The sequence below is a fragment of the Ottowia pentelensis genome (assembly GCF_964341695.1).
Genome location: NZ_OZ224513.1, coordinates 1,000,687 through 1,111,041, shown reverse-complemented (window position 1 = coordinate 1,111,041; position 110,355 = coordinate 1,000,687). Strand labels below are relative to the sequence as shown.

Annotated in this window: 106 protein-coding genes, 3 tRNA genes and 2 pseudogenes (2 of these 111 cut by a window edge); 57 read left to right on the top strand and 54 right to left on the bottom strand. The window is 70.0% G+C overall.

The window, feature by feature from the left end; translation table 11 throughout:
• Positions 1-1,331, top strand: partial view of a SurA N-terminal domain-containing protein gene (locus ACWHMB_RS05300; protein ID WP_377482892.1) — the 3' portion only. It extends 607 nt beyond the left edge of the window; only the last 1,331 of its 1,938 coding nucleotides appear in the window; its start codon lies off the left edge, out of view; the stop codon is at positions 1,329-1,331.
• Positions 1,332-1,390: 59 nt separating this feature from the next.
• Here the strand turns inward: ACWHMB_RS05300 and icd are convergent, their stop codons facing one another.
• Positions 1,391-2,650 carry an NADP-dependent isocitrate dehydrogenase gene (gene icd, locus ACWHMB_RS05295; protein ID WP_293226780.1) on the bottom strand — a complete coding sequence of 420 codons (1,260 nt, stop codon included), beginning with the start codon at positions 2,648-2,650 and terminating at the stop codon, positions 1,391-1,393.
• A gap of 212 nt (positions 2,651-2,862) precedes the next feature.
• On the opposite strand from icd, the gene ACWHMB_RS05290 reads away from it, so the two are divergent.
• Complete coding sequence (locus ACWHMB_RS05290; protein WP_293226783.1) at positions 2,863-3,087, top strand: hypothetical protein; 225 nt, start codon at positions 2,863-2,865, stop codon at positions 3,085-3,087.
• Between the two features lie 105 nt (positions 3,088-3,192).
• The gene (locus ACWHMB_RS05285; RefSeq protein WP_293226785.1) at positions 3,193-3,654 is read left to right on the top strand and encodes a DUF192 domain-containing protein; all 462 of its coding nucleotides are present in this window, start codon (positions 3,193-3,195) and stop codon (positions 3,652-3,654) included.
• A gap of 63 nt (positions 3,655-3,717) precedes the next feature.
• Here ACWHMB_RS05285 and ACWHMB_RS05280 read toward each other — a convergent pair.
• Positions 3,718-4,298 (bottom strand): annotated as a pseudogene (locus tag ACWHMB_RS05280) (superoxide dismutase).
• An 80-nt stretch (positions 4,299-4,378) separates the two neighbouring features.
• A complete protein-coding gene (gene xseA, locus ACWHMB_RS05275) occupies positions 4,379-5,722 on the bottom strand; it encodes an exodeoxyribonuclease VII large subunit (RefSeq protein WP_377482889.1) in 1,344 nt (447 codons plus the stop codon).
• A 360-nt stretch (positions 5,723-6,082) separates the two neighbouring features.
• Between xseA and ACWHMB_RS05270 the strand changes: the two genes are divergently transcribed.
• The 17 genes from ACWHMB_RS05270 to ACWHMB_RS05190 all read left to right on the top strand — a co-directional run bounded on the left by ACWHMB_RS05270 (position 6,083) and on the right by ACWHMB_RS05190 (position 21,228).
• Positions 6,083-6,733 carry a MotA/TolQ/ExbB proton channel family protein gene (locus ACWHMB_RS05270; protein WP_377482887.1) on the top strand — a complete coding sequence of 217 codons (651 nt, stop codon included), beginning with the start codon at positions 6,083-6,085 and terminating at the stop codon, positions 6,731-6,733.
• The gene (locus ACWHMB_RS05265) at positions 6,730-7,146 is read left to right on the top strand and encodes an ExbD/TolR family protein (protein WP_377482884.1); all 417 of its coding nucleotides are present in this window, start codon (positions 6,730-6,732) and stop codon (positions 7,144-7,146) included. The genes ACWHMB_RS05270 and ACWHMB_RS05265 overlap by 4 nt, the downstream gene beginning before the upstream one ends.
• 10 nt (positions 7,147-7,156) lie before the next feature.
• Positions 7,157-8,191, top strand: coding sequence for a tetraacyldisaccharide 4'-kinase (gene lpxK, locus ACWHMB_RS05260; RefSeq protein ID WP_447648466.1), 1,035 nt, complete (start codon positions 7,157-7,159; stop codon positions 8,189-8,191).
• Between the two features lie 25 nt (positions 8,192-8,216).
• Positions 8,217-8,549: a DMT family transporter gene (locus tag ACWHMB_RS05255; RefSeq protein ID WP_377482879.1), complete on the top strand. Its 333-nt coding sequence runs from the start codon at positions 8,217-8,219 to the stop codon at positions 8,547-8,549.
• 8 nt (positions 8,550-8,557) lie between these two features.
• Positions 8,558-8,764 (top strand): Trm112 family protein, encoded by a 207-nt coding sequence (locus ACWHMB_RS05250; RefSeq protein ID WP_377482876.1) that lies wholly within the window; start codon positions 8,558-8,560, stop codon positions 8,762-8,764.
• A gap of 87 nt (positions 8,765-8,851) precedes the next feature.
• Positions 8,852-10,624 carry a carboxylesterase/lipase family protein gene (locus ACWHMB_RS05245; protein WP_377482874.1) on the top strand — a complete coding sequence of 591 codons (1,773 nt, stop codon included), beginning with the start codon at positions 8,852-8,854 and terminating at the stop codon, positions 10,622-10,624.
• Complete coding sequence (gene kdsB, locus ACWHMB_RS05240; protein WP_293223589.1) at positions 10,621-11,376, top strand: 3-deoxy-manno-octulosonate cytidylyltransferase; 756 nt, start codon at positions 10,621-10,623, stop codon at positions 11,374-11,376. Before ACWHMB_RS05245 ends, kdsB begins: the two co-directional genes overlap by 4 nt.
• Positions 11,377-11,498: 122 nt before the next feature.
• Positions 11,499-12,155 (top strand): adenylate kinase, encoded by a 657-nt coding sequence (gene adk / locus ACWHMB_RS05235; RefSeq protein WP_377482872.1) that lies wholly within the window; start codon positions 11,499-11,501, stop codon positions 12,153-12,155.
• 186 nt (positions 12,156-12,341) lie between these two features.
• Entirely contained in the window at positions 12,342-13,007 is a 666-nt protein-coding gene (gene lexA / locus ACWHMB_RS05230) for a transcriptional repressor LexA (protein ID WP_293223598.1), read from the top strand.
• A gap of 179 nt (positions 13,008-13,186) precedes the next feature.
• Complete coding sequence (locus tag ACWHMB_RS05225; protein ID WP_377482870.1) at positions 13,187-13,552, top strand: hypothetical protein; 366 nt, start codon at positions 13,187-13,189, stop codon at positions 13,550-13,552.
• A 79-nt stretch (positions 13,553-13,631) separates the two neighbouring features.
• A complete protein-coding gene (locus tag ACWHMB_RS05220; protein ID WP_377482868.1) occupies positions 13,632-14,639 on the top strand; it encodes a D-2-hydroxyacid dehydrogenase family protein in 1,008 nt (335 codons plus the stop codon).
• A 179-nt stretch (positions 14,640-14,818) separates the two neighbouring features.
• Entirely contained in the window at positions 14,819-15,517 is a 699-nt protein-coding gene (locus tag ACWHMB_RS05215) for a substrate-binding domain-containing protein (protein WP_377482865.1), read from the top strand.
• 107 nt (positions 15,518-15,624) lie between these two features.
• A complete protein-coding gene (locus ACWHMB_RS05210; RefSeq protein WP_377482863.1) occupies positions 15,625-17,148 on the top strand; it encodes a 3-hydroxyacyl-CoA dehydrogenase in 1,524 nt (507 codons plus the stop codon).
• Between the two features lie 81 nt (positions 17,149-17,229).
• Positions 17,230-18,009 carry an oxepin-CoA hydrolase, alternative type gene (locus ACWHMB_RS05205; protein WP_377482861.1) on the top strand — a complete coding sequence of 260 codons (780 nt, stop codon included), beginning with the start codon at positions 17,230-17,232 and terminating at the stop codon, positions 18,007-18,009.
• Between the two features lie 71 nt (positions 18,010-18,080).
• Entirely contained in the window at positions 18,081-18,800 is a 720-nt protein-coding gene (locus tag ACWHMB_RS05200; protein WP_377482858.1) for a Crp/Fnr family transcriptional regulator, read from the top strand.
• 22 nt (positions 18,801-18,822) lie between these two features.
• The gene (locus ACWHMB_RS05195) at positions 18,823-19,911 is read left to right on the top strand and encodes a phosphotransferase (protein WP_377482856.1); all 1,089 of its coding nucleotides are present in this window, start codon (positions 18,823-18,825) and stop codon (positions 19,909-19,911) included.
• Between the two features lie 57 nt (positions 19,912-19,968).
• A complete protein-coding gene (locus ACWHMB_RS05190) occupies positions 19,969-21,228 on the top strand; it encodes an acyl-CoA dehydrogenase family protein (RefSeq protein WP_377482854.1) in 1,260 nt (419 codons plus the stop codon).
• A 15-nt stretch (positions 21,229-21,243) separates the two neighbouring features.
• On the opposite strand, the gene prpF is transcribed toward ACWHMB_RS05190, so the two are convergent.
• Together prpF and ACWHMB_RS05180 are read right to left on the bottom strand one after the other, a co-directional pair.
• Positions 21,244-22,398 (bottom strand): 2-methylaconitate cis-trans isomerase PrpF, encoded by a 1,155-nt coding sequence (gene prpF, locus ACWHMB_RS05185; protein WP_377482851.1) that lies wholly within the window; start codon positions 22,396-22,398, stop codon positions 21,244-21,246.
• Positions 22,388-23,260 carry an isocitrate lyase/PEP mutase family protein gene (locus ACWHMB_RS05180; RefSeq protein WP_447648465.1) on the bottom strand — a complete coding sequence of 291 codons (873 nt, stop codon included), beginning with the start codon at positions 23,258-23,260 and terminating at the stop codon, positions 22,388-22,390. Before ACWHMB_RS05180 ends, prpF begins: the two co-directional genes overlap by 11 nt.
• A 45-nt stretch (positions 23,261-23,305) precedes the next feature.
• On the opposite strand from ACWHMB_RS05180, the gene ACWHMB_RS05175 reads away from it, so the two are divergent.
• The 5 genes from ACWHMB_RS05175 to ACWHMB_RS05155 all read left to right on the top strand — a co-directional run bounded on the left by ACWHMB_RS05175 (position 23,306) and on the right by ACWHMB_RS05155 (position 28,522).
• A complete protein-coding gene (locus tag ACWHMB_RS05175) occupies positions 23,306-23,974 on the top strand; it encodes a response regulator (protein ID WP_377482847.1) in 669 nt (222 codons plus the stop codon).
• Entirely contained in the window at positions 23,971-25,395 is a 1,425-nt protein-coding gene (locus tag ACWHMB_RS05170) for a sensor histidine kinase (RefSeq protein ID WP_377482845.1), read from the top strand. The genes ACWHMB_RS05175 and ACWHMB_RS05170 overlap by 4 nt, the downstream gene beginning before the upstream one ends.
• 132 nt (positions 25,396-25,527) lie before the next feature.
• Positions 25,528-26,508: a Bug family tripartite tricarboxylate transporter substrate binding protein gene (locus ACWHMB_RS05165; protein WP_447648464.1), complete on the top strand. Its 981-nt coding sequence runs from the start codon at positions 25,528-25,530 to the stop codon at positions 26,506-26,508.
• Positions 26,509-26,570: 62 nt separating this feature from the next.
• Positions 26,571-27,017, top strand: a complete 447-nt coding sequence (locus tag ACWHMB_RS05160; protein WP_377482841.1) for a tripartite tricarboxylate transporter TctB family protein — start codon at positions 26,571-26,573, stop codon at positions 27,015-27,017.
• Positions 27,017-28,522, top strand: coding sequence for a tripartite tricarboxylate transporter permease (locus ACWHMB_RS05155; RefSeq protein WP_377482839.1), 1,506 nt, complete (start codon positions 27,017-27,019; stop codon positions 28,520-28,522). Before ACWHMB_RS05160 ends, ACWHMB_RS05155 begins: the two co-directional genes overlap by 1 nt.
• Before the next feature lie 58 nt (positions 28,523-28,580).
• Here the strand turns inward: ACWHMB_RS05155 and ubiM are convergent, their stop codons facing one another.
• Together ubiM and rnr are read right to left on the bottom strand one after the other, a co-directional pair.
• On the bottom strand, positions 28,581-29,855 hold the full coding sequence (ubiM, locus tag ACWHMB_RS05150; RefSeq protein WP_377482837.1) for a 5-demethoxyubiquinol-8 5-hydroxylase UbiM: 1,275 nt from the start codon (positions 29,853-29,855) through the stop codon (positions 28,581-28,583).
• 119 nt (positions 29,856-29,974) lie between these two features.
• Positions 29,975-32,278, bottom strand: coding sequence for a ribonuclease R (rnr, locus tag ACWHMB_RS05145; RefSeq protein WP_377482965.1), 2,304 nt, complete (start codon positions 32,276-32,278; stop codon positions 29,975-29,977).
• Here rnr and ACWHMB_RS05140 point away from each other — a divergent pair.
• Positions 32,273-32,357: transfer RNA gene (locus tag ACWHMB_RS05140), tRNA-Leu, on the top strand. The genes rnr and ACWHMB_RS05140 overlap by 6 nt on opposite strands.
• 83 nt (positions 32,358-32,440) lie before the next feature.
• Here ACWHMB_RS05140 and rimO read toward each other — a convergent pair.
• From rimO to ACWHMB_RS05115, 5 genes are all read right to left on the bottom strand, one after another.
• Positions 32,441-33,829 (bottom strand): 30S ribosomal protein S12 methylthiotransferase RimO, encoded by a 1,389-nt coding sequence (rimO, locus tag ACWHMB_RS05135; RefSeq protein ID WP_377482835.1) that lies wholly within the window; start codon positions 33,827-33,829, stop codon positions 32,441-32,443.
• Between the two features lie 51 nt (positions 33,830-33,880).
• The gene (gene phaR, locus ACWHMB_RS05130) at positions 33,881-34,444 is read right to left on the bottom strand and encodes a polyhydroxyalkanoate synthesis repressor PhaR (protein WP_377482833.1); all 564 of its coding nucleotides are present in this window, start codon (positions 34,442-34,444) and stop codon (positions 33,881-33,883) included.
• 140 nt (positions 34,445-34,584) lie between these two features.
• Positions 34,585-34,660, bottom strand: a tRNA-Lys gene (locus ACWHMB_RS05125).
• 55 nt (positions 34,661-34,715) lie between these two features.
• The gene (locus tag ACWHMB_RS05120) at positions 34,716-35,504 is read right to left on the bottom strand and encodes a tRNA threonylcarbamoyladenosine dehydratase (RefSeq protein ID WP_293225906.1); all 789 of its coding nucleotides are present in this window, start codon (positions 35,502-35,504) and stop codon (positions 34,716-34,718) included.
• A 58-nt stretch (positions 35,505-35,562) separates the two neighbouring features.
• The gene (locus tag ACWHMB_RS05115; protein WP_377482830.1) at positions 35,563-36,681 is read right to left on the bottom strand and encodes a YeeE/YedE family protein; all 1,119 of its coding nucleotides are present in this window, start codon (positions 36,679-36,681) and stop codon (positions 35,563-35,565) included.
• A gap of 240 nt (positions 36,682-36,921) precedes the next feature.
• On the opposite strand from ACWHMB_RS05115, the gene ACWHMB_RS05110 reads away from it, so the two are divergent.
• On the top strand, positions 36,922-39,882 hold the full coding sequence (locus ACWHMB_RS05110) for a valine--tRNA ligase (RefSeq protein WP_377482828.1): 2,961 nt from the start codon (positions 36,922-36,924) through the stop codon (positions 39,880-39,882).
• Between the two features lie 12 nt (positions 39,883-39,894).
• Here ACWHMB_RS05110 and ACWHMB_RS05105 read toward each other — a convergent pair whose 3' ends face one another.
• On the bottom strand, positions 39,895-40,866 hold the full coding sequence (locus tag ACWHMB_RS05105; RefSeq protein ID WP_377482826.1) for an NAD(P)-dependent oxidoreductase: 972 nt from the start codon (positions 40,864-40,866) through the stop codon (positions 39,895-39,897).
• Between the two features lie 92 nt (positions 40,867-40,958).
• Here ACWHMB_RS05105 and galU point away from each other — a divergent pair, with 92 nt between their 5' ends.
• On the top strand, positions 40,959-41,846 hold the full coding sequence (galU, locus tag ACWHMB_RS05100; RefSeq protein WP_377482824.1) for a UTP--glucose-1-phosphate uridylyltransferase GalU: 888 nt from the start codon (positions 40,959-40,961) through the stop codon (positions 41,844-41,846).
• Between the two features lie 4 nt (positions 41,847-41,850).
• Here the strand turns inward: galU and ACWHMB_RS05095 are convergent, their stop codons facing one another.
• The 3 genes from ACWHMB_RS05095 to cysM all read right to left on the bottom strand — a co-directional run bounded on the left by ACWHMB_RS05095 (position 41,851) and on the right by cysM (position 43,609).
• Entirely contained in the window at positions 41,851-42,078 is a 228-nt protein-coding gene (locus ACWHMB_RS05095; RefSeq protein ID WP_293225915.1) for a sulfurtransferase TusA family protein, read from the bottom strand.
• A gap of 14 nt (positions 42,079-42,092) precedes the next feature.
• Entirely contained in the window at positions 42,093-42,641 is a 549-nt protein-coding gene (locus tag ACWHMB_RS05090; RefSeq protein WP_377482822.1) for an NUDIX hydrolase, read from the bottom strand.
• A 65-nt stretch (positions 42,642-42,706) separates the two neighbouring features.
• Positions 42,707-43,609 (bottom strand): cysteine synthase CysM, encoded by a 903-nt coding sequence (gene cysM, locus ACWHMB_RS05085; protein WP_377482820.1) that lies wholly within the window; start codon positions 43,607-43,609, stop codon positions 42,707-42,709.
• 41 nt (positions 43,610-43,650) lie between these two features.
• Between cysM and ACWHMB_RS05080 the strand changes: the two genes are divergently transcribed.
• Positions 43,651-43,737: transfer RNA gene (locus ACWHMB_RS05080), tRNA-Leu, on the top strand.
• Between the two features lie 77 nt (positions 43,738-43,814).
• On the opposite strand, the gene ACWHMB_RS05075 is transcribed toward ACWHMB_RS05080, so the two are convergent.
• Together ACWHMB_RS05075 and ACWHMB_RS05070 are read right to left on the bottom strand one after the other, a co-directional pair.
• Positions 43,815-46,799, bottom strand: a complete 2,985-nt coding sequence (locus ACWHMB_RS05075; protein WP_377482818.1) for a DUF349 domain-containing protein — start codon at positions 46,797-46,799, stop codon at positions 43,815-43,817.
• A gap of 122 nt (positions 46,800-46,921) precedes the next feature.
• Positions 46,922-51,241, bottom strand: a complete 4,320-nt coding sequence (locus ACWHMB_RS05070; RefSeq protein ID WP_377482815.1) for a DUF748 domain-containing protein — start codon at positions 51,239-51,241, stop codon at positions 46,922-46,924.
• A 787-nt stretch (positions 51,242-52,028) separates the two neighbouring features.
• Here ACWHMB_RS05070 and ACWHMB_RS05065 point away from each other — a divergent pair.
• The 4 genes from ACWHMB_RS05065 (at position 52,029) to ACWHMB_RS05050 (ending at position 55,468) form a co-directional block, all read left to right on the top strand.
• Entirely contained in the window at positions 52,029-52,838 is an 810-nt protein-coding gene (locus tag ACWHMB_RS05065) for a lytic transglycosylase domain-containing protein (protein WP_377482812.1), read from the top strand.
• Positions 52,839-53,075: 237 nt separating this feature from the next.
• The gene (glyA, locus tag ACWHMB_RS05060; RefSeq protein WP_293226679.1) at positions 53,076-54,320 is read left to right on the top strand and encodes a serine hydroxymethyltransferase; all 1,245 of its coding nucleotides are present in this window, start codon (positions 53,076-53,078) and stop codon (positions 54,318-54,320) included.
• Between the two features lie 82 nt (positions 54,321-54,402).
• Positions 54,403-54,852: a transcriptional regulator NrdR gene (gene nrdR, locus ACWHMB_RS05055; protein WP_293226676.1), complete on the top strand. Its 450-nt coding sequence runs from the start codon at positions 54,403-54,405 to the stop codon at positions 54,850-54,852.
• Positions 54,853-54,862: 10 nt separating this feature from the next.
• Positions 54,863-55,468, top strand: a complete 606-nt coding sequence (locus tag ACWHMB_RS05050) for a hypothetical protein (protein WP_293226673.1) — start codon at positions 54,863-54,865, stop codon at positions 55,466-55,468.
• 10 nt (positions 55,469-55,478) lie between these two features.
• Here the strand turns inward: ACWHMB_RS05050 and ACWHMB_RS05045 are convergent, their stop codons facing one another.
• The 4 genes from ACWHMB_RS05045 to trxC form a co-directional block, all read right to left on the bottom strand.
• Positions 55,479-56,306 (bottom strand): helix-turn-helix domain-containing protein, encoded by an 828-nt coding sequence (locus ACWHMB_RS05045; protein WP_293226671.1) that lies wholly within the window; start codon positions 56,304-56,306, stop codon positions 55,479-55,481.
• Positions 56,303-56,539, bottom strand: coding sequence for a F0F1 ATP synthase subunit C (atpE, locus tag ACWHMB_RS05040; protein ID WP_293226670.1), 237 nt, complete (start codon positions 56,537-56,539; stop codon positions 56,303-56,305). The genes ACWHMB_RS05045 and atpE overlap by 4 nt, the downstream gene beginning before the upstream one ends.
• Positions 56,540-56,588: 49 nt before the next feature.
• Entirely contained in the window at positions 56,589-57,008 is a 420-nt protein-coding gene (locus tag ACWHMB_RS05035; RefSeq protein ID WP_293226667.1) for a hypothetical protein, read from the bottom strand.
• Between the two features lie 88 nt (positions 57,009-57,096).
• Complete coding sequence (gene trxC, locus ACWHMB_RS05030) at positions 57,097-57,549, bottom strand: thioredoxin TrxC (protein WP_293226665.1); 453 nt, start codon at positions 57,547-57,549, stop codon at positions 57,097-57,099.
• Positions 57,550-57,649: 100 nt separating this feature from the next.
• On the opposite strand from trxC, the gene ACWHMB_RS05025 reads away from it, so the two are divergent.
• On the top strand, positions 57,650-59,260 hold the full coding sequence (locus ACWHMB_RS05025) for a glycosyltransferase family 39 protein (RefSeq protein ID WP_377482808.1): 1,611 nt from the start codon (positions 57,650-57,652) through the stop codon (positions 59,258-59,260).
• A 65-nt stretch (positions 59,261-59,325) separates the two neighbouring features.
• Here the strand turns inward: ACWHMB_RS05025 and ACWHMB_RS05020 are convergent, their stop codons facing one another.
• Positions 59,326-60,831, bottom strand: coding sequence for a glycosyltransferase family 39 protein (locus ACWHMB_RS05020; protein ID WP_447648463.1), 1,506 nt, complete (start codon positions 60,829-60,831; stop codon positions 59,326-59,328).
• 18 nt (positions 60,832-60,849) lie between these two features.
• Positions 60,850-62,049 (bottom strand): aminotransferase-like domain-containing protein, encoded by a 1,200-nt coding sequence (locus ACWHMB_RS05015; protein ID WP_447648462.1) that lies wholly within the window; start codon positions 62,047-62,049, stop codon positions 60,850-60,852.
• Between the two features lie 325 nt (positions 62,050-62,374).
• Here ACWHMB_RS05015 and ACWHMB_RS05010 point away from each other — a divergent pair, with 325 nt between their 5' ends.
• Entirely contained in the window at positions 62,375-62,830 is a 456-nt protein-coding gene (locus tag ACWHMB_RS05010; RefSeq protein WP_293226686.1) for an Lrp/AsnC family transcriptional regulator, read from the top strand.
• A gap of 127 nt (positions 62,831-62,957) precedes the next feature.
• Here ACWHMB_RS05010 and ACWHMB_RS05005 read toward each other — a convergent pair whose 3' ends face one another.
• From ACWHMB_RS05005 to ACWHMB_RS04985, 5 genes are all read right to left on the bottom strand, one after another.
• Positions 62,958-63,689, bottom strand: coding sequence for a glutamine amidotransferase (locus ACWHMB_RS05005; protein WP_293226654.1), 732 nt, complete (start codon positions 63,687-63,689; stop codon positions 62,958-62,960).
• A gap of 57 nt (positions 63,690-63,746) precedes the next feature.
• Positions 63,747-64,541 carry an ABC transporter ATP-binding protein gene (locus ACWHMB_RS05000; RefSeq protein ID WP_377482802.1) on the bottom strand — a complete coding sequence of 265 codons (795 nt, stop codon included), beginning with the start codon at positions 64,539-64,541 and terminating at the stop codon, positions 63,747-63,749.
• Positions 64,542-64,556: 15 nt separating this feature from the next.
• Entirely contained in the window at positions 64,557-65,465 is a 909-nt protein-coding gene (locus ACWHMB_RS04995; RefSeq protein WP_377482800.1) for an ABC transporter permease, read from the bottom strand.
• 85 nt (positions 65,466-65,550) lie between these two features.
• On the bottom strand, positions 65,551-66,498 hold the full coding sequence (locus ACWHMB_RS04990) for an ABC transporter substrate-binding protein (RefSeq protein WP_377482963.1): 948 nt from the start codon (positions 66,496-66,498) through the stop codon (positions 65,551-65,553).
• 186 nt (positions 66,499-66,684) lie between these two features.
• On the bottom strand, positions 66,685-68,385 hold the full coding sequence (locus tag ACWHMB_RS04985; RefSeq protein WP_377482798.1) for an electron transfer flavoprotein-ubiquinone oxidoreductase: 1,701 nt from the start codon (positions 68,383-68,385) through the stop codon (positions 66,685-66,687).
• A 133-nt stretch (positions 68,386-68,518) separates the two neighbouring features.
• On the opposite strand from ACWHMB_RS04985, the gene ACWHMB_RS04980 reads away from it, so the two are divergent.
• From ACWHMB_RS04980 to ACWHMB_RS04925, 12 genes and pseudogenes are all read left to right on the top strand, one after another.
• Positions 68,519-69,301, top strand: coding sequence for an SDR family oxidoreductase (locus ACWHMB_RS04980; RefSeq protein ID WP_377482795.1), 783 nt, complete (start codon positions 68,519-68,521; stop codon positions 69,299-69,301).
• Positions 69,302-69,373: 72 nt separating this feature from the next.
• The gene (locus ACWHMB_RS04975) at positions 69,374-69,808 is read left to right on the top strand and encodes an acyl-CoA thioesterase (RefSeq protein WP_377482793.1); all 435 of its coding nucleotides are present in this window, start codon (positions 69,374-69,376) and stop codon (positions 69,806-69,808) included.
• A 79-nt stretch (positions 69,809-69,887) separates the two neighbouring features.
• On the top strand, positions 69,888-70,181 hold the full coding sequence (locus tag ACWHMB_RS04970) for an antitoxin of toxin-antitoxin stability system (RefSeq protein WP_377482791.1): 294 nt from the start codon (positions 69,888-69,890) through the stop codon (positions 70,179-70,181).
• Complete coding sequence (locus ACWHMB_RS04965; protein WP_377482789.1) at positions 70,178-70,453, top strand: type II toxin-antitoxin system RelE/ParE family toxin; 276 nt, start codon at positions 70,178-70,180, stop codon at positions 70,451-70,453. The genes ACWHMB_RS04970 and ACWHMB_RS04965 overlap by 4 nt, the downstream gene beginning before the upstream one ends.
• 19 nt (positions 70,454-70,472) lie before the next feature.
• Positions 70,473-70,589: pseudogene (locus tag ACWHMB_RS04960) on the top strand (thymidylate synthase); the annotation flags it as partial.
• 195 nt (positions 70,590-70,784) lie between these two features.
• Positions 70,785-71,450 (top strand): hypothetical protein, encoded by a 666-nt coding sequence (locus ACWHMB_RS04955; protein WP_377482787.1) that lies wholly within the window; start codon positions 70,785-70,787, stop codon positions 71,448-71,450.
• Between the two features lies 1 nt (position 71,451).
• On the top strand, positions 71,452-72,411 hold the full coding sequence (locus tag ACWHMB_RS04950; protein WP_377482785.1) for a hypothetical protein: 960 nt from the start codon (positions 71,452-71,454) through the stop codon (positions 72,409-72,411).
• Positions 72,412-72,435: 24 nt separating this feature from the next.
• Entirely contained in the window at positions 72,436-73,257 is an 822-nt protein-coding gene (locus tag ACWHMB_RS04945; RefSeq protein ID WP_377482783.1) for a thymidylate synthase, read from the top strand.
• A gap of 69 nt (positions 73,258-73,326) precedes the next feature.
• Positions 73,327-74,328 carry a thiamine pyrophosphate-dependent dehydrogenase E1 component subunit alpha gene (locus tag ACWHMB_RS04940; protein ID WP_377482781.1) on the top strand — a complete coding sequence of 334 codons (1,002 nt, stop codon included), beginning with the start codon at positions 73,327-73,329 and terminating at the stop codon, positions 74,326-74,328.
• On the top strand, positions 74,325-75,335 hold the full coding sequence (locus tag ACWHMB_RS04935) for an alpha-ketoacid dehydrogenase subunit beta (protein ID WP_377482779.1): 1,011 nt from the start codon (positions 74,325-74,327) through the stop codon (positions 75,333-75,335). The genes ACWHMB_RS04940 and ACWHMB_RS04935 overlap by 4 nt, the downstream gene beginning before the upstream one ends.
• Positions 75,332-75,868 carry a dihydrofolate reductase gene (locus ACWHMB_RS04930; protein WP_377482776.1) on the top strand — a complete coding sequence of 179 codons (537 nt, stop codon included), beginning with the start codon at positions 75,332-75,334 and terminating at the stop codon, positions 75,866-75,868. The genes ACWHMB_RS04935 and ACWHMB_RS04930 overlap by 4 nt, the downstream gene beginning before the upstream one ends.
• Positions 75,865-77,400: a class I adenylate-forming enzyme family protein gene (locus tag ACWHMB_RS04925; RefSeq protein ID WP_377482774.1), complete on the top strand. Its 1,536-nt coding sequence runs from the start codon at positions 75,865-75,867 to the stop codon at positions 77,398-77,400. Before ACWHMB_RS04930 ends, ACWHMB_RS04925 begins: the two co-directional genes overlap by 4 nt.
• Before the next feature lie 14 nt (positions 77,401-77,414).
• On the opposite strand, the gene ACWHMB_RS04920 is transcribed toward ACWHMB_RS04925, so the two are convergent.
• The gene (locus ACWHMB_RS04920; protein WP_447648461.1) at positions 77,415-78,425 is read right to left on the bottom strand and encodes a Bug family tripartite tricarboxylate transporter substrate binding protein; all 1,011 of its coding nucleotides are present in this window, start codon (positions 78,423-78,425) and stop codon (positions 77,415-77,417) included.
• 166 nt (positions 78,426-78,591) lie between these two features.
• Between ACWHMB_RS04920 and ACWHMB_RS04915 the strand changes: the two genes are divergently transcribed.
• Both ACWHMB_RS04915 and ACWHMB_RS04910 read left to right on the top strand, forming a co-directional pair.
• Positions 78,592-78,807: a hypervirulence associated TUDOR domain-containing protein gene (locus tag ACWHMB_RS04915; RefSeq protein ID WP_377482770.1), complete on the top strand. Its 216-nt coding sequence runs from the start codon at positions 78,592-78,594 to the stop codon at positions 78,805-78,807.
• A 12-nt stretch (positions 78,808-78,819) separates the two neighbouring features.
• A complete protein-coding gene (locus tag ACWHMB_RS04910; protein ID WP_377482768.1) occupies positions 78,820-79,368 on the top strand; it encodes a DUF488 domain-containing protein in 549 nt (182 codons plus the stop codon).
• On the opposite strand, the gene ACWHMB_RS04905 is transcribed toward ACWHMB_RS04910, so the two are convergent.
• From ACWHMB_RS04905 to ACWHMB_RS04890, 4 genes are read right to left on the bottom strand one after another with little or no spacing between them, the layout of a single operon-like run.
• Positions 79,341-80,063 carry a hypothetical protein gene (locus ACWHMB_RS04905; RefSeq protein ID WP_447648689.1) on the bottom strand — a complete coding sequence of 241 codons (723 nt, stop codon included), beginning with the start codon at positions 80,061-80,063 and terminating at the stop codon, positions 79,341-79,343. The two genes, ACWHMB_RS04910 and ACWHMB_RS04905, sit on opposite strands and share 28 nt — an antisense overlap.
• Positions 80,018-80,905, bottom strand: a complete 888-nt coding sequence (locus ACWHMB_RS04900) for a DHA2 family efflux MFS transporter permease subunit (RefSeq protein ID WP_377614639.1) — start codon at positions 80,903-80,905, stop codon at positions 80,018-80,020. Before ACWHMB_RS04900 ends, ACWHMB_RS04905 begins: the two co-directional genes overlap by 46 nt.
• A gap of 10 nt (positions 80,906-80,915) precedes the next feature.
• Positions 80,916-82,136 (bottom strand): HlyD family secretion protein, encoded by a 1,221-nt coding sequence (locus tag ACWHMB_RS04895; protein WP_447648460.1) that lies wholly within the window; start codon positions 82,134-82,136, stop codon positions 80,916-80,918.
• 35 nt (positions 82,137-82,171) lie between these two features.
• A complete protein-coding gene (locus ACWHMB_RS04890) occupies positions 82,172-82,636 on the bottom strand; it encodes a MarR family winged helix-turn-helix transcriptional regulator (RefSeq protein WP_377482762.1) in 465 nt (154 codons plus the stop codon).
• Between the two features lie 77 nt (positions 82,637-82,713).
• Here ACWHMB_RS04890 and xth point away from each other — a divergent pair, with 77 nt between their 5' ends.
• A complete protein-coding gene (gene xth / locus ACWHMB_RS04885; protein WP_377482759.1) occupies positions 82,714-83,496 on the top strand; it encodes an exodeoxyribonuclease III in 783 nt (260 codons plus the stop codon).
• 194 nt (positions 83,497-83,690) lie between these two features.
• On the top strand, positions 83,691-84,857 hold the full coding sequence (locus ACWHMB_RS04880) for an NAD(P)/FAD-dependent oxidoreductase (protein WP_377482757.1): 1,167 nt from the start codon (positions 83,691-83,693) through the stop codon (positions 84,855-84,857).
• A 209-nt stretch (positions 84,858-85,066) separates the two neighbouring features.
• Here ACWHMB_RS04880 and ACWHMB_RS04875 read toward each other — a convergent pair whose 3' ends face one another.
• The 9 genes from ACWHMB_RS04875 to ACWHMB_RS04835 all read right to left on the bottom strand — a co-directional run bounded on the left by ACWHMB_RS04875 (position 85,067) and on the right by ACWHMB_RS04835 (position 92,952).
• Positions 85,067-85,642, bottom strand: coding sequence for a heme-binding beta-barrel domain-containing protein (locus ACWHMB_RS04875; protein ID WP_377482755.1), 576 nt, complete (start codon positions 85,640-85,642; stop codon positions 85,067-85,069).
• A gap of 121 nt (positions 85,643-85,763) precedes the next feature.
• Entirely contained in the window at positions 85,764-86,282 is a 519-nt protein-coding gene (locus tag ACWHMB_RS04870) for a hypothetical protein (RefSeq protein ID WP_377482753.1), read from the bottom strand.
• Between the two features lie 238 nt (positions 86,283-86,520).
• Complete coding sequence (gene glnA / locus ACWHMB_RS04865; RefSeq protein WP_377482751.1) at positions 86,521-87,936, bottom strand: type I glutamate--ammonia ligase; 1,416 nt, start codon at positions 87,934-87,936, stop codon at positions 86,521-86,523.
• A 55-nt stretch (positions 87,937-87,991) separates the two neighbouring features.
• A complete protein-coding gene (locus ACWHMB_RS04860) occupies positions 87,992-88,189 on the bottom strand; it encodes a hypothetical protein (protein ID WP_293223847.1) in 198 nt (65 codons plus the stop codon).
• A complete protein-coding gene (locus tag ACWHMB_RS04855; protein WP_377482749.1) occupies positions 88,189-89,022 on the bottom strand; it encodes a competence/damage-inducible protein A in 834 nt (277 codons plus the stop codon). The genes ACWHMB_RS04860 and ACWHMB_RS04855 overlap by 1 nt, the downstream gene beginning before the upstream one ends.
• On the bottom strand, positions 89,012-89,887 hold the full coding sequence (locus ACWHMB_RS04850) for an EI24 domain-containing protein (RefSeq protein WP_377482746.1): 876 nt from the start codon (positions 89,885-89,887) through the stop codon (positions 89,012-89,014). The genes ACWHMB_RS04855 and ACWHMB_RS04850 overlap by 11 nt, the downstream gene beginning before the upstream one ends.
• Before the next feature lie 18 nt (positions 89,888-89,905).
• Entirely contained in the window at positions 89,906-90,910 is a 1,005-nt protein-coding gene (locus ACWHMB_RS04845) for a sterol desaturase family protein (protein ID WP_377482744.1), read from the bottom strand.
• 10 nt (positions 90,911-90,920) lie between these two features.
• Entirely contained in the window at positions 90,921-91,721 is an 801-nt protein-coding gene (locus tag ACWHMB_RS04840) for a polysaccharide deacetylase family protein (protein WP_293223839.1), read from the bottom strand.
• A gap of 187 nt (positions 91,722-91,908) precedes the next feature.
• A complete protein-coding gene (locus ACWHMB_RS04835; protein ID WP_293223837.1) occupies positions 91,909-92,952 on the bottom strand; it encodes a YVTN family beta-propeller repeat protein in 1,044 nt (347 codons plus the stop codon).
• 109 nt (positions 92,953-93,061) lie between these two features.
• On the opposite strand from ACWHMB_RS04835, the gene ACWHMB_RS04830 reads away from it, so the two are divergent.
• The gene (locus tag ACWHMB_RS04830) at positions 93,062-93,841 is read left to right on the top strand and encodes an alpha/beta fold hydrolase (protein WP_293223835.1); all 780 of its coding nucleotides are present in this window, start codon (positions 93,062-93,064) and stop codon (positions 93,839-93,841) included.
• 4 nt (positions 93,842-93,845) lie between these two features.
• On the opposite strand, the gene ACWHMB_RS04825 is transcribed toward ACWHMB_RS04830, so the two are convergent.
• Positions 93,846-94,583, bottom strand: coding sequence for a pseudouridine synthase (locus tag ACWHMB_RS04825; RefSeq protein ID WP_293223833.1), 738 nt, complete (start codon positions 94,581-94,583; stop codon positions 93,846-93,848).
• A 201-nt stretch (positions 94,584-94,784) separates the two neighbouring features.
• Here ACWHMB_RS04825 and ACWHMB_RS04820 point away from each other — a divergent pair, with 201 nt between their 5' ends.
• Positions 94,785-95,498, top strand: coding sequence for a hypothetical protein (locus ACWHMB_RS04820; protein ID WP_377482741.1), 714 nt, complete (start codon positions 94,785-94,787; stop codon positions 95,496-95,498).
• Positions 95,499-95,509: 11 nt separating this feature from the next.
• On the opposite strand, the gene orn is transcribed toward ACWHMB_RS04820, so the two are convergent.
• Entirely contained in the window at positions 95,510-96,109 is a 600-nt protein-coding gene (gene orn / locus ACWHMB_RS04815; protein ID WP_377482738.1) for an oligoribonuclease, read from the bottom strand.
• Positions 96,110-96,201: 92 nt separating this feature from the next.
• Between orn and ACWHMB_RS04810 the strand changes: the two genes are divergently transcribed.
• The gene (locus tag ACWHMB_RS04810) at positions 96,202-97,506 is read left to right on the top strand and encodes a M48 family metallopeptidase (RefSeq protein WP_377482736.1); all 1,305 of its coding nucleotides are present in this window, start codon (positions 96,202-96,204) and stop codon (positions 97,504-97,506) included.
• Positions 97,503-98,504, top strand: a complete 1,002-nt coding sequence (rsgA, locus tag ACWHMB_RS04805; protein WP_447648459.1) for a ribosome small subunit-dependent GTPase A — start codon at positions 97,503-97,505, stop codon at positions 98,502-98,504. The genes ACWHMB_RS04810 and rsgA overlap by 4 nt, the downstream gene beginning before the upstream one ends.
• Before the next feature lie 10 nt (positions 98,505-98,514).
• Here the strand turns inward: rsgA and ACWHMB_RS04800 are convergent, their stop codons facing one another.
• Genes ACWHMB_RS04800 through ACWHMB_RS04790 form a run of 3 tightly spaced genes read right to left on the bottom strand, consistent with a single transcriptional unit; the run spans position 98,515 to position 100,974 of the window.
• A complete protein-coding gene (locus ACWHMB_RS04800; RefSeq protein ID WP_377482732.1) occupies positions 98,515-99,168 on the bottom strand; it encodes a hypothetical protein in 654 nt (217 codons plus the stop codon).
• Positions 99,165-100,160 (bottom strand): MlaD family protein, encoded by a 996-nt coding sequence (locus tag ACWHMB_RS04795; protein WP_377482730.1) that lies wholly within the window; start codon positions 100,158-100,160, stop codon positions 99,165-99,167. The genes ACWHMB_RS04800 and ACWHMB_RS04795 overlap by 4 nt, the downstream gene beginning before the upstream one ends.
• 10 nt (positions 100,161-100,170) lie before the next feature.
• On the bottom strand, positions 100,171-100,974 hold the full coding sequence (locus tag ACWHMB_RS04790; RefSeq protein WP_293223821.1) for an MlaE family ABC transporter permease: 804 nt from the start codon (positions 100,972-100,974) through the stop codon (positions 100,171-100,173).
• Positions 100,975-101,125: 151 nt separating this feature from the next.
• On the opposite strand from ACWHMB_RS04790, the gene ACWHMB_RS04785 reads away from it, so the two are divergent.
• Positions 101,126-102,493 carry a polyhydroxyalkanoate depolymerase gene (locus ACWHMB_RS04785; RefSeq protein WP_377482961.1) on the top strand — a complete coding sequence of 456 codons (1,368 nt, stop codon included), beginning with the start codon at positions 101,126-101,128 and terminating at the stop codon, positions 102,491-102,493.
• A gap of 29 nt (positions 102,494-102,522) precedes the next feature.
• Positions 102,523-103,158, top strand: coding sequence for an RnfABCDGE type electron transport complex subunit B (locus ACWHMB_RS04780; RefSeq protein WP_293223818.1), 636 nt, complete (start codon positions 102,523-102,525; stop codon positions 103,156-103,158).
• 188 nt (positions 103,159-103,346) lie between these two features.
• Here the strand turns inward: ACWHMB_RS04780 and ACWHMB_RS04775 are convergent, their stop codons facing one another.
• The 6 genes from ACWHMB_RS04775 to ACWHMB_RS04750 all read right to left on the bottom strand — a co-directional run.
• The gene (locus tag ACWHMB_RS04775; protein WP_293223816.1) at positions 103,347-104,897 is read right to left on the bottom strand and encodes a DHA2 family efflux MFS transporter permease subunit; all 1,551 of its coding nucleotides are present in this window, start codon (positions 104,895-104,897) and stop codon (positions 103,347-103,349) included.
• A 79-nt stretch (positions 104,898-104,976) separates the two neighbouring features.
• Entirely contained in the window at positions 104,977-106,251 is a 1,275-nt protein-coding gene (locus ACWHMB_RS04770; RefSeq protein WP_447648458.1) for an efflux RND transporter periplasmic adaptor subunit, read from the bottom strand.
• 17 nt (positions 106,252-106,268) lie between these two features.
• Complete coding sequence (locus ACWHMB_RS04765) at positions 106,269-107,732, bottom strand: efflux transporter outer membrane subunit (protein WP_447648457.1); 1,464 nt, start codon at positions 107,730-107,732, stop codon at positions 106,269-106,271.
• Entirely contained in the window at positions 107,729-108,232 is a 504-nt protein-coding gene (locus ACWHMB_RS04760; RefSeq protein ID WP_377482723.1) for a MarR family winged helix-turn-helix transcriptional regulator, read from the bottom strand. The genes ACWHMB_RS04765 and ACWHMB_RS04760 overlap by 4 nt, the downstream gene beginning before the upstream one ends.
• 106 nt (positions 108,233-108,338) lie before the next feature.
• Positions 108,339-109,394: a 2-oxoacid:ferredoxin oxidoreductase subunit beta gene (locus ACWHMB_RS04755; protein ID WP_377482721.1), complete on the bottom strand. Its 1,056-nt coding sequence runs from the start codon at positions 109,392-109,394 to the stop codon at positions 108,339-108,341.
• On the bottom strand, positions 109,391-110,355 hold the 3' portion of the coding sequence (locus ACWHMB_RS04750; protein WP_377482719.1) for a 2-oxoacid:acceptor oxidoreductase subunit alpha. 865 nt of this gene lie beyond the right edge of the window; only the last 965 of its 1,830 coding nucleotides appear in the window; its start codon lies off the right edge, out of view; it ends in the stop codon at positions 109,391-109,393. The genes ACWHMB_RS04755 and ACWHMB_RS04750 overlap by 4 nt, the downstream gene beginning before the upstream one ends.

Sequence of the window (110,355 nt, the reverse complement as noted above, 5' to 3'; positions counted from 1 at the left end):
TCGCCGCCAGGGTGAGCCCGACCGAAGCCGAGCTGCAGGCCTACTACAAGACGCACGAGGCGCAATACCAGGTGCCCGAGTCGGTCAACATCGAATACATCGTGCTCGACCTGGACAGCGTCAAGAAGGCCGTCAACGTCAGCGAGCAGGACCTGCGCACCTACTACGAACAAAACGCCGCCACCCTGGGCACGCCCGAGGAGCGCCGCGCCAGCCACATCCTGATCGCCGCGCCCAAGGACGCGCCCGCCGCCGAGCGTGAAAAGGCCAAGGCCAAGGCCGAAGCCCTGCTGGCCGAGGTGCGCGCCGCGCCCAAGCAGTTTGCCGAGATCGCCAAGAAGAATTCCAGCGACGACGTCAGCGCGCCCAGCGGCGGCGATCTGGGCTGGTTCCAGCAGCAAAAGGGCACCGATCCGGCCATCGCGCAGGCCACCTTCAAGCTGGCCAAGGTGGGCGACATCAGCGACCTGGTGCAAAGCGACTTCGGCTATCACATCATTGAACTGACCGGCATCAAGCCGGCCAAGGTGCCGCCTTTCGAGCAGGAGCGCGCCAAGCTGGAAGATCAGTTGCGCACACAGCAGGCGCAACGGCAGTTCACCGAAATGGCCGACAGCTTCACCAACGGCGTGTACGAGCAGTCCGACAGCCTCAAACCCGTGGCCGACAAGCTCAAGCTGAGCATCCACACCGCCGACGGCGTCACGCGCAATCCGGCCAAGGACGCCACCGGCGCCCTGGCCAGCCCGAAGTTCCTGAACGCCCTGTTCGGTGCCGACGCGCTGAGCAACAAGCGCAACACCGAGGCCGTCGAGGTGGGCCCCAACCAGCTCGCCTCCGGCCGCGTGCTGGCGCACACCGCCGCCCACGCCAAACCCTTCGCCGAGGTGCAGGATGCCGTGCGCACGGCCTTCATCGCCCAGCGCAGCGCCGAGCTGGCGCGCGAGGACGGCCAGGCCAAGCTCAAGGCCTGGCTGGCCAAGCCGGCCAGCGCCACCGACCTGCCGGCGGCCATCGCCGTCTCGCGCGACGCGCCGCAGGACCAGCCGGCCGTGCTGGTCGAGGCCGTGCTGCGCGCCGACCCCACCAAGCTGCCGCACTTCGTCGGCGTCGACCTGGGCGCCGAGGGCTACGCCATCGCCCAGATCGACAAGGTGCTGCCGCCGGTGGAGCAAAGCGCCGAACAAAAGGCGCAAAACCGCACCCGCTACACCCAGCTGTGGACCCTGGCCGAAGTGCGCAGCGACTACGACCTGCTCAAGGCCCGCTACAAGGCCAAGATCCTGGTGCCCATGCCCAAGGCGGACGATTTGGGCATCGCACGCCAGTAAGGCATGCTGGCCGATAAAAAAACCGCCCGAGGGCGGTTTTTTTGTTGGCAGGGCGCGGGTCACATATGCTCGATCATCACCTGCCCGAAGCCCGAGCAGCTCACCTGCGTGGCACCCTCCATCAGGCGCGCGAAGTCGTAGGTCACCTTCTTGCTCTGGATCGCCGCCTCCATCGCCGCGATGATGGTGTCGGCCGCCTCCACCCAGCCCATGTGGCGCAGCATCATTTCGGCGCTGAGGATTTCGCTGCCAGGGTTGACGTAGTCCTTGCCGGCGTACTTGGGCGCGGTGCCGTGCGTGGCTTCGAAGCAGGCCACGCTGTCGCTCAGGTTGGCGCCGGGCGCGATGCCGATGCCGCCCACCTGCGCCGCCAGCGCGTCGCTGATGTAGTCGCCGTTGAGGTTGAGCGTGGCGATCACGCTGTATTCGGCCGGGCGCAGCAGGATTTGCTGCAAGAAGGCGTCGGCGATCACGTCCTTGACGACGATGGGTTTGCCCGTCCTGGGGTTCTTGAACTGGCACCACGGCCCGCCGTCGATCGGCTGGGCGCCGAACTCGCGCTGCGCCAGCGCATAGCCCCAGTCGCGAAAGCCGCCCTCGGTGTACTTCATGATGTTGCCCTTGTGCACCAGGGTCACGTTGGGCTTGTCGTTGTCGATGGCGTACTGGATGGCCTTGCGCACCAGGCGCTCGGTGCCCTCGATCGACACCGGCTTGATGCCGATGCCCGAGCTCTCCGGAAAGCGGATCTTGGTCACGCCCATCTCGTCGATCAGAAAGCGGATCACCTTCTGCGCCTTGGCGCTCTTGGCCTCCCATTCGACGCCGGCGTAGATGTCCTCGCTGTTCTCGCGGAAGATCACCATGTTGACCTTCTCGGGCTCCTTCACCGGGCTGGGCACGCCCTGGAAGTACTGCACCGGGCGCAGGCACACGTACAAATCCAGTTCCTGGCGCAGCGCCACGTTGAGCGAGCGGATGCCGCCGCCCACCGGCGTGGTCAGCGGCCCCTTGATCGACACCACGAACTCCTTGAGCGCCGCCAGCGTTTCCTCGGGCAGCCAGACGTCGGGGCCGTACACGCGGGTGGACTTCTCGCCGGCGTAGACCTCCATCCAGTGGATCCTGCGGCGCCCGCCGTAGGCCTTGGCGACCGCGGCATCCACCACCTTGATCATCACCGGCGTGATGTCGACCCCGGTGCCGTCGCCCTCGATGTAGGGCACGATGGGCTCGTCGGGCACGTTCAGCGAAAAGTCGGGGTTGACGGTGATCTTCTGCCCCTGGGCGGGCACCTGGATGTGCTGATAGGCGGTCATGCGCGCGCGTCTCCGTGCAAAACAATGAAAAAAGCTTGCGGGCGAGCCGGCAAAGCCGGGCCCGGATGACGGAAATTCTACCGACACGAGAGCGTGCGCGATCCGTGCACGACGCCGTCAACCGCCGGGCAAGCTGCGCCGTTATGCTGAGGCGGCACGACGGTTCGCGCGCTGCAGTCCCATCATCGAACCCTGTTCAAGAAATGGTCATCATGAAGCAACTCCTCACCGCACTGACCGCCGCGCTCATCGCCTGCGGCGCTTGGGCCCAGGCGCCCGCTGCCCCCGCCGCTCCGGCGGCCCCGGCCGCGGCCGAAGCTCCGGCTGCCGCCGCCCCCGCGGCCAAAACGGCCAAGGCCCACAAGGCCAAGAAGCACGCTGCCAAGAAGCACAGCACCAAGCACGCCAAAAAGCGCGCTGCCAAGCCGGCCGCCTGATCGGGCGCCAGCGCCGGGGCCTCGCGCCCCCGGCCCCGAAAGCCTGCAAAATGCCAGTCGTTTTGCAGGCTTTCCCACGCCTGCCGCCTACCATCCGCCCACGCCATGTCGCTCACCCGCCGCCGGTCCTTGACCTTGTTGCTCGCCGCCAGCCTGTCCGGCGCCCCCGCCTTGGCCCAGATGGGGCCGCAGCTCGACCTGCCGCGCGTGCAGCTGACGGTGGGCATGTACCGCATCGACGTCCAGGTGGCCAGCACCCCGCTGCAGCGCCAGATCGGCCTGATGAACCGGCGCGACATGCCGCCGACCGAGGGCATGCTGTTCGTGTTCGAGCAGCCGGGCGAGCAGTGTTTCTGGATGAAAAACACCCTGATCCCGCTCACCGCCGCCTTCATTGCCGACGACGGCACCATCGTCAACCTGGCCGACATGAAGCCGCTGGACGAGAGCAACCATTGCTCGGCCAAGCCGGTGCGCTACGTGCTGGAGATGAACCAGGGCTGGTTTGCCGAACACCACGTCAAGGCCGGCCACAAGCTGGGCGGCAGCGTGTTTCAGGCCCGTTGAAGTTCGCGGCCCGCAAAGCAAAAAGCCGCCCGAAGGCGGCTTTTGCATGCGGATGACCAGCAATCAGCCGAAGTTCTTGGCCGCGAAGTCCCAGTTGACCAGTTTGTCGAAGAAGGCCTCGACGAACTTGGGCCGCGCGTTGCGGTAGTCGATGTAGTAGGCGTGCTCCCACACGTCCACGGTCAGCACGGGCTTGTCGCCGGCCGTCATGGGATTGCCGGCGTTGCTGGTGTTGACGATGTCGACGCTGCCGTCGGCCTTTTTCACCAGCCAGGTCCAGCCGCTGCCGAAGTTGCCGCCGGCGCTGGCGGCAAAGGCCTTGCGGAAGTCGGCGTAGCTGCCCCACTTCTTGGCGATGGCCGCGGCCAGCGCGCCGGCGGGCTCGCCGCCGCCCTGGGGCTTCATGCAGTTCCAGAAGAAGGTGTGGTTCCAGATCTGCGCGGCCTGGTTGAAGATGCCGCCCTGGGCCTTCTTGATGATGGCTTCGAGCTCCATGTTCTCGAACTCGGTGCCCTTTTGCAGCTCGTTGAGCTTGTCGACGTAGGCCTTGTGGTGCTTGCCGTGGTGATATTCCAGCGTTTCCTTGCTGTAGGCGGGCGCCAGGGCGTCGATCGGGTACGGCAGGGGGGAAGGGTGCGTTCCATGCGGGTTCTCCTGTTCTCAGCGGTTGATCGGGTGCCTGGCGGCCGGCGGCCGCGGCGGCACACCCGGCCATTGTAGGAACTCAGCGCAAGCTGCGTCCGGTGACGGTCATCTCGACCGTGCCGTCGGCCAGGGTGGCGGCCAGCGCCTGTCCGGCCTGGGCCTGGCGCGCGCGCGTGACGGGCTGGCCCGATGCGTCCTGCAGCCAGGCGTAGCCGCGCTCGAGCACCAGGCGCGGGTCGAGCAGGCCCAGGCGCAACTCGGCGCGCTCCAGGCGCTGCTGCTGCGCTTGCAGGGCGCGTTGCAGCGCGGCGGGCAGGCGCTCGGCGCTGCGGGCCAGGCGATCGCGCTCCTGCTGCAGGCGCCCCGCGCCGGCGTGCTGCAGGCGCTGGCCCCAGCGCGCCAGGCGCAGCTGCTCGGCCGCCACGGCGCCCGAGGGCCGGCCCAGCCGCGCGGCCAGGCGGTCGACGCGTTGGGCCTCGGCGTCCAGCCGCCGCTGCAGCGCGCGCTGCAGGCGCTGCTCGGCCGCCTGCAGCTCGGCCAGCTGCTGCGCGCGCGGGGCGCTGGCCAGCTCGGCGGCGGCGGTGGGCGTGGGCGCGCGCAGGTCGGCCACGAAGTCGGCGATGGTGAAGTCGGTCTCGTGGCCGATGCCGGCGATCACCGGCACCGGGCTGGCGGCGATGGTGCGCGCCAGCTGCTCGTCGTTGAAGGCCCACAGGTCCTCGATCGAGCCGCCGCCGCGCACCAGCAGGATCAGCTCGACCGGCGGTGTCGGGCGGCTTTGAGTCAAATCAGCCTCCAGCCCGCTCCCGGTCTGCGCCAGCAGATACAACTTTGATAGCGAATCGCGCAAGCCCTGCGCCGCCCCCTCGCCCTGCACCGGCGCGGGCGCCAGCAGCACGGGGATGTGCGGCGCGCGCCGCGCCAGCGCCGTCAGCACGTCGTGCAGGGCCGCCGCGCCCAGCGAGGTGACGATGCCGATGCCGCGCGGCTGTGCCGGCAGGGCGCGCTTGCGGCCGGCGTCGAACAGGCCCTCGGCCTCCAGCCTGGCCTTCAGGCGCAAGAACTGCTCGAACAGCTGGCCCTGGCCGGCACGCGTCATCGACTCGACCACCAGCTGCAGGTCGCCGCGCGCCTCGTACACCGACAGCCGCGCGCGCACTTCCACCTGGTCGCCCTCGCGCGGGGTGAACTGAAGCAGGCTGGCCGCGCGCCGGAACATGGCGCAGCGCAGCTGGCCGCCGGCGTCCTTGAGCGTGAAGTAGCAATGCCCGCTGGCCGCGCGCGCAACGCCCGAAACCTCGCCGCGCACGGCCACGGGGTTGAAGCGCGCATCCAGCGCGTCCGCCACGGCGCGCGCCAGCGCCCCAACCGCCCACACAGGCGGCGCCAAATCAGGCGGGCGCGGCGAAAACCCAGTGTTCATGCGCTCTGGCGGGCCATGGGGCGACTGCGGGCCGGGCCACTCTTCCACAATGTGGCGAGGGTAAATGCGGATGTCGCAATTTGTCTCAATCGCACGATCGTTCGGAGCAAGTCATTGATTTTCAATGTGTTTTATCCGCTTATCTCGTAAGCAATTTGTCACAACCCGCGCCAATGCTGGATTTCAAGCATTCCGGCCGTGGGTTCTTCACAAAGTTATCCACAGATCCTGTTCATGAGCGCGGCGTACAGGAAATCCGCAGGCGGCCCGGGCGCGGCGGTGGTGGATAATCACGCGCGCCCCCTTTGCACCTGTTGCGACCGCCCCGGCAGCGCCCGGGCGGCACCCGGAGAAGTCCCTTTGCTTTCGATCATACAAGCGGCCGGCTGGCCGATCTGGCCGCTGATCCTGTGCTCCGTGCTGGCGCTGGCCTTCATCGTCGAGCGCTTTATCCAGCTCAAGACCTCGCGTGTGCTCTCGCCGGGCCTGGTGGACGAGGCCATCAACGTCTCGCGCAACGCCCCGCCCACGCCCGAGATGGTCAACCAGTTGGAGCAGCACAACCACCTGGGCCAGGTGCTGGCCGCCGGCTGGCGCGCCATCAACAACAACCCGCGCTGCACCGCGTCCGAGATGCGCGCCGCCATGGAGGCGGCCGGCCGCACCGCCGCGCACCGGCTGGAGCGCTACCTGCCGGCGCTGGGCACCATCGCCTCGGCGGCGCCGCTGCTGGGGCTGTTCGGCACCGTCATCGGCATGATCGAGATCTTCGGCTCGCAGGCGTCCACCGGCTCGCTGTCGGGCGGCAACCCGGCCCAGCTGGCGCACGGCATCTCGACCGCGCTGTACAACACCGCGTTCGGCCTGATCATCGCCATCCCGGCGCTGATCTTCTGGCGCTACTTCCGCGCCCGGGTCGACGGCTACGTGCTGGAGCTGGAGCTGGCCGCCGAGCGCTTTGCGCGCCACCTGGAGCCGCTGTGCCCCGGCGGATCGGGAGATGCGCGGTGAAGTTCCGCCCGCGCCAGCCCGAAGAGCCGCAGATCGACCTGGTGCCCTTCATCGACGTGCTGCTGGTGATCCTGATCTTTTTGATGCTGACCACCACCTACAACCGCTTCACCGAGCTGCAGCTGACCCTGCCGGTGGCCAACGCCGACGCCGCGCGCGACCGGCCGAAGGAAATCGTCGTCGCCGTCGCCGCCGACGGCCGCTACGCGGTGGATCACAAGCCGCTGTCCGCACGCAGTGCCGAGGCCGTGGCCGACGCCTTGCGCGCCACCCAGCCCGCGCCCGATACCGTGCTCATCATCAGCGCCGACGCCGCGGCCACGCACCAGGCGGTGGTCACCGCCATGGAGGCCGCGCGCCGCCTGGGTCTCACGCGCATCACCTTCGCGGCGCAGACCGGCGCCGCGCGCTGACCGCCCCGCCATGCGCGCAGGCGCCCGCGCCCGGCTGGAGCAGCGCCTGACGCAGGCCTGGACCGCACGTGGCCCGCTGGCCTGCGCGCTGTGGCCGCTGTCGCTGTTGTATGGCGCGCTGGCGGCCCTGCGCCGCGCGCTGTACCGCACGCGCGTGCTGCAGGCCGAGCGCCTGCCGCTGCCGGTGATCGTGGTCGGCAACGTGGTGGCCGGCGGCGCCGGCAAGACCCCCACCACCCTGGCCGTGGCCCTGCACCTGCGCGCGCGCGGCTGGCGCCCCGGCATCGTCTCGCGCGGGCATGGGCGCCGCACCACCGACGTGCGCGAAGTCGCCCCCGACGCCAACCCGCGCGACGTGGGCGACGAGCCGCTGCTGCTGCGCCGCCGCGCCGGCGTGCCGGTGGCCGTGGGCGCGCGCCGCGCCGCCGCCGGCCGCGCCCTGCTGGCCGCGCATCCTGAAGTGGACGTGCTGGTGTGCGACGACGGCCTGCAGCACTTGGCGCTGGCGCGCGATGTCGAGATCGCCGTGTTCGACGCGCGCGGCATCGGCAACGGCTGGCTGCTGCCCGCCGGGCCGCTGCGCGAGCCCTGGCCGCGGCCGGTCGACCTCATCCTGGCGACCGAGGCGCCGCCCCCCGGCACCATCGATCAGCCGGCGCCCGCCTTCACAGCCACCCGCCGACTGGCCGAGCACGCGCTGCGCGCCGACGGCAGCGCCGTGCCGCTGCGCACGCTGCAGGCCACGCCGCTCACCGCAGTCGCCGGCATCGCCCGGCCGCAGGCCTTCTTCGATCTGCTGCGCCAGGCCGGCCTGGCGCTGGCGGACACCGTGGCCCTGCCCGATCACTACGATTTCAATAGCTGGTCGCGCACGACGGGAGCGGTTCAGACCCTGATTTGCACCGAAAAAGACGCGATGAAGCTGTGGCGCCATCGGCCCGACGCGCTGGCCGTGCCGCTGCAGCTGCAGGTGCCGGCCGCCTTCTTTGCCGCGCTGGACGAGCGCCTGGCCGCGCGGGGCTATCATCCCCGCCAGCGGGCCTGAGCCTTGGTCCGCGCCGCACCGGCCGATGAAAAACCACCTGTTCCTGCTGGGCGCCATCGTCAGCGAAGTGCTCGCCACCAGCGCCCTCAAGTCCAGCGCGGGCTTCACGCGCTGGGGCCCTTCCGCGCTGGTCGTGGTCGGCTACGCCCTGGCCTTCTGGCTGCTGTCGCTCACGCTGCGCAGCATCCCGGTGGGCGTGGCCTACGCCACCTGGTCGGGCCTGGGCATCGTGCTGATCACGGTCGTCGCCTGGCTGCTGCACGGCCAGCGGCTGGACGCTTGGGCCCTGCTGGGCATGGCGCTGATCGTGGCCGGCGTGCTGATCATGAACCTGCTCTCCACATCCTCCGCCCACTGAAAACCGCCATGGACGCCAAACTGCTTGAACTGCTGGTCTGCCCCGTCACCAAGGGTCCGCTGGACTACGACCGCGACCAGCAGGAGCTGATCTCGCGCTCGGCCCGCCTGGCCTATCCCATCCGCGACGGCATCCCCATCATGCTGGAGGCCGAGGCGCGCACGCTGTCGGACGAGGAACTGGAGGCCCTGCCGCCGCGCGCGCCGGCGCTCTGACGCGCGCAAATCCCCTTGCTGGGGCCGCGCCGCCCCATTACGATGCGCCCGGGTCATCGAACCCACAACAACGAGGAGCATCGAGGCATGACACCCACTTTGGCATCGCGCTGGCTTGCCGGCGCCGCCTTGGCCACCACCATGATTCTGACTGCCTGCGGAGGCGACGGCGATTCGATCGTGAAGCGCGACACGGCCTACGGCCCGGTCGAAGGCGTGAACGACAACGCCCGTTCGGGCACCCTGTTCTGGAAGGGCATTCCCTTTGCCCAGGCGCCGAGCGGCGCGCTGCGCTGGAAGGCGCCGCGCGCGCCCGCGCCGTGGTCGGGCACGCTGCAGGCCAGCCAGTTCGGCGCCTCGTGCATCCAGAACCCGCGCCTGTACAGCCCCGGCAACCACAACAGCTTCGACGCCACGGTGGGCGACAACCTGGCCAGCGGCAACACCCCCGGCAGCGAAGACTGCCTGTCGCTCAACATCTGGCGCCCGGCCAGCGAAGAAAAGAACCTGCCAGTGATCGTGTTCATCTACGGCGGCAGCAACATCACCGGCTACAGCGCCGACCCGCTGTACGACGGCGCGGCGCTGGCCAGGAAGGCCAACGCGGTGGTGGTGACGGCCAACTACCGGCTGGGGCAGCTGGGCTTCTTCCGCCACCCGGCGCTGCGCGACACCGCGGTCGACCCGACGCTGACCGCCGACGACCAGTCCGGCAACTACGCCGTGCTGGACATCATGCAGGCGCTGAAGTTCGTGCAGGGCAACATCGCCAGCTTCGGCGGCGACAAGAACAACGTCACGCTGTCCGGCCAGTCGGCCGGCGCCATCAACGTGCTGGCCGTGATGACGGCGCCGGGCAACCGCGCCGCCGGCCTGTTCCACAAGCTGGTGCCGCTGTCGGGCGGCATCTCGCTGGCCACCAGCCCGGGCTTTCCGCAGCCGGCCAACAACCTGGCCGGCAACAACGGCTACATCCCGGCGCTGAACCCGGTCGCCACCTACGAGGCGCTGTCCAACGTGCTGCTGATGAAGCTGCTGATCGACGACGGCAGCGCCGCCGACGTGGCCGGCGCCACCGCCTGGATGCAGGGCCACAGCAACGCCGACATCGCCGCCTACCTGCGCGGCAAGCCGGCCAGCACCATCCTGAAGGTGGGCCTGAAAACCGTGGGCGGCCTGCCCAACAGCACGGCCTCGGGCCCGATCCCCGAGGGCACGGTGGTCGCCGCCGACCCGATCGCCGCCATCCTGGCCGGCAACTACGCCAAGGTGCCGGTGCTGTCGGGCATGGCGGCGAGCGAGTCCAAGCTGCTGTCCAGCTTTCTGCCGCTGGTCGGGCACCCGGTGGGCATCAAGCTGACGGACGCGCAGCTGTTCCCCTTCCTGTTCGACCCGGCCAAGGCCAAGGCGGCCACGTTCGGCGACATCATCAACCCGGCCTACGCCGACGGCGCCGCCTACGACGTGGCCATCGCCGACCTCGACGCCAAGTTCTTCACCGCCATGCGCGACAACTACATGAACGCGCTGGCGACGCAGACGCCGGGCCAGGTGTGGTCCTACCGCTTCGACTGGAAGCAGGAGCCAGCGCCCTGGAACGAAATCTACGGCGCGGCGCACGTGTTCGACCTGCCCTTCCTGCTGGGCAACTTCGGCCCCTCGCTGTACGCCAACGCGATCGTGAGCGACGCCAACAAGGCCGGCCGGCTGGCCCTGTCCGACGCCATGATGGGCGCGCTGGCGGCCTTTGCGCGCAGCGGCAACCCCAACACCGGGGCGCTGGGCGTGGCCTGGCCCAACTGGCCCAAGGTGCTGCACTTCGACGCCACAGAGGCGGCGCGGCAGATCTCGGTGCCGTGAGCTTCACCGTCCTGATCCCGGCCCGCCTGGCCTCCACGCGCCTGCCGAACAAGCCGCTGGCCGACATCGCCGGCAAGCCGATGGTGGTGCGCGTGGCCGAGCGCGCCGCTCAGTCGGGCGCGGCGCAGGTGGTGGTGGCGGCCGACGCGCCGGCGATCCTCCAGGCTTGCGCCGCCCATGGTGTGCGCGCGATCGCCACGCGCGCCGACCACCCCAGCGGCAGCGACCGCCTGGCCGAGGCCTGCGCGCTGCTGGGACTGGATGGCGAGGATGTCATCGTCAACGTGCAGGGCGACGAGCCGCTGATCGAGCCCGCGCTCATCGGCGCCGTCGCCGATTTATTGAAGAATGTGCCGCTGGCCCAGATGGGAACAGCGGCACATGCTATCAAATCAGTAGAAGAATTCATCAACCCCAACGTCGTCAAGGTGGTGACCGACGCGCAGGGCCTGGCCCTCACCTTCAGCCGCGCGCCGCTGCCCTGGTGGCGCGACGGCTTTGCGCAGGGCATCACGCAGCTGCCCACGCAGCCCGCGCCGCTGCGCCACATCGGCATCTACAGCTACCGCGCCGCGTTCTTGCGCGCCTTCCCGCGGCTCGCGCCGGCGCCCATCGAGCGCTGCGAGGCGCTGGAGCAGCTGCGCGCGCTGTGGCACGGCCATCGCATCGCCGTGCACGTCACCGACCACGCCCCGGGCCCCGGCGTGGACACGCCCGAGGACCTGGCGCGCGTGCGCGCCCTGATGGCCTGAAGGCGCCCGGGCCATTGGCCTGAACGGTCGGCCTGCGTGCTATTCTTGATTGCAAGGCGCCTGGCGCCAGCGGCTTGAGGGAGAACCGGCCGCGGATCGGACCACCACTTTCGAGGATTCGCATGAAACTGATTCTTCTGGGCCCGCCCGGCGCCGGCAAGGGCACGCAGGCCGCCTTCATCTGCCAGAAATACGGCATCCCGCAAATTTCCACCGGCGACATGCTGCGCGCCGCCGTCAAGGCCGGCACGCCGCTGGGCCTGCAGGCCAAGGCGGTGATGGATTCGGGCGCGCTGGTGAGCGACGACATCATCATCGGCCTGGTCAAGGAGCGCATCGTGCAGCCCGACTGCGCCAACGGCTTTCTGTTCGACGGCTTTCCGCGCACCATCCCGCAAGCCGAGGCGATGAAGGACGCCGGCGTCAAGCTCGACTACGTGCTGGAGATCGACGTGCCCTTCGACGCCATCATCGAGCGCATGAGCGGCCGCCGCAGCCACCCGGCCTCGGGCCGCACCTACCACATCACCTTCAACCCGCCCAAGGTCGCGGGCCAGGACGACGTCACCGGCGAGCCGCTGGTGCAGCGCGACGACGACCGCGAGGAAACCGTGCGCAAGCGCCTGGAGGTCTACAGCCAGCAGACCCGCCCGCTGGTCGACTACTACAGCGGCTGGGCCGCGCGCGAGCCAGCGGCCGCGCCCAAGTACCGCGCCATCGAAGGCACCGGCACGGTCGAGCAGATCACCGAGCGCGCGCTGGCGGCGCTTGGCAGTTAGGCGGACGGGCCGGACGCCACCTTCCATCCGAAAGCCGGCGACCCGCCGGCTTTTTTCATGGGCCATCGGCATACAGCGCTTGCGTTACGAAAAAAACTGTGCAAAACTACAGTTACTGTAAATCGATACAGATCGACCAGCGTTCCCATCGCCATCGACCAATCGTCCGTCCCCCGAGGATTTGCCATGCCCGACAGCCCCAAACTCACGGCCCGCCAGCAACAAATCCTGCACCTGGTGCAGCGCGCCATCGCGCGCACCGGCGCGCCGCCCACGCGCGCCGAGATCGCGGCCGAGCTGGGCTTCAAGTCCGCCAACGCGGCCGAGGAGCACCTGCAGGCGCTGGCGCGCAAGGGCGTGATCGAGCTGGTCAGCGGCACCTCGCGCGGCATCCGGCTCAAGGGCGCGGCGCGCAGCGCGCTGCGCGGCGAAGGCCTTTCCCTCACGCTGCCCGGCATGGCGCAACTGGCCCTGCCGCTGATCGGCCGCGTGGCGGCTGGCTCGCCCATCCTGGCGCAAGAGCACGTGGACCAGACCTTCCACGTCGAGCCCACCCTGTTCGCCCAGCGCCCCGACTACCTGCTGCGCGTGCGCGGCATGTCGATGCGGGACGCCGGCATCATGGACGGCGACCTGCTGGCCGTGCAGTCCACGCGCGAGGCGCGCAACGGCCAGATCGTGGTGGCGCGCCTGGGCGACGACGTCACGGTCAAGCGCTTTCACCGCCACAAGGAGCAGATCGAGCTGCATGCCGAAAACCCCGACTACCCCACCATCGTGGTGCAGCCGGGCGAGCCCTTTGAAATCGAAGGCCTGGCCGTCGGCCTGATCCGGGGCAACATGCTGATGTAGCCCCCATTCACACGGCACCTGCGCAGGTGGCGGGCGTGCAGATGGCGATCCACTCCGGATGACGGCCATTCACACCCTGCGGCGGTGCCGGCAGCGCGCAGCGGCCCCATGCGTGGGCCACCAGCGCGCCGCATTCGTCAATCTCGCCTGTGTCCAACCTCTGCCCCGAAAGGTTTTACATGGGACTCCTGCAAGACATCCGCCCCGCCTCGCCCAAGGTCCTGTACCTGGCCGACCATCGCACCCCCAGCCTCCAGCGCCGCGCCGCGCAGCGGCGGCAGCAAGCCCCGGGCGCACCCGGCGCCTGGACGCGCATGGCGCAGGCGCGCGCCCAGGGGCACCTGTCCCCTGAGCCGGCCAGCCACGCCGCGCCCGGCGCAGCGCCTGCCCGCCCGGTGCGCGTGACGCACTTCGCCGAGGCCGCCAACGCCCACGGCGCCGTGCGCCGGCTGCGCATCTGCGGGCGCCTGGCCGACGTGTGCGCCGAGCTCGGGCGCCTGGCTGCCGCCGAAGAGCGCCAGGCCGCGCTGCCGCGCCGCGCCTGAGGCGGGGGCCCGCGCCCGCCGACGCCGGGCCCTTGCATTCGCGAACATCGGCGCGCGCGCCGCGCGGCACAATGCGCGCATGAACATCGTCATACTCGATGACTACCAGGACGCGGTGCGCAAGCTGGCCTGCGCCGCCCGGCTGGAGCCCTACCCGGCCAAGGTCTACACCAACACCATCAAGGGTCTGGGGCAACTGGCCGTGCGGCTGCGCGACGCCGAGGTGCTGGTGCTGATCCGCGAGCGCACGCACGTCACGCGCCAGCTGATCGAAAAACTGCCGCGCCTGAGGATGATTTCGCAGACCGGGCGCGTGGGCCCGCACATCGACCTGGCAGCCTGCACCGAGCGCGGCATCGTGGTGGCCGAAGGCGCCGGCTCGCCGATCGCGCCGGCCGAGCTGACCTGGGCGCTCATCATGGCCGCCATGCGCCGGCTGCCGCAGTACATCGGCAACCTCAAGCACGGCGCCTGGCAGCAGTCGGGCCTGAAAAGCGCATCCATGCCGCCCAACTTCGGCCTCGGCAGCGTGCTGCGCGGGCGCACCCTGGGCATCTGGGGCTACGGGCGCATCGGCCAGATCGTGGCCGGTTACGGCCGCGCCTTCGGCATGCCGGTGCTGGTCTGGGGCTCGCCCGAATCGATGGCGCGCGCGCGCGCCGACGGCCACCACGCGGCCCCCACACGCGCCGAGTTCTTCGCCCTGTCCGACGTGCTGTCGCTGCACCTGCGCCTGGTCGACGCCACCCTGGGCATCGTCAAGCTCGACGACCTGGCCCGCATGAAGCCCTCGGCGCTGCTGGTCAACACCTCGCGCGCCGAGCTGGTCGAGCCCGACGCGCTGGTCAGCGCACTCAACCGTGGCCGCCCCGGCATGGCGGCGGTGGACGTGTTCGAGAGCGAGCCGATCCTGCAGGGCCACGCGCTGCTGCGGCTCGAAAACTGCATCTGCACGCCGCACATCGGCTACGTCGAGCAGGACAGCTACGAGCTGTACTTCGGCGCCGCCTTCGACAACATCGTCAACTACCTGCGCGGCACGCCCAGCAACATCGTCAACCCCGGCGCCCTGCAGGTGCGCCGCTGAAAGATGGACCACCCCCGTTGCTCCACTCGCTGCGCGATGTTGCGCCTCCCCCCAAGGGGGCGCACCCAGTGGCCGGGGAGACCCCGGCCACGGGTGCACCCGCATGGCCTGCTCCGCGGCCGTTGGGCTCTTTGGACTGCTTGCACCGCGGATGACCCGCCGCGCCATGGAAAACCGAGATGAACACACCTTCGCCCCTGCACCTGATCTCCTCCAAGGCCACGCAGCAGCTGCTGGCCGAGCTGCTGGCCGCCGACGCGCTGGCCCACCCCGAGGTGGCGGTGCGGCTGGAATCGGTGGGCGGCGTCGATGCTGCCCAGCGCGTGGCGGCGGGCGAGGCCTTCGACGCCGTGGTGCTGGGCGCCGATGCGCTGCAGCGCCTGCTGGCCGGCGGCCACGTGCGCGCCGACTCGCGCGTCGACCTGGTGCATTCGGGCGTGGCGGTGGCCGTGCGCGCCGGTGCGCCGCGGCCCGACATCGGCAGCGAAGCGGCGGTCAAGGCCGCCGTGCTGGCCGCGCGCAGCGTGGGCTATTCCACCGGCCCCAGCGGCGTGGCGCTGGCGGCATTGTTCGAGCGCTGGGGCATCACCGATGCGGTGCGCGCGAAGCTGGTCACGCCGCCGCCGGGCACGCCCGTGGGCGCGCTGATCGCCCGCGGCGAGGTCGAGCTGGGCTTTCAGCAGCTCAGCGAGCTGATGCACCTGCCGGGCATCAGCCTGCTGGGCCCACTGCCCGACGCGATCCAGATCGACACCATTTTTGCCGGCGGCGTGGCCGCCAGCGCCCGCCAACCCGAGGCCGCGCGCGCCCTGCTGGCGCGGCTGGCGGCGCCCGCCACCGCCGCCATCAAGCAGGCCAACGGCATGACGCCCGCCTGAAGGGCTGAGAGCCCTTGGCTCATGCACGCTGCTCACGCCCAAAAAACGCTCGATCTCTGACGCGCCGCCGCCGCGCCCACCCATTCCCTCCACCATAATCTCCCGTCATGAGCACTCCCGAATTTCCCACCGTCGGCCTCGTCGGCACCGGCGCCATGGGGCGCGGCATCGCGCAGATCGCCGCCCAGGCCGGCGCCGTGGTGCGCCTGTTCGACACCCAGCCCGAGGCCATCGCCAAGGCCCAGGCCGCGCTGGGCGCGCAATGGGACAAGCTGGCTGAAAAAGGCAAGCTGACGGCCGAGGCCGTGACCGCCTGCAGGGCGCGCCTCAAGCCCGCTGCGCAATTGGCCGACCTGGCCGACTGCGACCTGGTGGTCGAAGCCATCGTCGAGCGCCTGGACGTCAAGAAAAGCCTGTTCGCCGAGCTCGAAGGCATCGTGCAACCGACGGCCGTGCTGGCCACCAACACCTCCTCGCTGTCGGTGACGGCGATCGCCGCCGGCCTGAAGCGCCCGCAGCAGTTCGCCGGCTACCACTTCTTCAACCCGGTGCCGCTGATGAAGGTGGTCGAATGCATCGCGGGCCTCAAGACCGACCCGACCGTGTGCCGGCGTCTGGCCGCCTTCGCGCGCCAGATGGGCCACACGCCGGTGCAGGCGGGCGACACGCCGGGCTTCATCGTCAACCACGCCGGGCGCGGCTACGGCACCGAGGCGCTGCGCATCGTGGGCGAAGGCGTGGCCGACTTCGCCACCATCGACCGCATCCTGAAAGACCAGGTGGGCTTTCGCCTGGGCCCGTTCGAGCTGTTCGACCTGACGGCGCTGGACGTCTCGCACCCGGTGATGGAGTCGATCTACCACCAGTACTACGAAGAGCCGCGCTACCGCCCCAGCGTGATCACCGCGCAGCGCCTGGCCGGCGGCGTGGTGGGCAAGAAAAACGGCGACGGCTTTTATGCCTACGTCGACGGCAAGGCGCAGATGGCGCCCGAGCCGCCGGTGCCGCAGGTGGCCGAAATGCCGCCGGTGTGGGTGTCCACCCGCGCCGCGCGCCGCGCCGAGCTGCTGCAGCTGCTGAAGGATCTGGGCGCGCGGATCGAGACCGGCCAGTCGCCCTCGCCGCAGGCACTCACCCTGGTCGCGCCGCTGGGCTTCGACGTCACCACCGTGGCGGTGGTCGAGCGGCTGGACCCGGCGCGCACCGTCGGCATCGACCTGCTGGTGGAAGACGCTGCCACCAAGCGCCGCGTGCTGGCCACCAACCCGGCCACGCGCGCCGACATGCGCGACGCCGCGCACGCCCTGTTCGCCAGGGACGGCAAGGCCGTCAGCGTGATCCGCGACTCGGGCGGCTTCGTCACCCAGCGCGTGGTGGCCACCATCGTCAACATCGCCGCCGACATGTGCCAGCAGCGCGTGTGCACGCCGCAGGACCTGGAGACCGCCGTCACCCTGGGCCTGGGCTACCCGCTGGGCCCGCTGGCCATGGGCGACCGCTACGGCCCGGCCAACGTGCTGGAGGTGCTGTTCAACATGCAGACCGTGTACGGCGATCCGCGCTATCGCCCCAGCCCCTGGCTGCGCCGGCGCGGCGCCATCGGCCTGAGCCTGATGCATGAGGAGGCCTGAGCCTTTTTCAAGCCAAATCGGGCTCCAGCCCATATGGAACAAGCGCGAGCAGCTATTGAAATCAAAGCAACGAGGACGGGCATGACGGCCGAACTGCGCAGCACCATGGACGGCGCCACCCTGGTGCTGACCATCAGCAACCCCGAGCACCGCAATGCCCTGGGCCCCGATATCTACGCCGCCGGCGTCGAGGCGCTGAACGCCGCCGAGAGCAATGCCGACGTGCGTGCCGTGCTCATCACCGGCGAGGGCAGCACCTTCTGCGCCGGCGGCAACCTGCAGCGCCTGCTGGCCAACCGCGAGCAGCCGCCCGAGGTGCAGGCGCGCTCCATCGAAGGCCTGAACAACTGGATCGAAGCCATCGTCACCTGCCCCAAGCCGGTGATCGCGGCGGTCGAGGGCGCGGCCGCGGGCGCCGGCTTTTCGCTGGCGCTGGCGTGCGACCTGATCGTGGCCGCGCGCAACGCCATCTTCGTCATGGCCTACAGCAACGTGGCGCTGTCGCCCGACGGCGGCGGCAGCTGGCAGCTGGCGCGCGCGCTGCCGCGCCAGCTGGCGGGCGAGCTGCTGCTGGGCGGCGAGCGCATCGGCGCCGAGCGCCTGCACCAGCTGGGCGTGGTGGGCCGCGTATGCGAGGCCGGCCAGGCGCTGGACAGCGCCCTGGCCTGGGCCGCCCAGCTGGGCGCGCGCGCGCCCAACGCGCTGGCCAGCATCAAGGAGCTGGTGCAGGACGCCGGCGGGCGCAGCCTGCACGAACACCTGGCGGCCGAGCGCGAGCACTTCGTGCGCAACCTGCACCACCCCAACGGCGGCATCGGCATCGCGGCCTTCCTGGGCAAGCACGCGCCGCGCTACGAATAGCGCGCCCGCGCCCACCGCGCCGGTCTCCCGCGTGACAATGGAGGCTTTTGCAGTCACTCAAACGACAGGCCATGGACGAGCCCATTCTTACCATGGAGGAACGAGAGGCGATCAACGGCGGACGCTGGTTCGCCTCGCTTTCTCCTTCGCTTCGGCACGACATTCTTCGATGTGCATTCGTCAAACGCTATCACGACGGCGACCTGATCAGCGCCCGGGGCGACAGCCCCGAGCTGTGGGTGGCCTGCGCCAAGGGCGCGGTGCGCGTCAGCTCGACCACGCTGGCGGGCAAGCAGATCACCCTGACCTACGTGGAGCCGGGCGTGTGGTTCGGCGACGTGGCCATGTTCGACGGCGACCGGCGCACGCACGACACCTATGCCCATGGCGCCACCACCATCCTGTGCGTGACGCGCGCCGACTTTCAAAAGATCCTGGCACAGCACAGCGAGTTGTACGAGGCGCTGATGCGCCTGCAGGCGCGGCGCATCCGGCTGCTGTTCGGTCAGGTCGAGGACCTGAGCAGCCTGCCGCTGCGCGCGCGCCTGGCCAAGCAGCTGCTGCACCTGGCGCGCAGCTACGGCGTGCCCAACACGCCGGTGGACGACGAGTTGCGCATCTCGCTGCAACTGGCGCAGGAAGAACTGGCGCAGCTGCTGGGCGCCTCGCGCCAGCGCGTCAACCAGGAGCTGAAGACCATGGAGCGCGAGGCGGTCATCCGCATCGAGCCGGCCGGCCTCATCGTGCGCGATCGCGTGGCGCTGCTGCGCATCGGCGAGGGCGAAACCTAGCGACGACATCCGGGAGACCGACATGAGCAGCAACCCCACCGACGCCTTCGTGGGCACGCGCCCGGTCTCCGCCCCCCACGCCTTCGACGTCGCCGCCCTGGCGGCCTGGATGACGCAGCACGTCGCGGGCTTTGTCGGCCCGCTCACGGTCGAGATGTTCAAGGGCGGGCAGTCCAACCCCACCTACAAGCTCGTCACGCCGGGGCGCACCTACGTCATGCGCGCCAAGCCGGGGCCGGTGGCCAAGCTGCTGCCCTCGGCGCACGCCATCGAGCGCGAATTCGCGGTCATGAAGGGCCTGGCGGGCACGGCCGTGCCGGTGGCGCACATGCATGCGCTGTGCGAGGACGAGGCCGTCATCGGCCGCGCCTTCTACATCATGGAGTTCGTCGAGGGCCGCGTGCTGTGGGACCAGGGCCTGCCCGGCATGACGCCGGCCGAGCGCGGCGCCCACTACGACGAGATGAACCGCGTCATCGCCGCGCTGCACACGGTGGACTTCAAGGCCCAGGGCCTGGAGCACTACGGCAAGAGCGGCAACTACTTCGAGCGCCAGATCGGCCGCTGGAGCAAGCAGTACCTGGCCTCGGTCACCCAGCCCATCCCCGAGATGGATCGCCTGATCGAATGGCTGCCGGCCCACATGCCGGCCAGCGCCCGCACCGAGCTGACGTCCATCGTGCACGGCGACTTCCGGCTCGACAACCTGATCTTTCACCCGCGCGAGCCGCGCGTGCTGGCCGTGCTGGACTGGGAGCTGTCGACGCTGGGCCACCCGCTGGCCGACTTCAGCTACCACTGCATGTCCTGGCACATCGACGCCAGCCAGTTCCGCGGCATCGGCGGGCTCGACCTGGCGGCGCTCGGCATCCCGCGCGAGCAGGACTACATCCGCCGCTACTGCGAACGCACCGGCTTTGCCACGCCCGAGCAGCTGGCGCCGGACTGGAACTTTTACCTGGCCTACAACATGTTCCGCATCGCCGCCATCCTGCAGGGCATCGCCAAGCGGGTGGAGGCCGGCACCGCCAGCAGCGAGCAGGCGCGGGCCAACGGCGCGCGCGCCCGGCCGATGGCCGAGTTGGCCTGGCGGTTTACTCAAAAATCATAGCTGCTCGCGCTTGATCCACCTGGGCTGGAGCCCGATTTTTCTCACAAGGAGCCAACCATGGAATTCGAATACAGCACGAAGGTGAAAGACATGCAGGCGCGCCTGCTGGCCTTCATGGACGAGCACATCTACCCCAACGAGAACGCGTTCTACGCGGAGATCGCCGCCAACCGCGCCAAGGGCAACGCCTGGATCCCCACCCAGATCATCGAAGAGCTCAAGCCCAAGGCCCGCAAGGCCGGGCTGTGGAACCTGTTTCTGCCACGCTCGACGCGCGCGCCCGAAGGCCTGTCCAACCTCGAATACGCGCCGCTGTGCGAGATCATGGGCCGCGTGGCCTGGGCACCCGAGGTGTTCAACTGCGCTGCGCCCGACACCGGCAACATGGAGACCATCGAGCGCTACGGCAGCGAGGCCAACAAGGATCAGTGGCTGGAGCCGCTGCTGCGCGGCGAGATCCGCTCGGCCTTCCTGATGACCGAGCCGGCCGTGGCCTCGTCGGACGCGACCAACATCGAGTGCCGCATCCAGCGCGACGGCGACCACTACGTCATCAACGGGCGCAAGTGGTGGTCCTCCGGCGCGGGCGACCCGCGCTGCGCCATCTACATCGTGATGGGCAAGACCGACCCCGAGGCGCCGCGCCACTCGCAGCAGTCCATGATCCTGGTGCCCGCCGGCACGCCGGGCGTCAAGGTGATCCGCGCGCTGACGGTGTTCGGCATGGACGACGCGCCGCACGGCCACATGGAGGTCGAGCTGAAGGACGTGCGCGTGCCGGCCACCAACCTGCTGGTGGGCGAAGGCCGCGGTTTCGCCATCGCCCAGGGCCGCCTGGGGCCGGGCCGCATTCACCACTGCATGCGCAGCATCGGCGCGGCCGAGCGCGCGCTCGAGCTGATGTGCCGGCGCCTGAACGACCGCGTGGCCTTCGGCCGCCGCATCTCGGAGCAAGGCGTGTGGCGCGAACGCATCGCCGAGTCGCGCATGCTGATCGACCAGGCGCGCCTGCTCACCCTGAAGGCCGCCTACATGATGGACACCGTGGGCAACAAGGTGGCGCAAAGCGAGATCGCGATGATCAAGGTCGTCGCCCCCAACACCGCCCTACGCGTCATCGACTGGGCCATCCAGGCGCACGGCGGCGGCGGCGTCAGCAACGACTTTCCGCTGGCCTCGATGTACGCGCACCAGCGCACGCTGCGCTTTGCCGACGGCCCCGACGAGGTGCACCGCAACGCCATCGCCAAGCTGGAGCTGGCCAAGCACATGCCGGGCGCCAAGGCGGTCGAGATGCCGGTCACGCGCGGCAGCTGAGCCAGCACCGCGTGATCAGCGCGGCACCCAGACCTGGCCCGTCATCAGCCGCCGCGCGCTGCGGCTGACGCTGACGCGGCGGATGCGCCAGGCGCCGCCGGCGTCCTGCGCCGCTTCGGCCTCGGTCTCAATGCAGCCGGACGGGTGGCCCATGCGCAGGCCGGCGCCGCCCGCCCCGATGCCCGGCGCCAGCAGCGTGCCGGGCAGGGCCGCGGCCGAGGCCAGCGCGATCGCGCCGGTGCCCGGCAGCGCGTGGTGAAACTGCCCCATCGACACCATGCGCACCAGCACGTCCATCTGGCCGGATGCCACCGCCCGGCCGTCGCTGGCCACGTAGTCGGCGGGCGCGCCCACCAGCGCCAGCTTGGGCGTCGCCGGGCGCTCGCGCGTGGCCTGCGCCGGCGTGGCGGCCAGGCCCATGGCCACGGCGCCCTGCGCACGCACCGCCTCGCAGCGCGCCAGCAGCGCCGCGTCGGTGTTCAGCTGCGCCGACAGCTCGGTGCCCGCCAGGCCCAGGCTCGCCGCCGGCACGATCACGGTGGCGTTGCCCGAGTTGACCAGCGTGGCCGGCACCGGCCCCAGGCCGGGCACCGGCAGCACGTCCTGCACCCGGCCCGTGGGCAGCAGCGGCAGGCCGCCGCCACCGGCCGGGTCCAGAAAGTCGAGCCGGATCTCGGCGGCCGGAAACGGCACGCCGTCCAGGGCGAAGTCGCCCAGCTCCCGCACCTGCCCGCCCTGCATCGGCACATGGGCGACGATGCGCTGGCCCAGGTTGGCCTGCCAGATGCGCACGGTGGCCAGTCCGTCGGCGGGCGCGCCATCGACCAGGCCGGCGTGCAGCGCGAACGGGCCGACGGCGGCCGCCAGGTTGCCGCAGGAGCCACTCCAGTCGACGAGCGGCTGGTCGATGGCGACCTGGCCGAACAGGTAGTCGACGTCGCAGCCGGGCCGCGCCGAGCGCTGCACCAGCACCACCTTGCTGGTGCTCGAACTGGCGCCGCCCAGGCCGTCGATGTGGCGCGCATAGGGGTCGGGGCTGCCGATGGCGCGCAGCAGCAGCGCGTCGCGCGCCTCCGGCTCGGCCGGCAGGTCGGACGGCAGGAAGAACAGGCCCTTGCTGGTGCCGCCGCGCATGAAGCTGGCGGCGATGGCGACGACTTCAGTCGGCATAGCGCTGCTCCAGCGCGTCCCACGCCGGCTTGCTGACCAGGCGCTGGCGCTCGGCAAAGGGCGCCACCAGCGCCGGGTCTTCGCTCAGCGCCCCCGTGGCCTTCAGCTGGCCCAGCGCCCGCGTCATGCCGGCCACCGCGGCCTGCAGCGCGGCATTGGCATACAGCACCAGGCCATAGCCGGCGGCGGCCAGCTCGGCCTGCGGCAGCACCGGCGTGCGCCCGCCCAGCACCAGGTTCATCAGCAGCGGGCGATCGAGCAGGCCCGGCAACGCGCGCACCTGCCCGGCCTCGGTCAGCGCCTCGACGAACAGGATGTCGGCGCCCGCCTCGGCATAGCGCGCGGCGCGCTCGACGGCGGCGTCGAAGCCGTGCACGGCGGCCGCATCGGTGCGCGCCATCACCAGCAGGCCGCTGCCTTCGCGCGCGTCGACCGCGGCGTGAATCTTGCCCACCATCTCGGCCGTATCGACCACGTCCTTGCCGCTGAAGTGGCCGCAGCGCTTGGGGCTGGTCTGGTCTTCGAGCTGCACGCAGTCGGCGCCGGCGCGCTCGAGCCGGCGCACCGTGTGATAGACGTTGACGGCGTTGCCGAAGCCGGTGTCGGCATCGACGATCAGCGGCAGCCGAACCACGTCGCGGATGCGCTGGGTGTGCTCGGCGATCTCGGCCAGGCCCATGAAGCCCTGGTCGGGCAGGCCCAGACTCATGTTGGTCACGCCGGCGCCAGTGACGTAGATGGCGTCGAAGCCCAGCTCCTCGATCAGGCGCGCCAACAGCGCGTTGAAGGCGCCCGGCACCAGGGTGGCCTGCCGCTTCCGCGCCAGTTGCAGCAGGGTTTTGCGAGTATCTTTCACGGTCATGTGGCATCTCCAGACCGACGATGCTACCCAACGAGGAGACTCCCCATGCGCATCCTGCTGGCGGAAGACGAGCCCGACCTGGCCAACTGGCTGGCGCGCGCGCTGGAGCGCAGTGGCCTGCTGGCCGACTGGGTGAGCGACGGCCGCGACGTGCTGCCCAGCCTGGCGGCGCGCAGCTACGACGCGCTGGTGCTCGACCTGGGCCTGCCAGGGCTGGACGGGCACCAGGTGCTGACGGCCCTGCGCGCGCGCGACGAGCGGCTGCCGGTGCTGATCCTGACCGCGCGCGACTCGCTGATGGCGCGCGTGGGCACGCTCAACCAGGGCGCCGACGACTTCCTGGCCAAGCCCTTCGACCTGGCCGAGCTGGAGGCCCGCCTGCACGCCCTGATCCGGCGCGCGCGCGGCAGCGCGCACTGGCACCAGAGCTGCGGCCCGCTGGCCTGGGACGCCGCCACCAGGAGCTTTGCCCTGCACGGCCAGCCGCTGGCGCTGACCCCGCGCGAGCACGCCGTGCTGCGCGTGCTGATCCAGCACCTGGGCGAGCCGCTGTCCAAGACCGAAATCCTCGACCGCGTGGTGTCCGACGCGCATGACGTCAGCCCCGAGGCGGTCGAGGTGCTGGTGCATCGCCTGCGCAAGCGCCTGGACGGCAGCGGCGTGCGCATCACCACGCTGCGCGGCCTGGGCTACGTGCTGGAGCCGGCGGCATGACGCTGCGCGGCGCCAGCCTGCGCCGCACGCTGGTGGTGGTGCTGGCCGTGGGCATGGTGCTGGCCTCGGGCATCGGCCTGTGGGGCGCCTGGCGCACCGCCGCGGCCGCCGCCAACGCGGCCTACGACCGCTCGCTGGCGGGCGCCATCAAGGCCATCGACGCCAACATCAGCACCACCAGCGGCGGCCTGGGGGTCGAGTTGCCCTACACCATGCTCGAGTTCTTCGAGCTCACCGCCGGCGGCGCGGTGTACTTTCGCGTCGCCAGCGAGGACGGCCTGGTCGAGATCGGCAACACCGACCTGCCGCCGCCCGATGCCACGCTGATCAACGGCCGGCCGCGCTTTCGCGACGCGCGCTACCACGACCAGCTGGTGCGCCTGGGCTCGTACACGCGGGTGCTCGACCCGCCGCTGGCCGGGCACGTGGACAAGCCGCGCGTCATCATCCAGGTGGCCGAGACCCTGAGCTCGCGCCAGGACTTCACGCGCGCCCTGCTGCTGGAGGCGGTCACGCGCAACGCCCTGCTGGTGGCGCTGGCGCTGGCGCTGATGGCCGCGGCCACCGGCTGGGCGCTGCGGCCGCTGGCCAGCCTGTCAGCCGAGGTGCAGGCGCGCTCGCCCGAGGACCTGACGCCCATCCCCGAGGACGCGGTGCCCACCGAGGCCCGCCCGCTGGTGGCCGCCATTAACCACCACATGGCGCGCCACCAGCAGGCCAGCGAGGCACGCCGGCACTTCGTCGACGACGCTTCGCACCAGCTGCGCACGCCGCTGACCACCCTGGTCACCCAGGTCGACTTCGCGCTGCGCGAGGCGCCGCCCGGCCCGGTGCGCGAGGCCTTGCAGGCCATGCGCCAGCAGCTGGACGAGGCCACGCGCCAGGTCAACCAGATGCTGGCGCTGGCGCGCGCCGACGCCGCCGATCTCGATCGGCAAACGGTCGACCTGGTGGCGCTGGCGCGCGAGCTGACGCGCGCGTGGTGGCCGCGCGCGCGCGCCGCCGCCATCGACCTGGGCTTTGAAAGCGGCGTGCCGGCCTTGGAAGTGCCGCTCAACCCCACCCTGCTGCGCGAGGCGCTGGCCAACGGGGTGCACAACGCGCTGCGCTACACGCCGGCCGGCAGCCACGTCACGGTGCGCGTGGACGACGCCGGCGCCGAGGCCGTGCTGGCGGTGCTGGACGACGGGCCCGGCCTGGCGCCCGACGAGCTGCAACACGCCAGCGAGCGCTTTTTTCGCGGCCGCCAGGCGCGCGCCGGCGGCAGCGGCCTGGGGCTGGCCATCGTGCGCGCCGTGGCCGAACGCCACGGCGGCCGGCTCGAACTGGCGCCCGGCCCCGGCGGCCGCGGCCTGGCCGTGCGCCTGCACCTGCCGCACGCGCCGGCGACCCCGTCCGAACCGGGTTTGATCGCGGGTTAACCCTGATTCACGTACCGCGATTTGAAAGGGCCTTGAAAGCACGCGCTGGCTAAAGTCCCCTTGCGATCCCGCCATCCGCCCGCGGATGCGGCGCAGGACTTTTTCCACGCTCACTCTCAAGGAGACCGCACGATGAAACTCACGCACGCGCTCGCGACCCTGGCCCTGGCCGGCGGCATCGGCCTGGCCCATGCCGGCCCGCTGGACAAGACCGAATGCATCGCCCCGGCCAAGCCCGGCGGCGGCTTCGATCTGACCTGCAAGCTGGCGCAGTCGGGCCTGCTGGACGGCAAGTTCATCGGCACCCCGATGCGCGTGACCTACATGCCGGGCGGCATCGGCGCCGTGGCCTACAACGCCATCGTGGCGCAGCGCCCGGACGAGAACAACACCATCGTCGCCTTCTCGGGCGGTTCGCTGCTGAACCTGGCGCAAGGCAAGTTCGGCCGCTACCACGTGGGCGACGTGCGCTGGCTGGCCGGCGTGGGCGCCAACTACGGCGCCATCATCGTGGCCGACAGCTCGCCCTTCAAGTCGCTCAAGGACGTGGTGGCGGCCATCAAGGCCGACCCCAGCAAGGTGGTGTTCGGCGCCGGCGGCACGGTGGGCAGCCAGGACTGGATGAAGGCCGCGCTCACCGCCAGGGCCGCGGGCCTGGATCCGAAGAAGATGCGCTTCGTCGCCTTCGAGGGCGGCGGCGAAGCCACCACCGCACTGCAGGGCGGTCACGTGCAGATCTACTCGGGCGACGCCTCCGAGGCCGAGGAGCAGATCAAGGCCGGCGCCAAGATCCGCGTCATCGCCGTGCTGGCCGACAAGCGCCTGGAAGGCGGCCTGGCCAACGTGCCCACTGCCAAGGAGCAGGGCATGGACGTCGAGTGGCCCATCATCCGCGGCTTCTACATGGGCCCGAAGGTGAGCGACGCCGACTTCAAGGTCTGGGTCGACACCTTCAACAAGATGATGGCCACGCCCGAGTTCGCCAAGCTGCGCGCCGACCGCAGCCTGTTCCCCTTCGCGCTGACCGGCGCCGAGCTCGACGCCTACGTGAAGAAGCAGGTCGAACGCTACGCCAAGCTGGCGGCCGACCTCGGCCTGGCCGTCGCCAAGTAAGGGCGGCGCACTGCCCTGCCGGCGGCCGCTGCCCGCGGCCGCCCCATCCGGAGAGACCCGACATGAGTGACCGCATTCTCGGCGCCGCCTGCATCGCGGTGGGCGCCGCCATGGCCTGGGCGGCCAGGGACTACGCCGCGCCCATCTCCTACGAACCCGTGGGACCGCGCGCTTTCCCCATGCTGCTGGCGGTGCTGCTGGCCATCGGCGGCGCCTGGCTGCTGGTGCGCCCCGGCGCCAACGACCACTGGCTGCACACCGTGCCCTTGCGGCCGCTGGCGGGCGTGATCGTCGCGGTGTTCGTGTACGTGCTGCTGTTCCAGTGGCTGGGCTTCACCCTGGCCACCATCGTGATGGCGGTGCCGGTGGGCATGGCCTTCGGCGGCAGCCTGCTGCAGTCGCTGGGCGGCGGCCTGGGCCTGGGCTTGGTGGGGTTCTTTTTGTTCGACAAGGCGCTCGACGTGGTGCTGCCCACGGGCGTGCTGTCCTTCCTGCTGGGAGGCCGCTGATGGATACGCTGCAATACCTGCTCAACGGCTTCGGCGTCGCGCTGACCGTCACCAACCTGGTCGTGGCCGCGCTGGGCGCGCTGATCGGCACCATCGTCGGCATGCTGCCGGGCCTGGGGCCGATCAACGGCGTGGCCATCCTGATGCCGATCGCCTTCGCGCTCAAGCTGCCGCCCGAGACCGCGCTGATCCTGCTGGCGGCGGTCTACATGGGTTGCGAGTTCGGCGGCCGCATCTCGGCCATCCTGATCAACGTACCCGGCGACGCCGGCGCCATCATGACCACGCTGGACGGCTACCCCATGGCCAAGGCCGGCAAGGCGGGCGTGGCGCTGTCGATCTCGGCCTGGTCTTCGTTCATCGGCGGCATGGTGGCCACCACCGGCTTCGTGCTGTTCGCGCCGCTGCTGGCGCGCTGGGCGCTGGCCTTCGGCCCGGCCGAATACTTCGCCCTGATGGTGTTCGCCTTTGCCTGCATCACCGGCCTGATGGGCGACGCGCCCATGAAGGCCGCGCTGGCCGCCGTCATCGGCCTGGCGCTGGCGACGGTGGGGCTGGACTCCAACTCGGGCGTGTACCGCTTCACGGCCGACAACGTGCACCTGTCGGACGGCATCCAGTTCATCGTCGTCGTGATCGGCCTGTTCTCGGTCAGCGAGATCCTGCTGATGCTGGAGCAGCACTTCCAGAGCACCGGCATGATCAAGGCGACCGGCCGCTCGCTGTTCAACCTCAAGGAGCTGGCCTACACCTGGTGGGGCACGGTGCGCTCGTCGGTGGTGGGCTTCGTGGTCGGCGTGCTGCCGGGTGCCGGCGCCACCATCGCCAGCGCCATGACCTACACGATGGAAAAAAACATCGCCGGCGCCAGCGGCACCTTCGGCAAGGGCGACATCCGCGGCGTGGCCGCGCCCGAGGCGGCCAACAACGCCTCGGCCGGCGGCTCCTTCGTGCCGATGTTGACGCTGGGCGTGCCCGGCTCGGGCACCACGGCGGTGATGATGGGTGCGCTGGCGCTCTACAACATCACGCCGGGGCCGGCGCTGTTCACGCAAAACCCCAATCTGGTGTGGGGCCTGATCGCCTCGATGTTCATCGCCAACGTGCTGCTGCTGGTCATGAACATCCCGCTGGCGGGCGTGTTCTCCAGCATGCTGCGCACACCCAACTGGCTGCTGGTGCCAGGCATCCTGGCGGTGAGCACGGTGGGGGTGTATTCGGTGCACGCCACCACGTTCGACCTGACGCTGATGGCGGTGTTCGGCGTGATCGGCTACCTGCTGCGCAAGCAGGGCGTGCCGATGGCGCCGCTGATCCTGGGCTTCGTGCTGGGCGAGATGATGGAGCAGAACCTGCGCCGCGCGCTGTCCATCACCAACGGCGACGTGGGCATCCTGATCGAAAGCCCGATCTCCAAGGGCCTGTGGCTGATCGCCATCCTGATGGTGGTGGTGCCGCCGCTGCTGCGCCTGCGCCGTCGGCGTCTGACGGAACAGGCGGCCTGAGCCGATTCCCCTGCCCCACCACGGCGCCTTCGGGCGCCGTTTTTTTTGGCCGCCAGGATCAGTGCGCCGCGCGCGGCCAGGCCGGCGGCCGGCCGGTGAGCTGGCTCACGATCAGGGCCTTGAGCGGTGGCAGGCGGCTGGAGCCCGCCAGCACGGCGCGGCGCAGCAGGCGCGGCAGTGTGCGCTCGTCGGTATACAGGCCCACGATGGCGTTGGTGCCACGGTACAGCGGCCAGGCGTGGCGCAGGTGGGCGCGGGCATAGGCCTGCAGCACGGCTGCGTCGCCCAGGTCGGCGCCGCGCGCCCGCGCCTCGGCCAGCACCTGCGCCAGCCGGGATACGCCGGCCAGGCCCAGGTTGTAGCCGTGCGCCGTCACCGGGTGCATGCCGACGGCAGCGTCGCCCACCAGGGCGCAGCGCGCGGCGGCGAAACGCTGCGCGATCACGGCCACCAGCGGGTAGGCGTGGCGCTCGCCCACCAGGCGCATGCGGCCCAGGCGGTGGTCGAACTGCTCCTGCACGCACACGGCAAAGTCTGCGGGCGACAGCGCCATCAGCGCCTGCACCTGCTCGCTGCGCGCCGTGACCACGGCCGAGCACATCGGGGCGCCGCTGTCCGGGTCATCGGGCAGCGGCAGGATGGCCAGCGTGCGCTCGTAGCCGAAGCACTCGTGCGCGATGCCCTCGTGCGCGCGCTCGTGCTGCAGGCGGCAGACGATGACGGTGCGGCCGAAGTCCTGCATCGAGGCGGCGATGCCCAGCTGGCGCCGGGTGGCCGAGAAGCGGCTGTCGGCCGCCACCAGCAGCGGCGCCTGCAGACGCCGGGGCGCGGCGCCGGGGGTGGCGGCGTCCACGCAGTCCAGCTCGGCGTGAGCGGGCGTGATGGCCACGCGCGTGACCTGGGTGCCGCACAGCACGCGCACGCCCGGCGTGTCGGCCGCCACCGCCCAGGCCGTGCGGCGCAGCGCGTGGTTGGGCACGATCCAGCCCAGGTTGTCGCAGCCCGTGCCCTGCGCGTTCAGCGTCATGCCCTCGCGTTGACCGACCGGCCCGTCGTGCACCCGGGCCTGGCGCAGCAGGCCGATCTCGTGCGGCGCCAGGCGCTGCCAACTGCCCAGGCGCTTGAGCGTGGCCACGCTGGGGTGGGTGAGCGCGATCTCGCGTCCGTCGGGCGCCGGCTCGGCCAGCGCGGCAGCGCCCTGCTGCTCCAGCACGGCCGCCTGCAGGCCGGCCTGCGCCAGAGCAATGGCCAGCGACAGGCCGGCCGGGCCGCCGCCCACGATCAGCACGTCGCTGGTGCTGGCGGACACGGCAGATGAAGCGAGAGAGGACATGGCAAGCGAAGGCGGGCAAAGGCTGCGCGCCATTGTCCCCGCCGCTCCCGGAGCGGCCCTTGCACTGGATCAAGACGGGGCAAGGGCAGCGCGCAGCGCTGCGCCCAGCAGCGCGCGATTCAGCGCCGGGGCTTGCCGCCCTTGCGCGCCTTGGCCTTGGCAGCCGCCTTCTTGACGGCGGCGGTCAGCGCCTGCATGGGCGTGCGGCGCTCGGTTGCGGGGGGCAGATCCTCGCGCGCCTCGCGCCGCTCGCGCCCCTTGGGCGGCTTGGGCGCGGCCTTGCCCGTGCCCGACTCACGGCCGCTCTTGTCGCGCGGCGCGCCTTCTTCGTGCACCAGGCGAAAGTCGATCTTGCGCGCGTCCAGGTCCACGCGGCTGACCTGCACCCGCACGCGCGTGCCCATGCCGTAGCGGATGCCGGTGCGCTCGCCGCGCAACTCCTGGCGCACCTCGTCGTAGCGGAAGTATTCGCCGCCCAGTTCGGTGATGTGCACCAGGCCCTCGACGTGCAGCTCGGTCAGCGTGACGAACAGGCCGAAGCTGGTGACGGCGCTCACGCTGCCGGCGTACTCCTCGCCCAGATGCTCGCGCATGTACTTGCACTTGAGCCAGGCCTCGACGTCGCGGCTGGCCTCGTCGGCGCGGCGCTCGTTGGCGCTGCAGTGCAGGCCGGCGGCTTCCCAGTCCTGCAGGTCGGGACTGAGCCTGACGAGCTCTCCGCCCTTGTTGCGCTTGCGCTGCAAGCTATCTTTTTGCAAGCGCTTGCGGAGCTTGTCGTGCGCCTCGCCGGGCGTGGGCAGCGCGGGCAGCTGGTACTTGCGCCCGCCCAGGATGGCCTTGATCACGCGGTGCACCAGCAGGTCGGGATAGCGGCGGATGGGGCTGGTGAAGTGGGTGTAGGCCTCGAAGGCGAGGCCGAAGTGCCCGCTGTTGATGGGGGTGTAGATGGCCTGGCTCATCGAGCGCAGCAGCATCATGTGGATCTGCTCGGCGTCGGGGCGCTCCTGCGTGGCCTCGGCGATGCGCTGGAACTCGTGCGGGCTGGGCTCGTCGCTCACGCTCAGGCCCACGCCCAGCGCCTTCAGGTAGGCGCGCAGCAGCTCGACCTTCTCGGGCGTGGGCCCCTCGTGCACCCGGTACAGGCCCACGTGCTTGCCCAGGCCGATGAAGTCGGCGCTGCACACGTTGGCCGCCAGCATGCATTCCTCGATCAGCCGGTGCGCGTCGTTGCGCATGCGCGGCACGATCTTCTCGATGTGGCCGGCCTCGTCGCACACGATCTGCGTCTCCACCGTGTCGAAGTCGACCGCGCCGCGCCGCTGCCGCGCGCCCAGCAGGGCGCGGTACACCTCGTGCAGGTGCAGCAGGTCGGGCACGCGCGCGCGCCGCTGCGTCGCCTCGGGCCCGCGCGTGTTGGCCAGGATGGCGGCCACCTCGGTGTAGGTCAGGCGCGCGTGGCTGTTCATCACCGCCGGATAGAGCTGGTAGGCGTGGACCTCGCCCTGCGCCGTGACCAGCATGTCGCACACCATGCACAGGCGGTCGACCTCGGGGTTGAGCGAACACAGGCCGTTGCTGAGCTTCTCGGGCAGCATGGGGATCACGCGACGCGGAAAGTACACGCTGGTGGCGCGGTCGTAGGCGTCGATGTCGATCGGGCTGCCGGTGCGCACATAGTGGCTGACGTCGGCAATGGCCACCAGCAGGCGCCAGCCATTGGGCTTCTTGCCGCGGCCGGTGACCACCGCCGGCTCGGCGTAGACCGCGTCGTCGAAATCGCGCGCGTCCTCGCCGTCGATGGTGACCAGGGGCACGTCGGTCAGGTCGACCCGGCCGGCGCGGTCCTTGGCGCGCACCGCGTCGGGCAGGGCGCGCGCCTCGGCCAGGCAGGCGTCCGAAAACTCGTGCGGCACGCCGTACTTGCGCACCGCGATCTCGATTTCCATGCCCGGGTCGTCGATCTCGCCCAGCACCTCCTTGACGCGGCCCACCGGCTGGCCATACAGCGCCGGCGGCTCGGTCAGCTCGACCACCACCACCTGCCCGGCCTTGGCCGTGCCGATGGCGGACTTGGGAATCATCACGTCCTGGCCGAAGCGCTTGTCCTCGGGCGCCACCAGCCACAGGCCGCCTTCGTGCAGCAGGCGGCCGATGATGGGCTGGGGCGGCCGCTCGATGATCTCGAGCACCCGCCCCTCGGGGCGGCCGCGTCGGTCCAGGCGCACCACGCGCACGCTGACGCGGTCGCGGTGCAGCACCGCCCGCATTTCGTTGGGCGGCAGATAGATGTCCGGCTCGCCGTCGTCGCGCACCACGAAGCCATGGCCGTCGCGATGCCCGGACACCACGCCCTGGATTTCGTCCGGAATATTTTTTTGGGGGGCTAGATTTTTGATATAGAATCCTTGTTTCCTGATGCCCAGGTGGCGGAATTGGTAGACGCACTAGTTTCAGGTACTAGCGGGTAACTCCGTGGAGGTTCGAGTCCTCTCCTGGGCACCAACAATCATAAGCGGCGAGCTGAGTTTTTTCAGACCCACCGCAACGCAAAAGCCACCCTCGGGTGGCTTTTTTTTGCTTTCGCATCAGATCGGCACGGCCACGAGATCGTGTCCTTGCGTGCCCACGATGCGCGCGCGGGTGAAGCTGCCGACCTTCAACGTCTTGCTGGCCTTCTCGGGCGGCAGCAGCTGCACCACGCCATCGATCTCGGGCGCGTCGGCGTAGCTGCGCCCCACGCCGCCGCGGCGGCCCAGCGCGGGCGCCGAATCGACCAGCACCTGCATGGTGGCGCCCACACGCTCGCGCAGCTTGTCCATCGACACCTGCTCGGCCACGGCCATGAAGCGCGCGCGGCGCTCCTCGCGCAGCTCGGCCGGCAGCATGCCCGGCAGTTGGTTGGCGGCCGCGCCGGCGACGGGCGAATAGGCAAAGCAGCCCGCGCGGTCGATGCGCGCGGCGCGCATGAAGTCCAGCAGGTGCTGAAACTCTTCCTCCGTCTCGCCCGGAAAGCCGGCAATGAAGGTCGATCGGACCACGATCTCGGGGCACATGGCGCGCCAGCGCTCGATGCGCTCCAGGTTTTTCTCGCCGCTGGCCGGCCGCTTCATGCGGCGCAGCACCTCGGGGTGGCTGTGCTGCAAGGGGACGTCCAGGTAGGGCAGCACCTTGCCTTCGGCCATCAGCGGCACGATCTCGTCCACGTGCGGGTACGGGTACACATAGTGCAGGCGCACCCAGGCGCCGTGCGGTGCGGCCAGCTCGCCCAGCGCCTGCACCAGCTCCAGCAGGCGCGTGCGCACCGGTCGCCCGCCCCAGAAGCCGGTGCGGTACTTCACGTCCACGCCGTAGGCCGAGGTGTCCTGGCTGATGATCAGCAGCTCCTTGACGCCGCCTTCGAACAGCGCCTGCGCTTCCTTCAGCACCTCGCCGATCGGGCGGCTGACCAAGTCGCCGCGCATCGACGGGATGATGCAGAAGGTGCAGCGGTGGTTGCAGCCCTCGCTGATCTTCAGGTAGGCGTAGTGGCGCGGCGTCAGCTTGAGCCCCGCCGCACCGAAGACGCCCGGCACCAGATCCAGGAAGGGATCGTGCGGTTTGGGCAGGTGGCGGTGCACGGCGTCCATCACCTGCTGCGTGGCCTGCGGGCCCGTCACCGCCAGCACGCTGGGGTGCACGTCCTGCACCAGGGTGCCGCCGTCCTTGCCGGCCTTGGCGCCCAGGCAGCCGGTGACGATGACCTTGCCGTTGTCGGCCAGGGCCTCGCCGATGGTGTCCAGGCTTTCGCGCACGGCGTCGTCGATGAAGCCGCAGGTGTTGACCACCACCAGATCGGCGCCTTCGAAGGTCTTGCTGGTCTGATAGCCCTCGGCGCTCAGCTGCGTCAGGATCAGCTCGGAGTCGGTCAGGTTCTTGGGGCACCCCAGGCTGACAAAGCCGATGCGCGGGGCGGGCGCTGCAATGGTTTCACTCATGGTTTCAATCGATGATGTCCAGGCGCGGGCCAGCCCTGAACGGTGCCGGCCTCAACGCCGGATGCCGAAGGCGCCCAGCAACTGGTCGGCCTGCCGGGCCATCTGCTCCTGCATCTGCAGGAAGGCCGCCTTGGACTGCTCCAGGTAGCTGCCCATCACGCCCTGCATCAGCGGCGACTGCAGGCTCATGAACTGGGTCCACATCTCGGGCGTCAGGCCCTGCGACTGCTCGGCCAGCTTGGTCTGGATCTCGGCCAGCGCCTGGATGTTCTTCTCCAGGTACGAGCCCATGAAGCCCTGCATGGCGTGGCCGTAGAAGCGGATGATCTCGGCCAGCATGGGCTCGGTGAACATCGGCACGCCGGCCGCCTCTTCCTCCAGGATGATCTGCAGCAGGATGCTGCGCGTCAGGTCCTGCCCCGACTTGGCGTCCAGCACCACGAAGGGGTCGCGCTCCATCACCAGCTGCCGCACCTGCGCCAGCGTGATGTAGGACGAGGCGCTGGTGTCGTACAGGCGGCGGTTGGGGTACTTCTTGATGACCCGGTTCTTGGACGGGGCGGCGGCCGGAGCGGCACGCGGCGGCGCGGCGGTATCGGGGGTGAAACGACTCATGCTCGGGAGCATCCTTCAAGCGTCTGGGTGAAGGAAATTCTAGGCGGGCAGCCGCCTCTTCCTTCGCATGGCAAGCCTGCCACGGGCCAGATGCAGAAAGGCCGTGCGTTGGATCTCCAGCGCGCGGCCCAAAATCTGGCTGGTGGGTCGTGCGTGACTCGAACACGCGACCAACGGATTAAAAGTCCGCTGCTCTACCAACTGAGCTAACGACCCTCCTGTGCCGACGCGCCTCATCGCCGCGCTGGCAAGCCCATGATTATAACGCAGCCTATTCTCCGGCCTGCGCCCCGCCCTGCGCCAGGCGATCCAGAATCCAGCCCGCCGCGCACAGGCCGAAGGGCGCCGTCACCGTCACGCTGGAGCCGTAGCCGTGGCAGTTGAGCGAGCCGTCCACGGCGGCCGGGGTGTCGCACTGCTCGGGCGCGACCACGCTTTCGCGGCTGAACACCGCCGTCACGCCGAACGGCTTGCCGGGCGCCGGGCGCAGGCCGCCGCGGCGCAGGCGATAACGCAGCTGGGCGATCAGCGGGTCGTGCGTGACGGCAGCGATGTCGGCGATCTCCACCCGCTCGCCGTGGCGCTTGCCGCCCGCCGCGCCGGTGGTGATGAACAGCGTGCCGCTGGCGCGCGCCCAGGCCGCCATGGCCAGCTTGGCGCGCACCTGGTCGCAGGCGTCGATCAACGCATCCACCGACTGCGGCAGCAGCTGCGGCCAGTGGTCGGGCTCGACGAAGGCGTCGACCTCGTGCACCTGGCACTGGGGGTGGATCTGCGCGATGCGCTCGCGCATGGCCGACACCTTGGCCTGGCCCAGGGTGCTGCTCAGCGCGTGCACCTGCCGGTTGACGTTGGATTCGGCCACGTGGTCCATGTCGATCAAGGTCAGCTGCGCCACGCCGCTGCGTGCCAGCGCCTCGGCCGCCCACGAGCCCACGCCGCCGATGCCCACCACCGCGACGTGCGCGGCGCGGATGCGCGCCGCGCCGGCGGCGCCGTACAGCCGCGCCAGGCCGCCGAAGCGGCGCTCGGCGTCGACGTCGAGCACATCGGGGTTCATCGGAACACCCTCCGCGCTGCGCGCTGCGGGATTCGCACCTGGGAGCGGCCCGGCGTGCTCATGCCTGCCGCTCCAGCCGCCAGGCCTGCGCCTTGAGCGCCAGCACCGCCCCGCCGATGATGGCGGCCACCGCGCTGAAGCTGGTCAGGCTCAGGTTGGACACCCCGCTCAGGCCCTGGCCGATGGTGCAGCCCAGCGCGGTCACGCCGCCCACGCCCATCAGCACGGCGCCGATCAGGTGCGTGGCCAGGTCTTCGGTGGTGCGAAAGCCCTCCCAGTGAAAGCGCCTGGTCGCCACCGCGTGCACGAAGCTGCCCGCCACCACGCCCGCCACCGACACCGCCGCGATGCTGAGGTGGCGGTTGCTGTCGCTGTAGAACATCAGCCAGTCGATGGCCCAGGCCAGCGGCGCGGTGAAGGTCAGCGCCTCCATGCGGCCGGTGCGCGAGCCCAGGTAGGTGGCGTCCAGCGTCAGCGGGTGCTCGGCCACGTAGCCCAGGGCGCCGCTGACCCACCACATGCCGACGATGACCGCGCCCAGGCCCACGCCGGCCAGCAGGTTGTTGGCGCGCCAGAAATCGCGCCCGACCAAGGCCCAGATGAGCAGCACGCCGCCCACCGCCAGCGCCGGCACCAGCAGGGCCGTGGCGGCCGACCAGCCCAGGTAGTGCGCCGACAGATGGCCCAGCGTGGCCGGGCCGGAAAAGGCCACGTACACCCGGTCGACCGTGCCGTCGCGCCACACCGCCGTCAGGCCGCGCAGCGTGATGTAGGCCGACAGGGCCATGACGATGAACACCACCAGCGCCTTCAGGTTGCCCGCGCCCATGCGCACCAGGTTCTTGCTGCCGCAGCCCGAGGACAGCACCATGCCGACGCCGAACAGCCCGCCGCCCACCAGCGAGGACAGCCACATCCAGCGCGTGTCGGCATAGACCGAGTCGGCCGGGCGAATCCAGCCACCCGCGCCCAGCAGCGCAAAGCCCAGCACCGCCACGCCGGCGGCCAGCGCCCACTGGCGCATGCGCGTCCACTCGCCCATGGTCACCACGTCGGTCACCGCCCCCATGGTGCAAAAGCCGGTGCGATGCACGATGGCGCCGAACACGGCCGACAGCACGAAGGTGGCCAGCAGGACGGCACGGGTCAGGTGGGCGACATCGGATTCCAGCGGCATGGGGCGCGATTTTAGGGACTTGCCCGCGCCGCTGCCGTCCGGCCCAGCTCGGGCAGGTGTTGACGATAACTATCATTTTAATAGCTGTTTGCGCTTGATCCACCTGCGCAAGAGCCTGTTTTTGCTTGAATGCTCGTCAAGCCCGCACCGGCGCGGCGCCGCGGGCGGCTCGCTAAAATCGACGCTTTTGCCGACCGCTCGCCCGGCCCCGCGCCCGCTGGCGACAGCCCCCACTTCACCATGTCCGACCAACCCACCCAAGCGCGCCTGGCGGCGCTGTCCAAATCCTTCGACCCGGCCGCCGTCGAAGCGCAATGGGGCCCCGCGTGGGAGCGCGCCGGCCTGGGGCGCGCCGGCTGGCGCGGCACCGGTCAGGCCAATGCCGAGGCCGCGGCGGCCGGGCACAACTTTGCCGTGCAGCTGCCGCCGCCCAACGTCACCGGCACGCTGCACATGGGCCATGCGTTCAACCAGACGATCATGGACAGCCTGACGCGCTATCACCGCATGCGCGGCTTCAACACGCTGTGGGTGCCCGGCACCGACCACGCCGGCATCGCCACGCAGATCGTGGTCGAGCGCCAGTTGCAGGCCCAGGGCCAGAGCCGCCATGCGCTGGGCCGCAAGAACTTCGTCGCCCGCGTGTGGGAGTGGAAGCAGCAAAGCGGCGACACCATCACGCGCCAGATGCGCCGCATGGGCGCCAGCGTGGACTGGTCGCGCGAATACTTCACCATGGACGACAAGCTGTCCCGGGTGGTCACCGAAACCTTCGTTCGGCTGTACGAACAGGGCCTGATCTACCGCGGCAAGCGCCTGGTCAACTGGGACCCGGAGCTGAAAAGCGCGGTGAGCGACCTGGAAGTCGAAAGCGCCGAGGAGGACGGCTTTCTGTGGCACATCGCCTACCCGCTGGCCGACGGCTCGGGCGACAAGCTGGTGGTGGCCACCACGCGCCCCGAGACCATGCTGGGCGACGTGGCCGTGATGGTGCACCCGGACGACGAGCGCTACCAGCGCTTCATCGGCAAGGCGGTCACGCTGCCGCTGGTGGGCCGCGCCATTCCGGTGATTGCCGACGACTACGTGGACAAGGATTTCGGCACCGGCGTGGTCAAGGTCACGCCGGCGCACGACGCCAACGACTACGCCGTCGGCCAGCGCCATGGCCTGCCGATGATTTCGGTGCTGACGTTGGACGCGCACATCAACGACCAGGCGCCCGCCAAGTACCAGGGCATGGAGCGCTTTGCCGCCCGCAAGGCCATCGTGGCCGACCTCGACGCGCAGGGCCTGCTGGTCGAAACCAAGAAGCACAAACTGATGGTGCCGCGCTGCGGGCGCACCGGGCAGGTGATCGAACCCATGCTGACGGACCAGTGGTTCGTGGCGATGAGCAAGCCGGATGAAACGGGCAAGAGCATCGCGCAAAAAGCCATAGCCGCCGTGCAATCCGGCGCGGTGCGCTTCGTGCCCGAGCAGTGGGTCAACACCTACAACCAGTGGATGAACAACATCCAGGACTGGTGCATCAGCCGCCAGCTGTGGTGGGGGCACCAGATTCCGGCTTGGTATGGCGAGGATGGTTCGATTTTTGTAGCGCGTAGCGCAGACGAGGCCAGCGCTGCAGCCCTGAAGGCCGGATATTCGGGGCCGCTCACGCGCGACGAGGACGTGCTCGACACCTGGTACTCGTCGGCGCTGGTGCCCTTCTCCTCGCTCGGCTGGCCCGAGAAGACCGAGGACCTGAGCCTGTACCTGCCCAGCAGCGTCCTGGTCACGGGCCACGACATCATCTTCTTCTGGGTCGCGCGCATGATCATGATGACGACCCACTTCACCGGCCAGGTGCCGTTTCGCGACGTCTACATCCACGGCCTGGTGCTGGACGCGCACGGCAAGAAGATGAGCAAGAGCGAGGGCAACGTGCTCGACCCGGTCGACCTGATCGACGGCATCGCGCTCGAACCCCTGCTGGCCAAGCGCACCACCGGCCTGCGCAAGCCCGAGACCGCGCCCAAGGTGCGCGAGAACACCAAGAAGGAGTTCCCCGACGGCATTCCCGGCTACGGCGCCGACGCGCTGCGCTTCACCTTCGCCGCCATGGCCACGCTGGGGCGCACGGTCAACTTCGACAGCAAGCGCTGCGAGGGCTACCGCAACTTCTGCAACAAGCTCTGGAACGCGTCGCGCTTCGTGCTGATGAATTGCGAGGGCCACGACTGCGGGCAACAGGCCCCCACGCTCCCTGCTTCGCATGGTGCGCTGCCCCCCGAGGGGGCTGACCCCGCCTCGGGGCGGCCCGGCGGCGAGGTCGGCAACGCTTCGGACGCCCGTTCCGCCGCCGACCGCTGGATCGTCAGCCTGCTGCAAAAGGCCGAGGCCGCGGTGGCCAAGGGCTTTGCTGACTATCGCCTGGACACCGTCGCCAACACGATCTACGACTTCGTCTGGAACGAGTTCTGCGACTGGTACCTGGAGATCGCCAAGGTGCAGATCCAGACCGGCAACCCGGCCCAGCAGCGCGCCACGCGCCGCACCCTGGTGCGCGTGCTGGAGGCCATCCTGCGCCTGGCGCATCCCATCATCCCCTTCGTGACCGAGGCGCTGTGGCAGGCGGTGGCGCCCGTTGCGGGCAAGAAGCCCGCAACCTCCGATCCTTCGGGCAAGACCGGCGACTCGATCGCCGTGGCGCCCTACCCCGAGTCGCAGGCTGCCAACATCGACGAAGCCGCCGAGGCGCAGATGGCGCAGCTGAAGGCGCTGGTCGACGCCTGCCGCAACCTGCGCGGCGAGATGGGCGTGTCGCCCGCGCAGCGCCTGCCCCTGTTCGCGCTGGGCGATGCGGCCTTCATCCAGCAGCACGCCGGCGCGCTGCAGGCCCTGGCCAAGCTGGCCGAGGTGAAGGTGTTCACCCGCGAGGCCGAGTGGGCGGCCGCCGCCCAGGCCGCGCCCACCGCCGTGGTGGGTGATGCGCGCCTGGCGCTGTTCATGCAGGTGGACGTGGCGGCCGAGAAGGCGCGCCTGGGCAAGGAAGCCGCGCGCCTGCAGGGCGAGCTGGCCAAGGCCCAGGGCAAGCTGGGCAACGCCGCCTTCACCGCCAAGGCGCCGCCGGCCGTGATCGAGCAGGAGCAAAAGCGCGTGGCCGACTTCGGCGCGGCGCTGCAAAAGATCCAGGCCCAGCTGGCGCGCCTGGGCTGAAGGCGTGAACGCTCAGCCGAGCGCCATCGGCGCCGTGCTGGGCCCGCGCCAGCCACCGCCGTGCTGGGCGCTGAATTCCAGCGTCTGGTGCAGGCGGTCGGCCAGATACCAGCTGCCGCGCAAATACGCCTCGTGCGTGCGCGGCGCCAGGCGCGGCGTGATGCGCACCGAGGGCAGCCCCCGCAGCGGCTGGCCGGGCTGCGCCAGCACCTCGTCGTCGCTGTCCAGCCAGCAGGCGGTGATGCGCCCGCTGCGCAGCGCCTGCGCCAGCGCATCCAGGTCGAACAGCGCGGCGCGGCTGGCGCTCACCCACAGCTGGCCCGGCTTGCACGACTGCAGCACGCGCTCGCCCACCAGGCCGCGGTAGCGCGAGGCATACACCGTCTGCATCGACACCGCGTCGGCCGCCTGCAGCATCTCGGCCAGCGACAGCGGCTGCACGCCCAGGCGCGCCCACAGCTCGGCGCTGCGGTGCAGGGCCGGGTCGTAGCCCAGCACGCGCGCGCCCAGCGCCACCAGCATGGGCGCCAGCATCTGCGCCGGCGCCGACAGGCCGAACAGGCCGATCACGCTGTCGTTGATTTCGCGCCCCGGCGACTGCGGGCCGCCCATGCTGAAGCCCACGTTCAGGTTGCCGCCCATGCGAAACAGGCCCAGCAGCGCCGTCAGCAGAAATTCGGCCGTGGCGCGCGCCGTGGCGCTGGTGGCCTGGATGACGCGCACGCCGCGGCGCTGGCAGGCCTCGAAGTCCAGGTTGTCGCCGCCCTCGTGAATGCGCCCCAGCGCCAGCAGGCGCGGCGCAAAGTCCAGCAGCGTGGCGTCCACGCGCAGCCAGGGCGGCACCACCAGCGCCTCGGTCTTGTACAGGCGGGCGCGCAGCGCCGGGGCGTCCATCGCCAGCTCTGGCCGATAATCGACTTGATGGCGCGCCGCCAGCCATTGGCGGGCATCGGCAGCCAGGTTCTCCAGCAGCAATATTTCCACGGTCTTCCCCGTTGTGCTCCCTGCCCCCTGGGCCGACCGCGCAGGTCGCGCCCGAGAGTTCTGGGGCGAAAATGTAACACCCTGCAGCCGCCATGCCTATCCCCCGTTCCGTCCGCACCGCCGTCTTTCCCGTCGCCGGCCTGGGCACCCGCTTTTTGCCCGCCACCAAGGCCAGCCCCAAGGAAATGCTGCCGGTGGTGGACAAGCCCCTGATCCAGTACGCCGTCGAGGAGGCCTACGCCGCCGGCGTGCGCCACATGGTGTTCGTCACCGGGCGCAGCAAGCGCGCCATCGAGGACCACTTCGACACCGCCTACGAGCTGGAAAGCGAGCTGCTGGCCGCCGGCAAGCAGGCCCTGCTGGACGTGGTGCGCGCCGTCGCGCCGGACGACATGGACTGCAGCTACGTGCGCCAGCCGCGCTCGCTGGGGCTGGGCCACGCCGTGCTGTGCGCCGCGCACATCGTGGGCGAGCAGCCCTTTGCCGTGCTGCTGGCCGACGACCTGATGGTCGGCCCGCCCGGCGGCCAGCCGGTGCTGGCGCAAGTGGTCGAGGCCTTCGAGTCGCTCGGCCGCTCGGTGCTGGCGGTGCAGGAGGTGCCGCTCGACCAGGTGCGCCGCTACGGCATCGTCGCCGGCCCGGCGGCGGGCGACCAGCTGATCAAGATCGAGCGCATCGTCGAAAAGCCCGCGCCCGAGGCCGCGCCCTCGCGCATGGGCGTGGCCGGCCGCTACATCCTCACGCCGCGCATCTTCGACGAGATCCGCAACCAGCCGGCCGGCGCGGGCGGCGAGATCCAGCTCACCGATGCCATCGCGCGCCTGATGACCAAAGAGCGCGTCTACGCTTACCAGTACAGCGGCAAACGCTACGATTGTGGTAGCAAAGAGGGCTTTCTGGAGGCCACCGTCGAGCTGGCCCTGCAGCACCCGCAGATGGGCGCCGCGTTTCGCACCTACCTCAAGTCGCTGGCGCTGTAGCCGCTCAGCGGCGGCGCAGCACGTGCACGAACTGATCCTGCGTGCTCTGCTGCTCGACCAGCTCGTTGCCAGTCTGTTTGGCAAAGGCCTGAAAGTCGCGCACCGAGCCCGGGTCGGTGCTGAGCACCCGCAGCAGCTGGCCGCTGGTCAATTCCGACAGGGCCTTCTTGGCCTTCAGGATGGGCAGCGGGCAGTTCAACCCGCGCGCATCGACTTCCTTGGTGATGTCCATCGGTTGATTGTCATTCAATCCAGCCCGCGTCGCCGCTCGGCGTTCTCCTCGGCGGTGAAAAACACCGGCTCGTGCCCGCGCGTGCGCAGCCAGTCGGCCAGGGCGTAGCCGGTGCCGGCGGGCCAGCACTTGAGGTCGGGCAGGTCGTACAGGCGCCAGTCCACCAGCTCGGGCGACAGGCGCACCTCGCCTTCGGCCACCACGTGGTAGGCGATGATGACCTGGTTCATGCGCTGGAAGTCATAGGCGCCGACGATGTTGACGGCGCTCACGTCGAGATTGGTTTCTTCCTTGACCTCGCGCGCGATGCCCTCTTGCGGCGTCTCGCCCGCCTCCATGAAGCCGGTGATGAGCGCGAACATCTTGGCCGGCCAGGCCGCGTTGCGCGCCAGCAGCACCTGGCCGCGGTATTCGACGATGGCGGCCAGCACCGGCGTGGGGTTGTTCCAGTGCGTGTAGCCGCAGGCGGGGCAGCGCAGGCGCTCGGTGGGGCCGCTGTCCTCGTCCTGCACGATCCATTCCAGCGGCGTGGCGCAGCTGGGGCAAAACCTGAATGCCGACATGAAAGTCCCGTTTTTATAGCTGGTTGCGCTTGCCCCATGCGGGCTGCAGGCCGATTTTTATTGAATCAGGCGGGGAACACGCCGGTCGACAGATAGCGGTCGCCGCGGTCGCACACCACGAACACGATGGTGGCGCCCGCCTCGCGCGCCGCCACCTGCTGCGCCACCCAGGCCGCGCCGCCCGACGAGATGCCGCCGAAGATGCCCTCCTCGCGCGCCATGCGCCGCGCCATTTCCTCGGCGTCGTCCTGCAGCACGGGCACCCATTCGTCCACGCCGGCCGGGTCGTAGATGCGCGGCTGGTAGGCCTCGGGCCACTTGCGGATGCCGGGGATGCGCGCGCCCTCGGCCGGTTGCGCGCCGACGATGCGCACCTTGGGGTTCTTCTCCTTCAAGAAGCGCCCCACGCCCATGATGGTGCCCGTGGTGCCCATGGCCGACACGAAGTGCGTCACGCGCCCGCCGGTCTGCTCCCACAGCTCGGGGCCGGTGCTTTCGTAGTGGCTGCGCGGGTTGTCGGCGTTGGCGAACTGGTCCAGCACGCGGCCCTTGCCCTGCGCCACCATCTTGTCGGCGAGGTCGCGCGCGTATTCCATGCCGCCCGAGCGCGGCGTCAGGATCAGCTCGGCGCCGTAGGCCTTCATGGTCTGCGCGCGCTCGACCGACAGGTCCTCCGGCATGATCAGCACCATGCGATAGCCCATCACGGCGGCGGCCATGGCCAGCGCGATGCCGGTGTTGCCGCTGGTGGCCTCGATCAGCGCGTCGCCCGGCTTGATCTCGCCGCGCGCCTGGGCGCCGCGAATCATCCACAGCGCCGCGCGGTCCTTGACCGAGCCCGCGGGGTTGTTGCCTTCCAGCTTGGCCAGCACCACGGTGCCCCGCGCCGCCTGCTCGGCAGCGCCGATGCGCTGCAGTTGAACCAGGGGCGTGCGCCCCACCGCGTCTTCGATCGTTGGGTAGTTCATGGGTGTCACTGTGCCATAATTTGCGGCTTGCGTTGGACACGGCCCGGGTGGCGAAATCGGTAGACGCAGCAGACTCAAAATTTGCCGGTGGCAACACCGTGCCGGTTCGATTCCGGCCCCGGGCACCACATTCAAAAAAACCCGCACGACTGCATGGCCGTGCGGGTTTTTTCATGCCGTGCCGCGCGCCGGCGGCGGGCGGTTTTCAGCCCTTGCGCAGCAGCGTCTTGAGCGCGTTTTGCAGACGCCGCGCGTGCGCGTCGTCGTGCGCGCTGGCCAGCACGGTGGCGGTGTCCTGCGCCCAGGTTTCGGCGGGCGCCGGGTCGTTGCGGCGCGTCAGCAGTTGCAGTTGCAGTGCGCGGCGCGCGGCCAGCTGGTCGGCCGGGGTGGGCACCTCGGCGGCCATCTCCAGGCGCAGCAGGGCCTCGTCGGCCTTGCCAGCATCACTGGCGCCGCTGCCCACGGCCTGCGCCCAGTTGCCGCGCACGCTGGCGCTGACGGCGCGGCCCAGCTCCTGCGCACTGGGCACCTGATCGGGCTGGCGCTGCTGCCAGGCGCCCAGCAGCTGGGTCAGTGCCTCGCCATGAGCCTGCGCCGCCAGCTTGCGCAGTTGCGCCTGAGCGTTGTCGACCGCGTCGCGCTGCGCGCGGAAGGCGGCGTCGCCCAGGCGCGGGCCACGGTCTTCGCGCGGTGGACGGTCGCCGAAGCGGCCGCCTTCGCGCCGATCACCGAAGCGGTCCCCGCGGCCGGGGCCGCCACGCGCGCCGTCGCGCCCGCCGGGACGGTCGCCAAAGCGGCCCGGCCCACGCGCCGCGGGCGCCTCGGCCTTCCTGGCGCCGGGCCGGTCGTCGCCGCGCATGGCGATCAGCGGCTTGGCGGGCTTGGGCGCCGGCGCCGGGGTGGCGGCGGCCTCGGCATCGGCGGCTGGGGGTGTGTCACTTGCTTCGCTTTCAGGAGCTGCTGGCGCTTGATCGGCGGGCGCTGCAGCCGTATTTTGTTCAGACGGCGCGGCCGCGGCCTGGCCGCGTGTGGCGGCCTCCAGCTGCGCCATGGCGGCGCGGATGCGCTGCGCGTCGCCGCTGGCGTTGGCCGCTTCGAGCGCCTTGGCGGCCTCCAGCACGGCGCGGTCGTGCGCGCTCAGGGCCGCCTGCTGCTGCTCGCGCTCGGCGCTCTTGCGGTTGAAGGCCTCGTCGATCGGCTTGCGGAAGGCGTCCCACAGCTTCTGCTCGTGGCGGCGCTCCAGCGGCACGGCCTGCGCCTCGGCCTGCCAGCGCTGCTGCAGCGCGCGCACGGCGTCGATGCGCAGCTGCGGCGCGGCGCCCAGCTGCTCGGCCTCGGCAATCAGCGCCTGGCGGCGCGCGGTGCTGGCCTTCTGCTCGGCCTCCAGCGGTGCGGCGGCTTGGTGGATGGCGGCCTTCCACTGCGCCTGCAGCTCGGTGTAGGCCTTTTCGGCCAGATGGCCGGCGTTGCGCCAGCGCTCGGAAAACTGATGGATCTGCCGGCCCATGGCCTTCCAGTCGGTGGTGGCCGCGGCCTGCTGCGCCGCGCCCCAGGCCTTGACCTCGTCGATCAGCGCCTGGCGCTGCGCCTTGTGCTGGGCCGACTCGGCGCGCACCTGCTCCAGCCAGGCGTCGACGAACTTGTGGGCGGCGTTGCAGGCGCGGTCGAAGCGCTTCCACAGCGCGTGGTTGGGCGGGCCGCCCTGGTCGGCGGTCTTCCACTCCTCGCGCAGCTTGCGGATCGCGTCCTGCAGCTTGCGCCCGCCCATGGCGGGGACCAGATCTTCGGCGGGCTGGGCCGCGGCGGCTGGGGCGGCGGGCTCGGCAGGCGCATCGGAAGCGCTCGCATCGGACGCAACGGTATCGGCGGCGATCGGCTCGGTCGCGGCAGCCGGCACTTCGGGCGCGGCCTCCACCGCCTCGACAGGCGCTTCGGCGACGGGCGCCGCAGGAGCCTCGACGACGTTAGCGGCGCCTTCGGCGGGCGTCTCGACCGGGCTTTCGGCCGTGGCCGCTGCGGCCGGGGCCCCGGCCGGCGCCTCGCGCCGCGGCTTGCGCGGCACCAGCAGCGCCTCGGCGCGCGCCACCAGTTGCTCGCGCGCCTTGTCGGCGCTCCAGCGCTGCCAGCCACCCAGCTCGCCGGCGGACACCAGGGCGGCGTGCACGCGTGCCTCCAGCGCCTCGTCGATCAGGCGCCCGTTGGTCTTGAGCGACTGGCGCAGCGCCTGGGTGGCGCTGTTCATGTTCTTGCTGTGGCCGGCGGCCACCGCCTGCTCCAGCAGCATCACGCCGGCCTCGACCGCCTTGGTGGCGGCCTGGCGCTGCTCGGGGTCGACGCGCGGCTTGGCCGGTGCGGGGGCCGCGGCCTCGGCCACCGGCGCCTCGCCGCGCGCGGCGCGCAGCTCGTCGGCCCACAGGGGCACGGGCGGCAGCGGCGCGGCGGCATCCTGCGCGGCGGCCACGGCCTGCGCCAGCGCCGGCACGAAGGCGCTCCACACCGCGTTCAACTGGCTTTGCGCGGCCTCCAGCTGGGGCGGAAAGCGCATGTCCACGCTGGGCCACTGGCCGTCGGCCTGCAACGCGGCGGCCTGGGCCTGCCAGTGCGTCACGTCGGCCTGCAGCGCGTCCTGCTGCTGCTGGGCCTCGGCCCAGGGCTTGGTGGACAGCAGCTCGATGCGCTGCGCCAGCAGGGCCGCGGCCTCGCGCTGCACCATCACGCGCTGCTGCAGGTCCTCGACCGCCTTGATGCGCTCGACCAGCTGCGTGCGCAGGCCGGCCAGCGGCTCGCGCGACAGCGGCGCGCCGGCCTTGGCGGCGTCGCGCTGCCAGGCCAGGGCGTCGGCGATGTTCAGCCGCGCGGCGTCCAGCAGGGCCTGGGCCTTGGCCTGCCACTCGGCGGCCACGGTGTCCTGCTCGCGCGCGCGGCGCAGTTCGTCGAGTTTTTCGCGCAGCGCCTTGGCGGCGCCCTTGTCCTTGGCCGACAGTTCCTTGAACACCTCCTGCATCTGCGCCGGCTCGGGCTCGGTGGCCAGCCAGTCGCGCACGCGCTGGGCGCGCTCGCCCGAGGTGGCGGCGGAGAACACGCCGCCGGTCAGGGCGTCGAGCGGATGCGCCTCGGGCGCCTTGGGCGCGGGCGCGGCGGCCTCGGCGGCGGGTTGCGGGTCTTTGGGGTCGCGGGTGAAGGGAAACATGCGCTTGAAAGTCAACGGTGGACGCGGGCGCGCCCACGCGGCGCGCGCCGAAACCGCCTATTGTCGCTGCAATGAAGTGCGGTGCGAGAACCTGTTTTCCGTCGCCCTGATCGGCAGGGCCGTCAGTTCATGCCCAGGCTCAACTCGGCGTGCGGCACCCAGGACTTGGCGGCGCCCGCGTCGGCCGCGCTGGCAGCGGACGCGGCCTCGGTCGGCGCCTGGCCTTGGCCCTGCGTCTGCGCGGCGCCCAGGAACAGGCGATCGGTCGCCACGCCCTTGCCGGCCAGATATTCCTTGACCGCAACGCCGCGCTGCACCGCCAGCTGGCGCATGGCGCTTTCGCCGATGTCGATGTGCGCCATCAGCAGGCGCTCCATCTCGGCCACCGGGATGTCGCGCTGCATGCCCAGCACGTTGCGCGGCTTGTCGGGGATGTCGGCGCGGCGGTACAGGCGCTTGAGCAGCGTGGGGTATTCGGGCGAGTCGGCGATCGACGCCGCCCCGGCCTCGGCCTCGGCCGCGCTGGCGGCCGAGGCCGGGGCGCTGGCCGCTGCGGCGGGCGCGGCTGCGGACGTCTTGGCCTCGCTGCGCTGTTCGGCGGCCACCAGCGCGTCCAGGCGCTGGCGCTTGGCACCGTCCAGCTCGGGCGCCAGGCGGGCGCTGCCGACCACCGTCAGCTTCAGGCCCGGGCGATCGGCCAAGGCCTTGGCCACCTTGTCGAGCTGCGCGCGCGCCGGCACGCTCAGGCGCGCGCTGCCGGGGGCGAAGGCCACCTGCGACAGGTCCTGCCCGCCCGCGCCGCCGCCGCCCAGCGCGCGCGCCAGCAGGGTGAAGGGCGCGGTGATGGCCTTGCCGATCAGGTTGAGGATGGCCTTGACGATGATCGGGCCGATGGAAAACTGCGGGTCGTTCAGCGAGCCGCTGATCGGCAGGTCGAGGTCGATCACGCCGTGGCTGTCGGCCAGCAGCGCGGTGGCCAGTTGCACCGGCAGGCTGGCGGGCGCGCCGGCCACCGGCTCGCCGAATTCGAGCTGGTTGAGCACCAGTTTGTTGGTGGCGGTGAGCTGGCCGTCGGGCTGGATCTTGTAGGCCACGTCCATGCTGAGCTTGCCGCGCTCGATGCCGTGGCCGGCGTACTTGACCGAATACGGCGACAGCGGCGGCAGGTCCAGGTCGCTCACCTTGGCGCGGATGTCCAGCGCCAGCGGGTCGGCCAGCGGGTTGATCTGGCCGTCGACGGACAGCGTGGCCGTGCCCTCGGCCTTGCCGGTGAGCGCCAGCTGCGCCATCTGCGGCGCGCCGCCCGGCGCCACCGAGCTGAAGGCGCCCAGCGAGCCGTCCAGCGCCGTCAGGTCGGCGCGGTAGTTGGGGCGGATGAAGTGGTCGCTGAAGTCGATGTGGCCGTTGACCAGGCGCGTGGGGCCGAAGTGGATGACCGGCGCCAGCGGATCGGGCTTGGCCTCGGGCTTGACCTCGGCCGTCGCGGCGGGCGCGGCGGTCACGGCGGTGGCGTTGAATTCGCCCGACACCATGGTGTTGGCCGCGGGCGCCGTCGGCGCTGCCGCCGCCGAAGCGCTGGCCGGCGCGGCCTTGCCGTCGGACTTGACGATGTCCTGCAGGTTGATGCGCCCGCTGGGGTCGATGACGATGCGGGCGAAGAAGTCGGACAGCAGCGAGCTGCCGATGCTCACCTGCGGCCCCTGGCCGGGCGCCAGCGCCACGTCCAGCCCGTCCAGGCGCAGCTGCTTCCAGCTCAGCAGCTCGTCGCCCAGGCCGCCGGCGCTGCGCGCCACCACGGGCGCCAGCGGCGCCTGCGAGGCGGGCGCGGCACCGGACGCGGGCGCGCCCGCCGGCTTGGCCGACTCGGCGCTGACGGCCGTACCCGGCTGGCTGTAGGTGCGCAGCTCGTCGACGCGCGCGTTGCCCTCGACGCGCACGCGCGGGCCGCGCTCGGTCTCGGCAAAGTCCACCTTGCCCTTGAAGCTGGTGTCGGCGCGCAGCACGCGGATGTTGAGCTGCTGGCCGAAATAGGGCTCGAAGGCCTGCACCGGCAGGCGCTGCACGTCGACGGCGCCGCGCGCGGTCACCGGCGCCCAGGTCACGGGACCGCTCCAGGACAGGCGCCCCGGCTCGCCACCCGAGCGGCGGCCGGTGCCCAGGCGCGCGCTCAGCTGCAACTCGGCCGGCTGCTTGCCCGCCAGGTCCAGCTTGCGCGCCTCGACCTTCAGCTCGGTCAGCTCGGCGCGCACGGGGCGCGGCATGGCCTCGTCGCGCCAGCCCACGGTGCCGTCGGCCACGGCCAGCTCGTTCACGCGCACGGCCCAGGCTGCGTCGGCCTCGGCCTTCCCGGGTTCGGTCGACTTGGCTTCGCCTGCGGGCTTGCCCTCGGGCTGGCGCAGCCAGCGCTCGAACATGAAGTGCTGCTGGGCATCGCGCTCGACCTGCACGCGCGGGCCCTGCACCGCCAGGCGGCCCACGGTGACGGCGCGCGCCTGCGGGTCGAGCTGCACGTCGGCCAGCTGCAGCGCGTCGACGTGGGCCAGCTCGTCGGCCGGCGCGGGGTCGCCGCGCCGGCGCTGGGGCGCGCCCTCGCCGCTCAGTTGCAGCCGATCGAGCTGCACGCGCTTGGCCACCACGCTCCAGCTGGGCGACGCGGCGGCGCCTTTGGACTGGGGCAACGCCCATTGCAGGCGGGCGTCGGCGCCCAGCGTGCCGGCCAGGCGCGGCACCAAGTAAGGCGCCAGGTACGGGCCCGCCAGCGCCAGCGGTACGCCGGCCAGCTGCACGCCGAGTTCGCCCTGTGCGGCGCCGACGCGGCCCTCGAAGGCGATCGACGCCGGCCCGGCATGGGCGGGCGCGGCCGCCTGGGCCTTGGGCTCGGCCGGCGGCCGGGCCTTGGCGCTCGGCTTGCCACGGGTTGCCGATCGGGCCTTGCGGCCACGGGCAGCCGGGCGCGGCGCGGGCTCGGCCACGGAAGCGGCGGCCTGGGCGGCGGGTGCCGCCGCGCTGGCCACGGCGCCAGTCAGCGCGGCACCGCCCTTGAAGTCGAACGGCTGCTGCATGGGCCAGGCGATGGCCTTGGCCTGCAGTTCCAGCTTGTCGAGCTGCGCAGTGGCGGCGGGCGCGTGCTCGCTGGCGGTGGCGTCGTCGCGCCAGTCGACGCGGCCGCCGTGCACGGCCAGCTCGTCGATGCGCAGCTTGAAAGCCTCGGCCTCGGTCGGCGCGGCTGGGCTGACGGGGGCCGAGGCGGCCGACGCGAAGGGTGCGGGGGGCGCCGCCGACTCTTTCAAGTTTTTTTGGCCTTTGGCCGGCGCCCGGTCTGCGCGAGAAGCTCTTTTTTCAGGAGCATCGGCGGGCAACAGGTTGATCCGGCCGTCGGCGCTTCGGTGCGCAGTCACATGGGGGTTCACGAGCTCCACCGAGGCCAGGTGCAGCGCGCGCGCCAGCGGCTGCGCTTCGGCCAGCTGCAGCTTGAGGGCGTCGAAGGCCAGCGCCGGCGCGCCCTGTCGGTCGGCCGCCTTGACGTCGCTGAGCGCCACGCTGCCCGTCACGCGCAGCGCGGGCTGGGGCGTCTGCTCGAAGGCCAGGCGCAGGTCGGCGTCCAGCACGCCGGCCTGCAGGCTCAGGGGCAGGCCGGCCGGCAGATAGCCCAGGTAGGGCTTGAGGTCGAACTTGGCGATCTGCAGGCTCGCGTCGGTCTGGCGCGAATCGTCGAACGGCAGCGCCTGGGCCTGCGAGTCGAAGCGGCTGCCGTTCAGATTGAACGCCAGCTGCGGCAGCACCTTGACCTCGCGCGCCTTCGGCAGGTTGCTGACGAAGGGCAGCGCCAGGCGCAGATCGCGCAGCTGCTGCACGCGGTCGACGGCGCGGTCGTCGAAGTCCACGCGCCCGTCCTGCAGCACGATGTTGTAGAGCGCGAAGTTCATCGGCTTGGACGGCTGGGCAGGCGCCGGCCCGGCCGTCAGCCGCGCCAGGATGTCGTCGATGTCGTAGTGGCCCTCGCCCTCGTGGGTCAGGCGCAGCGCTGGGGCGTCGACCTGCAGCGCGTCCAGCACCGGGCCCAGGCGCCACAGCGACTCCAGCGAGGCATTCAGATAGATGCGCCCCACCGTCAGCTGGTCGGGCGCGCCGGCCAGGCCGCCCACGGCCAGGTCGTGCAGCGTCAGCTCCAGCGTCCAGGGCTTGAACTCGATCTTGCCGATGCGCACCGGCCGGCCCAGCTGCTCGCTGGCGATCTTCTGGCCCTGCCACTGCAGCAGCGGCGGCACCGCCAACCACAGCAGGCCCCACAGCAGCAGCAATGCGCCCACGGCCCACAGCAGGCGCCGGCCCCAGCGCCACCACCAGGGACGGCGCGCGGGCGGCGCCGGCTCGGCGGCGGGCGGCGCGGCTTCGGGAGCTGTGGTTTGGGCCGCTTCGTCGATGTCGGAGTCGCTTGGCATCACGCGGACGATTGTCACCCCAAGGCACCGACCCCGGCCGCCGGCGGGTCGGCCTGAAAAGTAACAACTTCTCGCAAAAAAGTCGGCGGCGGGCGGGGCCCAAAACAGAAAGCCCGGTGGCTTGGCCTTGAGCCGCCCCACCGGGCCTTCAGGCAGTGTGACAAAAGCGTCCTGGTCTGCCTGGGTTCCGCGCCGGAAAGCGGGTTGTTTCCGGTGGCGGGGAAGGCAAGAGATTGCCTTCTGCGAATGAAGCCGCTGGGCTGCCATGCTGCGGTATCGGCTACCGCGCGCCGGCTCTTCAGAGACCTCGGCCGTCCGATGCGATCGGACGGCTTCACTGTACGTCCGCTGCCCCGCCGGCGCCAGTCGGCAATTTCAATGCCCCGGCCGGCCCGAATTACCGCCTTCAATCACGCCCGCGCAGGCCCCATGGTTGCGGCCCGGCGCGCTTGCAAAGCCCGAGCACGGCGGCCGGACGGGGCCTTTTTTATATCCAAATTTGACTTTTGACTCAAATTTTTAGTATTGACTAGGCATGAAAGACCTTCCTAGAATCCAGCGTTCCCCAAAAAGCAAGGGGAATCCCTGATCCGCTGCCGATCCCGGCAGGCTGGACTGCAAACCGAACCCGGCTCCGTCTGGAGCCACCGCGCCTGTCGTCATGGGCGCCTGCAGCCGGCCCATCAACTGACATCAGGACGCGCAAGCCCCGGGCCGCCAGCCCGCCCATCGCAAGACGATGCCGCCGTGCTGGCCCCGAACCGCTGCCGCCTTGACGAGGAGTGTTATGACAGCGTCTGGACGCCTTGCCGCGGTGGGAAGCGGCCTGAAGACCTTTGCCGGTGACGTGGCGGAGGGGCTTTTCGAAATCACCCACAACAGTCTCGCCCTGCTGGGCGTGATCACCGTGCTGGCCGTGGCCCTGCTGGGCGCGCGGCCCGACCTGCGCCAGCAGGGCGAGGACCGGCTGGCCGACTGGCTGCAGGCGCGCAAGGTGGCCACGCTGGACATCACGCCCGAGCCCGACGCCGTCGAGCGCGCCACCGCCGCCGACCCCAAGGCCCTGCCGCGCGAGCAGGCCAGCGTGGCGCAGTGGATCGCGCGCAAGTACCGCGTGGCGCCCGAGCCGGTGGCGGCGCTGGTGTCGGAGGCCTACGAGGTGGGCCGCAGCACCAGGCTCGACCCGACCCTGATCCTGGCCATCATCGCCATCGAGTCCAGCTTCAACCCGTTCGCGCAAAGCACGGTGGGCGCGCAGGGCCTGATGCAGGTGATGACCAGCGTGCACACCGACAAGTACCAGCACTTCGGCGGCAACTACGCCGCGTTCGATCCGCGCACCAACCTGCGCGTGGGCGTGAAGGTGCTGCAGGAGTGCATCGCCCGCGCCGGCTCACTGGTGGGCGGGCTGAAGTACTACGTGGGCGCCGCCAACCTGCCGACCGACGGCGGCTACGCCGACAAGGTGATGGCCGAGTACGCCCGCCTGCACCGCGTGGCCACCGGCAAGGCGCCGCCGATGGGGCCGGCCGGGCCCGAGCTGCGCGCGGCCAACAACGTCGGCGCGCCGCCGCCGCCGGCCAAGCTGGCGTCCTGATCCGGCGCGCCCGGGCAGGGCGCGGCGCTCGGCTAAACTCGCCTCCGTGCGCGACTGGCGATAGGTTTCGGCTGCTCTCGGCTGGCACCGACGTGGAGCGCGGCAGGCCACGCCTGCCCACCACCACGGGGAAGCGCACCGCCCACGCGGGCTCATCCTGAGCGCGCGCAGGCGCCCCACCAGCCGTTCGCCTGGGCCGCCCCCGCCTGCCGGGGGATTTCGTCCATAAGGATTGCCATGTACCAACGCAGCACCACCATTGCCCAGCAGGACCCGGCCGTCTGGGCCGCCATCCAGGCCGAGCACCAGCGCCAGGAAGAGCACATCGAGCTCATCGCCAGCGAAAACTACGCCTCGCCCGCCGTCCTGCAGGCAGCCGGCACGCAGCTGACCAACAAGTACGCCGAGGGCTACCCCGGCCGGCGCTACTACGGCGGCTGCGAGCACGTGGACGTGGTCGAGCAGCTGGCCATCGACCGCGTCAAGCAGCTGTTCGGCGCCGAGGCCGCCAACGTGCAGCCGCACTGCGGCGCCAGCGCCAACGAGGCGGTGCTGCTGGCCTTTTGCAAGCCCGGCGACACCATCATGGGCATGAGCCTGGCCGAGGGCGGGCACCTCACGCACGGCATGGCGCTGAACATGTCGGGCAAGTGGTTCAACGTGGTGAGCTACGGCCTGAACGCGCAAGAGGCCATCGACTACGACGCGATGGAGAAAAAGGCGCGCGAAACCCGCCCGCGCCTGATCATCGCCGGCGCCAGCGCCTACAGCCTGGAGATCGACTGGGCGCGCTTTGCCAAGGTGGCCAAGGAGGTGGGCGCCATCTTCATGGTCGACATGGCGCATTACGCCGGCCTGATCGCCGGCGGCTGCTACCCCAACCCGGTGCCGCACGCCGACGTGGTGACCAGCACCACGCACAAGAGCCTGCGTGGCCCGCGCGCCGGCTTCATCCTGATGAAGGCGGAGCACGAGAAGGCCATCAACAGCGCCGTCTTCCCCGGCCTGCAGGGCGGCCCGCTGATGCACATCATCGCCGCCAAGGCCATCGCCTTTCAAGAGGCGCTGCAGCCCGCCTTCAAGCAGTACGCCGCCCAGGTGCGCCGCAACGCGCAGGTGGTGGCCGAGACCCTGACCCAGCGCGGCCTGCGCATCGTCAGCGGCGGCACGCAAAGCCACGTCATGCTGGTGGATCTGCGCGCCAAGGGCATCACCGGCAAGGAGGCCGAGGCGGTGCTGGGCAGCGCGCACATGACGATCAACAAGAACGCCATCCCCAACGACCCGGAAAAGCCCATGGTCACCAGCGGCGTGCGCATCGGCACCCCGGCCATGACCACGCGCGGCTTCAAGGACGACGAAGCGCGCCTGACGGCCAACCTGGTGGCCGATGTGCTGGACGCGCCGCGCGACGAAGCCAAGCTGGCCGCCGTGCGCGCCCAGGTGGCCGAACTGACGAAGCGCTTTCCGGTCTATCGGTGATTGCCCCGGGCTCTCGGATACTATCATCGTGATAGCTGCCCGCGCCTGACTGGCGGGCTCCAGAGCCCGATTCGACATCCATATGCGCTGCCCCTTCTGCACCCACAGCGAAACCCTGGTGGTGGACAGCCGGGTGTCGGACGAGGGCGACTTCATCCGCCGCCGGCGCCAGTGCGCGCACTGCGGCAAGCGCTTTACCACCTACGAGCGGCCCGACGTCAGTTTTCCGCCCATCGTCAAGAAGGACGGCCGGCGCGTGCCCTACGCGCGGCCCAAGCTGCAGGCCTCGCTGCAACTGGCGCTGCGCAAGCGCCCGGTCAGCACCGAGCAGCAGGACGCGGCCATCGAGCGCATCGAAGAGAAACTGCTGGCCACCGGCGCGCGCGAGGTTGCCAGCGCCCGCCTGGGCGAGTGGGTGATGCGCGAGCTGAAGAAGCTCGACAAGGTGGCCTACGTGCGCTTTGCCAGCGTCTACCGCAGCTTCGAGGACATCGACGAGTTCCGCGCGCTGGTCGACGAGGTGAAGCGTTGACCGCGCCCGCATGGACTTCCTGATCGCGCTGGCGGCGGCCTTCATCGTGTTCGCGCTGCTGCGCGGGCGCGAGCAGGCGCGCCGCATCGCCCTGCTGGGCCGCGTGCTGGGCCCCTACCGGATCGAGCCCATGCTGGAGAGCCTGACCGAAGGCTACCTGCGCTGGCTGCACGAAGCCGACGCCGAGCGGCGCGCCCAGATCTGGGGCACGCTGGCGGCCACCGAGCAGGCGCTGGCCAGCCAGTTCGGCCGCTTTGCCGTCGACTTCGCCCGCGTACCGGCGCCGCAGGCGCAGGTCGCCAAGCTGCCCTTTGCCCTGCCCTTCGCGCAGCCGCTGCTGCCCGGGCGCCTGCTGTTCGACGCGCGCCGCCTGTTCGAGCTGCACGCGCGCGCCATCGACGTGCTGGCGCGCCACGCCGACGCCCTGCCCGACAAGGAGCACGCCTACCGCATGACGGCCGAGCTGTACCTGATGCAGCACAGCTGCCACTGGTTCTGCCGCTCGCGCAACGTCGCCTCGGCACGCCTGCTGGCGCGCCACCAAAGCAGCTACGCCCAGGTGCTGGCCGGCGTGGCGCCCGACACGCGCCGCGACTACGAGGCGCTGGTGCGCTGAAGGCTCCCCGTCAAGCGCTGGTGGCGGCTGCCCGCAGCAGCGCCTCGCTGGCCACGTCGGCCGGGTAGAACAGCTCCAGCGTCAGCTCGGCCAGCGTCACGTCGCGCGGCGCGCCGATGGCCGCGCGCGCGGTGAACAGGGTCAGGCGCTGTTCGCCGATCTGCAGCTCGCAGGTGAGCACCAGGCCGTCCGTACCGTCCGGTGCGGGCGGCGGACTGGCCATCAGCGCCGCCACGTTGGGGTAGGCCAGCACCTCCTCGGCCAGCGCGGCCAGCTCGGCATCGCCCGTGGACTCGCCCAGCCAGCCCAGATCCTGCACCAGGTGCCGCGCCCAGTCGGCGAAATTGTGGGTGGCGGCGGCAAAGCCCTCGGGGTGCAGGCTGGCGCGGTAGATGTTGAGCGTGGGTTGCCGCAGCGCGGGCGGCAGCAGGGCCGTCATCCGCTGGGCGGCGGCGTTGGCCAGCACCACGTTGCCGCAGCGGTCCAGCGCCAGACCGGGATAGGGCTCGTGCGCGTCCAGCAGGCGCTGCAGCGCACTGCGCACCGCGTCCAGACCGGGCGCGTCCAGCCGCGTTTCGCTGTAGCGCGGCGCGTAGCCCGCGGCCAGCAGCAGCTCGTTGCGCTGGCGCAGCGGCACCGCCAGGTGCTCCGACATCGACAGCAGCAGCTCGGCGCTGGGGCGCGAGCGGCCGGTTTCGACAAAGCTCAGGTGGCGCGGCGACACACCCACGTCCAGCGCCAGCGCCATCTGGCTGAGCTTGCGCCGCTCGCGCCAGGCGCGCAGCAGCGGCCCCACCTCGCGCCGCGCGGCGCCATGCGGCATCCACGCGCGGCTCATGGGAACGGGCTCGCGGTGGCAAACCACAGGCCGACGCCGGTGGCGATGATGAAGGCGCTGTCCAACAGGCCGGCCGCCAGGAAGAACTTGGTCTGCAGCTGCGGCGCAAATTCGGGCTGGCGCGCCGAGGCCTCCAGAAAGCGCGCCGCCACCAGCCCGATGCCCAGGCAGGAGCCCGCGGCAGGAATGGCGATGAGCAGCGCCACCGCGAGCGGAAGAAGGTCGTGCGTCATGGGAGGGGTCCGTGAGCCTGAAGTGTCGCAAAAACCGCCCGGCGCACCATCAGGCGCGCGCGGCGCGACCCGCCGCCACGGCGGACGAGTGCCGCCAGGCCAGCCACTCGACGATCGCCAGCAGCAGCACCCCCACCCCGTGCAGCGCCAGATAGGCGCGGCCCCAGGCGTTGGCCGCCAAGGCATCCGAAGCCAGCAGGCCCAGCGCCGCGAACGCCCACAGGCCGTTGCCGACGATCACCCCCAGCACCCACTCGGCGGCGAGTCGGGGCGATCGCGCCAGCCACAGCAAGAGCGCACTCCAGGGCACCAGAAACACGCCGACGCCCCGCCACAGGCCGTGCGGCAAGGCCAGGGCATCGGCCAGGGCGTTACCCCCCAGCAGGTGCGCGGCGGCGATCGCCGCGCAGGTGGCGGCATCAACCAGCAAGGCCCATGTCAGCCACGGAGAAGGTTCGAGGGTTCGCATGCGCGGGCTCCTGTCGTCGATGGCCGGTGCACCCTTGCGCCAGCCTGCAGCCAGTATGCGAAGCCGCCCTCGGCGCGGCGATTACCTGTCAGGTAAGCGGCGCGTGCGCCCGCGCCCACTGCACGATCTGCGCCGGGTTGGTCAGCGCGCCGGCCTGGCGCGCCACTTCGCGGCCGGAGGCGAACAGCGCCAGCGTCGGAATGCTGCGGATGTTGTAGCGCGTGCCGAGCGCGGGCACGGCCTCGGTGTCCACCTTGGCCAGCTGCATGTGCGGCTCCAGCAGCACGGCGGCCTGCTCGTAGGCGGGGGCCATCATGCGGCAGGGCCCACACCAGGGCGCCCAGAAGTCGACCAGCACCGGGATCTGGCTGCGCGCGACGTGTTTGTCGAACGTGGCCTCGTCACCCAGCGCGACGGGGTGGCCGGCAAACAGCGGCTGCTTGCACTGCCCGCAGGTGGGCGCGCTGGCCAACTGGTCGGCTCGCACGCGGTTGGTGGTGTGGCAGTGGGGGCAGACGATGTGCAGAGTGGTTTCGCTCATGAAATCATTCCTCGGTATGCTTGCGCATTTTGCGGCGGGTGGGGGCAAAAACAAGTCCGGCCCGCTCACCCGCGCTGCCGCGCCCCCTCCGCCCCATCGCATGAACCTTCCCGCCTCGCCGCCGCGGCCTTCGCCGTGGGCCATCGACCCGGCCGACCCGCGGCAGATGGCGCGCCTGACCCTGGCCTACATCGGGCTGCACCTGCTGGTGTGGACCTTGCTGCCAGCCCTCAGCCACCGCGCGCCGCCCTGGGACAACATCGAGCAGCTGGTGTGGACGCAGTCGCTGCAATGGGGCTATTACAAGCATCCGCCAGCGCCCACCTGGTGGATGTACTTCTGGACCGAGCTGCTGGGGCGCACCGTCTGGGTCACGTTTTTTGCCGCCGAGCTGAGCGTGGCCGCCATGCTGGTGTGCGTGTGGCGCCTGGCGCTGGGGTTCACCACGCCGCTGCGCGCCTTCGTGTCGGTGGTGCTGACCTCACTGGTGGCCTATCACGGGCTGCGCGGCATCATGGCCAACCACAACACCTTGCAGCTGATGCCGGTGGGCCTGCTGCTGTGGGCCGTGCTGGCGGCCGTGCGCGCGCCCGACGCACGGCGCTGGCTGCAATGGGCGCTGGTGGGCGCGGCGGCGGCGCTGACGCTGCTGTCCAAGTACAGCGCGCTGGTGTGGTTCGCCGTCATCGGCGTGTGGCTGCTGCAGGATGCGCGCATGCGCAGCGGGCGCGCCTGGGCGCCGGTGCTGCTGGCGGTGGTGGTGGGCCTGGTCGGGGTGACGCCGCACCTGGCCTGGATCGCCGAGTCGGGCTTCGCCTCGCTGCACTACGCCGAACGCTCGGTGGAAGAAGGCATTGCCGGCAACCGCAGCCACTGGGTGGACCTGTGGGACTTCGCCACCACCCAGCTGGGCCGCATGGTGCCGGCCCTGCTGGGGCTGGCGTGGCTGCGCTGGTGGCTGCGGCGCGACGCCGTCACCGCCCGGCCGCCGGCGGTGCTGAACGAGCGGCGCTTCGTGCTCTTCATGGGCCTGGGGCCGCTGCTGCTGACGCTGGCGCTGGGCGTGGGCGGGGTGCACCTGGCGGCGTCCTGGGCCACCACCTTCTATGTCTTCTTCGGCCTGCTGCTGCTGCGCTGGGTGCCGGCGGTGGCGCCCGCGCGCCTGCTGAGGGCCACGCTGGTGGTGGGGGTGGCGATGGAGCTGATCCTGGCCGGCGGGCTGGCGCTGGGGCGCGGCGTGGGGGTCGACCTGCTGGGCCGCGCGGCGCGCTCCAACTTTCCGGCGCCGGCGCTGGCTGTGCAATTGCAGCAGGTGTGGCGCCAGCACGCCCACACGCCGCTGCGCGTGCTGGTGGGCGAGACTTGGCTGGCCGGCAACGTGTCGATCCACCTGCCCTCGCAGCCGCTGGTGTTCATCGACGGCGACCCGGCGCACGCCCCCTGGATCGACACGCCGGCGCTGGCGCGCTGCGACCTGCTGGTGCTGATCGACCGTAGCCCCGGCGCGCCCGAGCCCGAGGCCACGCAGCGGCAGTGGATGGCCCGCGCGCAGACGCACGGCCAGGTCAGCATGCCCTGGACATCGAAGCCCCAGGGCCCGCGCCTGACGGTGGACTGGGGCATCGCCCGCGCCAGCGCGCCCGACTGCGCGGGGGCGCAGCTGACCACGCGGCACTCGCCCTGGTCGTTCGGAAAACTATTCAATCGATAGCTTCTGAGGCAGATCGGGCGCTGGCTGCAGCCACATTTGATTGAAATTTCGGCGCGCCCGCCCGTTCATGGGCGCTGGCACGCCGGCGGCACGTAGGCGCGCCAGGCAATGTGCAGCGGCTCGCCGCCCACGTGACGCGGCCACGCAATGGACCATTCGCCCTGGCTCACGCGCCAGCTGCCGGGCGGTGCCTGGTCGAGCACGGGCGCGGCCGGCGCGCCGTCGTAGTCGCCCACGTGCCAGACCAGCAGCGCGCCCTCGCGCCGCAGGCGTTCGGGCGTGATCGAGGGCGAATAGACCGGGTTGACGTCCACCAGCACCGCGGCCATGGGCCGCACGCCCTCGGCCACCAGGCCGGCCTCCCAGATGCTGCCGGCCACCACGCGCAGCGGGCAGCTGGCCAGCTGCTGCCACTGGCGCTGGGCCTGATCGCCGAGGGCCTGGGCCGGCCAGTCCATGCGCGCGGGCTGCGCGCGCCCTTGCCAGCTCCAGCCCAGGTACCAGAGCATGGCCAGCGTGATCGCCGCCAGCCACAGCGCCAGCGCGCGCCCCAGCGCCACGCGCTTGCGCGCCAGCCATTCGGGCGCGAAGCCGGCCAGCAGCAGCACGGCCGACAGGTTCCACATCGGCGTGCCCCACATGGGATGCAGGCGCGCACCCAGCAGCGAGCCGCCAGCGGCCACGAGCAGCGCCGGGGCCAGCGCCACCCCCAGCAGCCAGCGGCGCTGCGCCGGCTCGACCTGCTGCCAGCGCCAGCGCCAGGGCAGCAGCCCGCAGGCCAGCGCGATCACCAGCAGCGGCACGTGCGCCAGCAACTGCATGAGGAGAAATTCGAGGCCCGAGGCGTGATCCCGGTGCGGCCCGCCGTTGGCGCGGGCGGCGAAATACTCGAAGGGCAAACCGCCATGCTGCACCAGCCACAGCGCGTGCGGCGCCAGGATCAGGCCCGCCACGGTCAGCGCCAGCCAGGGCCCCGGCCGGCGCAGCGCGCGCGGCTCGTGCCACAGCAGGCCGGCCGCCAGGCACAGCAGCAGCACCGCGGTCGAATACTTGGCCAGCAGCCCCAGGCCGGCCCACACCCCCAGCCACAGCCAGTGGCGCCGCGCGCGCTCGGGCGCGCCGAACATCAGCTGGTGCGCATGCCAGGCGAGCGCCGCCCAAGCCGGCAGCTGGGCCACGTTGTGGTTGAACTCCAGCGTCGGCCATGTGTAGTAGTACACGGCGTACAGCAGCAGCGCCGCCAGCGCCGCGCGCTCGGGCCCCAGCAGCGCGCGCGCCAGCCGGTGCACGTAAAACAAGGTCAGCAGGACGGCCAGTTGCCCCAGCAGATAAGGCCCGAAGCGGCCCAGCAGCTGAAACGCTGCAAACAGCAGCCAGGCCGGCAGCGGCGGATGCTTGTAGTAGCCCCACTGCCACGCCTGGCCCCAGGCGATGCCCTCGACCACGTCCAGCTGCAGGCTGGGCGCCAGCAGCGCGGGCAGCAGCGTCCAGGCCAGCACGTAGGCCGCCAGCGCCCAGGCCCACAGCGGCCAGCGGCGTATCGGCCGACCGGCTGCGGTCAATGCCCCCATTCGGCCTCGCAGGATTTGTCAGGCCAGGGATCGGCCCAGGCGCGCCACGCCTTCGCGGATGAGGTCTTCACCCGCGGTGGCGAAGGACAGCCGGAAGGTGCTGCGGTCGGGGTCGGCGCAATAGAAGGGCGCGCCGGGCACGAAGGCCACGCCCTGCTCGATGGCGCGCTGGGCCAGCTCGCCCGCGTCGCGCAGCTTGCCGCCGGCGCCGGTCAGGCGCGCCCACACGAACAGCCCGCCCTGCGGCTGCACGAACTCGACGGCGGCGCCCAGCTCCTGGCGCAGCGCCTGGCCCATGGCCAGCGCGCGCCGGCCGTAGGTGGCGCGCACGGTGGCCAGCGTGGCCGGCATCAGGCCGGCGGCCAGATAGCGCGCGGCGGTGGCCTGCGCGAAGGTGCTGGTGTGCGCGTCGGAAAACTGCTTGCACATGACGGCCTTGGCCAGCAGCGCCGGCGGCGCCACCATCCAGCCGATGCGCAGGCCGGGCGAAAGCACCTTGCTGAGCGAGCCGCAGTGCACCAGCCAGTCGCGGCTGCCCGGCACCTGATGGCTGAGCGCCAGCAGGCTGGGCGGCGGCGGCGCGTCGAAGTACAAGTCGCCGTAGGGGTCGTCCTCGACGATCAGGGTCTGGTGCTTGACCGCCAGCTCGAGCACGCGCTTGCGCCGCTCCAGGCTCAGCATGGCGCCGCTGGGGTTGCCGAAGGTGGGAATCAGGTACACCAGCCGCGGGCGGTGCTGCACGATGAGCTGCTCCAGCCGATCGACCTGCACGCCCGCGTCGTCGATGGGTGCGCTGACCAGATCGGCGCCGTACAGGCGAAAGCACTGGATGGTGGCCAGGAAGGTCGGGCCTTCGACGATGGCGGTGCTGCCCGGCTCCAGCAGGGTCTTGCCCAGCAGGTCCAGCGCCTGCTGGCTGCCGGTGGTGACCATCAGGCCGTCGCCAGCCAGGCCCTGCACGCCCTTGGACTGCATGAAGCCGGCCAGCTGCTCGCGCAGCGGCTGGTAGCCCTCGGTGGCGCCGTACTGCAGCGCGCCGCCCGGCTCGTCGCTCAGGGCCGTGTCGACCGCCTGGCGGATGCCGGCGACGTCGAACATGGCGCTGTCCGGAAAGCCGCCGGAAAAGCTGATGATGCCGGGTTTGCCCAGCAGCTTGAACAGCTCGCGGATGGCCGAGGTTTCGACGTTGTCGAGGCGTTTGGCAAAGGAAAGGGACATGGCGGTCGGGGAATCGAAGGATGGCGGAAATGCAGGCGCCATTGTGCGGCACGGCTGCGCCGTATCCCCGGCCCGCTTCTCGTTGCGCACCGCCGGGCTCCGATGTAGATGGCCAGCCCCACCCAGCCGCCAGATCAGCCTGCCAAGCCCCCCGGGCGGGCGGTAACCCGCCGGGGTCTTGCCATGTCGCGCGCTCCGGTAAGAGCGCCTTGATGGGAAGAAGTATCGGGCAGCCGGCGTGGATGGATTTGCTGAATTTCCACGAAAACCGTCGATTGACAGCATAATTTACTGTATATATAAAATTTGCGGAATAATATACCTCATGGATCGCCTGGACAGAAAAATTCTCTCGGTGCTGCAGCAGGACGCGCGCGCCAGCCTGCAAGACATCGGCGCCGCCGTCGGCCTGAGCCCCTCGCCCTGCTGGGCGCGCATCCGCAAGATGGAAGAAGCCGGCGTGATCGAGGGCTACACCGTGCGCCTGAACCCGCTGGCGCTGGGGCTGGCCGACACGGTGCTGGTCATGGTCACCCTCGACAGCCATTCCGACAACACGCTGGAGAAGTTCGGCGAGGTGCTGGCCAGCATCCCCGAGGTGGTCGAGGCGCACCTGGTCTCGGGCGAGTACGACTACCTGCTGCGCGTGGTGGTCAAGGACACGCGCGACTACGAACGCCTGCTGCGCGAGCGGCTCTACAAGATCAAGGGCATACGCCACAGCCAGTCGAGCTTCGTGCTGCGCACGCTGAAGAAGGCCGATCTGCCGCTGGGCGTATGACGCGGCAGCCGCCGTGGCCGGCGGCTCATTCCATTTCTAAATCACCCGTGTCGTTGTTGCTTCACCTTGTCGTGCTACAGCATTGCCTGCGGTTTTGCGCCTGGACACGAATGATTTGGAAACGGAATCAGGGGGAGGAGTGCGTCATTGTCTGCGACGGTTCGGCCTCGGCGGCGTCGAGCCAGCGCGTGAATACGGCCTGGCTGGCTGCGGGCAGGGCGTCCTGCAGGGCCTGGGCTGCATGGCGCAGGGTGCGTGGATCGATGCCGGCCTGGCCCAGTTCGCAGGCATGGCCGACCAGCCAGCGCTCCAACTCGCGCGGATCGGCCTCCAGGTGAAATTGCAGGCCCAGCACCCGGACGCCCAGCGCAAAGGCCTGATGGGGGCAGCTTTGCGTGCCGGCGAGCCTCTGCGTTCCGGCCGGTATGGCGAACTGGTCGCCATGCCAGTGCAGCACAGGGGTCTCTCCGAGCGCCGCGAGAGCGGAGTCCCGGCCGGCTTCGGTCAGCGTGAGCGGACCGAAGCCGATTTCCTTGTGGCCCATGGGCCGTACATCCGCGCCCAGCGCGCGTGCGATCAATTGGGCGCCCAGGCAGATGCCGATCAGCGGCCGGCCGCTGGCCAGGCGCGCGCGCACCAGAGACAGCTCATCGGCGAGGAAGGGGTACAGGGACTCGTCGAAGGCGCCTATGGGGCCGCCAAGCACCACGATCAGGTCGGCGGCCTGCAACGCCCGGTCGGTCAACTCGTCGCGCGTGGCATCGACGTAGTGAATACCGTAGCCGCGCGCGGCCAGCAGGGGCGCAAGCGTGCCCAGATCCTCGAAATCCAGATGGCGAATGGCGATGGCGGCTTTCATCGTTGGCTGTCCTCGGTGGAGTCTGGGGCAACAGCGCGCTGAAGTTGTTGACAGGGGTCAGCCCAGCAGCAGCGCGTCGTCCGCCAGCTTCTCGCCGCGCACCTTCTCGAACATGTGCAGCAGGTCGGGCACGTCCAGGCGCGCGCGCTCTTCGCCCGCCACGTCCAGCACCACCTGACCCTGGTGCAGCATGACGGTGCGCTGGCCCACGTCGAGTGCCTGGCGCATGCTGTGGGTGACCATCATGGTGGTGAGCTGGTTCTCGGCCACGATGCGGCGCGTGAGCTGCAGCACGAACTCGGCCGTGCGCGGGTCGAGCGCGGCGGTGTGCTCGTCCAGCAGCAGGATGCGCGAGGGCTGCAGTGCCGCCATCAGCAGGCTGACGGCCTGGCGCTGGCCGCCGGAGAGCAGGCCGATGCGGTCGGTGAGGCGGTTTTCCAGCCCCAGGCCCAGGGTGGCCAGGCGCTCGCGGTACATGGCGCGCTCGGCCTGCTTGACGGCGCCGCGCAGGCCGCGGCGCGTGCCGCGCTGGCGCGCCAGGGCCATGTTTTCCTCGATCGTCAGGTCCTCGCAGGTGCCGGCCATCGGGTCCTGGAACACGCGCGCCACGCGCTCGGCGCGCGCCCACACGGGCAGGCGGGTGACGTCCAGGCCGTCGATGGCGATGCGGCCCGAATCGACGCCCAGGTCGCCCGAAATGGCGTTCAGGAAGGTGGACTTGCCGGCGCCGTTGGAGCCGATGACGGTGACGAACTGGCCGGCCGGAATCTCCAGCGACATGCCGCGCAGCGCGCGCGTCTCGATCGGCGTGCCGGGGTTGAAGGTGATGTGCAGGTCTTGCGCGCTCAGCATGGCGTGGCTCCGGCCTTACAGGCTCTTGGGCGCGTCGGGCAGGCGCCGGTGCTGCAGCATGCGCTTGAGCTGCGGGATGACCAGCGCGATGGCGACCAGCACGGCGGTGACCAGGTTCAGGTCCTGCGCCTTCAGGCCGATGAAGTCGCTGTTGAGCGCCAGCGCGATGAAGAAGCGGTAGACGATGGCGCCGACGATGACGGCCAGCGTGGCGTAGACGATGCGCCGCGAGGGCATGATGGCCTCGCCCACGATCACCGCGGCCAGGCCGATGACGATGGTGCCGATGCCCATGGAGATGTCCGAGCCGCCCTGCGTCTGCGCGAACAGCGCGCCGGCCAGCCCGACCAGCGCGTTGGAAATGGCCATGCCCAGCAGCACCATGGCGCCGGTGTTGATGCCCTGCGCGCGCGCCATGCGGGCGTTGGAGCCGGTGGCGCGAATGGCCAGGCCGCGCTCGGTGGAGAAAAACCAGTCCATCGCCAGCTTGGCGACGATGACGATCAGCAGCATCAAGATCGGGCGCCACCAGTAGTCGGCCAGGCCCGCCGGCTGCAGCACGTTGAACACCGTGGGGTCGTTGATCAGCGGCACGTTGGGGCCGCCCATGATGCGCAGGTTGACCGAATACAGCGCGATCATCATCAGGATCGAGGCCAGCAGGTCCATGATCTTCAGGCGCACGTTCAGCCAGCCGGTGATGAGGCCGGCCAGCGCGCCCGCCAGCGTGGCGACCGCGGTGGCGGTGAAGGGGTCGGCGCCCTTGGAGATGAGCGTGGCGCACACCGCGCCGCCCAGCGGAAAGCTGCCGTCCACCGTCAGGTCGGGAAAGCGCAGCAGCCGAAACGACAGCAGCACGCCCAGCGCGACCAGGGCGAAGATCAGGCCGATTTCAACGGCGCCGAGCAGCGAGAACAGGGACATGATCGATGGGCCTGGCTAAAAAAAACGAGCCATGATGACATGGCTCTCGAACATCACGAGGCGCGGTTGCCCGCGCCCTCGCGCTTTACTTGACGACCTGCGCCGCCGACTGGATCAGCGCGTCGGACAGCTTGACGCCCTGCTTCTCGGCCGCGCCGGGGTTGACGTACAGCTCCAGCTTGCTGCTGGTCTCGGGCTTGATGTCGCCGGGCTTCTCGCCCTTGAGGATGCGCACCACCATGCGCCCGGTCTGCTCGCCCAGGTCGCGGTAGTTGATGCCCAGCGCCGCGATGGCGCCGCGCTTGACGCTGTCGGTGTCCGAGGCCACCAGCGGAATCTTGGCGTCCTGGCCGACCTTGACCAGCGACTCGTAGGCCGACACCACGTTGTTGTCGGTGTTGGTGTAGATCACGTCCACCTTGCCCACCAGGCTGCGCGCGGCGCTGCTGACGTCGACCGAGCGCGGGGCCGAGGCCTCGACCAGGCTCATGCCGCGCTTGGCCAGCAGGTCCTTCATTTCCTTGACCACCACCACCGAGTTGGCCTCGCCGGGGCTGTAGACCATGCCCACGCGCTTGGCGCCGGGCACCACCTGCCTGATCAGGTCGATCTGCTTGTCCAGCTGCAGCAGGTCGGACACACCGGTGACGTTGGTGTGCGAGGGCTCCCAGCTGGGCACCAGCTTGGCGGCCACCGGGTCGGTCACGGCCGAGAACACGATCGGCACCGTCTTGGTCGCCGCCACCGCGGCCTGCGCCGTGGGCGTGGCGATGCCGACGATGGCGTCCGGGTTGTCGCCGACGAACTTGCGCGCGATCTGCGCCGCCGTGCCGGTGTTGCCCTGCGCGCTCTGGTACTGCCACTTCAGGTTCTTGCCCGACTCGTAGCCGGCGTCCTTCAGCGCGGCCTGCACGCCGTCGCGCACGGCGTCCAGCGCCGGGTGCTCGACGATGGCCAGCACCGCCACCGACTTTTCCTGCGCGCTGGCCGGAGTCATCGCCGCCATGGCCAGTGCCACGGCACCCAAGGGCATCCACGCCCACTTTGTCAACTGCTTCACCGGCGAACCTCTTTGCATGTGTAAGGATGGAATGGGCCGGCCGCGCCACCCTGTCGGGCGCGCGGCCGGTAGGGCAAGTCTACGCCAGATCGCGCGCCGCCGTTTTCAAGCCAAATCGGCCTCTGGCGCAGATACAACAAGCGCCGGAAGCTATCATTTTTACATTTCCGAATAGTTGGGCCCGCCGCCGCCCTCGGGCGTGACCCAGACGATGTTCTGCGTCGGGTCCTTGATGTCGCAGGTCTTGCAGTGCACGCAGTTCTGCGCGTTGATCTGCAGGCGCATGGCGCCGCCACCCTGCGCCTCGTCGGGCACGAACTCGTATACCCCCGCCGGGCAATAGCGCCCCTCGGGGCCGGCGTATTGCGGCAGGTTGATGCGCACCGGCACCGTGGCGTCCTTCAGCGTCAGGTGGGCGGGCTGGTTTTCTTCGTGGTTGGTGTTGCTGATGAACACGCTGGACAGGCGGTCGAAGGTCAGCTGGCCGTCGGGCCTGGGGTAGTCGATGGGCTTGAACTGGCTGGCGGGCTTCAGCTGCACGTGGTCGGGCTGCTTGCGATGCAGCGTCCAGGGCATGTGGCCGCGCAGCGCGTACTGCTCGAAGCCGTTCATCACCGTGCCGACCGTCAGGCCCTTCTTGAACCAGTTCTTGAAGTTGCGGTCCTTGTTGAGTTCGCGCGCCAGCCAGCTGGCCTCGAAGGCCTCGGGGTAGGCCGTCAGCTCGTCGCCCTGGCGGCCGGCCAGCACGGCATCCACCGCGGCCTCGCCGGCCAGCGCGCCGGTCTTCATCGCCGCGTGGCTGCCCTTGATGCGGCCAACGTTGAGGTAGCCCGCGTCGCAGCCCACCAGCGCGCCACCGGGGAACACCGTCTTGGGCAGCGCCAGCACGCCGCCGGCGGTGATGGCGCGCGCGCCGTAGGACAGGCGCTTGGCATTGACCTTGCCCGCGTTGTCGGTGAAGTACCACTTGATGCGTGGATGCGTCTTCCAGCGCTGGAACTCCTCGAACGGGCTGAGGTAGGGGTTGGCGTAGTTCAGGCCGACCACGTAGCCGCAATAGACCTTGTTGTCCTCGGCGTGATACATGAAGGCGCCGCCGTAGGTGAACTCGTCCATCGGCCAGCCGGCGGTGTGCATCACGAAGCCGGGCGTGTGGCGGCTGGGGTCGACCTCCCAGATTTCCTTGATGCCGATGGCGTAGCTTTGCGGGTCGCTGTGCTCGTCGAGCTTGTAGCGCGCGATCAGCTGCTTGCCCAGGTGCCCGCGCGAGCCTTCGGAAAAAATCGTGTACTTGCCGTGCAACTCCATGCCGAGCTGAAAGTGGTCGGTCGGCTCGCCGTCCTTGCCGATCCCCATGTTGCCCGTGGCCACGCCCTTGACGCTGCCGTCCTCGTTGAACAGCAGCTCGGCGGCCGGAAAGCCGGGGAAGATCTCCACGCCCAATTCTTCGGCCTGCGCGGCCAGCCAGCGCACCACCTTGCCCAGGCTGGCGATGTAGTTGCCGTGGTTGTTGGCAAAAGGCGGCAGGAACATGTTGGGCACGCGCGTGCCGCCGGTTTCGTTCAAAAAGACGTAGGCGTCCTCGGTCACCGGCTGGTTCAGGGGCGCGCCCTTTTCCTTCCAGTCGGGGATCAGCTCGGTCAGCGCCTTGGGGTCGATCACGGCGCCCGACAGGATGTGGGCGCCGGGCTCGGAGCCCTTTTCGAGCACCACCACCGACACGTCCTGGCCCATTTCGGCCGCGCGCTGCTTGATGCGGATGGCGGCGGACAGACCGGCCGGGCCGGCGCCGACGACGACCACGTCGTACTCCATGGACTCGCGGGGGCCGAACTTCTGGATGATTTCCTCAGGGGTCATGGGCATGGAAGACTCGCGTTTGAAATAATGGAAACCCGGGGGCCGGCCGAAGCGCCCAGCGCGCGCCGGCCCATCCATCGATTCTATGCATCGCCGCGGGCGCCTCGAACGCCCCGGTTTCGGAGCCAGGCTCATGAGCTATCACATCGACCTGTCGGGCCGCGTGGCCCTTGTCACCGGCGCCTCCAGCGGGCTGGGCGCGCAGTTCGCGCGCACCCTGGCGCGCGCCGGCGCCGGCGTGGTGCTGGCCAGCCGGCGGCTGGATCAGCTCAAGAACCTGCGCGCGCGCATCGAGGGCGACGGCGGCGACGCCCACGTGGTGGAGTGCGACGTGACCGACGTGCAGTCCATCAAGGCCGCCGTGGCGCATGCCGAGACCGAGATGGGCTCGATCGACATCCTGGTCAACAACTCGGGCGTGTCCACCACCCAGCGCCTGCAGGACGTGAGCGAGGACGACTACGACCACGTCTTCCACACCAACGTGCGCGGCGCCTTCTTCGTCGCGCAGGAGGTGGGCAAGCGCATGCTGGCGCGCGCCCAGGGTGCGGCGCCGGGCAGCTTCACCGGCGGGCGCATCATCAACATCGCCAGCATGGCCGGGCTGAAGGTGCTGCCCAAGATCGGCGTGTACTGCATGAGCAAGGCGGCCGTGATCCAGATGACCAAGGCGATGGCGCTGGAATGGGGGCGCCACGGCATCAACGTCAACGCCATCTGCCCCGGCTACATCGACACCGAGCTGAACCGCCACCACTGGCAGACCGAGGCCGGCCGCAAGCTGATCGGCATGCTGCCGCGCCGCCGCGTGGGCACGCCCGCCGACCTGGACGCGGTGCTGATGATGCTGGCCTCGGACGAGAGCCACTTCGTCAACGGCGCCATCATCAGCGCCGACGACGGCTTTGCGGTCTGATGCGGCGCCAGCGCCCGTCCAGCAAGCGCCGACAGCAATCATTTCAATAGCATCGTCCAACAACAAGCCCTGATGAAGATCGACCTCCCCGAACAGAAAAAGCTCGTCCACGAGATGCTCATCCCCATCCGCTGGGGCGACATGGACGCCATGGGCCACATCAACAACACGGTCTACTTCCGCTACATGGAGACGGCGCGCATCGAATGGGTCAACGCCATGGGCCTGGCGCCGCGGCCCGGCGGCGAGGCCATCGTCATCGTCAACGCCTTCTGCAACTTCATCCGCCAGTTCGAATACCCCGGCGAGGTGCGCATCAAGACCTTCGCCAGTAACCCCGGCCGCAGCTCCTTCGACACCTGGGCGACGATGGAGCGCACCGACGACCCCGGCACCGTGTACGCCAGCGGCGGCGCCACCATCGTGTGGGTCGACATGGCGGCGCACAAGTCCGCACCCCTGCCCGACTGGCTGCGGCGGGCCGTCGAGCCGGCGCCGGCGGGCTGAAGGGCACGCCTGCCGCCGTCTCGGATCGAAGTACCAACAACGTCTATACTTCGTCCATATATCCTCAAAAGAGCCGCCCATGTCCAAGGAAGCCATGTTCACGATGAAGCTCGAAGCCGAGCTGCGCGACGCCTTCATGGCCGAGGCCCAGGCCAGCCACCGGCCCGCGTCGCAAATCTTGCGCGAACTGATGCGCGACTTCATTCAACACCAGCGCGACGCACGCGGCTACGACGCCTTCCTGCAGGCCAAGGTCGGTCGGGCGCGTCAGCAGGTCGAGGCGGGTGATTACGCCAGCGCGGACGAGGTCGAGACCCGCTTTGCCGCCCGCCGCGCCGCATCGCTGGCCAAGGCCGACCGCGTCGATTCGTGAAGGTCTTCTGGACCGCGGGCGCCGAGCAGGATCGCGCCCGCATCTTCGAGTTCATCGGCCAGGACAACCCGCTCGCCGCCATCCGGATGGACGAGCTGTTCGCGGCGACGGCCGGCCGTCTGGCGCAACACCCGCTGCTGGGCCGCACGGGCCAGGTCCCGGGTACGCGCGAGCTGGTCGCCCATGAAAGCTATCGGCTGGTGTACGAGCTACACGACGACGCCGTCTGGCTGCTGGCCCTGGTGCATACGCGACGGCAATGGCCACCCTGATGGGTGAAAATCAGCCGCCATGACGGCCGCATCCATCCCCCACCCCTACGAAGACCTGATGCGCCACGTGCAGGCGCACGGCGTGTTCAACATGGATCGAACGGGAACGGGCACCAAGAGCGTGATCGGGCACCAAAGTGCATCGGCCAACGCAATGGGATGCCGCGCACAAGAACCAAGAAAAAGACCTTTGAATGCATCCGCTTCGGGCAGCCACGCTCTCTGCAACGCACTTACTTCGCATGCATGGTCGCATAGGCTGGGAGGCCTCCGCGCCGAAATCCAAGGCGATTGATCGGCAGGCGTTTTAAAATTTTCAGAGTTGCGCTGCATGACCGAAGAAATTTCAGCTGATAAACCTGATAAACAAGACGCAGGCGGGTTGACGTTGGCGCAGTTTCTGACTGACATTTGGCTATTTCTCAATAGAGACATAAGGACCTTTCTCCCAAAGTCCAAGAAAGATATTCCGGCAATCGAACATAAGACAGATGAGCCCATCGCATCACTCGTTGATCCAGATCGCCTGTCTTCCTTCATATTCCAACGAAAAATTCTGGACTGGCGTGATCATGCGCATGCCAATATCACACGAACGGGAAGAGAACTGCAACACCAACTGGATGATCTTGTCAATCAAAAATTATCCAAAATCGGATTGTTTGACCAATTTTTTCCGGATTTGGCGAGGGACGTTCTTCAAAATGAACTTCGTCACGCCGTTGGTGAAATTTATAAAGAGTCAAAAAATATCGAATATGATATCAATGAAATTAATACAACGAGAGACAGCAGCATAATTCAACGCCTCTACATTGATCCAGCACATCATAAACTAGCGTTTGATTTGCAAATTAATTTTGTTCCGAGCGAGCAAGAAACAATTCTCAATACGATCGACAAATCCTTAAATGGATCAGAGGGAATTGTCACAAATATACGAGATCAAATCACCAAAATTGCAACCCAACTCATTTTGACAGAAAACGAGGCTTGATGTGATTCCTTTCGAGATTCCCGCCCAGTTTCTTGGGCAACATCAAATGGGTGATTTGGTTCGTTTTGGCGCAATACTGAAGGACGCTGCCACCGGCAAAATTGTTGGTCACGTCCAAGAAACGGGTCTCGCTCAATCCATCTTGTCGTCTGTCATGTCCGGGGGACCCAATCCAGTTTCGTTGGTGAGCAATGTACTCAACGCTGGAACCGGGGTCTACACCGCCATTCAGGTTGCGGGGTTAAAATCCATGTTGTCAGAGGTTCAATCCATGCTGGAAACCATGAAGACCCTGCAAATAATGACAATGGGTGTTTCGCTTGTTGGCATTGGCATCAGTGTAGCTGGATTTTTATATACGCGAAAAAGATTCAACGAGCTAGATAGCAAAATCGACCAACTGATGAATAAAATTGATGCTGGATTTGATAGTCAAACCAAATCTCATCTGAGGACACATATGTCGTCCACTAGAAGCCTCATTGAACGGGCATCACATGCACAAGCTCTGTCCAACCCGACAATTGAGTATCAGAACATCTCATCTGCTCTTGCCGACCAAGCCAGTTTCTTCGAAGGAGAAATTTCTTTCACCATCTCGACGCAAAAACCGATTGACCTGGAAGCATTTTTGCAACTTGCACAAACCCTCTTGCTTTGCAACAGCGTTCGCGTTGATTGCCAGATACGATCCAATGAATTGACGCATGCCCTGAGGATTTCTGAATCGATCGGTGAAAAATATAATCATTTATTCAATTCATTGACACCTACATCATTTAATCGAAACGTTGACGATGGATTGAACACTGTCCAGCTTCTTCGAGATGCCACCGACACAGCCATCGGAAGGCCGTATTTGATTGATTATTTGAGAGTAAAAAAAATCGATGGTAGAAAATATATTGATGCCATTGAACGTGAAAAAGAAAATTCTCTTCTTTTGCTCCGAACAAATTGACTCGCTTCCAGTGGATCGACCGAATTGAACGATATACCCACTCCGTCAGCGCAGCACCCCTACGAAGACTTCATGCGCCACGTGCACGAGCACGGGGTGTTCAAGGCCGACCGCACGGGCACGGGCACCACCAGCGTGTTCGGCCACCAGATGCGTTTTGACTTGTCCGCCGGCTTTCCGCTGGTGACCACCAAGAAGGTGCACCTGAAAAGCATCATCTACGAGTTGCTGTGGTTTCTGCGCGGCGACGGCAACGCGCGCTGGCTGCAGGAGCGCGGCGTGACGATCTGGGACGAGTGGGCCAAGCCCGACGGTGACCTGGGCCCCGTGTACGGCGTGCAGTGGCGCAGTTGGCCGACGCCCGACGGCGGCCACATCGACCAGATCGCGCAGGTGGTGCAGCAGCTCAAAAGCAACCCCGACTCGCGCCGCATCATCGTGAGCGCCTGGAACGTGGCAGACCTGCCCAAGATGGCGCTGATGCCCTGCCACGCCTTCTTCCAGTTCTACGTCGCCGATGGCAAGCTGAGTTGCCAGCTGTACCAGCGCAGCGCCGACATCTTTCTGGGCGTGCCCTTCAACATCGCCAGCTACGCGCTGCTGACCCACATGCTGGCGCAGCAGTGCGAGTTGCAGGTGGGCGATTTCATCTGGACCGGCGGCGACTGCCACATCTACGCGAACCACGAAGCGCAGGTGAAGGAGCAGCTGAGCCGCGCGCCCTTCCCCTACCCGACGCTGCACATCAAGCGCCGTCCGCCGTCGATCTTCGACTACGAGTACGAGGACTTCGAGGTGCTGAACTACCGGCACCACCCGGCCATCAAGGCGCCGGTGGCGGTGTGAATTTTGATCGAATCGACCTGCTGCGCTTGTCCAACAAGCGCGAGAAGCTATCAACATTGAAGCAACCGAATGACCGACCTGCTCTCCCTCTACCGCACCATGGTGCGCATCCGCGCCTTCGAGGACGCGGCCGAAGTCGCCAGCCAGGGTGGCGTCGCCGCCTGGGGCAAAGAGGCCTCCAGCACGCCCGCCCTGGTGCGCGGCCCGCTGCACCTGTCGACCGGGCAGGAGGCGGTGGCCGCCGGCGTGTGCGCGCACCTGACGCCCGCCGACCTGCTGACCAGCACCCACCGCGGCCACGGCCACACGCTGGCCAAGGGGGCCGACCCGACCCGGATGATGTGCGAGCTGTTCGGCCGCGCCAGCGGCTACAACGGCGGCAAGGGCGGCTCGATGCACATCGCCGACTTCTCGGTCGGCATGCTGGGCGCCAACGGCGTGGTGGCGGCCGGCCTGCCGATCGCCGTGGGCGCGGCGCAGGGCCTGAAGATTCGCGGCCAGGACGCGATCGCCGTCTGCTTCTTCGGCGACGGTGCCATCAACCGCGGGCCGTTCATGGAGGCGCTGAACTGGGCCGTGGTCTATCACCTGCCGGTGCTCTTCGTGTGCGAGGACAACCGCATCAGCGCCACCACCGCCAGCGCGCCGATGACGGCCGGCCCCGGCGCCAGCGCGCGCGCCGCCGCCATGGGCATCGCGGCGCTGCAGGTCGATGGCACCGACGTGCAGGCCGTCAGTGAAGCCGCGGCCGAGCTGATCCGCGAGATCCGCGCCGGCAGCGGCCCGCGCCTGCTGCACGCGCTGACGGATCGGCACAAGGGCCATGTCTCGGTGGATCCGGGTCTGTACCGCGACCCGGACGCCGTGGCCGCCGCCCTGGCCCGCGACGGCCTGGCGCGCACGCGCGCGCGCCTGGTCGATCAAGGCCACGCCGCGCAGGTCGAACAAATCGAGCGCGCGGCCCAAGCCGAGATCGACGCCGCCGTGGCCACCGCCACCGCCGCGCCCTTGCCGGACAAAAGCGCGGCCTATACCGATATTCAGAACGTGGGAGAGGGAGTGTGGGCATGAGCGCCGTGCAAATGACTTACGCGCAGGCCGCGGCGCTGGCGCTGTCGCAAGCGATGGAACAGAACCCGCACGTCGTCGCCCTGGGCGAAGACCTGGGCCGCGGCGGCGTGTTCGGCCAGTACCGCGATGCCGAGGGCGCGCCCCTGGTGCAGCGCTTCGGGCCGGATCGCATCATCGACACGCCGATTTCCGAATCAACCATCGTCGGCGCCGCCGTCGGCATGGCGCTGGCCGGCTGCACGCCGGTGGTCGAGCTGCGCGTGGTGGACTTCGCCCTGTGCGCCATCGACGAGGTGGTCAACCAGGCCGCCAAGAACCGCTACATGTTCGGCGGCCAGGGCCGCGTGCCGATGGTGCTGCGCATGCCGATCGGCATCTGGTCGGCCTCGGCCGCGCAGCACAGCCAGTCGCTGGAAGCCTGGTTCGCCCACATCCCCGGCCTGGTCGTCGTCGCGCCCGCCACGGCGGCCGACAACCACGGCCTGCTGCTGGCCGCGCTGGCCTCGGGCGACCCGGTGGTCTACATGGAGCACAAGGAGCTGTGGGCCGTGCCGGGCGAAGTGGTGCCGGGCGAAGTGGTGCCCTTGGGCAAGGCCCGCATCGCGCGCGAAGGGCGTGACGTGACCATCGTGTCGTGGTCGCGCCAAATGACGGCGTGCCAGGACGCCGCCGAACAACTTGCCGCGCAGGGCGTGCAGGTCGAGCTGATCGACCTGCGCACCCTCTGGCCCTGGGACAAGGCCGCGGTGTTGGCCAGTGTGGCCAAGACCGGCCGCCTGCTGGTGGTGCACGAGGCGATCCGCGCCGCCGGCTTCGGCGCCGAGATCGCCGCCACGGTGGCCGAGGAAACCGGCGCCACGAACTCGAAGGCGCACAGCGCAAGCGCTGTGCGCGTGGCCCGCCTCGGCGCGCCGCGCATCCCCGTCGGCTACGCGCCCACGCTGGAGGCCGAGGCGCGCGTCAGTGCCGCGCACATCGTCGCCGCGGCGCACAAGCTGGTCACATGACGCGCCCGCGCATCGGCCTGATCTGGGCGCAGGCGCGCGGCGGCGTCATCGGCAAGGACGGCGTGATGCCCTGGCACCTGCCCGAAGACCTGGCGCACTTCAAGCGCGTCACGCAGGGCCACCCGGTCATCATGGGGCGCAAGACCTGGGACTCGATCCCGCCACGCTTTCGCCCCCTGCCCGGGCGGCGCAACATCGTCCTCACGCGCCAGGCCAATTTGAATGAAACAGGCTTTGAGCCGGCGTCCAGTCTGCGCGAAGCGCTACAACTTTGCGAGAACTCGGCACAAGTCTGGATCATCGGCGGCGCGCAAATCTACGCCCAGGCGCTGCCGCTGGCCGACGAGCTGGTGGTGACCGAGATCGACGCCGACATCCCGGGCGACGCCTTCGCGCCCGCCATCGGCGCCGACTGGCGCGAGTTGGCACGCGAGCCATTCGCCTCCAGCACCGGGCTGCGCGGCGCCTTCGTCACCTGGCGGCGCGCGACCGCACCATCACCTGAACGCCCCGACCGGCCGACCGAGTCATGACCGCCTCCGACCCCGCCTTTCACGCCCTGCCCGACCTGATCGCCGAGCACGCACGCCAGCGCCCCGAGCACCCCGCCCTGCGCTGCGGGGACGAAACCCTCAGCTACGCCGAGCTCGACGCGCTGATGGACCGCATCGCCGCCGCATTGCAACGCGATGGCGTGCAGCCCGGCCAGTGCATCGCCGTCTGCGCCAGCCCTTCGGTGCGCTACGCGGCGCTGTTCATGGGCGCGCTGCGCGCCGGCGTGGCGGTGGCGCCGCTGGCGCCTTCGGCCACCGCCGAGGCCTTGGCCTCGATGCTGCGCGACGCCGGTGCGCGCCTCCTGTTCGTCGACACCGACGCCGCGCTGCGCCTGCCCGCGCCAGAGCCGGCGCTGCCGCGCATCGCGTTGGACGGCGCCGCCGCCGGCCGGGCCTTTGGGGACTGGCTGGCGCCCGCCGGCACGCGCCCGCAGCCCGTGGCCATCACGCCCGAGACGCCCTTCAACATCATCTATTCCAGCGGCACCACCGGCACACCCAAGGGCATCGTGCAGTCGCATGGCATGCGCTGGGCGCACATCCGCCGCGGCGCCACCTACGACTACGGCCCGCACGGCACCACGCTGCTGGCCACGCCGCTGTACTCCAACACCACGCTGGTGGTGTTCGTGCCCACGCTGGCCTACGGCGGCTGCGCGGTGCTGATGCCCAAATTCGACGCCCTGCACTACCTGCAGCTGGCCGAGCAATATCACGTCACGCACACCATGCTGGTGCCGGTGCAATACCAGCGCATCATGGCGCTGCCGCAGTTCGGGCAGTTCGATCTGAGCGCGTTTCGCAACAAGTTCTGCACCAGCGCGCCGTTTCGCGCCGATCTGAAGGCCGACGTGCTGGCGCGCTGGCCAGGCGGCCTGACCGAGTTCTACGGCATGACCGAGGGCGGCGGCACCTGCATCCTCGACGCCCACCGTCACCCCGACAAGCTGCACACCGTGGGCCAGCCGGCCGTGGGCAGCGACATCCGCCTGATCGACGAGGCCGGGCACGAGCTGCCGGCTGGCGAGGCGGGCGAGGTGGTGGGCCACTCGGCCGGCATGATGACCGGCTATCACGGCCAGCCCGAGAAGACGCGCGAGGCCGAGTGGTTCGACGCCACCGGCAAGCGCTTCATCCGCACCGGCGACGTCGGGCGCTTCGACGCCGACGGCTTTCTGACCCTGATCGACCGCCGCAAGGACATGATCATCAGCGGCGGCTTCAACATCTACCCCAGCGACCTGGAAGCGTTGCTGCGCCAGCACCCCGCCGTGCACGACGTGGCCGTGGTCGGCGTGCCCAGCGCGCAGTGGGGCGAAACGCCGGTGGCCTATGTCGTCGCCAACGCCGGCGCCGGCGCGACGGCCGCCGAGCTGAAGGACTGGGCCAACCAGCGCGTCGGCAAGACCCAGCGCCTGGCCGACCTGCGCCTGGTGGCCGAGCTGCCGCGCAGCGCCATCGGCAAGGTGCTCAAGCGCGAGCTGCGCGAGGCCTACGGCGCCGCGCGCTGAGCGTCAGGCACGCCTCACAGCTTGATGCCCGCGATGCGGACCAGCCGCGTCCAGCGGTCGGTCTCCTTCGACACGTAGATCGAATACACGCTGGAGCCCTGAGCCGGAATCGTGAAGCCGTTGGGCTCCATGTATTTCTTCACCGGCGCGCTGGCCATCACCTTGGCCAGCTCGGTCTCCAGCCGCGCCACGACGGCCGGCGGCGTGCCCTTGGCCACCGAGATGCCGGACCAGGACACGGCCTCGAAGCCGAGGTAGCCCGCCTCGGACATGGTCGGCACGTCGGGCAGCAGATTGCTGCGGCCCTTGCTGCTGACGGCCAGCGCCTTGAGCTTGCCGTCCTTGATCAGCCGGTGCGCCGCGTCGACGTTGATGAAGATGGCGTCGACGCCGCCCTTCAAGGCCGCGTCCAGCAAGGGCTTGCCGCCGCTGAACGACACGCCCTTGAACTTGCCGCCAGTGCACAGGTTCTCGCCCTTGCCAATCGCAAAGCAGGTGCGCTGCATCTGGATCATCAGCTCCATCGCCATGTGGCCCGAGGCCGCCGGCGTGTAGCCGTAGGTGACGCCGGGACCGGTCTTGGCGGCCGCCACCAGTTCCTTCACGCTCTGGTAGGGGCTGTCGGGCTTGACGACCAGCACGTTCGCCCCTTCGTGCACCTGCGTGAGGTGGATGAAGTCGCGCGACGAGTCGTAGCCCACGTTGGCGTCCAGCGCGTGCGCCACCGCGTTCTGGCCGATGCCCGACTGGATCAGCGTGTAGCCGTCGGCCGGCCGCTTGAGCGCCTCCAGCGTGCCTTTCACCCCGCCGCCGCCGCCGATGTTCTCGACCTTGATCGGCTGGCCCAGCGCCTTTTCCAGCTCGGTGGCCACCAGGCGACCCATGACGTCGCTGGTGCCGCCGGCCGGAAAAGGCACCACCAAGGTCAGCGGCTTGCTGGGCCAGGCCGCCAACTGGGCCACGGCCGCCGTCACGGCCACCAGCAGCGAGGCGCCGCACGCCAGCATCCGCAGTGCATGTCTCATTTTCGACCTCTCGTCTTGCGAAGCCACCGAACCGGAAATCGTCGGCCAAGATTCGCTCCGCAATCTTATTACCAATGTATTGTTTTGTAGCATTCTCAATCGCTGCACGAGACGTTTTGTTGGCTGCAACCGACAATGGGGTTTGGCACGGCAGCAGGAGCACGACATGGCAGACGCATTCAAGGTGGGCGAGCACGTGAGCTGGAATTCGGAGGCCGGGCGGGTCAGCGGCCATATCGTCGCCGTGCACCATCAGGACTTCGACTGGAAGGGCTACACGCACCACGCGAGCGCGGCCGACCCGCAGTACGAGATCAAGAGCGACAAGACCGAGCACCTGGCGGTGCACAAGGGCCGGGCGCTGCGGCGCATCGAGGGGTGAAAGGCTGAGGCCATGGCCCAGCGCCTGCCCTACTTCACCATCGGCCATTCGACCCTGAGCGTGGACGAACTGGCCGCGCGCCTGCGCGCCGCCGGCGTGACGCGGCTGATCGACGTGCGCACCATCCGGCGCTCGCGCAGCAACCCGCAGTTCAACGAAGGCACGCTGCCGCAGGCGCTGGCCACGCAGGGCATCGCCTACGAGGCCATGGCGGATCTGGGCGGGCGGCGCGGCCGCCAGCGCACGGTGGCGCCCGAGGTCAACGGCTTTTGGGACAACGCCAGCTTTCACAACTACGCCGACTGGGCGCTGCAGCCGCCGTTTCGCGCCGCGCTGCAGGAGCTGCGCGACAAGGGCCAGCGCGAGCGCTGCGCCGTGATGTGCGCCGAGGCCGTGTGGTGGCGCTGCCACCGCCGCATCATCGCCGACCACCTGCTGGCCGCGGGCGAGACGGTGCGCCACATCATGGACGGCCACGTGGTCGACGCCACGCTCAACCCCGGCGCGCGGGTGCAGGCCGACGGCAGGGTGAGCTACCCGGCGTCCACCGGCGGGGGCTGATCGCCACCCGGTTTGCCGCCGTGCACAAAGGGCGGCCGCGCCAGCCAGACCACGCCGATCAGCAGAAAGCACATCAGCCCCAGCCCGTTCATGACCTGGTTGAACGAGATCTGCAGCGCCTGCTGGGTGATGATCTCGTTGACCGTGCCGAGGTAGCGCCCGGCGCCGCCGGCCGCCGCCATGCCGGCGCGCACCTGGGCGTCGAAGGGGTTGATGTGCTCGGCCAGCACCGCGTGCTGGATGGCCGCGCCGCGCACCCACAGGTAGGTGACGATGGAGACGGTGAAGCTGGCGCCCACGGTGCGCATGAAGGTGGCCGAGCCCGAGCCTTCGGCAATCGCCGGCCCTTCCAGCGGGGACAGCAGGATGGTCAGCACCGGCAAAAAGAAGATGGCGATGCCGGCGCCCATCATCAGCTCGGTCAGCGCCACCACGGCAAAGCTGACCTGGGTGTCGAAGCTGCCGAAGCGCAGGCACACCGTGCCCATGACGGCGAAGGCGATGGCGGCCAGCCAGCGCAGGTCGACGCGGTGCGCGTACCGGCCGACGGTGTAGGCCGTCAGGATCGGCACCACGCCCACCGGCGCCGCCGCCAGGCCCGACCACAGCGGCGTGTAGCCCAGCACGTGCTGCAGCCACTGCGGCAGCATCAGCGCGACCGAGAACACGACCGAAAAACCCAGCACCAGCGCCAGCGTGCCGGCGGCGAAATTGCGGTGCCGAAACAGGCGCAGATCGACCAGGGCTGGTCGTCGGTCAGCTCCCAGATGACCCACACCGCCAGCGCCACCGAGGCGACGATGGCCAGCACCACGATGGTGCTGGACTCGAACCAGTCCAGGTCGTTGCCCTTGTCCAGCAAAATCTGCAGCGCGCCCACGCCGAGCACCAGGGTGGCCACGCCCACCCAGTCGATGCGCTCGCGCACCGGCGCCTCGGCGCGCGCGTGCAGTTGCGCCCACACCAGGGCGCTGGCCAGCAGGCCCAGCGGCACGTTGATGAAGAAGATCCAGCGCCACGAGTAGCTGTCGGTGATCCAGCCGCCCAGCACCGGCCCGATGATGGGCGCCACCACCGTGATCATCGAGATGATGGACAGCGCCACGCCGCGCTTGTCGCGCGGGTAGATCTCCACCATCAGGCTTTGCGTGATCGGGTACATCGGCCCGCACACCGCACCCTGCAGCGCGCGAAACACCACCAGCATGCCCAGGCTGCTGGCAAAGCCGCACAGCAGCGAAAACAGCGAGAACAGCAGCACGGCGCTGATGAACAGCCGCACCTCGCCGAAGCGGCGTGCCAGAAAGCCGGTCATCGGCAGCGTGATGGCCTGGCACACGGTGAACGAGGTGATGACCCAGGTCGACTGGTCGACGCTGGCCGACAGGTTGCCCGCGATGGTCGGCAGGGACACGTTGGCGATGGTCATGTCCAGCACCTGCATGAAGGTGCCCAGCGACAGGCCCAGCGTGGCCAGCGGCAGGCTGGGCGGGCGAAAGCGCTCGGGCGGCGCGCCGGCGATCGCGAGGCTGGCCATCGCGCGTCCCTCAGTGCCGCGCCGCCGGGTGCGCCGGCGCCGCGCCGTCGTTGCGCGCGATGATGGCGGCGATCAGGCGGTCGGCCTCGGCCGGGTCGCTGCCGTACACGTCGGTGCTCAGCGCGGGCTGGCTGGGCGGCTCGGTGGCCAGGGTGGGCAGCGACTGCTGGTGCAGGTCCACGCTGGCTTCCATCGACAGGCCGATGCGCAGCGGGTGCGCGGCCAGCTCGTCGGCCTGCAGGGTGATGCGCACCGGCAGGCGCTGCACGATCTTGATCCAGTTGCCGGTGGCGTTTTGCGCCGGCAGCAGCGAAAACGCGCTGCCCGAGCCGATGCCCAGGCCCGCCACGCGGCCGTGGTAGGTCACGCCGTCGCCGTACAGGTCGGACGTCAGCGCCACCGGCTGGCCGATGCGCATGTGGGTGAGCTGGGTTTCCTTGAAGTTGGCGTCCACCCAGACGCTGGCCAGCGGCACCACCGCCATCAGCGGCGTGCCGGGCTGCACGTGCTGGCCGAGCTGCACCGTGCGCTTGGCCACGTAGCCGGTGACGGGCGCCGGCAGGCGGGTGTGCTGGTCGTCCAGCCAGGCCTGGCGCAGCCGGGCCGCGGCGGCGCGCACGTCGGGGTGGCTGGCGACATCGGTGCCCCTGACCTGCGCATGGGCGATGGCGGCCTGCGCCTGCGCCGCCGTCAGCGCGCTCTGCGCACGCGCCAGGGCGTCGCGCGCGTGCGCCAGCTCCTCGCGCGACACCGCGCCGCTGCCGGCCAGCTGCTGGCGCCGCTGCAGGTCGGCGCGCGCCTGCTGCAGCGTGGCCTGGCGCGTGCCCACGTCGGCCTCGGCCGCGCGCACGCTGCCATACAGGCCGCTGACCTTGCGCACCGCCTGGCCCAGGCTGGCCTCGGCCTGCTCCAGCGCCACGTTGGCGTTGGCGCGGTCCAACTCGACCAGGGTCTGGCCCTGGCGCACCAGGTCGTTGTCGTCGGCGCCGATGCGAATCACCGTGCCGGCGATGCGCGGGGTGATCTGCACCACGTTGCCGGCCACATAGGCGTCGTCGGTGCTCTCGCTCCAGCGGCCGTCCAGCTGGTACCAAAGCGCCCAGGCCAGCGCCCCGACCACCACCAGCAGCAACACGCCCCACAGCAGCACGCGGCGCTTGCGCCGGCGCGGCGGGACCGGCGCGGCGGGCGGCGGCGGTGCATCGGCAGCGGCTGTGGTGGCTTCGGTCATGTCCCTGTCCTTTTCTTCACGGCTGCCGCCGCCCTTCAAGGCGCCTGGCGCAGCGCCGCCAGCATGCGCTCCAGGCAGTCCAGCAGGCCCTGGCGCTCGCGCGCCGACAGCGGGCTCAGCGCCTGCGCCAGCACCGCCTCGCCGATGGCGGCCAGGCGCTCGCCCAGCGCCAGGCCGGCGGCGGTGGGCTGGATGCGCAGGCTGCGGCGGTCGCCGGGATCGGGCTGGCGTTGCAGCAGGCCCTGGCTTTCCAGGCGGTCGAGCAGGCGCGTCATGCCGCCACTGTCGTAGTCGAAGGCGCGCGCCAGCTCGCCGGCGCTCATCGAGCCGTTGGCGCGCAGCCGCTTAAGCGCCTGCACCTGGCTGTGGTTGAGCGCGATGCCCTGCTCGTCCAGCCGCTTGCGCGTCAGGCGCATCAGCTCGGCGTGCACCTGCGCCACGCGCGCGGCCACGCCGCCCACGTCCAGCGGCGCCGCACCCGCGCCGCGCGGCGTGCTCATAATTGACTTGTCAGCATCTGCAGTCACAGCGGCTCATGCTATGCCGATCGCCCCTGGCCTGAATAACCCCACTGCCAATGAAAATCGCCACCTGGAACGTCAACTCCCTCACCGCCCGCCTGCAGCACGTGCTGGACTGGCTGGCCGTCAACCCGGTGGACGTGCTGGCGCTGCAGGAGCTCAAGCTCAGCGACGACAAGTTTCCGCACGAGGCGCTGCGCGCGGCCGGCTACGAGGCCGCCGTGTTCGGCCAGAAAACCTACAACGGCGTGGCCCTGCTGACGCGCGCGCCTTTGCTGGCGGCGGACGTGGCGCGCAACATCGCCGGCTTTGCCGACGACAACGCGCGCCTGATCGCCGCCACGCTGGAAGCGCCGGGCGGGCCGCTGCGCCTGGTCAACGGCTACTTCGTCAACGGCCAGGCGCCGGGCAGCGACAAGTTCGACTACAAGATGAGCTGGCTGCGCGCACTGCGCGACCATCTGCGCGAGGAACTGGCCGCGCACCCGCGCCTGCTGCTGGTGGGCGACTTCAACATCGTGCCCGAGGACCGCGACAGCTACGACCCGGTGGGCCTGGCCGGCACCATCTTGCACACCGACGAGGAGCGCGGCCACTTCCAGGCGCTGCTGGGGCTGGGCCTGGTCGATTCGTTTCGCCTGTTCGAGCAGCCCGACAAGAGCTTTTCGTGGTGGGACTACCGCATGCTGGGCTACCAGAAGAACCGCGGCCTGCGCATCGACCACGTGCTGGTCAGCCCCCCGCTGGTGGGGCAGGTGCGCGCCTGCAGCATCGACCGCACGCCGCGCAAATGGCCCAAGCCCAGCGACCATGCGCCGGTGATCGTGACGCTGGGTTAGTCCTGATTTGATAGCTGCCGGCGCTTGACAGCCGTGCGCTGCAGCCCGTTTTGGCTTGAAATATCGGGGGGGCCGTCCCCGCGCCCGACCCGGCCGTTGATCCCGTGCCGCCAGCAGGGTCACCCCAGCGGCGGGAACGCCGCGGCCCCGGCGTGGCATCCAATCGTCTGTCAACCGATCGCGAGGGACACGCCATGGAACACCGCTTCGACCACCTCATCATCGGCGCCGGCATGGCCGGCGCGGCCGCCGCCGTCGCGCTGCGCCAGGCCGACGCGAAGGCCAGCATCGCCCTGCTGGGCGCCGAGGCGCATCCGCCCTACGACCGTCCGCCGCTGTCCAAGGCGCTGTGGAAGGACGGCAAGGAAGACGACATCTGGCGCCCGATCCAGGATGCCCGCGCCACCGTGCAGCTGCAGCGGCGCGCCGTGGCCATCGACCGCGCGGCGCACACCGTGCGCGACGACGCGGGCGACAGCTGGCACTACCGCAAGCTGCTGCTGGCCACCGGCGGCGCGCCGCGCACCCTGCCCTTCGGGCCCGACTTCATCTACCTGCGCACGCTGGACGACTACCACCGCCTGCGCGCAGTGGTCAAACCCGGCGCCCGCGCGGTGGTGATCGGCGGCGGCTTCATCGGCAGCGAGATCGCCGCCGCGCTGACGCTGAACGGCGCCAAAGTCACCATGCTGTTCCCCGAGGGCGCCATCGGCGCGCGCGCCTACCCGAAGGCGCTGGCCGACTCGGTCACCGCCTACTACCGCGACAAGGGCGTGGACGTGCGCGCCGGCGTGTCGGTGCAGGGCGCGCACGGCAACACGCTGGAGCTGACCGATGGAAGCACGCTGGCGGCCGACGTGGTGGTAGCCGGCCTGGGCATCACGCCCAACGTGCAGCTGGCGCAGGACGCCGGCTTGGCGGTGGACAACGGCATCGTGGTCGACTCCCACCTGCGCACGTCGGATGCGGACATCTACGCCGCCGGCGACGTGGCCAACTTTCCGGCCGCCGCGCTGGGCCGGCGCCTGCGCGTGGAGCACGAGAACGCCGCCCTCACCATGGGCGAGCGCGCCGGCCGTGGCATGGCGGGGCAGGACGCGCCCTACGACGAGCTGCCCTATTTCTATTCGGACCTGTTCGACCTCGGCTACGAGGCCGTGGGCACGCTGGACGCGCGCCTGCAGACGGTGGAGCAGTGGGTGACGCCGTACCGCGAAGGCGTGGTGTACTACCTCGACGGCGGGCGCGTGCGCGGCGTGCTGCTGTGGAACACCTGGGATCAGGTCGACGCGGCACGCCAGCTGATTGCCGAGCCGGGGCCCCTCGACGCCGCCAGCGTGCGCGGGCGCCTGCCGGCGTGAGGTGGAACCGTCGCACCAAGGTGCCAAAAGGCGGGGTGCAACTCACGAGCGCCACGCATCGTCGGCGGCGTCGCAATCCAACGACTCGAATGGCCGCGGAGCAGGCCATGCCAGTGATCGCCGTGGCCGGACCTGCGCCGGCCACTGGCGATGCCCCCTGAAGGGGGGAAGCGTAGCGGAACGCAGTCCGCGCAGCGTGGGGGTGAGCTTTATTTCACGCGGGTGAGCGTGTTCTTGTCCGTGTGGTGCATCTCGCCGCCGGTGGCGGCCAGCTTGAGCACCAGGTCGGACGTGTAGCTCAGGGTGTCGGCGTCGACGATGGTGAAGGTGCTCTTGAAGTCCATCAACTGCGCGCGCTCCAACAGGTACTTGTTCTGCAGGATGCCGAAGCTGGGCGAGCCCGGCGTGGCGTTGAAGTGCAGCACGGTGTCGCGCGGCTTGGCCTCGCCGCCCGCCAGGATGGCGATGCCGCGCCCGAACACCACGGCGCGCATGATCTGGCCGGTGGCCTTTTCCCACAGCAGGTAGCCGACCTCGTCGTGGAAGGGGGTCATCGCCTCTTCGCCATGGCGCCAGGCGGTCATCTTGTAGTTCAGGCCTTCGAGCGACTGCTTGCCGTTTTCCTGAACCGGAATGGGGTGGAACCAGGCCTTCTCGAAGTAGCCGGTGCGGCCGGTCTCGTCGTCCTTGTTGTGATACGACAGGTCGATCCCGACGTTGCCTTCCCAGTCGCCGACCAGCGGCGTGAGCGGACCCAGGCGTTGCGGTCCATGAATGTCAGCCACGATGCATCTCCTTGTTGTCGTTGCGGGAGACGCCAGAATAGTCCCATGCGACCGGGGCTGCAGATCGCATGGAAACAAGAGCGCGATGGCGTGCGGGCCATCGCGGCGACAGCGGAAAACCTCAGGGCTCGTAACGCTTGAGCTCGCGCTGGATGCCTTCGATGTCGCTCTGGTTGCGCGCGATCGAGGCCTTGAGCTCGGCCACGCGGTCCAGGTACTTCTGGTAGTTGCGCGCCTCGCCGCCGATCTTGTCGGGCTCGCCGTTGTTGTATTCCTTGGCCAGATCGGCCTGGCGCGCCTGGGCGCGGCGCAGCTCCTGCTCGAGGATGGCCTTGGCGTCCGAGTCGCGCGCCTTTTGCACCGCCGGGTCGACCCGTGGCGCCGAGGACGGCGCGGTGACCACCGGCTTGGCACCGTTGCCACTCGCGGCTGCCGGCGCCGGCGTGGGCGAGGTGCCGCGCACCACGGTGACGTTGCCGCCTTCGACCAGCTTGCAGTCGGTGCGGCCCTTGATCTGGTTGGTGTATTCGTTGCCGCAGCGGTAGATGCGGTTTTGCGCGGACGCGGGCGCCGCCCAGGCCAGCAGCGCGCCCAGGGCGGCGGCGCAGGCGATGGAGCGGGCGGTGGCGGGCAGGTTCATGAAGCGGACCTCGGATGGCGGGGCTGCCGGCCGGCGTGCGACGCCCGGCGGCGGCAAATGGACAAAGTATCGGGCCAATTGATCCGCTCGGCCAGATTTGGTTGCGCCCGTTGCAACAAAACGACCCCCACGCTCCCCGCTGCGCGAGCTGCGCTGCCCCCAAAAGGGGCGTTTTTGCCTTGGAACGGCCCGGCGGCAAAAAAAGGCGGCCGAAGCCGCCTTTTTTGGCACCACCGGCTCAGAGCGAGTAGTACATGTCGTACTCGGCCGGGTTGACCTGCACGCGGATGCGGTTGACCTCGCTCATCTTCAGCTCGATGTAGGCGTCGAGCATGCTGTCGGTGAACACGCCGCCGCGCGTGAGGAAGGCGCGGTCCTTGTCCAGTTCCTCCAGCGCCTGGTCCAGGCTGTGGCACACGGTGGGCACCAGCTTGTCTTCCTCGGGCGGCAGGTGGTACAGGTCCTTGCTGGCGGCCTCGCCGGGGTGGATCTTGTTTTCGATGCCGTCCAGGCCCGCCATCAGCAGCGCCGAGAAGCACAGGTAGGGGTTGGCCATCGGGTCCGGAAAGCGCGCCTCGATGCGGCGCGCCTTGTCGCTCATCACGTGGGGGATGCGGATCGAGGCCGAGCGGTTGCGGCTGGAATAGGCCAGCTTGACGGGGGCCTCGAAGTGCGGCACCAGGCGCTTGTAGCTGTTGGTGGTCGGGTTGGTGATGGCGTTGAGCGCGCGCGCGTGCTTGATGATGCCGCCGATGTAGAACAGCGCGGTGTCGGACAGGCCGGCGTAGCCGTTGCCGGCAAACAGGTTCTTGCCGCCCTTCCAGATCGACTGGTGCACGTGCATGCCGCTGCCGTTGTCGCCGTGGTAGGGCTTGGGCATGAAGGTGGCCGTCTTGCCGTAGCGGTCGGCCACGTTCCACACCACGTGCTTGAGGCGCTGCGTCCAGTCGGCGCGCTCGACCAGGGTGCTGAACTTGGTGCCCAGCTCCATCTGGCCGGCGCCGGCCACTTCGTGGTGGAACACCTCGACCGGAATGCCCATGGCCTCCAGCACCAGTGCCATCTCGGCGCGCATGTCGTGCGTGCTGTCGACCGGCGCGACCGGAAAGTAGCCGCCCTTGGTGGTGGGGCGGTGGCCGCGGTTGCCGCCCTCGAGCTTGGCGCCGCTGTTCCAGGGCGCCTCGTACTCCTCGATGTGATAGAAGCTGTGGCCCGGCTCCGTGCTCCAGCGCACGTTGTCGAACACGAAGAACTCGGGCTCGGGGCCGAAGAAGGCGGTGTCGCCGATGCCGCTGGCCTTCAGGTAGGCCTCGGCGCGGCGCGCCAGCGAGCGCGGGTCGCGCTCGTAGGCCTTGCCGTCGCCCGGCTCCAGCACGTCGCAGCTCAGCACCAGGGTGGATTCTTCGTAGAACGGGTCGATGTGCGCCGTGGCCGGGTCGGGCATCAGCAGCATGTCGGAGGCCTCGATGCCCTTCCAGCCGGCGATGGACGAGCCGTCGAAGGCGTGGCCGTCGCTGAACTTGTCCTCGTCGAAGTGCGACACCGGCACGCTGACGTGCTGCTCCTTGCCGCGCGTGTCCGTAAAGCGGAAATCAACAAACTTGCACTCGTTTTCCTGCACGAGCTTCATGACGTCGGCGACGGACTTGGCCATCTGGGAATTCTCCGGTTGGGAAGGTTTCAACAAAAACAGAATCGATGGTTTGGATTCATGCAGCTTTCATGCCAACGCGCCCAAACCACCCGACCCCGAACACGAGCAACGGAAAGCGCGCATTGTCGCTGGCTTTGCGCACCGTGGCGACTGCCAACTGAAGGACGGCCCCCGTCGGCTGCACCAGATCGAAGCGCACCAAATCGGTGCAAATGCCGATGCAAACGTGGTCAGGCCCCAGCATGGTGCGCATCACGGCCGCGTGATCTCGGGTCCGTAGCGCAGGCCGAAGGGCTCCAGCCAGCGGCGCAGGTCGGCATAGGCCGGCCCCACGTCCGCCGGCGCACCCTTGACGCCCAGGTCGATGTGCGCGCCGTACTGCGGATGATCGACGCTGGGCAGGCTGAACACCTTGATTCGCGGATGCGCCGCCTCCACCCGCTGCATCACGGGCGTCAGCGTGCCTTCCATGGCGCCCAGGATGATGACCGAGCGCTCCTGCCAGGTGCCGGCGCTGAACCATGCGCGGTAATGCGTGTCCAGTGCCCAAGCCACCATCGGCCAGGCCATGACCGGGAACCCCGGTGTGAAATAGATAGCGCCTCCCGCAGGCCCGGTGCAGGAAAAACCCGGAATCTTGTTGTAAGGATTGGGGATGATGCCGGCGCCCTGCGGAAACACGCCCATGTTGAGGCGGTGCAGGTTGTCGGGCCGCTCGGGCTGGTAGGGCTCGCCGCGCTCGCGCGCCGTGTCCTGCATGCGCGCCTGGATCAGCGCCTTGGCCTCGGGGTGCAACACCAGTGGCAGGCCCAGCGCGGCGGCGGCGCATTGGCGCGTGTGGTCGTCGGGCGTGGCGCCGATGCCGCCGGTGCAAAACACGACATCGCCCGAGGCGAAGGCGCGCCGCAGCACGGCGGTGATGCGCGCCGGCTCGTCGCCCACGTACTCGGCCCAGCCGAGCTGAAGGCCGCGCGCGCCCAGCAGCTCGATCACCTTGGCCAGGTGCTTGTCGGTGCGCCGGCCGGAGAGGATTTCGTCGCCGACGATGATCAGGCCGAAGCGGGGAGCCGTGCGTTCAGGGTTCATGCGTCAGCGCCGGAAATGCCGTGTCGGCGGTCAACACGGGCTCGATGGCTCCTCGCCTCGGCGCGCCGGGCTCCCCCTGGCGCAGCGCCTGCAGCGCGGCCAGCGCGTAGTGCGTGAACCACAGCGCCGAGAAGGCGAACACCAGGGTGTAGATCCAGATGGCGACCGGGATGAGCACCGCGAAGGCGACCGCAAACAGCGTCATCGAGGCCCACACCACCGCCGGCGCCGCACCCAGGTAGCCGCAGATGATGCCGATGACCAGCAGCGGCGTGCGGTGCTGGCGCAGCAGGGCGCGGCGCTCATCGGCGCTGGCGTGCACGTCCAGCGCGTCGAAGCTCATCACGCGGTAGGTCAGCCAGCCCCAGATCAGCGGCGGCACGACCAGGATCAGCGGCGGCACCAGCCACAGCGGCAGCGACAGCCCCAAGGCGATCAAGGCCACCACGGTGTGGCCCAGCGACCAGAGCACCGAGCCCAGCACCGAGTCCGGCCCGCGCCGCTCCAGCGTGGGAAAGCGCCGCTCGGCCACCAGGCGCAGCACCGCCGGCGCCAGCAGCAGGGCCACCAGCAGCAGGGCGAAAACCACCACCAGCGGCGTCAGGCCCAGCACCAGCAGCAGCGGCGCCAGGCCGTTGCGCAGGTCGCCCACGCCCAGGCGCGCCAGCCAGCCCGACAGCAGCGACCACCAGTTGGAGCTGTCGAGCCAGGCCGCCACCGTCGCCACCGCCGGGTCCCAGTAAAAGTAGCCCAGCACGCCGCTGATGAGCACCATGATGACCAGCGGCAGCAGCGACAGCGCGATCACGCGCGGATACAGGCAATACGCCGCGGCGCGCCAGAACGAGTCGAACAGCAGGGGCATGGCGGCGAGGATACGCGTTCAGCTGCGCAGCACCAGGCGCTTGAGCCCCAGCCACTGCTGCGCCCAGAAGCCGCGCCCGTAGTCGCGCCCCTGCTCGACCTGGTCGCGGATGCCGGTGGGCTCGCGCCCGCCGCCGAAGTCGGCTGAGCCGTACAGCAGGTCCCACCACGGCATCAGCACGCCGAAGTTCAGGCTCCGCAAACCTGCCCCCACGCTTCCCGCTGCGCGTGGTGTGCTGCCCCCCAAGGGGGCGCTCGGTGCGCGCAACTCGTGCCCCAGGCCGACGGCGTGGTGGCGCCGGTGAAAGCGCGGGCTGACCAGCAGGCGCTCGCCCACGCGGCCGAAGTGACAACGCAGGTTGGCGTGCTGCAGGCTTTGCATCAGCTGCGTCACGGCCACCAGCCACACGAACTGGGAGGGCGCCACGCCGATGAGGATGGCCACGACGACGAAGATGGCGTCGGTCAGCGCGCTGTCCAGCAGGTGGTTGCGGTCGTCGCTCCACATCGTCATCTGGCGCTGGCTGTGATGCACGGCGTGCAGGCGCCACCACCAGTCCCACTGGTGCTGGGCGCGGTGCACCCAGTAGCCGATGAAGTCGAACACCACCAGGTAGATGGCGAAGCTGACCAGCGCGCGGTCGGTCACGCCGGGCCACAGCTGATCGAGTTGCAGCGTGGGCATGCCGTGCGCGCGCAGCACGCCGATGCCGTCGGTCAGCCAGGCCTCGACGGTGAAGAACATCGCCAGCTTGAACACGCCCAGGCGGTGCAGCAGGGTGTAGATCACGTCCACCCGGATGGCGGCGCGGTCCTGCACCGGCTCGACCGGCCAGCGCCGCTCGGCCGGGCCGATCAGCAGCAGCAGGGTGGCCACCTGCAGCAGGCCCACCAGCAGCCAGCCGGTGGCCACGAAGCCGTCCTCCAGCAGGTTGCCCAGGCCCAGGCTGAAGGCCGCGGGCTCGATCAGGCGCTCGAACAGCCACTGCTGGGCCAGCGCGAAGACATCGAAGGGGTTGGGCATCGAGGCTCCGTCAGGCGCCGTGGGTGGCGATCCAGTCGGCGTAGGCCGGGTGCGCGCGCAAGGTGGCAAAGCACAGGCCGCGCGCCTTCAGACCTTCGATCAGCGGCTCCAGCACGGCCGGCGCCCAGGGGTCCTGGCGCGACCAGATGCCCAGGTGCGCCAGCAGGATGTCGCCCGGCTGGATGGTCTTGAGCGCGCGCTCCAGCAGCCGCTGGTTGGGGTATTTGTCGCTCGGCAGCTCGTCGCCCAGAAAGCCGGCCGGCGACCAGCCCACGTGCCTGTAGCCGCCCGCTTCGGCGGCGGCCAGCAGGCGCGGCGAGGTCTTGCCGCCGGGGGCGCGAAACAGCGGCAGCGGCTTCTTGCCGCTGTAGTAGGCCAGGCGCTCGCTGGCCTGCTCGATGTTGGCGCAGTACTGCGCGCCGGTCCAGGTGAACTCGCGCCCGGCAAAGGCGCCGGCCGAGGGGCGCACGCGAAAGCGCGGCTCGCGCCCCGGCAGGTCGGCGCGCCAGTAGACGTGGTCCCAGGTGTGCGAGGCCAGCTCGTGCCCCTCGGCGGCGCGCGCCTTCCACCACGGGCCCCAGTAGCGGCTGAGGCTGCCGTCGCCTTCCTTCGTGCGTTCGTTGGCGGCAAAAAAGGTCACCGGCACGCGCTGGCGGCGCAGCACCTCGGCCACGAAGTTGGCGATGCCCATGTGGCCGGTGTCGAAGGTGAGGTACACCGGCTCGGTGCAGGAATTTAAGTGATTTTGAGCCCTGGCGCCCGTGGACAAAGCGCCGACAGCTATCAGTTGAATAGCATTTCGCCGTTGCATGATGGCTTTTCAATGTTCAAGCGCTGTGCATGCCACCCGTTGTGGGTGAAACACCGGGAGCCTGAAGGCCGCGGAGCAGGCCGGGTCAGCGATCGCCGCGGACGGGGTTTCCCCGGCCGCTGGCGATGCCCCCTGAAGGGGGGAGGCGCAACAACGCGCAGCGTGTGGAGACTGGGGGTGATTCATGTCAGATGCGCCCAGCGTGGTCCAGCGTCCACACGCCGTGCGGCGAGCGGCCGACCTTGACCTGGTTGACCACGCGCCGCTGGGCGATGTCGATCAGCGTCAGCTTGCCGGCCCAGCGCGAGCCGACCATGATCAGCGTGCCGTCGGCCGACACGTCCATGCAGTCGGGGCCCGCGGGCGCCGGAAACTCGGCCACCACGGCGCCACGGGTGTAGTCGATCTGGCTGATGGTGTTGGCCACCCGGTTGCTGACCAGCACGTGGCGCCGGTCGCCCAGCGCGCGAAAGGCGTGCGCGCCCTTGCCGGTGTCGATCTGGCCGACCGCCCTGGGCGCCTGGCCAAGCGCGACCTCGAACACCTGCACGCCGGTGCCGCCCGTCAGGCCCACCAGCAGGGTGTTGTCGCCGGGCGGGCCGAACACGTCGGCCGGCCGCGAGCCGGTCTTGACGCGGTGCACCAGGGTTTGCGTGGCCAGATCGATCGCCACCAGCTCGTCGCTGTCCTGCATGCTGGAATACACGGTGGTGCTGCGGCTGTCGATCCACAGGTGACTGGGCGTGCGGCCGGTGGCGATGCGCTTGACCAGCTCGGGGTTCTCGCCGTCCCAGCGGTACAGGTCGACGTGGTTCAGGCGGTTGGCCGCCGTGACAAACCACTTCATGTCGGGCGAAAAGCGCAGGTGATACGGGTCGATGATGCCGCGCAGCGTGCGCTGCACCTGGGCCGTGCCCGGGTCGATGAAGGTCAGCGAGTCGCTGCCGGCGTTGGCCACGATGACCGACTTCTCGTCGGGCGTCATGTACAGGTGGTGCGGCTCGCGGCCGGTGGCGATGCGGCGCAGCTCGACCCAGCTGTTGCCGTCGATCACGCTCACCGTGCCGTCCAGCGAGTTGAGCACCAGCACCGGCGCGCGCCGGATGGACTGGGCCTGGGCCGCGGACCAGGCCGCGCCCAGCCCGGCGGCGGCGCCCAAGGCCAGCCAGTGGCGGCGGCGCAGCCCGGTCGGTGGATGAAACGGGGGAGATTGGACGACAGCAGCCTTCATACGACCCAGAAAATCATTCAGAGGCAAGACGCGGCGCGCGAGTGTACGCCGACCGCCCACCACGGGGTGACATGCCCGCGCATGCCCACCATGACATAACATCCCAGCCATGCAAGGCGTGGACATCGACGGCGTTTTTCTTGAAGTGGCGGCCATCGCGGCGCCCCCGGGCAGCCCGGCCGGGCGCGCGCCGCTGGTGTTTCTGCACGAGGGCCTGGGCTCGGTCGCCCAGTGGCGCGACTGGCCGGCGCGCCTGTGCGCGGCCACCGGGCGCGCCGGCTGGCTGTATTCGCGCCGCGGCTACGGCCGCTCCAGCCCGATACCCGACGTGCGCGGCGCCGGCCGCCTGCAGCCCGACTACATGCACCGCGAGGCGCTGCAGGTGCTGCCCCGGCTGCTGGCGGCCCTGGGGCTGGAGCGGCCGGTGTTGGTCGGCCACTCGGACGGCGCCACCATCGCCCTGATCCACGCCGCGCACCACCCGGTGGCGGCCTGCGCGGTGCTGGCGCCGCACGTGATCGTCGAAGACATTTCGGTCAGCTCCATCGCGCAGGTGCGCCAGGCCTACGAAAGCGGCCCCCTGCGCGAGCGCCTGGCGCGCTTTCACCAGGACGTGGACAGCGCCTTCTGGCAGTGGAACGACGTCTGGCTGAGCCCCGCCTTCCGCGCCTTCGACATCCGCGCCGAGTGCCAGGCCATCACGGCGCCGCTGCTGGCCATCCAGGGCCTGGACGACGAATACGGCACGCTGGCGCAGGTGCACGACCTGCAGCGCGCCGTGCCCCGCGCGCAAGTGCTGGAGCTGCCCGACTGCGGCCACTCACCCCAGCGCGATCAGCCCGAGGCGGTGAACGAGGCGATCGCGGCGTTTTTGCGCGACATCGCCTGAGCGCTCAGGCGCCCGGCGCCGCCAGCAGGGCCAGGTCGCCCGCGTTCAGCCAGCGCCACTGCCCCGGCGCCAGATCGTCGGGCAGGGCCAGCTGCCCGATGCGCGAGCGGTGCAGGCCCTCCACCCGGTTGCCTACCGCCGCCACCATGCGCTTGACCTGATGGTATTTGCCCTCGGTCAGGGTCAGGCGCAGGTGGTGCTCGGCCAGCGCCTCGGCAGCAAAGGCGCGCACCGGGCGCGGGTCGTCGTCCAGCACCACACCGGCTTGCAGGCGCTGCAACTGGCGCTCGTCCAGCGGGTGCCTGGTGGTCACCTCGTACACCTTGGGCACGTGCCGGCGAGGCGCATTCATGCGGTGGATGAAGGCGCCGTCGTCCGACAACAGCAGCAGGCCCGTGGTGTCTTGGTCCAGCCGGCCGACGGCCTGCACGCCCGGCACCTTGCCGGGCGTGGGGCGCTGGCGCAGCGGCACGGGCAGCAGGGTGTAGACGCTGGGCCAGGCGCCGGGGCGGTGCGAGCACTCGGTGCCGGCCGGCTTGTGCAGCATCAGGTAGGCGCGCTCGTGCCAGGCCCAAGCCACGCCCTGCACGGTGAAGCGCAGGGCCGGGTCGGCCACGTCCAGCTCGGCGGCCGGGTCGGTGCAGACCTGCGGGCCCAACCGCACGTGGCCCTGCTCGATCAGGCCCGCGCACACGCGGCGCGTGCCGAAGCCCTGCGAGTACAGCACGTCATCCAGGCGCATGGTTTGTCTCCAACGAGGCTCGGGGTGTGGCGGGCGGGCGATCCGAATATGTGACTTTTTGTGCAAAGGCTGTCATTTCAGATGGCGGCACCCGGCGTTGGGGCTTGTGCCGCATCAAATGCGGTCTAAAGTTGCAAAACGCGATCGCCCAGCGATCGTGAACAACAAGCCGAAAACGGCGAACTCGCTCAGGGAACTGTCATGAATGCGTTGTGGCCTTGGTTGCTGACCGCCCTCGCCGTGCTGTGCGCGGCATGGGCGTGGGCGCGCCGCCGCCCCCCGCCCGCTCCAGCGCGCCGCAAGCCGCGGACGACCCCGCCCGTGGCCGTGCAGCCGCGCGCCATGCTGGGACGCGGCGAGCTGCGGGTGTGGCGCTGGCTGCAGGATGTGTTTCCCGAGCATCACGTGATGGTCAAGCTGCCGGTCACGCGCTTTTGCAAACCGCGCGACCGCTCGGCCGCCGAGGGTTTGTTCAACATGCTCAGCGGCGTGTACTGCACCTTCACCCTGGCCGACGACACCGGCCGGGCCATCGGCTGCGTGGACGTGATGGACCTGCGCCGGCTCTCGCGCGGCAACCGCCAGCTCAAGCAGAACCTGCTGGCGCAGTGCCACATCGGCTACTGGCTGCTGACGCCGGACGTACTGCCCGAGGCCTGGGCCATCCGGGCCGAGTTTCTGGGCCTGGGCGCCACCGAGTCGAGCGCCGCGCCGCTCACCGATTCGGCCGAACTCCAGGTCGCCCGCCACAACCTGGTGGAGACGCTGGACCGCCGGCGCAGCGACCGCCGCTCCTCGCAGATGGCGCCGCTGGACATCAACAGCGGCATCTCCCGCTTCACCGACTGGGGCCAGCTGGACTCGTTTCCGATCCCGCTGGAAGAGCGCGGCGAGCACGCGCCGTCGCGGCGCTGAGGTGCCGCCGCTCACGCGTCCAGCCGGATGAAGTGCCGGCGGTAGTGCTCCAGCTCGTCGATCGACTCGTGCACGTCGGCCAGCGCGGTGTGCAGCTGCCGCTTCTTGAAGGCCTGCATGACATCCGGGCGCCAGCGCCGCGCCAGCTCCTTGAGCGTGCTGACGTCGATGTTGCGGTAGTGAAAAAACGCCTCCAGCCGCGGCATGTACTTGACCAGAAAGCGCCGGTCCTGGCCGATGGTGTTGCCGCACAGCGGCGACTGGCCCTTGCCCACGTAGCGCGACACAAAGGCGATCAGCTGCGCCTCGGCCGCTGCCTCGTCCAGCGTCGAGGCCTTGACCTTGTCGGTCAGGCCGCTGCGCCCGTGCGTGCCCTGGTTCCAGGCGTCCATCGCGCCCAGCACGGCGTCGCTCTGGTGGATGACCAGCACCGGCCCTTCCACGCGCGGCGTCAGCTGCGGGCCGGTGACGATGACGGCGATCTCGATGATGCGTTCCTTCTCGGGGTCCAGCCCGGTCATCTCGCAGTCGAGCCAGACCAGGTTCTGTTCGGATTTGGCCAGCTCGGCGCTGGCAGCGCTGGCGGCGGGGGTGGCAAGGGTCTCGGTCATGGGCCTCATTGTCCACCGTCGCCACCGGCGCCCTTGCCAAGCGGCGCGCGGCCCTAAACTTGCACTTTTCACCCACGGCCCGCCGACCGACCTTGAACGCCCCGCTCACCCCCGCCCTGCTCACCACCTGCGTCTTCGGCGCCGCCCTGCTGCTGAACGTGGCGGTCAAGCTGTGGCTGGCCTCGCGCCAGATCCGCGCCGTGGCGCGCCATCGCGGCGCCGTGCCGGCCGAGTTCGCCCGCGCGATTCCGCTGGAAACGCATCAGCGCGCCGCCGACTACACCGTGGCTCGGCTGCGCTTCGGCCTGCTGGAGCTGGCCCTGGGCGCTGCCGTGCTGCTGGGCTGGACGCTGCTGGGCGGGCTGGACGCGCTCAACGGCGCGCTGCTGGACGCGCTGGGCCCGCGGCCGCTGCTGCAGCCGCTGGCGCTGCTGGTGGCGTTCGCGCTCATCAACGGGCTGATCGACCTGCCCGTCAGCGCCTGGCAGACCTTCGTCATCGAGCAGCGCTTCGGCTTCAACCGCATGAGTGCGCGGCTGTGGTGGGCCGACCTGCTCAAGTCGGTGGCGCTGGGCGTGCTGATCGGCGTGCCGCTGGCCGCCGGCGCGCTGTGGCTGATGCAGGCCACCGGCCGCGCCTGGTGGCTGTGGACCTGGGGCGCGTGGATGGCGTTTTCGCTGCTGATGCTGGTGCTGTACCCGACCCTGATCGCGCCGCTGTTCAACAAGTTCGAGCCGCTGGACGACGCCGTGCTGCGCGAGCGCGTGGCGGCCCTGATGGCGCGCTGCGGCTTTACCGCCAAGGGCCTGTTCGTGATGGACGGCAGCCGGCGCAGCGCGCATGCCAACGCCTACTTCACGGGCTTTGGCGCCGCCAAGCGGGTGGTGTTCTTCGACACGCTGCTGGCGCAGCTGACCCCGCCCGAGGTGGAGGCCGTGCTGGCGCACGAGCTGGGGCACTTTCGGCACAGGCACATCGTGCAGCGCATCGTCCTGCTGTTCGCGCTCAGCTTCGCCGGCCTGGCCCTGCTGGGCTGGCTGGCCGGGCAAGGCTGGTTCTACGCCGGCCTGGGCGTCACGCCCAACCTGCCGGCCAGCATGGGCGGGGCGGTGCCCAACCACGCGCTGGCGCTGCTGCTGTTCACCGGCGTGGTGCCGGTGTTCATGTTCTTCGTCTCGCCGCTGGCGGCCACGCTGTCGCGCCGGCACGAGTTCCAGGCCGACGCCTACGCCGCGCGCCAGGCCAGCGCGCAAGAGCTGAGCAACGCGCTGGTCAAGCTGTACAAGGACAACGCCAGCACGCTCACGCCCGACCCGCTGTACGTGCGCTTTTACTACTCGCACCCGCCGGCCAGCGAGCGCATGGCCCAGTTGGGCGCCCGGGTGTCGCCCGCTTGAGCCCGCCCCGGCCCCGCCCCGCCGCCACGGCGCCCGGCGCGCTGCAGGAGGGCCTGGTGGTGTCCAGCCACGGCCGCCACTGCGTGGTCGAAACCGCCGACGGCACGCGCGTGCGCTGCCACCCGCGCGGCAAGAAGCTGGAGGTGGTGGTGGGCGACCGCGTGCAGTGGCTGCCCTCGCAGGACGAGGGCAGCATCGAGCGCACCCTGCCGCGGCGCAACTGGCTGTACCGCCAGGACGAGTTGCGCACCAAGTCCTTTGCCGCCAACCTGGATCAGGTGCTGATCCTGCTGGCGGCCGAGCCGGAGTTCTCGGAGCACCAGCTGGCGCGCGCCCTGATCGCCTGCGAGGCGGCGCACATCGAGCCGCTGATCGTGCTCAACAAGGCCGACCTGGGTGCGCTGTTTGCCCGTGGCTGGCAGCGGCTGGCGCCGTATCGGGCCATGGGCTATGCGGTGCTGCCGCTGGCGGCCAAGGCCCGCCACCCGCACCCCAACCCTCTCCCGCCTGCGGGAGAGGGGGCCAACAGCCTGCCCACCGACGACGGCCTGGCCGCGCTCGACGAGCGCCTGCAAGGCCGTGCCACGCTGATCCTGGGCCCCTCGGGCGCCGGCAAGAGCACGCTGATCAACCGCCTGGTGCCCGGCGCGCAGGCGGCCACGGGCGAGCTGTCGCAGGCGCTGAATTCGGGCAAGCACACGACGACAAGCACCACCTGGTACTGGCTGGACGCCGCGCGGCGCAGCGCGCTGATCGACTCGCCCGGCTTTCAGGAATTCGGCCTGCACCACATCGACCCCATGCAGCTGGCCGCCTACATGCCCGACATCCGCCCCCACGTGGCCGAGTGCCGCTTCTACAACTGCACCCACCTGCACGAGCCGGGCTGCGGCGTGATTTCAGCCGTCAAATTTGGCTCTGGCGCCCACCAGATAAGCGCCAGCAGATACAAAATTTATAGCGACCTGTTTGCCGAGCTGGGTGGCCGCGGCACCTGACGCAGCGCGCTCAGGGGCGCGCAGGCGACTGCACCAAATCCATGCGCCGCCCGATGCGCGCCGCCTCGGCCGCGTCGCCGCCCTGCTCGGCGCGCTGGCGCTGCACGCCCAGCCAGGCCAGCAGCGGGCGGCGCCAGCCCTGGCTGGAGGCGGTGTCCACCGCCTGCCCGACCACGGCGGGCGTGGCGCGGCCCTGGCGCAGCAGCACGGCGGCGGCGATCAGGCGCGCCAGCGGCTCGTCGATGGCCGCCACGTCGGTGCCGCCGGCCGCCACGGCGCGGTGCTGCGGCGGCAGCTGGGGCGCGTCGGCCGGCGCGGCCTGGCCGGCCAGGTAGCGGGCGTAAGCGCGCTCGGCCGCGCTGGCGTCGCCGGCCAGCGCGTCGAAGCCGGTGCAGGGCGCAAAGTCCAGGCTGGCCACCTGCACGGCGCAGCGGTTCAGCTCGATGCGCGCCACCAGGTCGGGGCGGCCGGTGCGCGCGGTGTCGGCGCGGGCCTGCTCGAACTCGCGCGGCGCCACCCGCGCGTCGCCGCTCAGATAGGCCTCGGCAAAGCGCTGCACGTGGCCCAGGGCGCTGAGGCTCCAGTCGGGCACTTTCGGGCCGCTGGCGCAGGCGGACAAAGCGCCAACAGCTATCAAAACAATAGTCATGCGAGGCGGCGTCATGGCAGCGTCACCTCTTGCTGCTTGGGCGCGAAGGGCCACTTGCGGTTCAGCTCGGCGATCAGCGCGTCGATCTTGCGCAGGCTGCTTTCCACGTCGGCGCGCAAGTCGCCCAGGCCGTCGGTGGCGCCGCGCGCGTTGGCGGCCACGCCCTGCACCTCGGCCAGCACGGCGTCGACCTTCTGCACGCTCTGGCGCGCCTCCTGCAGCAGGCCGTTCAGCTGGCGCACGGCCTCGTGGCTGTCGGCCAGCAGGCCTTTATCACCCAGCACCTGGCGGTCGGCGCGCGCCACCAGCGCGTCGACCCGCTGCAGCAGCTGGTTGCTGCGCGTCAGCAGCTCGCCCACGCGCTGGGCGTCGGCGGCGTTGCCGGTGAGCGCCGCCACCAGCCCGCCCTGGCCCTGGTTCAGGCGCGCGCTGAAGGTCTGCAGCTGGCCCAGGGTCTGGCCCAGCGCGCCGTCGCTGGCGGTCAGCCGCGCCACGTTTTGCAAGACATCGCGAACGTCGGACATCATCTTGGGGATTTCGGCCGACACGTCGCCGCGCAGCACCATGCGCTCGGCGCCCGCCGGCAGCGGCGGGTCGTCGGGCACGCCGGTGAAGGCGCGCAGCCGCGCCGCGCCGACCACGCCGCGCTCCAGCGTGAACACGCTGGAGCTGCGCAGCCAGTGCGCCTCGCGCACCGGCACGTCGACCTGGATGCGCACCGTGCCGCTGCCCACCAGCTCGATGCTGCGCACGCGGCCGATCGGAAAGCCGGCAAAGCTCATGTCCATGCCGACCACCACGCCGTCCGAGTCGTCGGTGCTCAAGTACAGCGGCTGCGTCTGCTCGAAGGCGCCGCGCGCCCACATCAGGTACAGCGCGCTGCCCACCAGCAGCAGCGCCATGGCGATCAAGAGCAGCACCGCGCGCCAGCGCACGGCGCGCGCCTGCGCGTCGGACAGCGGCAGCTCGGTCGCGTCGGGGGTGGGCGTGGCGTCGTCGGTGGGCATGGCGCAGGGCTCAATAGTAGTTGCCGACCAGCGCCGCCATCTCGATCAGCAGCATCAGCACGAACATCTGCACCAGGCCCTGCAGCTCGACGCTGGTGCGCGTGCGCTTGCGCGGGATGTCGCGCAAGGCGTTGGCCACCGGCAGCAGCGCCACCGTGAGCGCGAACAGCCCGGTCTTGAGGCCGAAGATCAGCGTCACGGCGGGGTTGAAGATGTGCCCCACCGCGCGGTTGTAGCGCGGCAGCGCCGCCAGCGTGAAGCCGTAGACCGCGACGTAGGTCAGCAGCAGCGAGATCACGCAGCTGACGGCCGCCAGCAGCGACACCGCCAGCACCCCGCCCAGCACGCGCGGCAGCACCTCGCGCGCCAGCGGGTCCTGCCCCTGCGCGCGCAGGCGCTCGAAACCGCCCGCGCGGCGCCACTTGAACAGCTGCGAGCCGCCCGGAATGCTGTAGTCCACCGCCACGTACAGCGCCGCCACCAGCGGGATCAGCTCCAGCACCAGCACGCGCACCACCGCATCCATGGCGTAGGGCTCCAGGCCGTAGGCAAAGGCCGTGACCACCACGATGCGGATCACCACCACGTTGAACAGCGCCATCAGCACCGTGAAGCCCGGCAGGCCGGGTGCCGCCGCGCGCTCGATCTCGCGCAGCACGCCGGCGCCGGCCTGCGCGCGATAGCTGGACGGCGAAAAAGCCAGCACCATCAGCTGCGCGCCGGTAAACAGCACCAGCCACCAGCCCGCCAGCGCCCCCAGCAGGCCGCGCCCCGCGCCCAGCAGCCAGCCCCCAAGCATGCCCGCACCCGTCATGGCGCCGATGATAGCGGGCGCCCCGGGGCGCCCGCCTGTTGCCTTCGTCACGAAAACGCGCCGCCGCTGTCGCTTTAGACACTCCGATCCAGTGCAAAGCGCCTCGCGCTGCGCTATATTGCAATGCAACAATTTGTCGGCCCAGACTGCCATGCTCTATCACATCTACGAGGCGCAGCGCGCGCTCATCGAACCCTTTGCCGAAATCGCCGACGCCACGGCCAAGTTGTTCAGCAACCCCCTCATGCCCTTTGGTCAGCTGCCGGCGTCGCAGCGCGTGGCCGCGTCCTACGCGCTGTTCCACCGCCTGGGCAAGGACTACGAAAAGCCCGAGTTCGGCATCCGCCAGGTGCCGGTCGACGGCGTTCAGGTGGCCATCGACGAGCGCATCGAGATCGACAAGCCGTTTTGCGAGCTGCGCCGCTTCAAGCGCTTCTCGGACGACCCGGCCACCCTGCTCAAGCTCAAGGAACAGCCGCCGGTGCTGATCGTGGCGCCGCTGTCGGGCCACCACGCCACCCTGCTGCGCGACACCGTGCGCACCATGCTGCAGGACCACAAGGTCTACATCACCGACTGGAAGAACGCGCGCCTGGTGCCGCTGTCCGAGGGCGAGTTCCACCTCGACGACTACATCAACTACGTGCAGGAGTTCATCCGTCACCTGCAGTCCAAGTACGGCAACTGCCACGTGATCAGCGTGTGCCAGCCCACGGTGCCGGTGCTGGCCGCCATTTCGCTGATGGCCAGCCGCGGCGAAACCACGCCGCTCACCATGACCATGATGGGCGGCCCGATCGACGCGCGCCGCTCGCCCACCCAGGTCAACAACCTGGCCACGCAGCGCAGCTTCGCGTGGTTCGAGAACAACGTCATCTACCGCGTGCCGCACAACTTCCCGGGCGCGGGCCGGCGCGTGTACCCGGGCTTTCTGCAGCACTCGGGCTTCGTGGCCATGAACCCCGATCGCCACGCCACCAGCCACTGGGACTTCTTCCGCGACCTGGTGCGCGGCGACGAGTCCAGCGCCGAGACGCACCGCAAGTTCTACGACGAGTACAACGCCGTGCTCGACATGGACGCCGACTACTACCTGGAGACCATCAAGACGGTGTTCCAGGACTTCAGCCTGATGCAGGGCACCTGGGACGTGCGCTCGCCCGCCGGCAAGATCGAACGCGTGCGCCCGCAGGACATCACCGGCACCGCCCTGCTCACCATCGAGGGCGAGCTCGACGACATCTCCGGCTCGGGCCAGACCGAGGCCGCGCACGACCTGTGCACCGGCATCGAGCGCAAGCCCGGCCGCCACTACGAGGTGCCGGGCGCCGGCCACTACGGCATCTTCAGCGGCCGCCGCTGGCGCCAGCAGGTGTACCCGCGCGTCAGGGGCTTCATTGCCGACCACCCGCTGCCGCCCGGCGCCGCCAGCGTGCCCAGCGCCAGCGTGACCAAGCTGGACGCCCGCGCGGCCCGCGGCAGCGCCAAGAGCGCGCGCGAAACCCAGAAGGCCGCCTGAGCCGCGCGGCGCCCGCGCGCCGAGCCCACGTGACCCCGACCGAGACCCTGGCCGCGCGCGTGCTTGACGCGCTGCCGCAAACCCAGTGCACGCGCTGCGGCTACCCGGACTGCGCCGGCTACGCGCAGGCCATCGCAGCAGGCCAGGCTGACATCAACCAGTGCCCGCCCGGCGGCGCCGAGGGCGTGCAACGGCTGGCGGCGCTGACCGGCCGGGCCGCCCAGCCGCTCGACCCGGCCAACGGGCAAGAAGGCCCGCGTGGCGTAGCCTGGATCGACGAGGACTGGTGCATCGGCTGCACCCTGTGCATCGCCGCCTGCCCGGTGGACTGCATCGTCGGCAGCCCCAAGCACATGCACACCGTGATCGAAGCCGACTGCACCGGCTGCGAGCTGTGCGTGCCCGCCTGCCCGGTCGACTGCATCCACATGCAGGCCGTCACCGGCGCGCGCAGCGGCTGGGATGCCTGGTCCAGCGAGCAGGCCCGCTCGGCCCGCGCGCGCTACGCCGCCACCCAGGAGCGACGCCAGCGCGCGCCCGTCGTGGTGCCGGAGTCCATCGACGACGCCGACGCCAGCACGCCCCCCGCTGCCGCGCCCGACCGCAAGCGCGCCCTGATCGAAGCCGCGCTGGCGCGGGCACGCCAGCAACGCCCGGGGCCGTAGGTCGCGGATCGGTTACCGATTGGGCGACGTCCCGCCCGAATGCCGTCCAAGCCCAAGAGCCAGGTGGCCGCGGAGCAGGCCAGACCCGTGATCGCCGTGGCCGGGGTTTCCCCGGCCACTGGCGATGCCCCCTCGAGGGGGGATGCCGCAACATCGCGCAGCGAGTGGAGCAACGGGGGTGAGCCCCTTCAATGCGCGCCGCCGGCCTCGGCCGTGGCGCTGCCGCGCACGCGGCGCGTGATCCACACCAGCGGGATCAGCGCCAGGAACAGCAGCGCCGACAGGTAGAAGATTTCCTGCGTGGAGATCATGAAGGCCTGCTGCGTCAGCAGCCGGTCGATCAGGCCCAGCGACTGCTGGTGGCCCAGGCCCAGGGCCTGCATCTGGTGCAGGGTCTGCTCGACCACCGGGCGGCCGTTGTTGATGCTCTCGGCCAGCTGCGCGTGGTGCAGGGTGGCGCGGTCTTCCCAGGCCGTGGTGGCGATCGACACGCCGAACGCCCCGGCCGTGATGCGCGTGAAGTTGGACAGCCCCGCCGCCGCCGGAATGCGCGAGGGGTGCAGGCCCGACAGCGTGATGGTGACCAGCGGAATGAAGAAGCCCGCCATGCCGATGCCCTGGATCAGGGTCGGGATCATGATGGTGACGAAATCGGTCTCCACCGTGAACAGCGAGCGCAGCCAGAACACCCCGAAAAACACCACGAACGAGGCCGTCACGTAAAGGCGCGGATCGACCCGGTGCATGGTCACGCCCACCACCGGCGACAGCACGATGGCCATCAGCCCCACCGGCGCCAGCACCATGCCGGCCTGGGTGGCGGTGTAGCCCATGTACTGCTGCAGCCACAGCGGCAGCAGCACCACGTTGCCGATGAACACGCCGTAGCCCACGGCGGTGGTCAGCGCGCCCGACCAGAAGTTGCGGCCGCGAAACAGCGACAGATCGACCACCGGGTGCTTCTCGGTCAGCTCCCAGGCCAGGAAGAACGCGAAGCCCACCACGGCCGCCACGGCATAGGCGACGATCTGCGGCGAGGCGAACCAGTCCAGCTCCTTGCCCTTGTCCAGCATCAGCTGCAGCGCGCCCACCCACAGCACCAGCAGCGCCAGGCCGACGTAGTCGATCGGCAGGCGCAGCGTGGGGGTTTCGCGCTGGCGGTAGATCGCCCAGGTGACGGCGGCCGCCACCAGGCCGATCGGCACGTTGATGTAGAAGATCCAGGGCCAGCTGATGTTGTCGGTGATCCAGCCGCCCAGGAGCGGCCCCATGACCGGCGCCACCAGCGTGGTGATGGACCACATGGCCAGCGCCAGCCCGGCCTGGCGCGGCGGGTAGCTGGACAGCAGCAGGGTCTGCGACAGCGGAATCATCGGCCCCGCCACGAAGCCCTGCAGCACGCGAAACACGATCAGCATGGTCATGTTGGGCGCCATGCCGCACAGCCAGGACGTGAGCACGAACAAGAGCACGCTGGCCATGAACAGGCGCACCTGCCCCATGCGCTGCGTCAGCCAGCCGGTGAGCGGCACGGCAATGGCGTTGGCCACGGCAAAACTGGTGATGACCCAGGTGCCTTGCACCGGACTCACGCCCAGGTCGCCCGCGATGGCCGGCAGCGAGACGTTGGCGATGGACGAGTCCAGCACGTTCATGAACGTGGCGGCCGACAGCGCCAGCGTGCCCAGCACGCGGGCGCTGCCCTGCAAGGGCGGATGCGTGACGTGAGCGGCGCTCATGCGACGGGCCCGACGGGCAGGTTGATATTGTTTTTATAGCTGGTAGCGCTTGACTGGCGGGCGCCAGCGGCCGATTTCATCAAGAACCCTTGGCCGCCGCGCGGCCGAGGTTGCGCGCGATGATCTGCTGCACGCGCTGCTCGGCGCCCTGGCCCGCGTCGGCGAACACCGCCGTCTTGGCCCGCGGCTCGGCGCGCGTGGCGTCGGTCAGCTCGGGGCCGCTCTGGTCGCTCACGTCCACGCGCGCCAGCATCGACAGGCCCACGCGCAGCGGGTGCGTCTTGAGCTGCTCGGGCTGGAGCGCGATGCGCACCGGCACGCGCTGCACCACCTTGATCCAGTTGCCGGTGGCGTTTTGCGCCGGCAGCAGGGCCGAGGCCGCGCCGGTGGACACGCCCAGGCCGCTGATGGTGCCGTCGAACTCGACCTTGCTGCCGTAGGCATCGGCCGTCAGGCGCACCGGCTGCCCGATGTGGATGCGGCGCAGCTGGTTTTCCTTGAAGTTGGCGTCCACCCACACCTGCTCCAGCGGCACCACGGTCAGCAGCGGCGTGCCGGCGGCCACGCGCTGGCCCAGCTGCACGGTGCGCTTGCCGACGTAGCCCGACACCGGCGCCGGCAGCACGGTGCGGTGCGCGGCCAGCCAGGCCTCGCGCAGCTTGGCGGCCGCCGCCAGCACGCTGGGGTGCTGCGCCACCGGCGTGCCGTCGGTCAACGCCTGGTTGCTGGCCAGCTGCTCCTGCGCCGCGCTGACGCCGGCCTGCGCCGCTTTCAGCATGCTCTGGGCGGCGGTGACCTGGGCGCGCGCATGGGCCAGCTCCTCGCCCGACACCGCGCCGCCACCAGCCAGGCCCTGGCGCCGCGCCAGGTCCTGCTCGGCGGTGGCCAGCTGGGTGCGCGCCTTGGCCACGTCGGCCTCGCGCAGGCGCACCTGGGCGTCCAGCGCGCTGTTGTTGGCGTACAGCGTGCGCACCTGGCGCACGGTCTGGCCCAGCGCGGCCTCGGCCTGCGCCAGCGCCAGCTCGGCGTCGGCGCCGTCCAGCTTGACCAGTGGCGCGCCGGCCTGCACGCGGTCGGTTTCGTTGGCGTAGATGGCCGTCACCGTGCCGCCGATCTGCGGCGTGATCTGCACCACGTTGCCCTGCACATAGGCGTTGTCGGTGTCCTCGTAGTGCGCCAGCACCAGCCAGTCGTACACGCCCCAGGCCAGGCCGCACAGCAGCACCACGGCCGTCAGGCCCAGCAGCACGCGCTTGCGCCGGCCGTTGCCGCCGCCCTCCTCGTCGGCCGGGATTGCTTTGTTTTCAGGAGCGCTCGGCGCTGATGGGGCGCCGGCTTGCGTGGGTTCTGACATCGAATCTTCCCTTTGGTTCAGTGGCTGCTGGCCGCTGTGGATGCCTGGGCCTCGGGGGCCTGCGCGGCCGGCTGCCAGCCGCCGCCCATGGCCTGCGCCAGGCCCACCTGCGCCAGCAGCGCCTGCGCGCTCAAGTCGACCGCCTGGCGGCGCTGCGCCAGCACGGCGTTTTCGGCCACCAGCACGTTCAAGTACGTGGCCAGGCCGGCGCCGTAGCGCTGGCGCGCGATGGTCCACGCCGCCTCGGCTGCCTGCAGCGCGGGCGCCTGCTCGCCCTGCTGGCGCGCCACGGCCTGCACGGCCAGCGACTGGTCGGCCACGTCGCGCATGGCGTCGATCACGGTGGCGTTGTAGCTTTCGATAGCGGCGTCCTCGTCGGCCACCTGGCCGCGCAGGTTGCCGCGCAGGCGCCCACCTTCGAAGATCGGCAGGCTGAGCGCCGGGCCCACGCCCCACTCGGCACTGCCCGAGCGCAGCAAGTTGCCGAAGCCCAGGCTTTGCAGGCCGATGAAGCCGGCCAGGTTGATGTTGGGATAGAACTGCGCGCGCGCGGCCTGCACCTGACCCTGCGCGGCCTGCACGCGCCAGCGCGCGGCGGCAATGTCGGCGCGCCGGCCCAGCCAGTCGGCGCTGAGCTCGTGCGGCACGGCCAGCGCCTTCAGCTGCGCCAGGCGCGGCGGCTGCAGCCCGGCGGGCAGGCGCGGCTGGCCCAGCAGGGCCGCCAGCGCGTGGCCGGTGGCCTGCTGCTGCTGCTCCAGCGCGGCCACCTGGGTGCGCGTGTCGGCACGGCTGCTTTCGTTCTGGCGCACCGCCAGCTCATTGTCCAGGCCGGCGCGGGTGCGCTCGCGCGCCAGCTGCAGCATCTGCTGCTGCTGCGCCAGCGCGCGCTCGGCCAGCGCGTGCTGGTCCTGCAGGCGCGCCCACTGCACGTAGGTGCGCACCACGTTGGCGGCCAGCAGCACGCGCGCGGCGTCGTGTTCGGCCTGGGCGGCGCGCGCCTGGCCGATGGCGGCCTGCAGTTGGCCGGCGTTGCGGCCGAAAAAGTCCAGCGCCCAGCTGCCCTGGGCCTGCAGGTTGCCCAGGCTTTGCACCGAGCCGCCCAGCGGCGGCGGGTAGATGTAGTTTTCCGAGAAGCGCTGGCGATTGAGGCCCAGCGTGCCGTTGACCTGCGGGCCGTCGGCCGCCTGCACCACGGCGATGGCGCTGTCGGCCTTGGCCACGCGGGCGCTGGCCACGCGCAGGTTGGGGTTGTCCTGCAGCGCCTGGGTCACCAGGCGGTCGAGCTGAGGGTCGCCCAGCTGGGCCCACCAGTCGGCGGCCGGGGCCAAGGCAGTGTCGGCGTTGGCCGCCGTGGTCGGCAGGCCCAGCGCGGCGGCGTCACGCAAGGTGGCGCTGGGCGCGATGCCGCCGGGGTTGGCGCAAGCCGTCAACAGGGCTGCCGCCAGCGCCGCGGCCAGCATGCCAGTGCGATGAGAAGTCATGATGCGTCCTTGTGGACCGACAGGGCCTGGGCGGCCTCGGTGAGGCGAGCCAACAGGGCCTGAAACTGCGCCCATTCCTGCGGCGTGAAGCCGGCCAGAGCCTCGTTGTACACCTCGCACAGGATGCGCGGCACGCGCTCGGCCACGGCCGCGCCGGCCGGGGTCAGCCGGATGTGCACCACGCGGCGGTCGCTCTGGCTGCGCACGCGCCGGCACAGGCCCTTTTTCTCCAGCCGGTCGAGCAGGCGCGTCATCGAGCCGGCATCCACCGTGCACACGCGCGCCAGCTCGGCCACGGTGTCGGCGTGGCCCGCGTGCACCTTGTGCAGCGGCAACCACTGCGGCAGCGTGGAGCTGCCGGGGTCGATCTGCTCGTTGACGCGCTGCGCCAGCGCCAGCTGGGCGCGGCGCAGCAGGTAGATCAGGCCGCTTTCGGCGCGCGCGTGCTCGGCCACGTAGTAGCGCGGCGGCTGGGCAGGCAAGGGGGATTGGGGCGACATGGCGGCGGCTCGACCTCGGCTGAATCGAGCGGCCGCGATTATTGTTTGCCTATGCAAACATTGTCAAGTCAGAGTTTGGCGTCGTTTCGATCCGACGGGCCAGGCTTCAGCGCCAGCTCGCGTTCAGCCGCTCCAGCGCCGCCGCGCCCGGGCACAGGTCGGCCGTGCCCAGGCTGTTGAGCGGCCGTGCGCTGGTGTGCTGGGCGGCGTGCAGGTCGCCCGCTTCGGCCTCCAGGTACAGCAGGCCGGTGACCAGCTCGCCCTTGGCGGCGTGGCCCTGCATGTAGGCCATGGCGGCCACGCGGTCGGTGGGGTCGTAATCGGTGTGCAGCTTTTTCAGGCGCAGCGTGGTGCCGTCGTGCTGCTCGACGTCGATCACCTCGCCGGGCGCGTAGTCCACCGTGATTTCCTGGCGGCCCAGGATCAGGTCGATGCGGCTGACGGCCTCGTTGTGCTCGCGCACCCAGTCGTAGCTGCGCGTGCTGCCGGCGTGGTTGTTGAAGGTGACGCAGGGGCTGATGACGTCGATGAAGGCGGCGCCGCCGTGGCCCATGGCGGCCTTGATGAGCGGCACCAGTTGCGCCTTGTCGCCCGAGAAGCTGCGCGCGACGAAGCTGGCGCCCAGCTGCATGGCCAGGCCGACCAGGTCGACCGGGCTGTCCTGGTTGACCACGCCCTTCTTGCTCTTGCTGCCCTTGTCGGCGGTGGCCGAGAACTGGCCCTTGGTCAGGCCGTAGACGCCGTTGTTCTCGACGATGTAGACCATGTTGACGTTGCGCCGCATGGCGTGCGCGAACTGGCCCAGGCCGATGGAGGCCGAGTCGCCGTCGCCCGACACACCCAGGTACAGCAGGTCGCGGTTGGCGAGGTTGGCGCCGGTGGCCACGCTGGGCATGCGCCCGTGCACCGAGTTGAAGCCGTGGCTGGCGCCCAAAAAATAATCGGGCGTCTTCGACGAACAGCCGATGCCCGACAGCTTGGCCACGCGGTGCGGCTCGATGTCCAGCTCCCAGCAGGCCTGCACGACGGCCGCCGAGATCGAGTCGTGCCCGCAGCCGGCGCACAGGGTGGACACCTTGCCCTCGTAGTCGCGCCGGGTGTAGCCCACCTTGTTGGGCGTGAGCGTGGGGTGGTGCAGGCGCGGCTTGGCGATGTAGGTCATGACTTGATCTCCTGCGGTGCCACGACCGCCTCGTGCACGTGGTCGGTGATGTATTGGGTGATGAAGCGCGCGGTGATCGGCGTGCCGTCGAAGTGCAACACGCGCTGCAGTTTGGCGGGCGGGATTTCCAGCTCGTTGATCAGCATGGAGCGCAGCTGCGCGTCGCGGTTTTGCTCGACCACGAACACCGTTTCGTGCGCGTCGATGAACTCGCGCACGCTGGGCGAGAACGGAAAGGCGCGCAGCCGCAGCGCGTTGAGGTGGATGCCCTGGCTGCCCAGTTCGTCCAGCGCCTCGTGCATGGCCGGGCTGGTGGAGCCGAAGAAGATCACGCCCAGCCGCGTGCGCTTGGCCGCCGGCCGCGGCTGCGGCGGCGGCACCAGGGTGGCGGCGGTGGCGAATTTTTTGAGCAGACGCTCGACGTTGTAGACGTAGTCGGGCCCGCGCTCGGAGTAGCGCGCGTAGGGGTCGCGCGTGGTGCCGCGCGTGAAGAAGCTGCCGCGCGTGGGGTGCGTGCCCGGCAGCGTGCGCCAGGGAATGCCGTCGCCGTCCACGTCCTTGTAGCGGCCGAAGTCGTGCGTCTCCAGGTCTTCGGCCGTCATCACCTTGCCGCGGTCGAACTGGCGCGCGTCGTCCCAGGCCAGCGGCTCGCACAGGCGCTGGTTCATGCCGATGTCGAGGTCGGTCATGACGAACACCGGCGTCTGCAGGCGGTCGGCCAAATCGAGCGCGGTGGCGGTGAGCTCGAAGCACTCCCTGGGGTCTTCGGGGAACAGCAGCACGTGCTTGGTGTCGCCGTGCGAGGCATAGGCGCAGGCCAGCAGGTCGGCCTGCTGGGTGCGCGTGGGCATGCCGGTGGACGGCCCGCCGCGCTGCACGTTGATGAGGGTGACCGGAATTTCGGCGAAGTAGGCCAGGCCGATGAACTCGGTCATCAGCGAGATGCCCGGCCCCGAGGTGG

Excerpts from the sequence above, each read along its gene's own strand:
- icd (WP_293226780.1), bottom strand. The coding sequence starts at position 2,650 with ATGACCGCCTATCAGCACATCCAGGTGCCCGCCCAGGGGCAGAAGATC.
- ACWHMB_RS05290 (WP_293226783.1), top strand. The coding sequence starts at position 2,863 with ATGAAGCAACTCCTCACCGCACTGACCGCCGCGCTCATCGCCTGCGGC.
- ACWHMB_RS05285 (WP_293226785.1), top strand. The coding sequence starts at position 3,193 with ATGTCGCTCACCCGCCGCCGGTCCTTGACCTTGTTGCTCGCCGCCAGC.
- xseA (WP_377482889.1), bottom strand. The coding sequence starts at position 5,722 with ATGAACACTGGGTTTTCGCCGCGCCCGCCTGATTTGGCGCCGCCTGTG.
- lpxK (WP_447648466.1), top strand. The coding sequence starts at position 7,157 with ATGCGCGCAGGCGCCCGCGCCCGGCTGGAGCAGCGCCTGACGCAGGCC.
- ACWHMB_RS05255 (WP_377482879.1), top strand. The coding sequence starts at position 8,217 with ATGAAAAACCACCTGTTCCTGCTGGGCGCCATCGTCAGCGAAGTGCTC.
- ACWHMB_RS05250 (WP_377482876.1), top strand. The coding sequence starts at position 8,558 with ATGGACGCCAAACTGCTTGAACTGCTGGTCTGCCCCGTCACCAAGGGT.
- ACWHMB_RS05245 (WP_377482874.1), top strand. The coding sequence starts at position 8,852 with ATGACACCCACTTTGGCATCGCGCTGGCTTGCCGGCGCCGCCTTGGCC.
- adk (WP_377482872.1), top strand. The coding sequence starts at position 11,499 with ATGAAACTGATTCTTCTGGGCCCGCCCGGCGCCGGCAAGGGCACGCAG.
- lexA (WP_293223598.1), top strand. The coding sequence starts at position 12,342 with ATGCCCGACAGCCCCAAACTCACGGCCCGCCAGCAACAAATCCTGCAC.
- ACWHMB_RS05225 (WP_377482870.1), top strand. The coding sequence starts at position 13,187 with ATGGGACTCCTGCAAGACATCCGCCCCGCCTCGCCCAAGGTCCTGTAC.
- ACWHMB_RS05220 (WP_377482868.1), top strand. The coding sequence starts at position 13,632 with ATGAACATCGTCATACTCGATGACTACCAGGACGCGGTGCGCAAGCTG.
- ACWHMB_RS05215 (WP_377482865.1), top strand. The coding sequence starts at position 14,819 with ATGAACACACCTTCGCCCCTGCACCTGATCTCCTCCAAGGCCACGCAG.
- ACWHMB_RS05210 (WP_377482863.1), top strand. The coding sequence starts at position 15,625 with ATGAGCACTCCCGAATTTCCCACCGTCGGCCTCGTCGGCACCGGCGCC.
- ACWHMB_RS05205 (WP_377482861.1), top strand. The coding sequence starts at position 17,230 with ATGACGGCCGAACTGCGCAGCACCATGGACGGCGCCACCCTGGTGCTG.
- ACWHMB_RS05200 (WP_377482858.1), top strand. The coding sequence starts at position 18,081 with ATGGACGAGCCCATTCTTACCATGGAGGAACGAGAGGCGATCAACGGC.
- ACWHMB_RS05195 (WP_377482856.1), top strand. The coding sequence starts at position 18,823 with ATGAGCAGCAACCCCACCGACGCCTTCGTGGGCACGCGCCCGGTCTCC.
- ACWHMB_RS05190 (WP_377482854.1), top strand. The coding sequence starts at position 19,969 with ATGGAATTCGAATACAGCACGAAGGTGAAAGACATGCAGGCGCGCCTG.
- prpF (WP_377482851.1), bottom strand. The coding sequence starts at position 22,398 with ATGCCGACTGAAGTCGTCGCCATCGCCGCCAGCTTCATGCGCGGCGGC.
- ACWHMB_RS05180 (WP_447648465.1), bottom strand. The coding sequence starts at position 23,260 with ATGACCGTGAAAGATACTCGCAAAACCCTGCTGCAACTGGCGCGGAAG.
- ACWHMB_RS05175 (WP_377482847.1), top strand. The coding sequence starts at position 23,306 with ATGCGCATCCTGCTGGCGGAAGACGAGCCCGACCTGGCCAACTGGCTG.
- ACWHMB_RS05170 (WP_377482845.1), top strand. The coding sequence starts at position 23,971 with ATGACGCTGCGCGGCGCCAGCCTGCGCCGCACGCTGGTGGTGGTGCTG.
- ACWHMB_RS05165 (WP_447648464.1), top strand. The coding sequence starts at position 25,528 with ATGAAACTCACGCACGCGCTCGCGACCCTGGCCCTGGCCGGCGGCATC.
- ACWHMB_RS05160 (WP_377482841.1), top strand. The coding sequence starts at position 26,571 with ATGAGTGACCGCATTCTCGGCGCCGCCTGCATCGCGGTGGGCGCCGCC.
- ACWHMB_RS05155 (WP_377482839.1), top strand. The coding sequence starts at position 27,017 with ATGGATACGCTGCAATACCTGCTCAACGGCTTCGGCGTCGCGCTGACC.
- ubiM (WP_377482837.1), bottom strand. The coding sequence starts at position 29,855 with ATGTCCTCTCTCGCTTCATCTGCCGTGTCCGCCAGCACCAGCGACGTG.
- rimO (WP_377482835.1), bottom strand. The coding sequence starts at position 33,829 with ATGAGTGAAACCATTGCAGCGCCCGCCCCGCGCATCGGCTTTGTCAGC.
- phaR (WP_377482833.1), bottom strand. The coding sequence starts at position 34,444 with ATGAGTCGTTTCACCCCCGATACCGCCGCGCCGCCGCGTGCCGCTCCG.
- ACWHMB_RS05120 (WP_293225906.1), bottom strand. The coding sequence starts at position 35,504 with ATGAACCCCGATGTGCTCGACGTCGACGCCGAGCGCCGCTTCGGCGGC.
- ACWHMB_RS05115 (WP_377482830.1), bottom strand. The coding sequence starts at position 36,681 with ATGCCGCTGGAATCCGATGTCGCCCACCTGACCCGTGCCGTCCTGCTG.
- ACWHMB_RS05110 (WP_377482828.1), top strand. The coding sequence starts at position 36,922 with ATGTCCGACCAACCCACCCAAGCGCGCCTGGCGGCGCTGTCCAAATCC.
- galU (WP_377482824.1), top strand. The coding sequence starts at position 40,959 with ATGCCTATCCCCCGTTCCGTCCGCACCGCCGTCTTTCCCGTCGCCGGC.
- ACWHMB_RS05095 (WP_293225915.1), bottom strand. The coding sequence starts at position 42,078 with ATGGACATCACCAAGGAAGTCGATGCGCGCGGGTTGAACTGCCCGCTG.
- ACWHMB_RS05090 (WP_377482822.1), bottom strand. The coding sequence starts at position 42,641 with ATGTCGGCATTCAGGTTTTGCCCCAGCTGCGCCACGCCGCTGGAATGG.
- cysM (WP_377482820.1), bottom strand. The coding sequence starts at position 43,609 with ATGAACTACCCAACGATCGAAGACGCGGTGGGGCGCACGCCCCTGGTT.
- ACWHMB_RS05075 (WP_377482818.1), bottom strand. The coding sequence starts at position 46,799 with ATGTTTCCCTTCACCCGCGACCCCAAAGACCCGCAACCCGCCGCCGAG.
- ACWHMB_RS05070 (WP_377482815.1), bottom strand. The coding sequence starts at position 51,241 with ATGCCAAGCGACTCCGACATCGACGAAGCGGCCCAAACCACAGCTCCC.
- ACWHMB_RS05065 (WP_377482812.1), top strand. The coding sequence starts at position 52,029 with ATGACAGCGTCTGGACGCCTTGCCGCGGTGGGAAGCGGCCTGAAGACC.
- glyA (WP_293226679.1), top strand. The coding sequence starts at position 53,076 with ATGTACCAACGCAGCACCACCATTGCCCAGCAGGACCCGGCCGTCTGG.
- nrdR (WP_293226676.1), top strand. The coding sequence starts at position 54,403 with ATGCGCTGCCCCTTCTGCACCCACAGCGAAACCCTGGTGGTGGACAGC.
- ACWHMB_RS05050 (WP_293226673.1), top strand. The coding sequence starts at position 54,863 with ATGGACTTCCTGATCGCGCTGGCGGCGGCCTTCATCGTGTTCGCGCTG.
- ACWHMB_RS05045 (WP_293226671.1), bottom strand. The coding sequence starts at position 56,306 with ATGAGCCGCGCGTGGATGCCGCATGGCGCCGCGCGGCGCGAGGTGGGG.
- atpE (WP_293226670.1), bottom strand. The coding sequence starts at position 56,539 with ATGACGCACGACCTTCTTCCGCTCGCGGTGGCGCTGCTCATCGCCATT.
- ACWHMB_RS05035 (WP_293226667.1), bottom strand. The coding sequence starts at position 57,008 with ATGCGAACCCTCGAACCTTCTCCGTGGCTGACATGGGCCTTGCTGGTT.
- trxC (WP_293226665.1), bottom strand. The coding sequence starts at position 57,549 with ATGAGCGAAACCACTCTGCACATCGTCTGCCCCCACTGCCACACCACC.
- ACWHMB_RS05025 (WP_377482808.1), top strand. The coding sequence starts at position 57,650 with ATGAACCTTCCCGCCTCGCCGCCGCGGCCTTCGCCGTGGGCCATCGAC.
- ACWHMB_RS05020 (WP_447648463.1), bottom strand. The coding sequence starts at position 60,831 with ATGGGGGCATTGACCGCAGCCGGTCGGCCGATACGCCGCTGGCCGCTG.
- ACWHMB_RS05015 (WP_447648462.1), bottom strand. The coding sequence starts at position 62,049 with ATGTCCCTTTCCTTTGCCAAACGCCTCGACAACGTCGAAACCTCGGCC.
- ACWHMB_RS05010 (WP_293226686.1), top strand. The coding sequence starts at position 62,375 with ATGGATCGCCTGGACAGAAAAATTCTCTCGGTGCTGCAGCAGGACGCG.
- ACWHMB_RS05005 (WP_293226654.1), bottom strand. The coding sequence starts at position 63,689 with ATGAAAGCCGCCATCGCCATTCGCCATCTGGATTTCGAGGATCTGGGC.
- ACWHMB_RS05000 (WP_377482802.1), bottom strand. The coding sequence starts at position 64,541 with ATGCTGAGCGCGCAAGACCTGCACATCACCTTCAACCCCGGCACGCCG.
- ACWHMB_RS04995 (WP_377482800.1), bottom strand. The coding sequence starts at position 65,465 with ATGTCCCTGTTCTCGCTGCTCGGCGCCGTTGAAATCGGCCTGATCTTC.
- ACWHMB_RS04990 (WP_377482963.1), bottom strand. The coding sequence starts at position 66,498 with ATGCCCTTGGGTGCCGTGGCACTGGCCATGGCGGCGATGACTCCGGCC.
- ACWHMB_RS04985 (WP_377482798.1), bottom strand. The coding sequence starts at position 68,385 with ATGACCCCTGAGGAAATCATCCAGAAGTTCGGCCCCCGCGAGTCCATG.
- ACWHMB_RS04980 (WP_377482795.1), top strand. The coding sequence starts at position 68,519 with ATGAGCTATCACATCGACCTGTCGGGCCGCGTGGCCCTTGTCACCGGC.
- ACWHMB_RS04975 (WP_377482793.1), top strand. The coding sequence starts at position 69,374 with ATGAAGATCGACCTCCCCGAACAGAAAAAGCTCGTCCACGAGATGCTC.
- ACWHMB_RS04970 (WP_377482791.1), top strand. The coding sequence starts at position 69,888 with ATGTCCAAGGAAGCCATGTTCACGATGAAGCTCGAAGCCGAGCTGCGC.
- ACWHMB_RS04955 (WP_377482787.1), top strand. The coding sequence starts at position 70,785 with ATGACCGAAGAAATTTCAGCTGATAAACCTGATAAACAAGACGCAGGC.
- ACWHMB_RS04940 (WP_377482781.1), top strand. The coding sequence starts at position 73,327 with ATGACCGACCTGCTCTCCCTCTACCGCACCATGGTGCGCATCCGCGCC.
- ACWHMB_RS04935 (WP_377482779.1), top strand. The coding sequence starts at position 74,325 with ATGAGCGCCGTGCAAATGACTTACGCGCAGGCCGCGGCGCTGGCGCTG.
- ACWHMB_RS04930 (WP_377482776.1), top strand. The coding sequence starts at position 75,332 with ATGACGCGCCCGCGCATCGGCCTGATCTGGGCGCAGGCGCGCGGCGGC.
- ACWHMB_RS04925 (WP_377482774.1), top strand. The coding sequence starts at position 75,865 with ATGACCGCCTCCGACCCCGCCTTTCACGCCCTGCCCGACCTGATCGCC.
- ACWHMB_RS04920 (WP_447648461.1), bottom strand. The coding sequence starts at position 78,425 with ATGAGACATGCACTGCGGATGCTGGCGTGCGGCGCCTCGCTGCTGGTG.
- ACWHMB_RS04915 (WP_377482770.1), top strand. The coding sequence starts at position 78,592 with ATGGCAGACGCATTCAAGGTGGGCGAGCACGTGAGCTGGAATTCGGAG.
- ACWHMB_RS04910 (WP_377482768.1), top strand. The coding sequence starts at position 78,820 with ATGGCCCAGCGCCTGCCCTACTTCACCATCGGCCATTCGACCCTGAGC.
- ACWHMB_RS04900 (WP_377614639.1), bottom strand. The coding sequence starts at position 80,905 with ATGGCCAGCCTCGCGATCGCCGGCGCGCCGCCCGAGCGCTTTCGCCCG.
- ACWHMB_RS04895 (WP_447648460.1), bottom strand. The coding sequence starts at position 82,136 with ATGACCGAAGCCACCACAGCCGCTGCCGATGCACCGCCGCCGCCCGCC.
- ACWHMB_RS04890 (WP_377482762.1), bottom strand. The coding sequence starts at position 82,636 with ATGAGCACGCCGCGCGGCGCGGGTGCGGCGCCGCTGGACGTGGGCGGC.
- xth (WP_377482759.1), top strand. The coding sequence starts at position 82,714 with ATGAAAATCGCCACCTGGAACGTCAACTCCCTCACCGCCCGCCTGCAG.
- ACWHMB_RS04880 (WP_377482757.1), top strand. The coding sequence starts at position 83,691 with ATGGAACACCGCTTCGACCACCTCATCATCGGCGCCGGCATGGCCGGC.
- ACWHMB_RS04870 (WP_377482753.1), bottom strand. The coding sequence starts at position 86,282 with ATGAACCTGCCCGCCACCGCCCGCTCCATCGCCTGCGCCGCCGCCCTG.
- glnA (WP_377482751.1), bottom strand. The coding sequence starts at position 87,936 with ATGGCCAAGTCCGTCGCCGACGTCATGAAGCTCGTGCAGGAAAACGAG.
- ACWHMB_RS04860 (WP_293223847.1), bottom strand. The coding sequence starts at position 88,189 with ATGCGCACCATGCTGGGGCCTGACCACGTTTGCATCGGCATTTGCACC.
- ACWHMB_RS04855 (WP_377482749.1), bottom strand. The coding sequence starts at position 89,022 with ATGAACCCTGAACGCACGGCTCCCCGCTTCGGCCTGATCATCGTCGGC.
- ACWHMB_RS04850 (WP_377482746.1), bottom strand. The coding sequence starts at position 89,887 with ATGCCCCTGCTGTTCGACTCGTTCTGGCGCGCCGCGGCGTATTGCCTG.
- ACWHMB_RS04845 (WP_377482744.1), bottom strand. The coding sequence starts at position 90,910 with ATGCCCAACCCCTTCGATGTCTTCGCGCTGGCCCAGCAGTGGCTGTTC.
- ACWHMB_RS04840 (WP_293223839.1), bottom strand. The coding sequence starts at position 91,721 with ATGCAACGGCGAAATGCTATTCAACTGATAGCTGTCGGCGCTTTGTCC.
- ACWHMB_RS04835 (WP_293223837.1), bottom strand. The coding sequence starts at position 92,952 with ATGAAGGCTGCTGTCGTCCAATCTCCCCCGTTTCATCCACCGACCGGG.
- ACWHMB_RS04830 (WP_293223835.1), top strand. The coding sequence starts at position 93,062 with ATGCAAGGCGTGGACATCGACGGCGTTTTTCTTGAAGTGGCGGCCATC.
- ACWHMB_RS04825 (WP_293223833.1), bottom strand. The coding sequence starts at position 94,583 with ATGCGCCTGGATGACGTGCTGTACTCGCAGGGCTTCGGCACGCGCCGC.
- ACWHMB_RS04820 (WP_377482741.1), top strand. The coding sequence starts at position 94,785 with ATGAATGCGTTGTGGCCTTGGTTGCTGACCGCCCTCGCCGTGCTGTGC.
- orn (WP_377482738.1), bottom strand. The coding sequence starts at position 96,109 with ATGACCGAGACCCTTGCCACCCCCGCCGCCAGCGCTGCCAGCGCCGAG.
- ACWHMB_RS04800 (WP_377482732.1), bottom strand. The coding sequence starts at position 99,168 with ATGACGCCGCCTCGCATGACTATTGTTTTGATAGCTGTTGGCGCTTTG.
- ACWHMB_RS04795 (WP_377482730.1), bottom strand. The coding sequence starts at position 100,160 with ATGCCCACCGACGACGCCACGCCCACCCCCGACGCGACCGAGCTGCCG.
- ACWHMB_RS04790 (WP_293223821.1), bottom strand. The coding sequence starts at position 100,974 with ATGACGGGTGCGGGCATGCTTGGGGGCTGGCTGCTGGGCGCGGGGCGC.
- ACWHMB_RS04785 (WP_377482961.1), top strand. The coding sequence starts at position 101,126 with ATGCTCTATCACATCTACGAGGCGCAGCGCGCGCTCATCGAACCCTTT.
- ACWHMB_RS04775 (WP_293223816.1), bottom strand. The coding sequence starts at position 104,897 with ATGAGCGCCGCTCACGTCACGCATCCGCCCTTGCAGGGCAGCGCCCGC.
- ACWHMB_RS04770 (WP_447648458.1), bottom strand. The coding sequence starts at position 106,251 with ATGTCAGAACCCACGCAAGCCGGCGCCCCATCAGCGCCGAGCGCTCCT.
- ACWHMB_RS04765 (WP_447648457.1), bottom strand. The coding sequence starts at position 107,732 with ATGACTTCTCATCGCACTGGCATGCTGGCCGCGGCGCTGGCGGCAGCC.
- ACWHMB_RS04760 (WP_377482723.1), bottom strand. The coding sequence starts at position 108,232 with ATGTCGCCCCAATCCCCCTTGCCTGCCCAGCCGCCGCGCTACTACGTG.
- ACWHMB_RS04755 (WP_377482721.1), bottom strand. The coding sequence starts at position 109,394 with ATGACCTACATCGCCAAGCCGCGCCTGCACCACCCCACGCTCACGCCC.